This is a genomic window from Tautonia sociabilis (assembly GCF_003977685.1).
In the GTDB taxonomy this organism is placed as follows: Bacteria; Planctomycetota; Planctomycetia; order Isosphaerales; family Isosphaeraceae; genus Tautonia; species Tautonia sociabilis.
Map to the genome: position 1 here is coordinate 113,755 of NZ_RYZH01000002.1, position 115,050 is coordinate 228,804.

93 protein-coding genes and 3 pseudogenes (1 of these 96 only partly in view) are annotated in these 115,050 nt (G+C 68.4%); 47 read left to right on the top strand and 49 right to left on the bottom strand.

Features of this window, described 5'->3' with window-relative positions:
- A protein-coding gene (locus TsocGM_RS01630; RefSeq protein WP_158633331.1) for an IS4 family transposase crosses the window boundary here: on the top strand, nt 1-212 show its 3' portion. 1,198 nt of this gene lie to the left of the window's left edge; the window shows 212 of its 1,410 coding nt (coding positions 1,199-1,410); the start codon falls outside the window, past its left edge; the stop codon is at nt 210-212.
- A 32-nt stretch (nt 213-244) separates the two neighbouring features.
- Here TsocGM_RS01630 and TsocGM_RS28090 read toward each other — a convergent pair whose 3' ends face one another.
- On the bottom strand, nt 245-505 hold the full coding sequence (locus tag TsocGM_RS28090; RefSeq protein WP_233578170.1) for a transposase: 261 nt from the start codon (nt 503-505) through the stop codon (nt 245-247).
- 35 nt (nt 506-540) lie between these two features.
- Between TsocGM_RS28090 and TsocGM_RS28095 the strand changes: the two are divergent.
- Nucleotides 541-654, top strand: a pseudogene (locus TsocGM_RS28095) (IS5 family transposase); the annotation flags it as partial.
- A gap of 60 nt (nt 655-714) precedes the next feature.
- Here TsocGM_RS28095 and TsocGM_RS28100 read toward each other — a convergent pair.
- Nucleotides 715-924, bottom strand: a pseudogene (locus tag TsocGM_RS28100) (transposase); the annotation flags it as partial.
- 435 nt (nt 925-1,359) lie between these two features.
- Nucleotides 1,360-3,366 (bottom strand): YjhG/YagF family D-xylonate dehydratase, encoded by a 2,007-nt coding sequence (locus tag TsocGM_RS01640; RefSeq protein ID WP_126723574.1) that lies wholly within the window; start codon nt 3,364-3,366, stop codon nt 1,360-1,362.
- A gap of 219 nt (nt 3,367-3,585) precedes the next feature.
- On the opposite strand from TsocGM_RS01640, the gene TsocGM_RS01645 reads away from it, so the two are divergent.
- Together TsocGM_RS01645 and TsocGM_RS01650 are read left to right on the top strand one after the other, a co-directional pair.
- On the top strand, nt 3,586-3,861 hold the full coding sequence (locus TsocGM_RS01645) for a GlsB/YeaQ/YmgE family stress response membrane protein (RefSeq protein ID WP_126723575.1): 276 nt from the start codon (nt 3,586-3,588) through the stop codon (nt 3,859-3,861).
- A 35-nt stretch (nt 3,862-3,896) separates the two neighbouring features.
- On the top strand, nt 3,897-4,298 hold the full coding sequence (locus TsocGM_RS01650) for a DUF4112 domain-containing protein (RefSeq protein WP_126723576.1): 402 nt from the start codon (nt 3,897-3,899) through the stop codon (nt 4,296-4,298).
- A gap of 100 nt (nt 4,299-4,398) precedes the next feature.
- Here TsocGM_RS01650 and TsocGM_RS01655 read toward each other — a convergent pair whose 3' ends face one another.
- Together TsocGM_RS01655 and TsocGM_RS01660 are read right to left on the bottom strand one after the other, a co-directional pair.
- Nucleotides 4,399-5,757 carry a DUF1501 domain-containing protein gene (locus TsocGM_RS01655; RefSeq protein ID WP_126723577.1) on the bottom strand — a complete coding sequence of 453 codons (1,359 nt, stop codon included), beginning with the start codon at nt 5,755-5,757 and terminating at the stop codon, nt 4,399-4,401.
- Between the two features lie 61 nt (nt 5,758-5,818).
- The gene (locus TsocGM_RS01660; protein WP_126723578.1) at nt 5,819-8,404 is read right to left on the bottom strand and encodes a DUF1549 and DUF1553 domain-containing protein; all 2,586 of its coding nucleotides are present in this window, start codon (nt 8,402-8,404) and stop codon (nt 5,819-5,821) included.
- A gap of 278 nt (nt 8,405-8,682) precedes the next feature.
- Here TsocGM_RS01660 and TsocGM_RS01665 point away from each other — a divergent pair, with 278 nt between their 5' ends.
- Nucleotides 8,683-9,276 carry a GbsR/MarR family transcriptional regulator gene (locus TsocGM_RS01665; protein WP_126723579.1) on the top strand — a complete coding sequence of 198 codons (594 nt, stop codon included), beginning with the start codon at nt 8,683-8,685 and terminating at the stop codon, nt 9,274-9,276.
- A gap of 132 nt (nt 9,277-9,408) precedes the next feature.
- Here TsocGM_RS01665 and TsocGM_RS01670 read toward each other — a convergent pair whose 3' ends face one another.
- Both TsocGM_RS01670 and TsocGM_RS01675 read right to left on the bottom strand, forming a co-directional pair.
- Nucleotides 9,409-11,052, bottom strand: coding sequence for a hypothetical protein (locus TsocGM_RS01670; RefSeq protein ID WP_126723580.1), 1,644 nt, complete (start codon nt 11,050-11,052; stop codon nt 9,409-9,411).
- Entirely contained in the window at nt 11,013-13,439 is a 2,427-nt protein-coding gene (locus TsocGM_RS01675; RefSeq protein ID WP_126723581.1) for an ABC transporter substrate-binding protein, read from the bottom strand. The genes TsocGM_RS01670 and TsocGM_RS01675 overlap by 40 nt, the downstream gene beginning before the upstream one ends.
- A 264-nt stretch (nt 13,440-13,703) precedes the next feature.
- Here TsocGM_RS01675 and TsocGM_RS01680 point away from each other — a divergent pair, with 264 nt between their 5' ends.
- From TsocGM_RS01680 to TsocGM_RS01690, 3 genes are all read left to right on the top strand, one after another.
- Nucleotides 13,704-17,030 (top strand): S41 family peptidase, encoded by a 3,327-nt coding sequence (locus tag TsocGM_RS01680; protein WP_233578171.1) that lies wholly within the window; start codon nt 13,704-13,706, stop codon nt 17,028-17,030.
- Between the two features lie 109 nt (nt 17,031-17,139).
- Complete coding sequence (locus tag TsocGM_RS01685; protein ID WP_126723583.1) at nt 17,140-18,591, top strand: sulfatase family protein; 1,452 nt, start codon at nt 17,140-17,142, stop codon at nt 18,589-18,591.
- A gap of 34 nt (nt 18,592-18,625) precedes the next feature.
- Nucleotides 18,626-19,771 carry a glucose-6-phosphate dehydrogenase assembly protein OpcA gene (locus tag TsocGM_RS01690; RefSeq protein WP_126723584.1) on the top strand — a complete coding sequence of 382 codons (1,146 nt, stop codon included), beginning with the start codon at nt 18,626-18,628 and terminating at the stop codon, nt 19,769-19,771.
- Between the two features lie 155 nt (nt 19,772-19,926).
- On the opposite strand, the gene TsocGM_RS01695 is transcribed toward TsocGM_RS01690, so the two are convergent.
- The gene (locus TsocGM_RS01695; RefSeq protein ID WP_126723585.1) at nt 19,927-20,478 is read right to left on the bottom strand and encodes a hypothetical protein; all 552 of its coding nucleotides are present in this window, start codon (nt 20,476-20,478) and stop codon (nt 19,927-19,929) included.
- Between the two features lie 136 nt (nt 20,479-20,614).
- Here TsocGM_RS01695 and TsocGM_RS01700 point away from each other — a divergent pair, with 136 nt between their 5' ends.
- Nucleotides 20,615-21,847: a DUF6807 domain-containing protein gene (locus TsocGM_RS01700; protein WP_126723586.1), complete on the top strand. Its 1,233-nt coding sequence runs from the start codon at nt 20,615-20,617 to the stop codon at nt 21,845-21,847.
- Nucleotides 21,848-21,868: 21 nt separating this feature from the next.
- On the opposite strand, the gene TsocGM_RS01705 is transcribed toward TsocGM_RS01700, so the two are convergent.
- The 3 genes from TsocGM_RS01705 to TsocGM_RS01715 form a co-directional block, all read right to left on the bottom strand.
- Complete coding sequence (locus tag TsocGM_RS01705) at nt 21,869-22,501, bottom strand: 5-formyltetrahydrofolate cyclo-ligase (protein WP_126723587.1); 633 nt, start codon at nt 22,499-22,501, stop codon at nt 21,869-21,871.
- 277 nt (nt 22,502-22,778) lie between these two features.
- Nucleotides 22,779-23,555 carry a UvrB/UvrC motif-containing protein gene (locus tag TsocGM_RS01710; RefSeq protein WP_126723588.1) on the bottom strand — a complete coding sequence of 259 codons (777 nt, stop codon included), beginning with the start codon at nt 23,553-23,555 and terminating at the stop codon, nt 22,779-22,781.
- A 197-nt stretch (nt 23,556-23,752) separates the two neighbouring features.
- Nucleotides 23,753-24,832 (bottom strand): DUF4912 domain-containing protein, encoded by a 1,080-nt coding sequence (locus TsocGM_RS01715; RefSeq protein ID WP_126723589.1) that lies wholly within the window; start codon nt 24,830-24,832, stop codon nt 23,753-23,755.
- A 630-nt stretch (nt 24,833-25,462) separates the two neighbouring features.
- On the opposite strand from TsocGM_RS01715, the gene TsocGM_RS25720 reads away from it, so the two are divergent.
- From TsocGM_RS25720 to atpC, 9 genes are all read left to right on the top strand, one after another.
- On the top strand, nt 25,463-25,696 hold the full coding sequence (locus TsocGM_RS25720) for an AtpZ/AtpI family protein (protein WP_158633332.1): 234 nt from the start codon (nt 25,463-25,465) through the stop codon (nt 25,694-25,696).
- Nucleotides 25,697-25,760: 64 nt separating this feature from the next.
- Nucleotides 25,761-26,585, top strand: coding sequence for a F0F1 ATP synthase subunit A (gene atpB / locus TsocGM_RS01725; protein WP_126723591.1), 825 nt, complete (start codon nt 25,761-25,763; stop codon nt 26,583-26,585).
- Nucleotides 26,586-26,708: 123 nt separating this feature from the next.
- Nucleotides 26,709-27,068 (top strand): ATP synthase F0 subunit C, encoded by a 360-nt coding sequence (atpE, locus tag TsocGM_RS01730; RefSeq protein WP_126723592.1) that lies wholly within the window; start codon nt 26,709-26,711, stop codon nt 27,066-27,068.
- Between the two features lie 135 nt (nt 27,069-27,203).
- Complete coding sequence (atpF, locus tag TsocGM_RS01735) at nt 27,204-27,926, top strand: F0F1 ATP synthase subunit B (protein ID WP_126723593.1); 723 nt, start codon at nt 27,204-27,206, stop codon at nt 27,924-27,926.
- A gap of 1 nt (nt 27,927) precedes the next feature.
- On the top strand, nt 27,928-28,563 hold the full coding sequence (gene atpH, locus TsocGM_RS01740) for an ATP synthase F1 subunit delta (RefSeq protein ID WP_126723594.1): 636 nt from the start codon (nt 27,928-27,930) through the stop codon (nt 28,561-28,563).
- 103 nt (nt 28,564-28,666) lie between these two features.
- A complete protein-coding gene (gene atpA / locus TsocGM_RS01745) occupies nt 28,667-30,388 on the top strand; it encodes a F0F1 ATP synthase subunit alpha (protein ID WP_126723595.1) in 1,722 nt (573 codons plus the stop codon).
- A gap of 118 nt (nt 30,389-30,506) precedes the next feature.
- Nucleotides 30,507-31,412: an ATP synthase F1 subunit gamma gene (gene atpG / locus TsocGM_RS01750; protein ID WP_126723596.1), complete on the top strand. Its 906-nt coding sequence runs from the start codon at nt 30,507-30,509 to the stop codon at nt 31,410-31,412.
- Nucleotides 31,413-31,498: 86 nt separating this feature from the next.
- A complete protein-coding gene (atpD, locus tag TsocGM_RS01755) occupies nt 31,499-32,941 on the top strand; it encodes a F0F1 ATP synthase subunit beta (RefSeq protein ID WP_126723597.1) in 1,443 nt (480 codons plus the stop codon).
- Between the two features lie 67 nt (nt 32,942-33,008).
- The gene (gene atpC, locus TsocGM_RS01760; RefSeq protein ID WP_126723598.1) at nt 33,009-33,497 is read left to right on the top strand and encodes an ATP synthase F1 subunit epsilon; all 489 of its coding nucleotides are present in this window, start codon (nt 33,009-33,011) and stop codon (nt 33,495-33,497) included.
- A 129-nt stretch (nt 33,498-33,626) separates the two neighbouring features.
- Here atpC and TsocGM_RS01765 read toward each other — a convergent pair whose 3' ends face one another.
- The 6 genes from TsocGM_RS01765 to TsocGM_RS01790 all read right to left on the bottom strand — a co-directional run bounded on the left by TsocGM_RS01765 (nt 33,627) and on the right by TsocGM_RS01790 (nt 42,135).
- Nucleotides 33,627-37,136, bottom strand: coding sequence for an outer membrane protein assembly factor BamB family protein (locus tag TsocGM_RS01765; RefSeq protein ID WP_158633333.1), 3,510 nt, complete (start codon nt 37,134-37,136; stop codon nt 33,627-33,629).
- Between the two features lie 61 nt (nt 37,137-37,197).
- Entirely contained in the window at nt 37,198-38,181 is a 984-nt protein-coding gene (locus TsocGM_RS01770; RefSeq protein WP_233578172.1) for a hypothetical protein, read from the bottom strand.
- A 29-nt stretch (nt 38,182-38,210) separates the two neighbouring features.
- Nucleotides 38,211-39,854 carry a hypothetical protein gene (locus tag TsocGM_RS01775; RefSeq protein WP_126723600.1) on the bottom strand — a complete coding sequence of 548 codons (1,644 nt, stop codon included), beginning with the start codon at nt 39,852-39,854 and terminating at the stop codon, nt 38,211-38,213.
- Nucleotides 39,855-39,915: 61 nt separating this feature from the next.
- A complete protein-coding gene (locus tag TsocGM_RS01780) occupies nt 39,916-40,737 on the bottom strand; it encodes a 3-keto-disaccharide hydrolase (protein WP_126723601.1) in 822 nt (273 codons plus the stop codon).
- Nucleotides 40,738-40,771: 34 nt separating this feature from the next.
- The gene (locus tag TsocGM_RS01785) at nt 40,772-41,050 is read right to left on the bottom strand and encodes a hypothetical protein (protein ID WP_126723602.1); all 279 of its coding nucleotides are present in this window, start codon (nt 41,048-41,050) and stop codon (nt 40,772-40,774) included.
- A gap of 134 nt (nt 41,051-41,184) precedes the next feature.
- On the bottom strand, nt 41,185-42,135 hold the full coding sequence (locus tag TsocGM_RS01790; protein WP_126723603.1) for a serine/threonine protein kinase: 951 nt from the start codon (nt 42,133-42,135) through the stop codon (nt 41,185-41,187).
- A gap of 337 nt (nt 42,136-42,472) precedes the next feature.
- Here TsocGM_RS01790 and TsocGM_RS01795 point away from each other — a divergent pair, with 337 nt between their 5' ends.
- The 6 genes from TsocGM_RS01795 to TsocGM_RS01820 all read left to right on the top strand — a co-directional run bounded on the left by TsocGM_RS01795 (nt 42,473) and on the right by TsocGM_RS01820 (nt 47,388).
- Nucleotides 42,473-43,237 (top strand): FKBP-type peptidyl-prolyl cis-trans isomerase, encoded by a 765-nt coding sequence (locus TsocGM_RS01795; RefSeq protein ID WP_126723604.1) that lies wholly within the window; start codon nt 42,473-42,475, stop codon nt 43,235-43,237.
- 185 nt (nt 43,238-43,422) lie between these two features.
- Nucleotides 43,423-43,716, top strand: coding sequence for an RNA recognition motif domain-containing protein (locus TsocGM_RS01800; protein WP_126723605.1), 294 nt, complete (start codon nt 43,423-43,425; stop codon nt 43,714-43,716).
- Nucleotides 43,717-43,825: 109 nt separating this feature from the next.
- Entirely contained in the window at nt 43,826-44,638 is an 813-nt protein-coding gene (locus TsocGM_RS01805) for an NYN domain-containing protein (protein WP_126723606.1), read from the top strand.
- Between the two features lie 632 nt (nt 44,639-45,270).
- Nucleotides 45,271-46,044 carry a hypothetical protein gene (locus TsocGM_RS01810; RefSeq protein WP_126723607.1) on the top strand — a complete coding sequence of 258 codons (774 nt, stop codon included), beginning with the start codon at nt 45,271-45,273 and terminating at the stop codon, nt 46,042-46,044.
- Entirely contained in the window at nt 46,041-46,649 is a 609-nt protein-coding gene (locus TsocGM_RS01815; RefSeq protein ID WP_126723608.1) for a CDP-alcohol phosphatidyltransferase family protein, read from the top strand. Before TsocGM_RS01810 ends, TsocGM_RS01815 begins: the two co-directional genes overlap by 4 nt.
- The gene (locus TsocGM_RS01820) at nt 46,603-47,388 is read left to right on the top strand and encodes an endonuclease/exonuclease/phosphatase family protein (RefSeq protein WP_126723609.1); all 786 of its coding nucleotides are present in this window, start codon (nt 46,603-46,605) and stop codon (nt 47,386-47,388) included. The genes TsocGM_RS01815 and TsocGM_RS01820 overlap by 47 nt, the downstream gene beginning before the upstream one ends.
- Before the next feature lie 9 nt (nt 47,389-47,397).
- Here the strand turns inward: TsocGM_RS01820 and TsocGM_RS01825 are convergent, their stop codons facing one another.
- Complete coding sequence (locus TsocGM_RS01825; RefSeq protein ID WP_126723610.1) at nt 47,398-48,471, bottom strand: glycosyltransferase family 9 protein; 1,074 nt, start codon at nt 48,469-48,471, stop codon at nt 47,398-47,400.
- 93 nt (nt 48,472-48,564) lie between these two features.
- Between TsocGM_RS01825 and TsocGM_RS01830 the strand changes: the two genes are divergently transcribed.
- Both TsocGM_RS01830 and TsocGM_RS01835 read left to right on the top strand, forming a co-directional pair.
- The gene (locus TsocGM_RS01830) at nt 48,565-49,542 is read left to right on the top strand and encodes an alpha/beta hydrolase family protein (RefSeq protein WP_126723611.1); all 978 of its coding nucleotides are present in this window, start codon (nt 48,565-48,567) and stop codon (nt 49,540-49,542) included.
- A 66-nt stretch (nt 49,543-49,608) separates the two neighbouring features.
- The gene (locus TsocGM_RS01835) at nt 49,609-50,022 is read left to right on the top strand and encodes a VOC family protein (protein ID WP_126723612.1); all 414 of its coding nucleotides are present in this window, start codon (nt 49,609-49,611) and stop codon (nt 50,020-50,022) included.
- Here the strand turns inward: TsocGM_RS01835 and TsocGM_RS01840 are convergent.
- Both TsocGM_RS01840 and TsocGM_RS01845 read right to left on the bottom strand, forming a co-directional pair.
- On the bottom strand, nt 50,007-50,474 hold the full coding sequence (locus tag TsocGM_RS01840; protein ID WP_126723613.1) for a sulfite exporter TauE/SafE family protein: 468 nt from the start codon (nt 50,472-50,474) through the stop codon (nt 50,007-50,009). The two genes, TsocGM_RS01835 and TsocGM_RS01840, sit on opposite strands and share 16 nt — an antisense overlap.
- Nucleotides 50,471-51,178 carry an RsmE family RNA methyltransferase gene (locus tag TsocGM_RS01845; RefSeq protein WP_126723614.1) on the bottom strand — a complete coding sequence of 236 codons (708 nt, stop codon included), beginning with the start codon at nt 51,176-51,178 and terminating at the stop codon, nt 50,471-50,473. Before TsocGM_RS01845 ends, TsocGM_RS01840 begins: the two co-directional genes overlap by 4 nt.
- Nucleotides 51,179-51,310: 132 nt before the next feature.
- Here TsocGM_RS01845 and TsocGM_RS01850 point away from each other — a divergent pair, with 132 nt between their 5' ends.
- From TsocGM_RS01850 to TsocGM_RS01860, 3 genes are all read left to right on the top strand, one after another.
- Nucleotides 51,311-52,141, top strand: a complete 831-nt coding sequence (locus tag TsocGM_RS01850; RefSeq protein WP_126723615.1) for a hypothetical protein — start codon at nt 51,311-51,313, stop codon at nt 52,139-52,141.
- 122 nt (nt 52,142-52,263) lie between these two features.
- Nucleotides 52,264-52,854 carry a DUF6677 family protein gene (locus TsocGM_RS01855; protein ID WP_126723616.1) on the top strand — a complete coding sequence of 197 codons (591 nt, stop codon included), beginning with the start codon at nt 52,264-52,266 and terminating at the stop codon, nt 52,852-52,854.
- Complete coding sequence (locus TsocGM_RS01860; RefSeq protein WP_126723617.1) at nt 52,851-53,054, top strand: hypothetical protein; 204 nt, start codon at nt 52,851-52,853, stop codon at nt 53,052-53,054. Before TsocGM_RS01855 ends, TsocGM_RS01860 begins: the two co-directional genes overlap by 4 nt.
- Before the next feature lie 10 nt (nt 53,055-53,064).
- On the opposite strand, the gene lptB is transcribed toward TsocGM_RS01860, so the two are convergent.
- The 5 genes from lptB to TsocGM_RS01885 all read right to left on the bottom strand — a co-directional run bounded on the left by lptB (nt 53,065) and on the right by TsocGM_RS01885 (nt 60,543).
- Nucleotides 53,065-54,087, bottom strand: coding sequence for an LPS export ABC transporter ATP-binding protein (gene lptB, locus TsocGM_RS01865; protein WP_199756676.1), 1,023 nt, complete (start codon nt 54,085-54,087; stop codon nt 53,065-53,067).
- Between the two features lie 58 nt (nt 54,088-54,145).
- Nucleotides 54,146-55,945 (bottom strand): signal peptidase I, encoded by a 1,800-nt coding sequence (lepB, locus tag TsocGM_RS01870; protein ID WP_158633335.1) that lies wholly within the window; start codon nt 55,943-55,945, stop codon nt 54,146-54,148.
- A complete protein-coding gene (gene lepB, locus TsocGM_RS01875) occupies nt 55,942-57,483 on the bottom strand; it encodes a signal peptidase I (protein ID WP_126723619.1) in 1,542 nt (513 codons plus the stop codon). Before lepB (TsocGM_RS01875) ends, lepB (TsocGM_RS01870) begins: the two co-directional genes overlap by 4 nt.
- Nucleotides 57,484-57,518: 35 nt before the next feature.
- Nucleotides 57,519-59,324: a translation elongation factor 4 gene (lepA, locus tag TsocGM_RS01880; RefSeq protein WP_126723620.1), complete on the bottom strand. Its 1,806-nt coding sequence runs from the start codon at nt 59,322-59,324 to the stop codon at nt 57,519-57,521.
- 220 nt (nt 59,325-59,544) lie between these two features.
- On the bottom strand, nt 59,545-60,543 hold the full coding sequence (locus TsocGM_RS01885) for an ROK family protein (RefSeq protein ID WP_126723621.1): 999 nt from the start codon (nt 60,541-60,543) through the stop codon (nt 59,545-59,547).
- A 251-nt stretch (nt 60,544-60,794) separates the two neighbouring features.
- On the opposite strand from TsocGM_RS01885, the gene TsocGM_RS01890 reads away from it, so the two are divergent.
- A complete protein-coding gene (locus TsocGM_RS01890; RefSeq protein WP_126723622.1) occupies nt 60,795-61,733 on the top strand; it encodes an alpha/beta hydrolase in 939 nt (312 codons plus the stop codon).
- An 18-nt stretch (nt 61,734-61,751) separates the two neighbouring features.
- The gene (locus tag TsocGM_RS01895; RefSeq protein ID WP_126723623.1) at nt 61,752-62,717 is read left to right on the top strand and encodes a DUF1570 domain-containing protein; all 966 of its coding nucleotides are present in this window, start codon (nt 61,752-61,754) and stop codon (nt 62,715-62,717) included.
- Here TsocGM_RS01895 and TsocGM_RS01900 read toward each other — a convergent pair whose 3' ends face one another.
- The 4 genes from TsocGM_RS01900 to TsocGM_RS01915 all read right to left on the bottom strand — a co-directional run bounded on the left by TsocGM_RS01900 (nt 62,718) and on the right by TsocGM_RS01915 (nt 69,862).
- Entirely contained in the window at nt 62,718-64,682 is a 1,965-nt protein-coding gene (locus TsocGM_RS01900) for a preprotein translocase subunit SecA (protein WP_126723624.1), read from the bottom strand. It lies immediately after the preceding gene.
- 168 nt (nt 64,683-64,850) lie between these two features.
- Nucleotides 64,851-65,963, bottom strand: coding sequence for a cell division protein FtsQ/DivIB (locus TsocGM_RS01905; protein WP_126723625.1), 1,113 nt, complete (start codon nt 65,961-65,963; stop codon nt 64,851-64,853).
- Nucleotides 65,964-66,029: 66 nt separating this feature from the next.
- The gene (murB, locus tag TsocGM_RS01910) at nt 66,030-66,911 is read right to left on the bottom strand and encodes a UDP-N-acetylmuramate dehydrogenase (RefSeq protein ID WP_126723626.1); all 882 of its coding nucleotides are present in this window, start codon (nt 66,909-66,911) and stop codon (nt 66,030-66,032) included.
- 224 nt (nt 66,912-67,135) lie between these two features.
- Nucleotides 67,136-69,862 (bottom strand): M14 family metallopeptidase, encoded by a 2,727-nt coding sequence (locus tag TsocGM_RS01915; RefSeq protein WP_126723627.1) that lies wholly within the window; start codon nt 69,860-69,862, stop codon nt 67,136-67,138.
- A 267-nt stretch (nt 69,863-70,129) separates the two neighbouring features.
- Here TsocGM_RS01915 and TsocGM_RS01920 point away from each other — a divergent pair, with 267 nt between their 5' ends.
- From TsocGM_RS01920 to TsocGM_RS26420, 9 genes are all read left to right on the top strand, one after another.
- Nucleotides 70,130-71,497, top strand: coding sequence for an acetyl ornithine aminotransferase family protein (locus tag TsocGM_RS01920; RefSeq protein ID WP_126723628.1), 1,368 nt, complete (start codon nt 70,130-70,132; stop codon nt 71,495-71,497).
- A gap of 60 nt (nt 71,498-71,557) precedes the next feature.
- The gene (locus TsocGM_RS01925) at nt 71,558-72,973 is read left to right on the top strand and encodes a hypothetical protein (protein WP_126723629.1); all 1,416 of its coding nucleotides are present in this window, start codon (nt 71,558-71,560) and stop codon (nt 72,971-72,973) included.
- A 180-nt stretch (nt 72,974-73,153) separates the two neighbouring features.
- Nucleotides 73,154-74,587 (top strand): hypothetical protein, encoded by a 1,434-nt coding sequence (locus TsocGM_RS01930; protein WP_126723630.1) that lies wholly within the window; start codon nt 73,154-73,156, stop codon nt 74,585-74,587.
- A 37-nt stretch (nt 74,588-74,624) separates the two neighbouring features.
- On the top strand, nt 74,625-75,278 hold the full coding sequence (locus tag TsocGM_RS01935; RefSeq protein WP_158633336.1) for a GltB/FmdC/FwdC-like GXGXG domain-containing protein: 654 nt from the start codon (nt 74,625-74,627) through the stop codon (nt 75,276-75,278).
- A gap of 124 nt (nt 75,279-75,402) precedes the next feature.
- Entirely contained in the window at nt 75,403-75,786 is a 384-nt protein-coding gene (locus TsocGM_RS01940; RefSeq protein WP_126723632.1) for a hypothetical protein, read from the top strand.
- 29 nt (nt 75,787-75,815) lie between these two features.
- Complete coding sequence (gene recJ, locus TsocGM_RS01945) at nt 75,816-77,585, top strand: single-stranded-DNA-specific exonuclease RecJ (protein WP_126723633.1); 1,770 nt, start codon at nt 75,816-75,818, stop codon at nt 77,583-77,585.
- Entirely contained in the window at nt 77,569-78,237 is a 669-nt protein-coding gene (locus tag TsocGM_RS01950) for a protein-L-isoaspartate(D-aspartate) O-methyltransferase (RefSeq protein WP_126723634.1), read from the top strand. The genes recJ and TsocGM_RS01950 overlap by 17 nt, the downstream gene beginning before the upstream one ends.
- A 127-nt stretch (nt 78,238-78,364) precedes the next feature.
- Nucleotides 78,365-79,147, top strand: a complete 783-nt coding sequence (locus tag TsocGM_RS01955) for an MBL fold metallo-hydrolase (RefSeq protein WP_126723635.1) — start codon at nt 78,365-78,367, stop codon at nt 79,145-79,147.
- A gap of 174 nt (nt 79,148-79,321) precedes the next feature.
- Complete coding sequence (locus tag TsocGM_RS26420; RefSeq protein WP_199756677.1) at nt 79,322-80,083, top strand: hypothetical protein; 762 nt, start codon at nt 79,322-79,324, stop codon at nt 80,081-80,083.
- Between the two features lie 159 nt (nt 80,084-80,242).
- Here TsocGM_RS26420 and TsocGM_RS01965 read toward each other — a convergent pair whose 3' ends face one another.
- The 3 genes from TsocGM_RS01965 to TsocGM_RS01975 all read right to left on the bottom strand — a co-directional run bounded on the left by TsocGM_RS01965 (nt 80,243) and on the right by TsocGM_RS01975 (nt 84,788).
- The gene (locus tag TsocGM_RS01965) at nt 80,243-82,978 is read right to left on the bottom strand and encodes a cytochrome c1 (protein ID WP_126723636.1); all 2,736 of its coding nucleotides are present in this window, start codon (nt 82,976-82,978) and stop codon (nt 80,243-80,245) included.
- Between the two features lie 270 nt (nt 82,979-83,248).
- The gene (locus TsocGM_RS01970; protein WP_126723637.1) at nt 83,249-84,160 is read right to left on the bottom strand and encodes a polysaccharide biosynthesis/export family protein; all 912 of its coding nucleotides are present in this window, start codon (nt 84,158-84,160) and stop codon (nt 83,249-83,251) included.
- 232 nt (nt 84,161-84,392) lie between these two features.
- Complete coding sequence (locus TsocGM_RS01975; RefSeq protein WP_148114862.1) at nt 84,393-84,788, bottom strand: hypothetical protein; 396 nt, start codon at nt 84,786-84,788, stop codon at nt 84,393-84,395.
- A 338-nt stretch (nt 84,789-85,126) separates the two neighbouring features.
- Between TsocGM_RS01975 and TsocGM_RS01980 the strand changes: the two genes are divergently transcribed.
- The 5 genes from TsocGM_RS01980 to TsocGM_RS02000 all read left to right on the top strand — a co-directional run bounded on the left by TsocGM_RS01980 (nt 85,127) and on the right by TsocGM_RS02000 (nt 94,386).
- Nucleotides 85,127-86,107 carry a hypothetical protein gene (locus tag TsocGM_RS01980; protein ID WP_126723639.1) on the top strand — a complete coding sequence of 327 codons (981 nt, stop codon included), beginning with the start codon at nt 85,127-85,129 and terminating at the stop codon, nt 86,105-86,107.
- 327 nt (nt 86,108-86,434) lie between these two features.
- Nucleotides 86,435-89,362, top strand: coding sequence for an ATP-binding protein (locus TsocGM_RS01985; RefSeq protein WP_261341614.1), 2,928 nt, complete (start codon nt 86,435-86,437; stop codon nt 89,360-89,362).
- Between the two features lie 129 nt (nt 89,363-89,491).
- Nucleotides 89,492-90,109, top strand: coding sequence for an EF-hand domain-containing protein (locus TsocGM_RS01990; RefSeq protein ID WP_126723641.1), 618 nt, complete (start codon nt 89,492-89,494; stop codon nt 90,107-90,109).
- Between the two features lie 79 nt (nt 90,110-90,188).
- On the top strand, nt 90,189-91,346 hold the full coding sequence (locus tag TsocGM_RS01995; protein ID WP_126723642.1) for an FIST signal transduction protein: 1,158 nt from the start codon (nt 90,189-90,191) through the stop codon (nt 91,344-91,346).
- A gap of 307 nt (nt 91,347-91,653) precedes the next feature.
- Nucleotides 91,654-94,386: a protein kinase domain-containing protein gene (locus tag TsocGM_RS02000; protein WP_126723643.1), complete on the top strand. Its 2,733-nt coding sequence runs from the start codon at nt 91,654-91,656 to the stop codon at nt 94,384-94,386.
- 24 nt (nt 94,387-94,410) lie between these two features.
- Here TsocGM_RS02000 and TsocGM_RS02005 read toward each other — a convergent pair whose 3' ends face one another.
- The 17 genes from TsocGM_RS02005 to TsocGM_RS02085 all read right to left on the bottom strand — a co-directional run bounded on the left by TsocGM_RS02005 (nt 94,411) and on the right by TsocGM_RS02085 (nt 113,921).
- Nucleotides 94,411-95,904, bottom strand: coding sequence for a glycosyltransferase family protein (locus TsocGM_RS02005; protein WP_158633337.1), 1,494 nt, complete (start codon nt 95,902-95,904; stop codon nt 94,411-94,413).
- 267 nt (nt 95,905-96,171) lie between these two features.
- The gene (locus TsocGM_RS02010; protein WP_126723645.1) at nt 96,172-96,600 is read right to left on the bottom strand and encodes a cytochrome C oxidase subunit IV family protein; all 429 of its coding nucleotides are present in this window, start codon (nt 96,598-96,600) and stop codon (nt 96,172-96,174) included.
- Nucleotides 96,597-97,271, bottom strand: a complete 675-nt coding sequence (locus TsocGM_RS02015; protein WP_233578174.1) for a cytochrome c oxidase subunit 3 — start codon at nt 97,269-97,271, stop codon at nt 96,597-96,599. The genes TsocGM_RS02010 and TsocGM_RS02015 overlap by 4 nt, the downstream gene beginning before the upstream one ends.
- Nucleotides 97,264-98,943: a cytochrome c oxidase subunit I gene (gene ctaD / locus TsocGM_RS02020; protein WP_126723646.1), complete on the bottom strand. Its 1,680-nt coding sequence runs from the start codon at nt 98,941-98,943 to the stop codon at nt 97,264-97,266. The genes TsocGM_RS02015 and ctaD overlap by 8 nt, the downstream gene beginning before the upstream one ends.
- Nucleotides 98,940-100,001, bottom strand: coding sequence for a cytochrome c oxidase subunit II (coxB, locus tag TsocGM_RS02025; protein WP_126723647.1), 1,062 nt, complete (start codon nt 99,999-100,001; stop codon nt 98,940-98,942). The genes ctaD and coxB overlap by 4 nt, the downstream gene beginning before the upstream one ends.
- A gap of 16 nt (nt 100,002-100,017) precedes the next feature.
- Nucleotides 100,018-100,929 (bottom strand): SCO family protein, encoded by a 912-nt coding sequence (locus TsocGM_RS02030; RefSeq protein WP_126723648.1) that lies wholly within the window; start codon nt 100,927-100,929, stop codon nt 100,018-100,020.
- Nucleotides 100,926-101,351 carry a hypothetical protein gene (locus TsocGM_RS02035; protein WP_126723649.1) on the bottom strand — a complete coding sequence of 142 codons (426 nt, stop codon included), beginning with the start codon at nt 101,349-101,351 and terminating at the stop codon, nt 100,926-100,928. Before TsocGM_RS02035 ends, TsocGM_RS02030 begins: the two co-directional genes overlap by 4 nt.
- 4 nt (nt 101,352-101,355) lie before the next feature.
- The gene (locus TsocGM_RS02040) at nt 101,356-102,720 is read right to left on the bottom strand and encodes a hypothetical protein (protein WP_126723650.1); all 1,365 of its coding nucleotides are present in this window, start codon (nt 102,718-102,720) and stop codon (nt 101,356-101,358) included.
- Nucleotides 102,717-103,343, bottom strand: a complete 627-nt coding sequence (locus tag TsocGM_RS02045; protein ID WP_126723651.1) for a c-type cytochrome — start codon at nt 103,341-103,343, stop codon at nt 102,717-102,719. The genes TsocGM_RS02040 and TsocGM_RS02045 overlap by 4 nt, the downstream gene beginning before the upstream one ends.
- Entirely contained in the window at nt 103,340-103,882 is a 543-nt protein-coding gene (locus TsocGM_RS02050) for a DUF3341 domain-containing protein (RefSeq protein ID WP_126723652.1), read from the bottom strand. Before TsocGM_RS02050 ends, TsocGM_RS02045 begins: the two co-directional genes overlap by 4 nt.
- 19 nt (nt 103,883-103,901) lie before the next feature.
- The gene (gene nrfD / locus TsocGM_RS02055; RefSeq protein WP_126723653.1) at nt 103,902-105,335 is read right to left on the bottom strand and encodes an NrfD/PsrC family molybdoenzyme membrane anchor subunit; all 1,434 of its coding nucleotides are present in this window, start codon (nt 105,333-105,335) and stop codon (nt 103,902-103,904) included.
- Nucleotides 105,336-105,345: 10 nt separating this feature from the next.
- Nucleotides 105,346-108,573 carry a TAT-variant-translocated molybdopterin oxidoreductase gene (locus TsocGM_RS27500; protein ID WP_126723654.1) on the bottom strand — a complete coding sequence of 1,076 codons (3,228 nt, stop codon included), beginning with the start codon at nt 108,571-108,573 and terminating at the stop codon, nt 105,346-105,348.
- The gene (locus TsocGM_RS02065; RefSeq protein WP_199756678.1) at nt 108,570-109,319 is read right to left on the bottom strand and encodes a cytochrome c3 family protein; all 750 of its coding nucleotides are present in this window, start codon (nt 109,317-109,319) and stop codon (nt 108,570-108,572) included. Before TsocGM_RS02065 ends, TsocGM_RS27500 begins: the two co-directional genes overlap by 4 nt.
- Before the next feature lie 439 nt (nt 109,320-109,758).
- On the bottom strand, nt 109,759-110,400 hold the full coding sequence (locus tag TsocGM_RS02070) for a class I SAM-dependent methyltransferase (protein WP_126723655.1): 642 nt from the start codon (nt 110,398-110,400) through the stop codon (nt 109,759-109,761).
- Nucleotides 110,401-110,417: 17 nt separating this feature from the next.
- On the bottom strand, nt 110,418-111,983 hold the full coding sequence (locus tag TsocGM_RS02075; protein WP_199756679.1) for a tripartite tricarboxylate transporter permease: 1,566 nt from the start codon (nt 111,981-111,983) through the stop codon (nt 110,418-110,420).
- Between the two features lie 40 nt (nt 111,984-112,023).
- A complete protein-coding gene (locus tag TsocGM_RS02080) occupies nt 112,024-113,361 on the bottom strand; it encodes a tripartite tricarboxylate transporter substrate-binding protein (protein WP_126723656.1) in 1,338 nt (445 codons plus the stop codon).
- Between the two features lie 191 nt (nt 113,362-113,552).
- Nucleotides 113,553-113,921, bottom strand: coding sequence for a DUF5658 family protein (locus TsocGM_RS02085; RefSeq protein WP_126723657.1), 369 nt, complete (start codon nt 113,919-113,921; stop codon nt 113,553-113,555).
- 190 nt (nt 113,922-114,111) lie between these two features.
- Here TsocGM_RS02085 and TsocGM_RS02090 point away from each other — a divergent pair, with 190 nt between their 5' ends.
- Entirely contained in the window at nt 114,112-114,441 is a 330-nt protein-coding gene (locus TsocGM_RS02090) for a tetratricopeptide repeat protein (protein WP_126723658.1), read from the top strand.
- Between the two features lie 32 nt (nt 114,442-114,473).
- Nucleotides 114,474-114,940: pseudogene (locus tag TsocGM_RS27845) on the top strand (iron-containing alcohol dehydrogenase).
- Nucleotides 114,941-115,050 lie beyond the last annotated feature (110 nt).

Genomic DNA, 115,050 nt, shown 5'->3' on the forward strand with positions numbered 1-115,050 from the left:
AGTGCGACAGCAAGGCGCCCGCGTCGTTCGAGGCGTGGTATCGGGGCGTGCTCTGGGAGATGCAGACGGAGCGGACCGACCCGCGTCGCAACCGGATCAACCCCCGGGTGATCAAGCGGAAGATGTCGAAGTGGAAGAAGGAACGACCTGAGCATCGACACCTTCCGCCCCTGAGGAAAGCCTTTCCAGAGGCAGTGGTTATGCGCCGTTGAACGGTATTGGGCCAAGGGCCTGTCTGACAGGCTCATCGAGCTAGCTCTCGCAGGAAGAGGGCGATGGCCGCGACATGGACGACCGACAGGTAGGTCTCGGCCAGCTTCTCGTACCTCGTGCCCACCCGCCGCCACTCCTTCAGCCGGCCGACGCACCGCTCGATCCAGTTGCGCCGCCGGTACGCCGCCCTGTCGAAGGCCCGCGGCCGGCCCCGCTTCGGCCGCCAGCGCGCCGGCCGCTTGCGGCTCGGAATCATGGCCCTGATGCCGCGTCGCCGTAGCAGGCCCCGCACGTCCGGGTCGTCGAACCCCTTGTCCCCCGCCAGCCGAGCCGGCCGATCATGCCCTGGGCCGGTCGCGCGGCGGGTTCGGCACGAAGCTGCACCTGATCGCCGAGTGTGGTCGGGGCCTGCCGCTGGGCTTCGCGTTGGATGCGGCGGAGGATGCGCAGCCAGGTCCCGTCCTTCTGCCAGCGGCGGAACCGCTCGTAGGCGGTCTGCCAGGGGCCGAACCGCTCGGGGAGGTCGCGCCAGGGTATACCCGTGGCGGCCCAATAGAGGACGCCGCTGACGATGGTGCGATGGTCGGCCCAGGCGCGGCCGCGGCTCGGCGCGGGCATCAGCGGCTCGATCAGCTCCCATTCGGCGTCGGTCAGATCGTGGCGACGCTCATGGCGGCGCTCCGTCCGGTGTGCCGAACCGCCAGGTATCATACTACTTCCGCCCTGTCAGACAGGCCCTAGGTTAACAGCCTGCCGTGCGTCGAGCTACACCCAAAGTTAACAGAAAAGTTAACAGGCGCGAGAGAGGGCCATGGTTAACACGGAGGCGGCGATGTAAGTATTTTCTATCAAAGACTTTCCGCAACACGAAGATCGCGATAATCTGTCCAGGCACCGCACTGGAAATGCCGTGTACGGGTCAAACCGTACCGAGGGTTCGAATCCCTCCCTCTCCGCTGAAACCAAACGGGCGACACGGCTTATGGCTGTTCGCCCGTTTTTCGATTTCTGTTCGGCCCTGCCCGGCGTTCGGCATCGGGGGGCAGTGGGCTCGGATGCCAGGCCAGGGGGAAGCCCGCTTCGATAACGCAATGACGCTCGATCGGTCCAGGAGGAGCGGCTCGAGGAACGAGGGGATCCGATCGATCAATCCGTCGGCAGTGAGTGGCGGTTGGAGATGGGCGTCCCGATGGCGGCGAGGATGGCGGCCGGGTCGTAGACGCAGCCGCCCCAGGTGCCTCCGCCGAGCGTTTGGAGGGCGGCCCAGAGGTGGGTGTCGTCGGGGAGGTCCGGATCGGGGGCGAGGTCCGGATGCGGGAGGCGATCGCGGAGCACCTCGGCTCCGCGATCGGGTCCGAACTCCTCGCCGTCGTGGCCAACGAGGTCGACTCGGCCGACGAGTCGGGTGCGGTCGATCTCGATCCGGATGAGGTCGCCGTCGCGCACCCGGCCGATCGGTCCGCCGGCCAGCGCCTCGGGGCCGACGTGGCCGATGCAGGCGCCGGTCGAGACTCCGGAAAAGCGGGCGTCGGTGATCACGGCGACGTGTTTGCCGAAGGGCAGGTGCTTCAGCGCCGAGGTGATCTGATAGGTTTCCTCCATGCCAGCCCCCATCGGGCCCCGGCCGATGAGCACGATGACATCTCCGGCTCGGATCGGGTCGCCCCCCCCCTGCCCCTTGATCGCGGCGATGGCGTCGCGCTCCCGGGTGAAGACGCGGGCCGGGCCGAGCTTGCGGTAGACGCCGTCCGGGTCGACCACGCTGGGATCGATCGCGGTGCTCTTGACCACCGAACCGACCGGGGCCAGGTTGCCCGTGGGGAAGGTCACGGTGCTGGTGAGTCCCCGATCTCGGGCGACGGCAGGGGGCATGATCACGTCGTCCGGATCCACGCCATCGAGCCGGTGCAGCGCCTCGCGGAGCCGGCAGCGCCGCTCGCTGGCGGCCCACCAGTCCAGCACCCGGGACAGCGGGACGCCAGCGACGGTTTGAACGCCCTCGTCGATGAGCCCGAGGGAGCGGAGGTGGAGCATCACCTCGGGCACCCCCCCGGCGAGAAAGGCGCGGACGGTCGGGTGATCGAACGGGCCGTTCGGCAAGACGCTGACGAGCCGGGGAACCCGGCGATTGACCTCCTGCCACTCCTCGACCGTCGGCCGGGTCAGTCCGGCGGAGAAGGCGATCGCGGGGAGATGGAGCAGGAGATTGGTCGAGCCACCGAAGGCGGCGTGCACGGCCATCGCGTTGCGGACGGCGGCGTCGGTGAGCACGTCGGCCAGGGAACGGCCCCGGGAGGCCATCGCCGAGGCGGCTCGGGCCGACCGCCGGGCCATGTCGAGCCAGATCGGCTGCCCCGACGGGGCGAGCGCGGCGTGGGGAACGGTCAGGCCCAGGGCTTCGGCCACCACTTGCATGGTGGCCGCGGTCCCGAGGAACTGGCAGCCGCCCCCCGGCGTGGCGCAGGCTCGGCAGCCGAGATCGGCGGCCTCGGCCAGCGAGAGCTCACCATGCACGTAGCGCACTCCGATCGTCTGGATCTTCCCCGCGTCCTCCCCTCGGGATGGGGGCAGCGTCACCCCTCCTGGGACGAAGACGCAGGGGAGCGACTTCGACCCGGCCAGGGCCATTAGCATGGCTGGCGCCCCTTTGTCGCAGGTTGCCACGCCAATGACTCCCTTGCGGCGAGGAAGCGATCGGATCAGCCGACGCAGGACGATCGCCGCGTCGTTGCGGTACGGCAGGCTGTCCATCATGCCCGGAGTGCCCTGCGTGCGCCCGTCGCAGGGGTCGGTCACGGCGCCGGCGAAGGGAAGCCGACCGATCGAGCGTAACTCCTCAGCGGCCGCCCGGACGAGCAGACCGATCTCCCAGTGGCCGGTGTGATAGCCCAGCGCGATCGGCCGACCGGCGTCGTCGCGCAGGCCGCCTTGCGTACTGAGGATCAGGAACGGGTCGGCGGCGGTTGTCGACGGCTCCCAGCCCATGCCGGCGTTCTGGCTCAGGCCGAAGAGGTCACCCGAGGGCCAAGATCGGAGCATCTCGTCGGTCAGCGGCAGGGAGCCGGAGGGCCCGTCGGCCCGGGTCGCCACGTCGAGGACCTCGGGGGGGGAATCGACGATGGCGGTGAACTCGGGAGACTCGGTCCAATCCATGGTTCGACACCTGGCGGAACGTGATGGTCGTTGGCTCCCCTCTGGTGGAAGGGGCCCGCCCTCCAGGATACCGAGGCGGGTCGGACCTCGCACGAGATTGGCACGCGGTCTGCACTCAGAACGGATCAAGAGAAGACGCGGCGATCGCCGGGGCGGGCATCGGGGCTCAACCGGCGCGCGGAGTCGACCGGAATTTACGACTGGAGGTGGACCGTGGAGATGATCGGCAGCATCATCGGCTGGGCGTTCTTCGGGCTGATCGTTGGTGCGCTTGCGAGGCTTTTGCACCCGGGCCGGGACGCGATGGGATTGCCGGCAACGATGATGCTGGGCGTCGTCGGCTCGCTTGTCGGCGGGGGTGTCTGGTACCTAATCCGGGGCGGGTCCGAGCCGTTCAGTCCCGGGGGGTTCCTTTCGGCGTTGATCTGCGCGATCATCCTGCTGGCGATGGGCCTCTTCGCGAGGGAATCCGCCGCCCCTGCTCGACGGCGATGATCGTCCCCTCGACTCCGCGACGGAGGGAGGCTCCGATGCCCACGAGGAATGCGACCCGGGTCGAGCCGGAGCGGATCGAGCCCGATCGCGACCCGGCCGACGCGCTGCTCGAGCAGCTCGCCTGGCTGTTGGATGCGAAGTACCGGATCCCCGGCACTCCGATCCGGTTCGGCCTCGACGCCATTGCCGGCATCGTGCCCGTCCTGGGGGATCTTCCCTCGGGCCTCGTTCAGGCCGGGCTCGTGGGGATGGCGATGTACTACTACAAGGTGCCGAAGTCGGTCGTCGCCCGCATGGTCTTCAATGTTCTGCTCGACACGACCGTCGGCTCGATCCCTGTTCTTGGCACCATCTTCGACGTCGGCTACAAGGCCAGCCTGAAGAACGTCACCCTCCTCCGAGAGGCTGCGGCCGGAGGGGGAGCACGACGGCGTTGAGTCCATCGGCTCGAGCGGTTGCCTCCTGACGCGATGAGGGCCCGATCCGGCTCCCGGATCGGGCCCTCATCGTGTCGAGAAGGAGGGGTCGACGGCAGGCTCAGGAGAGCAGTTCGTCCACCGGACGGCCGCCGTCGACCAGCCGGATGGGCTGGCCGTCGGGAGTCAGGAAGCGGTGGTCGGGATTGATCCCCAGGGCGGTGTAGAGCGTCGCCGCGAGGTCGTTGGGGGTGACGGGGCGGTCGCTCGGCAGGTCGGCGATCGCGTCGGTCGCCCCCAGGACGAGTCCAGCCGGCATACCTCCGCCAGCGAGCAGAACGCTGCTGGCGCGGCCGTGGTGGTCCCGACCGGCGTTGTCGTTGATCTTCGGCGTGCGGCCGAATTCCCCCATCACCACCACGAGCGTCTCGTCCAGGAGCCCGCGATCGGCGAGGTCGGCGATCAGGGCGGCAATCCCGCGGTCGATCGGCGGGGCCAACGTGTCCTTGAGCATTGGGAAGTTGTTAACGTGCGTGTCCCAGCCGACCGGGCCGGAGCCCTGGTCGTTGACCGTCACGAAGCCGACCCCCGCCTCGACCAGCCTCCGGGCGAGGAGCAAGGACTGACCGAACTGGGTCCGGCCGAAGCGTTCGCGAACATCGTCGGGCTCGGCCTGAATGCGGAACGCCTCCTGGGCGGCGCTGGAGGTGAGCAGGTCGTAGGCCTGTTCAGCGAAGGTGTCTCGGCTGGTGGTCAGCGGCGTGTCGACGACGGCGTCGGCCGCGAAGCGGTCGAGGGTGGCGACCATCTCGCGACGGCGGCGCAGGCGGTCGAGCGTCAGCCGATCGGGAGGGGTCAGGTCTCGGACCCGGAAGCCTGGTTGGTTCGGATCGCCAGCGACGGCAAACGGGTCGTAGGCCGGCGTCAGGTAGCCGGAGGAGGAGAACAATGGGGCGGAGGGGATCGCCGCGTAGGGCGGCAGCGTGTTGTTCGAGAATCCTCGGACCTTGGCCAGAACGCTGCCAAAGCTGGGGTAAACGAGCGCCGGGCTCGGCCGAGAGCCGGTGAGCATATGATGCGAGGCACGGTCGTGCTCGGCCTCGGGCGAGGTGATGCTGCGGATGAGCATGGCCCTGTCCAGGACCTTCGCCAGCTCGGGCAGGATCTCGCTGATGCGGACGCCCGGGATGCTCGTCTCGATCGGAGCGAACTCGCCGCGGACGTCGGCCGGAGCGTCGGGCTTGGGATCCCAGGTGTCGATGTGGCTTGGCCCGCCGGAGAGCCAGACGAGGATGCAGGACTTCGCCCGAGGGGTGCCGGAGAGAGTCGGCTCGGTGCCGTAGACGTCCTCGGCCCGGGAATGGGCGCGGAGCCTCAGCACGTCGTCCAGGCCCAGCCCCAACGCCCCGAGCACCCCGACCCGGAGCAGGGCCCGGCGGCTCGGTCCGAGGCACGGTCGGTTCCGGTCGCTTGATCGCATGGCGGGGCCTCCACCCCGATGCCCCGTCCCGGGGATCGGGGCCGTTCGGGACTCGATCGGATCAATGATTGAACGCGAATTCCCGACAATTCAGCAGCGCCCAGAACAGGTCCTCGCTCGCCTCTCGGATCGAGTCGGCCGACTCGATCAGCGCGGACCAGTGCTCGGACTCCTCCTCCGTCGGCTTGCGGCAGAGGGTGCGGAGGTAGAGGTTCTCGACAATCTCGCCCGGCGTCGGGTCGAATTCGAGGAGGCTGGCGAGGTAGCCGTTGAACCGGACGATCCGGTCATCGATCTCGCTGCCGCCGATGAGCAAGAGGGCCTGGCGGAGACTCAACGTCGGCGTCGCCACGGGGGAACAGCCGCCAACCCGGGGGCATCGGCCGAAGGTATCCAGCAACGTGCTCGCGATGGCCGGATCGTCGACCTGGACCGCCTTCATCGTTGTGACCGTGCCCCGCCCGCCTCCCCTGACGAGGCTGAAGCGGAGTTCGGTGTCGGTCGCCTGGGCCAACGCGTCGGCCATCTGGTACGCCGAAAGGGGGCGGGGCATCTGGTGCGAGAAGAGCCGGGTGTCCTGCTCGTTGCCGGGGACGGGGGTCGAGGACAGGCCGTACGCCTCCGACGTGGCGACGGTGCGGATCAGATGCCGGAGGTCGAAGTCGTGGGCGACGAAGTCGGCCGCGAGGGCGTCGAGCAGTTCCGGGTGCACCGGAGGGTTGCCGGCGCTCAGGTCGTCGGCCGGTTCGGCCAGCCCTCGGCCGAAGAACTGGGCCCAGACCCAGTTGGCGGCGGCCCGGGAGAAGTAGGGGTTGTCCGGCGCGGTCATCCAATCCGCCAGGGCGATCCGGGGATCATCCCCTGGTGAACACTCGACGGCCTGCCCCCCGGGCAGAATCGGATCGGCCTTCTCGCCGGTGCGGAGGTGGGTGATGAAGCCGTCCGGGTTCACGGTGACGAGCCCCGCGTTCATCATCTGACCGGGCCTCGGGGAGGCTCGTCCGACCTTGGCGAAGAAGGCGGCCAGGCCGTAGTAGTCGTCCTGGGTCCAGACGTCGAACGGGTGGTCGTGGCACTGTGCGCAGCGGAACCGCTGGCCGAGGAACCGCTGGGCGGTCAGCTCAGCGCGTTCGCGAGCGTCCTGCCCTTCCAGGGCGTAATTCACCGGGCCCCCCTCCAGCGCGCTCGGGTCGCCGAGCGCGGTGAGCAGCTCGCGAACGAACTCGTCCCAGGGGCGATTGGCGGCGACCTGCGCCTCGACCCAGTCGTTGTAGCGGTAGACTCCCTCGGGGAAGCGGGCCTGGCTGATCTGGAGAAGGTCGCCGATCTTATTATTCCAGAAGTCGACGAACAGGGGTTCTTGCATCAGGCGGTCGACGAGCTTGGCCCGCTTCTCAGGATCCTCGTCCTCGAGAAAGGCCCGAATCTCATCGGGGCGGGGTTGCTGGCCGGTCAGGTCGAGGGTCGCTCGGCGGAGGAAGGTCGCGTCGTCACTCGGAGGGCTGGGAGGGACCTTGAGTGATTCGAGCCGGGCGAACAGGTGCTCGTCGATCAGGTTGCGCCGGGGCAGGGAGTCGAAGTCAAACTCGAGCTCCGGGTTGATCAGCGTCGCCAGGCGGCTGGAGATGACGGCCGTCTTGTAGCGGACGATCAGGTCGGTTTCCGACCGACGGAGGAGCTCGGCCCGGCCGTATTCGTCGACCGAGGCGGTGGTGTCGTCCTTGACGTCGAAGCGGGAGAGGCGGGTCACGTCTCGCTCGTGCCCGTCGGCGAATCGGGCGACGACGCGGAGTTGCTGAGGCCCGGGGGCATCAAGGCGGACGTCCTGGGGATGGACCTCGACGGCGACGATCTCGCCATGCCCGCTCCCCCGCCGCTCCGGAGCGCCATCGGCGATCCAGTCGAGGAGCGTCCGATAGGAGTCGGAGTCCACCGGGAGGGCCCGTCCCCCCCCGTGGGGGACGCGACCGGACGCCTTGCGGAGCAGCAGGCTGAACTCGGGGTCGAGCAGGGCGAGGCGACGCCCCCCCGAATCCCGGGTCAGCGCCTGGTGGTCCCGCGACGGGTCGTAGCCGAAGAGCGAAAGATGGAACCCGTTCTGGCCGGTCGCCTTGCCGTGGCAGCCGCCCCCATTGCAGCCGAACCTGGTGAAGATCGGCACCACGTCGACCGCGAAGTTCCAGGGCCGATCGCTCGACCCATCGACGACCAGCTCGGCGGTCGCCTCCGACCCGTCCGGTGCGATCGCCGTCACGGTCGCTTGCCCGGGGCCGATCGCCCTGGCGTAGCCCCCGGGCCCGATCTCGACCACCCCTTTTGGCTCGACCCGCCAGGAGACCTCGGCGGTCAGGTCGGCCGTCCCTCCTTGCTCCCCTTCCGTCGAGACGAGGAACTGGAGCCCTTCGTCGTCCGGCAGGAGCGTCGCCCGGCTCGGTTCGATCGAGACGGAAGACACGGCCGGGGGCTCGGGAGCCGGAGGACCGGCCTCCTCGCCGACGACCTCGGCCAGGTCCGTCCCCCCCTGCTTGACCGGAACCGTCGTGATCGGCTCCTCGGTCGGAGGATGCGCCGGGGGGCCGCCGCAACCGGACAGCAGGCCGACGACGATCAGGGCGACCCAGGATCGTCGCGTCGCTCGGTCTCGCATCGCTCGTCCCTCTGGATCCTCCGGACGTCCGACGCGCCCAGGACGTGCAGCGGGGGGCACGGGGTGGACTTGGCCCGGTCGGTCATTCGTTCCTGCAATCCTAATCGTGTCGGTGAATCGCCGCAAGGAAATCCTGACACCCGTCAGAGGATGCGGACAACCTTCGGCGCCCTGACGATCGGGGCACCACGTCCCGCCGGTCCGCTGCTTGACGTTGCCGACCGGATCGATATGATCGAACAGATGTTTCTGACGAGACCGAAACGGATGAATCTCCCGTGGAACTGACACCCGCTGCGCTGAAGTTCGTGTTGCACTGGGGGGAGATGGGCCAGGCGTGGGGGATCAACCGCACGATGGCTCAGGTGCATGCCCTCCTGTTCATCTCGCCCGAGGCGCTCGACGCGGCGACGATCAGCACGCTGCTGGGGGTCAGCCGCTCGAATGTCTCGACCAGCCTCCGGGAGCTGATCACCTGGGGAGTGGTCCGTCGCGTGCACGTGATCGGCTGCCGCTGCGACCGGTTCGAGGCGTTGAAGGACGTCTTCGAGACCTTCCGGGTGATCATGGCCGAGCGGAAGCGTCGCGAGATGGATCCGACGATTGCCCTGCTGGAGCATTGCGTCGAGGAGGCCAAGGCCGCCGGGGAGCCCGAGGCGTATACCCGGGAGCAGCTTGAGAAGATGCTCGAATTCACCCGGCTGGTGACGACGTTTTACAGTCACATCGACCGGCTTCCCATGCCCGCCCTCCAGGCGCTCTTCAAGGGAGGGGCGACGCTCTCCCGCCTTTTCGGGGGGGGAGGCGGCTCGCCGAGCAGGTCCGGTTCGGGGCGAGAGACGGCCACCGTGGGCTCCGGCGCCGAGGATTAGGGCCGGGCCGATGCGGTGAGAGACTGGAGTCGGGCGCGCTGCTCGAACGCCGATCGGGGACGGAGTGGTCGATCGTTCGGCCGGACTTCCCCGCCCCGGCTTTCCTCCTCAACCAGGATCCCTCTGGCGGACTCAGAACGGGACCGGGTCGCCACTTCCGGCCGGCTTCGGCCTGGGCCTCAAGGGGGCCGGTTGCGGCGGTTCTTCGGAATCGGGTCGCGCCTGAGCCGGCGCGATCGGATTCGGGGCGGCGGATGGCGGCGCGGGGGCGACGACGGCCGAGGGAGTGGGAGCCGCGCTGCCCCGGTCCTGGGACTCGCGATAGATATTGAGGAAGGTGGTGTAGGCCTCGTCCGAGAGGTAGCGTTCCACGAGTGCTCGGGTCTCGGCCAGCTCGGCCTGAGCGGTCCGGGTGAGGATGGGGACCCCGAGTTCGGCCTGGGTCCGCTGGGCATCGTCTTCGAGGCGGTCGAGACGTTCCTCGAAGTCGCGACGGGGAGGCAGCTGCTGGTACTCGTCGAGCAGTTGCTTGACCTCGTCCCACGCCTGGCCGTTGGCTCGGGCCTCGAGCTTCGCCTCGAGCACGCCCCGGCGGGCGACGAGGTCAACGATCTCGTCCTGCAGCGCCTTCAGGCGGAACTCGAGCGCGACGGCTTCCGGACGGGGCTCGACGGGGACCTCGCGTTCCTCGGGCGTCTCACCGGGAAGCACGGGAAACTCCCGGAGCGGCTCCACTCCGCCGGCCAGGAGCCGGAGGATGACGAGCGAGTCGGAGTAATGTGGCGGCAGGGCGATTCTCCCCTCGCGGTCGGTCGTTCCCACCTCGGAAGCCACGGGATTCCCGACCCCCCGAGCGGTCAGGACGTAGCCGGCGGCCGGGTGCTCCTGGTCCCCGTCCCCGGCGACGAACCGGAATCGTGTCGGAACGTCGGCTGGCTTCAATCCCAGGGCGACCAGCCGGTAGCGTCCGGCCACTTGCCGGGGAAGCGGCTGCCGGAGGCCGCTGACCAGTTCGCAGCGGGCCCGGGCGCCGTCGATTTCGACCACCCGGAGGTAGGTGAACGGGATCGATCGGATCTCCTGTACGGTCTTGTCCGGCCGCAGGAACAGATAGTAGGGCCGGAAGATCGAGTCCGGTTCGACGACCCGCCCGATCGGGTCGGCGGCCGGGAGCGAGGCCCCCTGAACGAGCAGCTCGGCCCCGCCGTCGGTGCGCTCGATCTCGGCAACCGGGGCGAAGATGCGACGGGAGAGCTCGAAGAGGGAACGGGCCGCGTCTCGGGGGTAGGGGGCCGGCTGCCGGTACAGGGGCCCGAGTTGCCGGGTGGTCGCGTCGAACTCTCGGCCGACCAAGAGGTAGCCGCCGCCGGAGTCGGCCGGCTCGACCCGGAGGAACCAACCTTTGTCGGCTCCTTGGAGCCCGGGGGCGACGATCTCCGCGGTCAGCTCCGACGGCGACCGGCCCCGCAACGCCCCCTCGTCGTCGGCCAACTCGATTTGCCAGGGCTCTCCGACGAATCGGCGAACCAGGACGAGCCAGTCCTCCGCCAGGGCCCGGGCCGTTGGCGCACCGACTCGAGCCTGAGGATCGACCGCCAGCCAGGCCCGGATGGCGTAGGGCGTCTCCTCCATCGACGAGGTGGACGCCTTCGCGTCCTGAGCCGGGACCGTCCGGGAGCTTAGGATCAGTACCAGGGTCAGGGCGGCGATCGTGAGCCGGTGGCGAGTGCGCATCATCATGGGGCGTCCGGAGCGAACCAGGGCTCGATGGTCCACGACTCGATCCCCTCGTACAGGGTGTCGGCCTCCTCGGCCGGACCGGTCAATCGGGTGCGCCACGCGAAATGCTCCTGGAGCTGCCAGAGCGGGATGATCGGCAGTTCGTCCCTCGTCTCGCGGTCGATGGTGATGACCAGCTCCCGAGCGGTGGGGAGATCCTGGACCTGTTCGAGCCTGAGCAGCAGTTGCAAGATGCGGGGGCTGGCCAGGGCGCCGAGGCCGTCGGCCTGCGGGGGGGCCGTGTAGCCGGGGCAGAGAACTGGCCCGGCATTCCGGACGGGGTCGTCGATGCGGGCGGTTCGGTAGGCCAGGTCGAAGCGAGCCCCGCGTCGGAGTTCCGACTCCAGGTCCGAGGGGGGCCGTTCGATCGGAGTGACCTCCAGGCCCGCGTCCTCGAACGCCTCCACCAGCCGGGGGATCACCGCCCGGGCGGTCGGGATCGCCGGGTAGGCGAGCGTCAGGGCGATGGAGTCCTCACCAAGCTCCTGCTTGGCCGCTCGGACCATCATCTTCGCCAGCAGCGGGTCGTGCGCCAGCGGGGAGACGTCCGGGGCGTCGGCGAAGCTGCCGACCGGGAACGGGCCGTCGCTGGGGACGGTGGCCGCCTCCAGCGGGCGGCGGAGCACTCGCTCCTCGAGCAACTTTTCGCGGTCGATAGCGAAACTCAGCCCTCGTCGGAGCGACCGGTTGCGCAAGAGTGGGTTCCGTCCGTCAATCGCCAGCCAGTGCATCCGGGGAGCCCGGTACCGGCCGATCCGGATCGCTGGCTCCTCGGAGAGGGTGTCGAGCTGGTCGAGGGGCACCGATTCGAGCAGCGTCACGTCCCCTCGTCGGAGTGCGGAAACCGGGTCGGCCGGGGAGACGTACCGACGTTCCTGAATCCGGGCGATCGGGACGGTAGCGGCGGTGGAACCGTCCGCCCGATCGAGCCGGGCGGTCGTCGGTGAGAGCGGGCCCAGGGTATACGGCCCGCTGCCGATCGGGCGGGGACCGTCGGGGGTCCAGACCAGACCGTCCCGGCCGCCGTGGGCCGGCCCGACGGGGATCAGCAGCCAGGCCGCCGGGTCGAGCGGCGCCCGGTTCAGCACGACCTCGACGGATCGCTCGTCGAGCAAGGTGACGCGAGACAGCAGGCTCGCCCAGCGCGCATCGTAGCCGATCGTGCTGGGCAAGGCTCGGTCAGAGAGCGCCCGGGCCACGTCGGCGGACGCGACCGGCCTCGAGCCGTCGTTCCAGGAGAGGCCCTGCTTGACCTCGATCACCAGGCGACGGCCGATGTCTCCGCTGGTCAACTCGGCGGCGATCTGCCGATCGCGTCCTCCCCGCTTGGCTTCCTCCGACGTGTCGGCCAGGATCGGCAGGTAGAGCAGTTGGATCACCCGGTCGTCTGCCGGACACTCGACGAACGGCCCCGGGCGTCGGGGCACGTCCAGCACCGCCACATCGAGCACCGGCGCCTCGGAGAACGCCGCTCGGTAGCGCTGGGCGATCTCGTCATCCGAGGGCCAGATCCGCAGCGCCTCGGCCAACCGCTCGACGCGATCGGGGCCATCCAGGCGATCCGCCTGCTCCGCCAGTCGCCGGGCGCGATCGACGAATCGCCGCTCCATCTGGGAGATGATCGGGCTCTCCGGGGCCAACGCCTTGAGGTCCGAGAGCACCCGGCGTCCGAGGGCGAAGGCCCCTTGCTCCAGTGCCAAGCCGATCCGATCGGCATAGGCCTCCGCCAGCCTCGGCTTGAGCCCCGGGAAGTCCGGGGAGCGCCGGTAGAGCTCCCCCAGCAACCGCAGCCCGTCGTCGACCCGCCCTCGAGTCAGGGCATCCTCTCCCTCCAGGAGGGTGATCCGGTCGGACGTCTCGCGGAGCCCAGGCCAGTCCGGGGCGCGTGTTTGGACCGCGAGGACCAGCTCGAAGGCGCGCCCAAAGTCTCCGGAACGGGCGCGGCGAACGGCCTCCGCAAGGAGAAGGTCCTCGAAGTAGTCGACCTCCCGGATCGAGAGGATTTTGACGTAGTAGTCCCGAGGCTCCTCGTCCTGAGTGCGGATGACGATCGCGTTCTCGCTCGGGTCGCGCTTCAGCTCCGGGGCCTTGCTCACGAGCAGGCCGCCGACCCGCTCATAGCGAGGCTGCTCCTCGGACTCGGCCTTTCGGATCTCCTCCTTGTCCGGCAACGGGCGGGGGCTGACCGGATCGACAATCAGGACGGTGCCGTCGATCAGCGTCAGGCGATCGAAGGGGGGATCTCGGAGCAGGTCACGATCCGTCGGGAGTGAGACGTCCTGGGTCGGCTGGGCGGTCAGCCCGGCGCCAAGGGCCGACAGGACGAGGGCGAGAGCCACCAAGCCGGCCGAGAGCGGCCGGGGTCCGGGTCGGAGGAATGGCATGGCAGTCCGATCGTGCCGGGGGAGGTGATCCGGGGCGCGAGGGGGCCGATGGCTCCCCCAATCCATCCTATCTCCCGGTGGTGTCCCGGGGAACTCCCGCCCCCACCCTCCAGGCCGGAACGCGACCGCCCCCGTGACCTCGGCCGCCCGAGGCCAGTAGAATCGTCCCATCCATCCCGGGGCCGACCGTGGAGCGATCGACTCGCAAACCGACTCCCGGGCGCCCGACTCCCCGCGATCCCTCCGCCGAGACGGAGCCTCCCCATGCCTCGAACCCGGTTCCTGGCGATCGGATTCCTCGCCCTGGCGGCATCGGCGGCCATGCCGGCCCAGGCAACCGCCCAGACGAAGCTCCTCCGCTTTCCCGACCTCCACGGCGACACGGTCGTCTTCACCTACGCGGGCGACCTCTGGACGGCGTCCTCCTCCGGCGGGCTGGCTCGAAGACTGACCGCGCACCCGGGGCAGGAGCTCTTCGCCAAGTTCTCCCCCGACGGCTCCCAGATCGCCTTCACCGGCCAGTACGACGGCGACGAGCAGGTCTACGTCATCCCCAGTTCCGGCGGGGTCCCCCGGCGGCTCACCCACTACCCGGCCCGAGGGCCCCTCCCCCCCCGCTGGGGCTTTGACAATCAGGTCTATGGCTGGACCCCCGACGGCTCGGCGGTCCTGTTCCGCTCGATGCGGGACGGCTGGGAGATGTCGGACACCCGGCTCTTCACCGTCTCCGTCTCCGGAGGACTCCCCGAACCGCTCCCGATGCCTGTCTCCGGCGCCGGCGATCTCTCCCCCGACGGCGAGAAGGTCGTCTACTCCCCCCTGGCCCGCGACTTCCGCTCCTGGAAGCGCTACCAGGGCGGCTGGGCCCAGGACCTCTACGTCTTCGACCTCGACTCGGCCGCCCTGACGCCCGTCGCCCCCTCCGATCGCACGGAGCGCGACCCGATGTGGATCGGAGACGCCATCTACTTCTCCTCTGATCGCACCGGCACGCTGAACCTTTATCGCTTCGCCATCGGCACCGGCGAGATCTCCCAGCTCACTCGAGAGGACGTCTGGGACGTCCGCTGGCCGAGCAAGGCCGACGACGCCCGCATCATCTTCGAGCGGGCCGGAGAGCTGGTCATCCTGGACCTGGAATCCGGGGAGGCGACGCCCATCTCGATTTCCGTCCCCGACGATGCGCTCTCCCGGCGTCCCCAGCGGGTTGACGCCACCGACGTGCTCGAGGATTTCGAACTCAGCCCCAAGGGTGAGCGCGCCCTGTTCGTCGCCCGGGGGGACGTCTTCAGCGCCCCGATTGAGCACGGCCCGACCCGCAATCTCACCCGATCCCCCGGCTCCCACGACCGCGCCGCCCGCTGGTCGCCTGACGGAAAGACCGTCCTGTTCATCTCCGACCGCTCCGGGGAGGAGGAACTGTATCTCGTCCCCCAGGACGGCCGCGGCGAGCCGACCCAGCTCACCACCGGGGGGAAGGCTCGCAAGCTCAACCCTGTCTGGTCCCCCGACGGGAAGCGCATCGCCTTCGCCGACAAGAACGGCACGATCTTCGTGCTCACCGTCGAGACGAAGGAGGTTGTCGAGATCGCCGACGAGGCCGAGGGGCAGTCGCTCGACTACGCATGGTCCCCCGACGGCCGATGGCTCGCCTACACCCTCAGCGACCCAAACGACTTCCGATCGCTCTACATCTGGAGCGCCGAGGACGGCGAGTCTCACCGCGTCACCGACACGATGTTCAACGAGTACTCCCCCGCCTGGGACCCCTCCGGAGATTACCTCTACTACCTCAGCGACCGGGAGTACGCGCCGCAAATCTCCCATATCGAATGGAATTTCGCTCTCAACCGCGAGGTTGGCCTCTTCGCCATCGCCCTCCGGGAAGATGTCGAGCATCCGTTCCCCCCTCGGATCGACGAAGTCACGATTGAAGAGGACAGCGAGGATGCGAAGGACGAGCCATCCGAGGGGGACGACAAGGATCAGGACGACGAGGACGAAGACGAGCACAAAGAGGACGAGGACGGAACCAGGCCCATCGTGATCGACTTCGACGGCCTCGCTTCTCGGGTCGCCCGGGTCCCCGTGCCCGCCGACAACTACTCCGGCCTGACAGCGGTTGACGGGCACCTGCTCTATCTTCGATCGAGCGCCTTCTACTACGGCAGAGAGCCAGAGGACCCGACCGCACTGGTCGTCTTCTCGATCGAGGACCGAGAGGCGACCGATCTGGCCACCGGGGTCGATGGCTACGCGCTCTCGATCGACGGCCAGAAGGTCCTCGTCCGAGAAGGCGATTCCTTCTCGCTGCGGGACGCGAAGCCCGAAGGCAAGGACTCGGCCAAGCCCGTCTCGACAGCCGGCCTCCGAGTCGACCGGGTTCCTGCCGAGGAGTGGCCCCAGATCTTTGACGAGGTCTGGCGCCGCTTTCGCGACTACTTCTATGTTGAGAACATGCACGGGTATGACTGGGAGGCCCTCCGGGACCGCTACCGTCCCTTGCTCGATCATGTCGGCCACCGCTCCGACCTCAATTACGTCATCGGGGAGATGATCGCCGAGCTGAACGTCAGCCACGCCTACATCACCGGCGGCGACTTCGAGATTCCCGATCGTCCCGTCGTCGCCCTTCTGGGCTGCCGCTTCGAGCGGGATGAGGACGCCGGACGCTACCGCTTCTCCCGGATCTTCGAGGGCCAGAACGAGGAGGAGACGTACCGTTCTCCGTTGACGGAGGTCGGGGTCAATGTGCACGAGGGGGATTACCTCCTGGCGGTCGACGGGGTCGAGTTGACCGCCGATCGCAACCCCTTCGAGCTGCTCCGGGACAAGGACGGCCCGGTGACGCTGGAGGTCAACAGCGAGGCCGATCGCGAAGGGGCTCGGACCGTCACCGTCCGCCCCCGGTCGAGCGAGACGGACCTGATCTACCTGGCATGGGTCCTCGGCAACCGCCGCAAGGTGGAAGAGGCCTCGGGAGGCACGGTGGGCTACATCCACATCCCCAACATGGGGGCCGAGGGGCTTCGCGAGTTCATCAAGACGTTCTACCCCCAGATCCGCAAGCAAGGACTCGTGGTCGACGTCCGCAGCAACGGCGGCGGCAATGTGTCGCAGATGCTCATCGAGCGGCTCGACCGAGAGCTGCTCGGCACCCGGTTCAGCCGCAACAGCGACCGGCCCGGCACCTACCCGGAGGGCGTCTTTCACGGCCACATGGCCTGCCTGATCAACGCGACGAGCGCCTCGGACGGCGACATCTTCCCCGCTCGGTTCAAGGCCGCCGGGCTTGGCCCGTTGATCGGCAAACGCTCCTGGGGGGGCGTGATCGGGATCACCGATCACGGACCGCTGATCGATGGCGGCGGGGTGTTCGTCCCCGAGTTCGGCACGAACGACGTCGATGGCTCCTGGATCATCGAGGGCTACGGCGTCCCCCCCGACATCGAGGTGGAGAACGACCCCGCCGCCGTGATCGCCGGCCGAGACCCGCAACTCGAACGCGCCATCGACGAGCTTCAGAAGGCGATCGAGGCCGACCCGAAACGGCTGCCCAACCGCCCCCCTCCCCCCGTCAAGGTCGACTGACGCCCCCCGACACCCTCCCGGGCACCTCCCCCCGGGCCGGTGCCGACACGGAGATCCCTCCACGACGGCAATTCAAGCGCCCCTCCCGACCCGCGCCGGAGCCTCTCCCATGCGACTCGCCGCGCTGCTCGCCCCGATCGCATACCTCGCTGCCGGAGCCTCGGCGGCCGACGACCGGCCGAACATCGTCTGGATCATCGCCGAGGACATGTCTCCCCACTTCGGCTGCTACGGAGAGAAGACGATCGCGACCCCGAATGTCGATCGCCTGGCGAGCGAGGGGGTGCGGTTCGCGAACGCCTTCGTCACGGCGCCGGTCTGTTCGCCATCCCGGTCGGCCCTCATCACCGGCATGTACCAGACCACCATCGGCGCGCACCATCACCGGAGTGGACGGGGGGCCCTGACAATCTCCCTGCCCTCCCCGGTCGAGCCCGTCCCCGAGCTCTTTCGGGCCGCTGGCTACCATGTCAGCAACGGCACGATCGATGGCAGGCCCGGGAAGACGGATTACAACTTCGAATACGATGATTCGCTGTATGACGGCTCCGACTGGTCGGGCCGCGCCGAGGGCCAGCCCTTCTTCGCCCAGCTCCAGCTCCACGGCGGCAAGCTCCGCCACGCGGGCAACTGGGCCGAGCGGGCCGAGCGGGTGCTCGGCAGCCTCACCGACCCGGAGTCGGTCACGCTGCCGCCCTACTACCCCCGCGATCCCGTGATCCTGGAGGACTGGGCCCGCTACCTCGACACGGTGCGGTATACCGACCTGGAAGTCGGCCGCATCCTCGATCGGCTCGATTCCGAAGGCCTGTCCGAATCGACCTATATTTTCTTCATCACCGATCACGGCATCAGCCATGCCCGGGGCAAGCAGTTCCTCTACGAGGAAGGGATCAAGATCCCCGTTGTGGTCCGAGGTCCCGGGATCGAGCCCGGCTCGGTCCGACACGACCTGGTCGCCCACATCGACCTGGCCGCCGCTTCGCTGGACCTCGCGGGGATTCCCGTCCCGGACTGGATGCAGGCCCGCCCGCTCTTCGCCGAGGACCACGAGCCTCGCCCGTTCGTTGTCTCGGCCCGAGACCGCTGTGATGAGACCGTCGATGGCATCCGGAGCATCCGCACCGATCGCTACAAACTGATCCGCAACCTCTATCCGGAGCGGCCCTACCTCCAGCCAAACGCCTACAAGGACCACAAGGAGATCCTCATTGCCCTTCGTCGCCTCCACGATGAAGGCGCACTGAATGAGGCCCAGTTGCTCCAGTTCGCCGAGCGACGGCCCCGGTTCGAGCTCTACGACCTGGAGGCCGACCCCTGGGAGCTGCACGACCTGGCTCGGGACCCGAAGCACCTCGACGTCGTGTTCGGCCTCCGGAACGAGCTCGACCGCTGGATGGCGGCCTCCGGCGACCTCGGCCAGCAGCCGGAGCCGGAGGCGATGTACGACAGTGATATGGCGGTCTACCTGGAGAACGTCCGCCGGAACGACCCCGATCGGGCCGCCGAGCTGGAGGAGACGATCCGGCTGATGAAGCGGTGGGCGAGCGAAGGGAAGTAACCCCGGGCCCGAAGCCCGGTCGAGGGGACCGATCATGCCACCAAGCCAAGCCGATGCGTTCTACGAGGGCCAGGGCGTCCCGGTCGATCTGGCCGGTGTCGAGGACGCGCTCGACCGGCTCTGGGGGCCGGCGGCCGAAAAGGCCGGCGGCCCGGAGCTGGACGATCCGGCCGTCACTCGCGTGGCGCTGGCCAACGTCGTGCTCGTTCATCTCGGGGCCGATCGCGCCGGCATGGACGAGACAACCGCCGCGATCACCACCCGCTATCCCTCCCGCCTGATTGTCGTCCGGCCGACTTCGCAAGGGGGTCGCCGGCTCGTCGCCGAGGTTTCGGCGCAGTGCCACTTGCCGGCCCCGGGCCGGCCTCAGGTTTGTAGCGAGCAGATCATCCTCCGCGTCGGTCCCGATGGCCTCGACCTGATCCCCGGCGCCGTCCGCTCGCTCCTGGAATCGGATCTCCACACGGTCCTCTGGTGGTGCGACGATCCCGCGACCGCCCCCGACCTGCTCGGCTCGCTGGCGGAAGGAGCGACGCGGGTCATCCTCGACCTCCCGGATCCCGAGGCCGACCCCGGCGCCTTGTCCCGGGCCGTCGAGGGCGTCCGAGAGCACCTCCCCCGCGACATCTCCTGGTTCGGACTGACTCCCTGGCGTTCCCTCATCGCCGAGTTGTTCGATCCTCCGGCGTCCTCCGACCTGGATCGGATCGAATCGATCCGCATCCGAGTCCTGGCCGAGCGATCCGATCGCCTCCCCAGGACGGCCGTCTGGCTCGTCTCCTGGCTCGCAGGACAGCTCGGCTGGCGACCCGAAGATCGATCCCTGTCGGACGACGTCGGCCGCCTCGACGCCCGGTTCCACTCGAAGTCCGGCCCGGTGCGCGTCTCGATCGAAACCGAGCTGGCCGAGGTCGGCCCAATGGCTCACATCGCCTCAGTTGAGTTGGGGCTCCGAGGCGACAGCAGACCCGCCGGGATGATCCGGATCGCCCGGAACGGCACTGGCTCCTGCGAGGTCCGCATCGACCGAGACGACCGGCCCGCCCCCTCCTGCCCCCGCATCGTCAAGGCTCCGGAGTACGACACCGAACGCCGAGTCTCCGCCGCCTTGCTCACCGACCGCAACGACCCGCCTTATCGTCGCGCCCTGCCGATCTCCCGATGGCTCCTCGGCGGCTGATCGGCAGAGCGATCGCCGCCGGGCTCCCGAGGCGATGGGGGCGGCATGCCGATCGCGATCGCGTCCGCACCCAGCGATCGTCGTACCTTCGCGCTGTGATCTCGGAAGCCAATCGATTGCCCTGCGGGCTCCATCCTGCGGTGGCCGTCGCGATGCTACTCCAATTCCAGCGGAGGAACGAACCGGCCGAGGTGCTCGGCGAGCCCGTCGGCCAGGGCGACCGGCTCCGGGAAAACCTCGAGAGGAGCCGGGCCGACGGCCACCGCCATCGCCTCCTGCCCGAGATTGATCCGCAAGAGGCCGAGCGGCACCACCCGGGATCGCCGGTCGACCGCCAGGGCGGAGCCGAGCGTCTCTTCCTCGTCGAACCGGATCGGAGCGGGAGTCAGCACCACGGCCGTCAGGCCGATCACCAGACCCGACCCTCCCCTCGGCCAGGGAGGAAATCGGCCGTGCACGGCCCGGGAGAGGCGTTCGATCAGGCGGCGTTGATCCGGCGGTGATCCCGAGAGGTCCACCGGCTGCCGGGCGATGGCAACCACCCCTAAGGCCCGGCCGAGAACGGGCACCCAGTGCAGTCGGGTTTTTCGGGACTCATAGCGGAGCACGTCCAGCGGAGGGTCCAGGAACTCCTCGCCGTCATCCTCCTGGAAGCCCATCGGCCGGAGGATGGCTTCGATCCGACCGAAGAACTGCTCGTGAGTCATCCCTGCCCTCGCCGCCTCCCCCTGGCGATCCCCGACGCGGTCGCCGTAGGATAACCGCTCACGGGGCCCTCGGCCACTCGCACCGGGCGGGGCCGGGGCGATTCCCCATCCGGCGACCTCCCCGAGGAGTTCCACCATGATCCGACCCGCATGGGCCGCCGTCCTACTTGTCCTCGTCGCGACGCCGACCACCTTCGGGGGAGACGCCCGGGTGACCATTCGAGGCAACGGGGTCGGCCTCGGCGAGACTCCACTGTACGTCCCCCTCGACGGGGCTTCGTTCGAGGAGGGGGCGTACACCCTCCGGCCCTCCGGAGGAGACGGGGAGACGATCGCCGCCCAGGTCGTCCGGGAGGGGGATTCGGCCTGGCTGGCCGTCGTGCTCCCCGGGCTCGGCGCGGATGAGGTGGCCGAGTTCACGATGGCCCCCGCGTCCGACTCCGCCTCGGGAAAGGCCGAAGGGGTCGACATCTCCGCCGAAGGACGCGACCTTCGCGTTTCGATCGACGGCGAGTTGTTCACCGTCTACCGCGCTGACGACGGCCCGAAACCCTACTTCTACCCGGTGATCGGCCCGACCGGCTCTCCGATCACTCGAGCCTATCCGATGGCCGATGTGGAGGGAGAGGACCGCGACCATCCCCACCAGCGCTCGTTCTGGTTCACTCATGGAAACGTCAACGGGTACGATTTCTGGGCCTCCGACCCCCTGAACCGCCCCAACCCGAAGTTCGGCGTCATCGAGGAGACGGCTCGGCCGATCGTGGCCGATGGCCCCGTCGTGGGAGTGATCCGAACGACGGATCGCTGGCTCTCCCCCTCGGGAGAAACGCTCTGCTCCGACGAGCGCACCTGGCGGACCTACGACACCAACGGCTCCCGGGTGATCGATTTCGAAGTGACCATCACCGCCAGCAACGGCCCTGTCACCTTCGGTGATACCAAGGAGGGGATGTTCGGGCTCCGGATCGCCTCCAGCATGAACGTCCGCAACAAGACCGGCGGACGGATCATCAACGCCGAGGGGATCACCGACCTGGACGCCTGGGGCAAGGCTTCGCCCTGGGTTGACTACACCGGGCCGGTCGGCGATGAAACCCTCGGCGTGGCGATCCTGAACCACCCCGACAGCTTCCGCTTCCCCACCACCTGGCACGTCCGAGACTACGGCCTCTTCGCCGCCAATCCCTTCGGCTACAGTGACTTCAAGTACCCCGGCGAGGGGGCCTACACCATCCCCGAGGGGGACTCGATCCGGTTCGGCTACCGCGTCGTCCTCCACGAGGGGGATACCGACACCGCCGGGATCCCTGTACTCTTCCAGGGCTATGCCCATCCGCCCCGGGTCGAGATCAGCCCGTCCCGATGAGCGGATGAGCGGACGGGGGGCTCACCGCGGGCACTCGGCCTGCTCACCGGTTCGGGTCGACCCGAGCCATCGGCGATGAACGCCCACGACCCCATCGACCGGCTGATCGTGCATCGCGGTCGGGATCACGTCGACCCACTGCGGGTCGAGCACCAGGGCCAGTCGGGGAACCTCCGGCCTCAGCCGAGGGAGCAGCCGGTCGTAATGGCCCGCCCCCCGGCCCAGCCGGCCCCCCTGGCCGTCAAACGCGATCCCGGGCACGAGCACCCAGTCGATCCGCACCGGGTCGAGCTCCATCGCCCCGGCCGAGGGCTCCGGAATCCCAAACGGGCCGGGGACCAGGTCGCGATCGGGGTCGGTCACGCGGCACAGCCGCAAGCTCCGATCCTGACGGTCAACGCGGGGACAGGCCACGTCCTTCCCCTGGCCGAGCGCCCAGGCGATCATCCCCCTCGTCTCGAACTCCTCGGGAAGGTGCGAGACGTAGAGAAGGACCGTGCGCGCCGCTTCCAGACCCGGCAGCGTCGGGAAGAGCCGGTCGAGTTCGCGCTCCTCCTCGCCCCGGATGCCCGGCTCCATCCCCAGCACCCGATCGACGACCTCTCGCCGAAGCCTCCGTTTGGCTGCTCGAATGCGCTCGGCCGAGTCGTTCACAGACGAGCCCCCGGAACGATCAAGAGCCCGGTCCTCGCCGCTTCGGGTGAAGGGGCCAGGATCGGGCTCGATGGATGACCTCCACCGCAATGCCGTCCGGGGCGGTTATGAGAACCCGCAGTTCAGGTGGGACGCTCAGATCCGCAGGCGAAGCCGAGGGATCGTTCGGGTCCCTTACGGGTTAGCGTTGGTTCTCCAATATGCGACACCCCTCGCGAACATGGCAGAGGGTCCGGCGAACCGGACAGGAGAACTGTAACACTCCACGACCCGGGCTTCAAGTGGTGGTGCTCCGATCCGATCGGGTGGCCGAGATCCCCTCGCGGAGCCGTCGGATCTGGTCCCGGATCCGGGCCGCCTCCTCGTAATCCTCGCGGGAGACGGCGTGACGAAGCTGGTCGTCGAGCCGCTCGATCGGGTCGATCCGGCGCTCTCGGACAATCTCCCGGCGCAGCTCCCGGAGCAGGATCAGCTCCTGGCAGCCGGCGATCCGCCCCTCGAGATGATATTCCCGGAAGTACGCCTTGATCGCCGCGATTCCCTCGTCGATCCGATCGAGTGCGTCCCGGTGGTCCCCGCGATCGGCGGCCATCTGCGACAGGGCCCGGGCCCTCATCATCGTGACGTTCGGCCGATACTGGTCGAAGGCCACCTTGTCCCGCTCCCGGACGGCGTGCTCTCGGACGAATCGGAAGAGTCGCAAGTTCCGCTCCGTATCCCGGGCGACCAGGTCGAACCGATCCAGGTGGAAGAGGGCGACGTAGCGGTGATAGAACTGGATGCCCTCACGCATCAGCTCCTCGCAGTCGCGGGTTTCGAGCGCATAGCACTGGGGAGAGCGCTCGAGGGCCCGGGCCTCGTGGTGGTCGAGCAGCGAGGGGGCGCCGAAGGGTCTCCTGCCGTCGGGGCGGCCGTCGAGCTCCATCTGCAAGAGGCCCAGATCCAGGCGCATCTGGAGCTTGTCCCGGCCGTCAAGGCCGGCCACGATCCGGACCTGGAACTCGTCGGGATCGTGGTCCCAGCCAGCCAGGATCGGGCTGATGTCCCTGCTCAAGGCTCGAACCTCCAGGGGCCGGTCGGCCCTCGGGCAACAGGCGAGATGCGATCGGATCGGCCCCGGCGATTGCCGAGGACGTACTCGATCGAAGTGTATGTCCGGGGTCGCGTCGCGACAAATGGGAGACGCCGCGACGCTCCCTGGAGGGAGCGTCGCGGCGTCCGCGAGGAGGCACAGGGCGGTCTGGAATCGGCTCAGAGCTCGTTGCCGTCGTGGATCATCGGCTCGAGCTCCTTCGTGTTCCGCTCGACAGCCAGGACGATCGTCCGTTCCTCGACCCCATCGGGGCTGGAGCTGACCGCCGGGATGATCTGCCGGCTGTCGGGGAGGCTGAAACGGACGCTGAACGAGCCGTCGGGGCGAAGCTTCACCGGCTCGCCCTGGAGCGTGACCTTGGCGTTGGGCTCGGTGGAGCCGTGGACGATCAACTCGGCGTCGATCTCGAAGTGGAAGGCGCGGCCGCTCGAGCCGTTGTGCAGGGCGCCGGTCCCCAGGCTGGAGAAGTTCAGGGGATTCATCGGGCGTCGGAGCCGCTCCTCGAAGATCTCTTGAAGATCCCGGGAGGGAGAGCCGCCGTGGAGCGACTGCTTGAAGATCGTCTGGTACTGGGAGTCGACGCTCGCCCAGTGCTCGTCGAGCAGGTCGGCGCAACCGGCCCTCGGGGTGGTGACGACGTTGGAACGGGCCAGGACGAAGAAGCGTCCGCGGCGCGAGAGGTAGCCAATGTCGACCCGGTAGGAGCGGGGCGGCTCGCAGACGTCGATGTACCAGTTGTTGACGCCGCCGTGGATGGGGATGTCCCGGACGATCCGCTCGGCGTTGGCGGTCGTGTCCTCGCTGGTCACGTCCATCAGCCGGAGGATCGGCCGGGCGTCGTGCCATTCCTGTCCCATCGCCGCCTGGGCGCGACCGAGGGTCGTGCGGCTGAGCTCCCAGTAGGAGTGCAGCCAGTAGGGGTCGCGGACGGAAGTGATGATCCGGTCCTTGACGCAGCCGTGGTCCAGCGTCCTCGGCGGCGAGACGGCGGAGGGGAGTTCGGCCCCCTCGATGGCCGACGGCCGGGGGCGGCGTCGCGGCTCTCGGGCCTTGACGTCGCTCTTATGATGTGCCTTGGTGCTGGAGGATCGGGCCGACGCACTCGGAGGGGCCGTCGCGGTGGTCAGGGCACGAACGAGCTGGTCCTTCCGCATCGCGTGCCAGCCGGGTATCCCCCGGTCCTTTGCCATCCGGGCCAGCTCCTTCTTGTTGCAGTCCTTGAGGGTCTCGACAGTCATACTGGCCACTCCGTCTCCGGGCCGCGGGCGGGGCCGACGCGGCCCGTCGTGATCATCGCGGTCATCATCCGTGAGTGGGCCGATCCGGAGAACTCCTTGCCTCCCGGACTGCGGACTGGCGATCGACACCCGGACGGACTCCGCCCGATGCGGCGGCACCGGCCGATTCGCGCCACAGTCGCCCCGGAAACACCGAGGGCGACGCCCGAGCCCCGCCTTGGGGATCAGACGCCGCCCTGACGGTGGTCTCGATGCTGGAGCGAGTGTGTGCCCATCGGCAGACCCCCTTCATCGCTCTGCGGCTCTCGCGGGCGTAACTTCCAGCTATGGTTGTGATACCATGGCCGGCTCCCCCCTGTCAATGAATTTTTGGAGAGGAGTGTCCGACATCGGACAGTTGCAACGATGCGGGACAGCCGTGCCGGCGGCCGGGAGCGGGGCGTCTCCCCCTCTGTGAAAAATTTCTCAAAGTCGGCGTCTGGGGAGTTGACAGGGGCCGTCGCGGCTCGTTATCACCTTTACGTGTCGCGGGTCGCCCGAGGCCCGTTCCGAACATCGGCGAGATTCGCTCCCGGCCGCGGAGCGGGCCATCGTCGCAGCCCCGGGCGAGGCGGGGCCAGGGATTTCATCGTGCCCTCCCCCCCACCGCAGAGCCCGTTATCCGTCGGCATCGCGTGGGCCTATCGGGTCACGGCCCTGGGCCTGGAGTTCTCCGTGCCACCCCTGCTGGGCTTCTTGCTCGACCGACGCTGGGAGTCAACCCCGGTGGCCACGCTCGTCGGGGCCTGTCTTGGCTTCGCGGCTGGCCTGGTCCACCTAATTCAGTTGGCGACTCCCGGCCGCCCGGGCGGCCCTCCTCGCTGAGTCGGGCCGGACCGACTCCCAGCGATCGCCCGACCGACGTCCCCCCCGAGCGCTCTCGACGACCATGGCCGAAGAACACGCCCACAGTCCCCTGGATCACGTCGTCGATCACCCGACGCTGGAGCTGCCGATCCTCGGTGAGTTCCCGCTCCCGGTGATTCCGATCTTCGGCGGTATCCAGGTCACGCGGTTCATGGTGATGGAGGCCGTGGCCGCCCTGTTGCTGGTTATTGTCTTCGTCCCGCTGGCCCGCCACGCGGCCCGGAACCGGGTCACGCGAGGCCCGCTACTGAACCTCTTCGAGTCGATGGTCCTGTTCATCCGGGATCAGATCGCCCGGCCCGCCATCGGCGGCCACCACGCCGACCAGTTCCTCCCCTTCCTCTGGACGATCTTCTTCTTCGTCCTCTTCTGCAACCTGCTGGGCATGATTCCCGGAGGCGCCTCGGCCACGGGCAACATCAACGTCACCGCCGTGCTCGCCCTGATGACTCTTGGCGCCGTCGTCGTCGCCGGTGTGCGGCAGATGGGCCCGGTCGGTTTCTTCAAGAATCTGATCCCGCACATGGACCTGCCGATCTCCTTCAAGGTCGTGCTCGTCCCCCTCATGTTCGTCATCGAGCTGGCCGGCCTGCTGATCCGGCACGTCGTGCTCTCGGTGCGACTGTTCGCCAACATGATGGCCGGGCACATCGTCCTGGCGGTCATCCTCGGCTTCGCCCTGGGAGTCAGCCAGGCGGCGATCTACATCAAAGGCCCGGTCATCGCTGCCAGTGTCGGTGGCGTCGTGCTGCTGAGCCTGCTGGAACTCTTCGTGGCGTTCCTCCAGGCGTACATCTTCACGTTCCTGTCGGCCCTGTTCATCGGCTCGGCCGTCCACTCGCACTGATCCGATCCGATCCGACCCGGTACGAACCGGAGGGGAGCCGGCGGGCGGCGGGTGTCCGCCCGGTGCCCGGCCCCCGAATCGGCCGCTCCTCGAACCCCAACCCCACTCGGAGTCTCGCTCCCCATGTCGCTCGCGAAGATCGCCGCCCCCGCCCTGGTGCTCGCCGCCGTGCTGCTGATCCCCGCCGCCTCCGCGATCGCCCAGGACTACACCCCCCAGAACGCCGATGAGGCCGCCCGCATCGCCAGCGCCGCCGCCACCAAGGGTGCCTTGAGCGACACCCGAGCCCTCGGCGCCGGTCTGGTGATCATCGGCGCCGGCGTCGGCATTGGCTGGCTCACCCGGTCGGCCGTCGAGAGCATGGCCCGCCAGCCGGAGCTTGCCGGCAATGTCCAGAGGGCCATGATCATCTCGGCCGCCCTGATCGAGGGCGTCACGTTCTTCGCGCTGATCATCATCGGATTCATCTTGACAACCTACTGATGAACGGGTGATCCACCTGCCCCGGGTCGTCGCCCGACCCGGGGCGGGCGACCGCCCCGCGCCCTCCCTCGACCCGTCTCACCTGTCGCCCGACCCGATCGCCGTGACCCGACCCGATCGCGAGGCCCCCCTGCGATGCTCCGGCGCAAGATTCTGGCCCCCTGGCCGATGCCGCTGACCCTCACTTCCCTGGCCATGCTCCTGGTCCTCGGGGCTCCTTCCGCCTGCCCGGCCCAGGAACCCGACGAGCCCGCTGCCGTCGCCGAGCCGACCGGCGCGGAGCCCGGCCACGACGCCGAGGGTAACCACGCCGTCGAGGGCGAGGCGAACATCCTCGAGGCCCAGCCGAGCCTGGCCTTCTACACGCTCGTCGTCTTCCTGCTCCTGCTGCTGGTGCTGTGGCGGTTCGCCTGGGGGCCGCTCTCCAAGGCCCTGCATGACCGTGAGCACTCCCTTGAATCGGCGTTTCAGGACGCCGAGCGCGCCCGAGCCGAGGCCGCGGCCCTGCTCGAACAGCACCGGAAGCAAATGGAGCAGGTCCAGGACCAGGTTCGTCAGATCATGGACGAGGCCCATCGCAAGGCCCAGGCCGTGTATGAGGAACGCTTGAACCAGGCCCGGGCCGACGCCGAGGCGACCGCGCAACGGGCCTCCCGGGAGATCGCCGCCGCCAAGGAATCGGCGCTCACCGAGCTATACGAGAAGTCGGTCGACCTGGCCGTCACCGTCGCCGGTCGGGTGCTCCAGCGGGAGATCGGGCACGACGAGCACCGGCGGCTGATCGAGGTCGCCTCCCAGGAGCTCGAGGCCGTTGGGCCCGCCGGTGGCAACGGCCAGGGCCGGGGGAGCATCGCCTGAGATGACCACTTCTCCGCACGGGCCCGACATCGTCGGCACGGTCTTCGAGGAAGGCGCCGCCGAGATCGCCCGCAGCTACGCCGTCGCCCTGCTCAACGTCGCCGAGGCGGAGTCGAGCACTGAGCCCGTGCTCTCCGACCTCGACGAGCTGGCCGTCGACGTCTTCCGGGACCAGCCCGAGTTCGCCCGCCTCCTCACCAACGGCATGGCCGACGCGGAGCGTCGCGATCAGATCCTGATCGCCGCCTTCGAGGGCAGGGCCCATCCCACCCTGCTCCGGTTCCTTCGCGTCCTCAACCGACGAGGCCGGCTGGAGCTGGTGCCGCTGATCGCCCAGATCGCCCGATCCCTCTGGGACCGTCGGAACAACCGGCTGCCGGTGACGGTTCGGACCGCGATCCCCCTGGATGACGGCCAGCGAACGGTGCTCCGCGAGCGACTTGTCTCCCTGACCGGAGGCGCCACCCCGATCCTGACCGAGGAGGTCGACCCTGAATTGCTTGGCGGCCTGGTTGTCCAAGTCGGCGACCAGTTGTTCGACGCCTCGATTCGGGGACGCCTGCGCCGTATCCGGTCGGAGCTGGCCCGGGGCCGGGCCGGCGAGATTCGACGCCGCACCGACCTGGTGGTCGATTGACCACTCGCGAACCATCGGACATCCCCGACCGCTTCGCCGAGCCCGGTCCCTGTCCCGAGGCCGGCACCCACCGAGCCAGTTCCTCCACTTCCAAGGTCGACCCATGAAATTCCGATCCGACGAGATCACCTCCATCATCCAGCGGGAGATCCAGGAGTTCCGGGCCGAGGTGGACCGCGTCGAGGTCGGCCGGGTCCTGGAGGTTGGCGACGGGATCGCCCGCATCCACGGCCTCTCGGGAATCATGGCCGGGGAGGTCGTCGCGTTCGAGAACGGCATCCGAGGCGTGGCGCTGAACCTGGAGGAGTCCTCCGTCGGCGTGATTATCCTCGGCGACTTCAAGCAGATCCGGGAGGGCCAGTCGGTCTCCGCCACCGGCGAGCTGCTCCGCGTCCCGGTCGGCGACGCGATGATCGGCCGCGTGGTCAACCCGCTGGGCGAGCCGCTCGACGATGCCGGCCCGATCGTCACCGACCAGAGCCGACTGGTCTTCTCCCCCGCTCCGGGAATCGCCGAACGCCAGCCGGTCGACGAGCCGCTGCAGACAGGCATCAAGGCCATCGACTCGATGATCCCGATTGGACGAGGCCAGCGCGAGCTGATCATCGGCGACCGCAAGACCGGCAAGACCGCCGTCGCGATCGACACCATTCTGAACCAGAAGGGCCAGGGGGTCATCTGCGTCTACGTCGCGATCGCCCAGAAGGAGTCGACGACTGCCCAGCTCGTCGACATCCTCCGGCGCGAGGGGGCGATGGACTACACCATCGTCGTGGCGGCCGGCGCCAGCGATCCGGCCCCGCTCTCTTACATCGCCCCGTATGCCGGCACCGCGATGGCCGAGTACTTCATGTACGAGCAGGGCGGGGCCACGCTCTGCGTCTACGACGACCTCTCCAAGCAGGCCGTCGCGTATCGTGAGTTGTCGCTTCTGCTCCGCCGCCCTCCCGGTCGCGAGGCGTATCCGGGCGACGTCTTCTATATCCACTCCAGTCTCCTGGAGCGATCGGCCAAGCTGGCCAACAAGTATGTGATCGTCCCCGATTCCGCCCCGACCGACGACCCGAAGGATCCGGTCACCGAGGCCTGGGGGGTGAACGGCAAGGTCTACATCGGCGTTCCAGGCAAGGAAGAGGCCGAGCACGACCTGAAGGCCAACTATGCGACCGGCCACAAGCTCGCCGTCGTCGCCAAGTCGGGCGGCTCGCTGACCGCCCTGCCGCTGATCGAGACGCTCGAAGGCGAGGTTTCGGCCTACATCCCCACGAACGTCATCTCGATCACCGACGGCCAGATCTACCTCCAGCCCGACCTGTTCTTCGCCGGTGTCCGTCCGGCGGTCGACGTCGGCATCTCGGTTTCCCGAGTGGGCGGCAAGGCCCAGATCCCGGCCATGAAGAAGGTCGCCGGCGGCCTCCGCCTTGACTTGGCGGCCTTCCGGGAGCTGGAGGCGTTCGCCCAGATCGGCACCGAATTGGACAAGGCCACCCAGCAGCAGCTCGACCGCGGCTACCGCATGGTCGAGTTGCTCAAGCAGCCCCAGTACCGGCCGATGAACGTCGTCGATCAAGTCATGAGCATCTTCGCCGGCTCGGAAGGCTTCCTGGACGACATTTCCGTCAGTCAGGTCCAGCGTTTCGAGAGTGAGTTCCTTCGCTTCATCGAGACCGAGAAGAAGGAGATCCGCGACCGGCTCCTCGCCGAGAAGAAGCTGACCGACGAGATCGCCACCAGCCTCCGGGCGGCGCTCGAGGAATTCAAGACCCGCTTCCGATCCGCCCACCCGCAGCCGAAGGCCGACGCGGTGGCCGCCGCCACCGCCTGATCGTCCTCCCCGCTGGCAAGTCCGTGGGGCCGGGAATCGGGCGGCGACCGCAATCGCCACTGAGCCCCGGCCCCGGCCCCGCCGACCCGGCCTCCCCCGAACCGAGACGCCCCCGACCATGGCCAAGGCCCGAGCGATCATCAAGCGCCGCAAGGCGGTCCAGAACATCAAGAAGATCACGCGGACCATGGAGCTGATCGCCACGGCCCGCTTCCGCAAGGCGCTGGACCGCGCCACGCAGGCCGAGGCGTATACCCGGAAGATCGCGGAGATCGTGGCCGACCTCCGGGGCACCTCGTCGACGGTCGCCCACCCGTTGCTTGAGGAGCGCGATCCGGTCAGGCGGGCCGCCATGCTCGTGCTGACAAGCAACCGAGGCCTGGCCGGCGCCTACAACGGCAGCGTCCTCCGCCTGGCGACCCGCGAGTACGACGAGCTCCAGGAGGCCGGCACTCCGACCACACTGGAGGTTTCCGGGAAGCGCGGCATCGCCTTCCTCCGCTTCCGACGCATCCCGATCGACGCCTCCTACACCCAGTTCGAGGACCGGCCCCAGTTCGAGGAGGTCGAGGTCCTTGCCAACCGCTTCATTGGTCAGTTCCTCCGGGGAGAGATCGACAAGCTGCAGGTGGTCTACACCAAGTTCCTCTCCTCCTCCCGGCAGGTCCCCGTCACCGAGACGCTTCTGCCGATGACCGTCTCCCAGGTCGGCGAGGATACGAGCCGCCACCCCGCCAGGGGGGCCGGAGCCTCCTCCCGGGGCCGGGTCCCCTATGAGTTTCTCCCCGACCCGGAGAGCATCCTCGAGGAGATCGTCCCGACCTCCTTCAAGATCCGCCTGTTCAAGTGCTTCCTCGACGCCGCCGTCAGTGAGCAGATCATGCGGATGATCGCCATGCGCGGCGCGACCGAGAACGCCAACGAGATGGTCAAGAGCCTCACCCGGCAGTACAACCGCGCCCGCCAGTCTCAGATCACCCGAGAACTGTCCGAGATCATCGGCGGCGCCGCCGCCCTCGAGTGATCCGGGATCTCGACGCTGTCCCGGCCGTCTTCCCCGCACACCGCTCCGCTCCCGAGCCTGAATCGAACGAATCCGAGGACATCCCCATGGCCACCGCCACTGCCACCGGCCGGATCACCCAGGTCATCGGCTCGACCTTCGACGCCGAGTTCGACGAGGGCCACCTGCCCGAGATCTATAACGCCCTCCGCGTCGACACCGAGGTCAAGGGCGTCCGGGTGCGTCTGACCGGCGAGGTGCAGCAGCACCTCGGCGGCAACCGGGTGCGCTGCGTCGCCCTGGGAGGAACCGACGGCCTGGTCCGGGGCATGGAGGTGATCGACACCGGAGCCCCAGTGAGTGTTCCCGTCGGGACCGAAACCCTCGGTCGCGTCTTCAACCTGCTCGGCGACCCGATTGACGGCCGAGGCGACGTTCCGGCCAAGGAGCACTGGCCGATCCACCGCCCGGCTCCGTCCTTCGACACCCTTTCTCCGAAGACCGAGGTCTTCGAGACCGGTATCAAGGTCATCGACCTGCTCACCCCGTTCGTCCGCGGCGGCAAGATCGGCCTCTTCGGCGGCGCCGGCCTGGGCAAGACGGTGATTCTTCAGGAGTTGATCGCCCGCATCGCCAAGGTTCACAGCGGCTACGCCGTGTTCGCCGGCGTTGGTGAGCGCACCCGAGAGGGGAACGACCTCTGGCTCGAGATGCAGGAGACCAAGACCGGCACCGGCGCCGACGCCAAGTCGGTCATCGACAGCACGGTCATGTTCTTCGGCCAGATGAACGAGCCCCCCGGCGCCCGCCTCCGAGTCGCCCTCTCGGCCCTGACCAACGCCGAGTGGTTCCGCGACGCCACCGGCGCTGAGACCCTGCTGTTCATCGACAACATCTTCCGCTTCAGCCAGGCCGGCTCCGAGGTCTCCGCGCTGCTCGGCCGCATGCCCTCGAACGTGGGCTACCAGCCGACCCTCGCCACCGAGATGGGCGCCCTCCAGGAGCGCATCACCTCGACCCAGAAGGGCGCCATCACCTCCGTGCAGGCCGTCTACGTCCCCGCCGACGACCTGACCGACCCGGCTCCGGCCACCACCTTCGGCTTCCTCGACGCCTTCATCGTGCTCGCCCGGTCGATCTCGGAGAAGGGCATCTACCCGGCGGTCGACCCGCTCGGCTCGACCAGCCGCATCCTCGACCCGCAGTACATCGGCGAGGAGCACTACGCCGTCTCCCGCCGCGTGCAATCGATCCTCCAGCGGTACCGCGAGCTGCGCGACATCATCGCCATCCTCGGGATCGACGAGCTGTCCGAGGAGGACAAGATCGTCGTCCACCGCGCCCGCCGGATCGAGCGTTTCCTCTCGCAGCCGTTCTTCGTGGCCGAGGTCTTCACCGGCAAGGCCGGCAAGTACACCCCGCTGGCCGACACCATCCGCAGCTTCAAGGAGCTGTGCGAGGGCAAGTGGGATCACCTGCCGGAGAGCGCCTTCCTCTACGTCGGCGCCATCGAGGAGGCCGAGGAGCAGGCCAAGCGGATGGCCCGCTGAGCCGGCCGCTCGCATCCTGCCCTCCCCCGCTCCACCTCGATTCTGAACCGGGAGATTCCCAACGGCCATGTCCACCACCGCGGCCTTGATCGAACCCGAGGAACCGTTCGACACCCCGCCGGGGAGCCCCGTGAAGAAGGAGCACCACGGCGTCCGATGCGTCGTGGTCACTCCCGAGGCCACGGTGCTTGACGAACCCTCCGAGTTCGTCGCACTGCCGCTCTACGACGGCGAACTCGGCGTGCTCCCCGGCCGGAGCCCTCTCATCGGCCGCCTCGGCTACGGCGAGCTTCGAATTCGGGCCGGAGCCACCACCCGTCGCTTCTTCGTCGACGGCGGCTTCGCCCAGGTCCGGGACGATGTTGTGACGGTCCTTACCGCTCGGGCGATCCCCGCCGAGGCGATCGATGCCGACGCCGCCCGGGCCGAGCTCTCGGCGGCCAAGGCTCGCCGAGCGACCAGCGAGCTGGAGCTGAACGAGAAGGGTCGGGCCGAGGCCCGCGCCCGAGCCTTGCTCCGCGTCTCCGGCCAGGCCACGGTGGACGCCGGACACTGACCGGGATCGCCCCCGACCTGATGGAGCCGAGTTGAACGTCAAGGGCGAGGGACCGAGCGGATCCGTCTCTCGGTCCCCCGCCCTTGAATCGGATTGCCCCCCGATGCTCTCCCCGGGGGATGACCAGAGTCATTCCGCCGGAAGGCCCCGGGCGTCGGGGACCATGGTCCGGATTGTGCCGGGGGCCACCGGCACGGCGAGCGTTTCTCCCATCGGGCTTGGGCCTCCAGCGGGGAGCGGAGTAAGCGCGAAGCGAGCGACGGAGGCCCCGTCGAGCCGGGAACGGCGGTGCAGCGTCCCGCCCTGGGTGAGCAGCCAGACATCTTCTCCGCCGATGGCGGGAGGACCCGCGAGTGTGTCCCCCTCCAGGTCGATGGTCCAGAGTCGCTCGCCGCCGGGGCCGAAGGCGATCACCTTGCCCGAGGCATCGGCCACCAGCACCGTGCCGGTCGTCGGGTCGGTGTACGGCCCAAGGGCGAGCGGGGCGTCGAGCTCCCAGGCACCGGCGGGGCTCAAGTCGCGTGCGGCCAGGGCCCGGATCCAGCCGTCGGCCGTGGCCAGGATCGCGGTATCACCGGTCGATCCGGGGGGGCCGACCAGCCGTTGTCCGAGGCTCGTCTCGGCGTCGACTGCCAGGCGGGGACGATCCCCGGCGTCCTGCACGAGGCGACGGACGGTCCCATCCCGGTCGGCGAGGATCACACCATCGCCATCGATCGCGACCGGGTCGAGCCATTGCAGCGGCCCGTCTCCGCTGAAGGTCGGGAGCAAGGGATCGGCCTCCGGGCCTCCAGTCGTCGGATCGATCAGGTAGGCTCGGCCATCGACCCCGGGAACGAGCAGCTTCCCTCCCCAGATCAGCGGCCGGGCCGCCAGCGGAGAAGGCAGCACGACGCGGTCGAGCCGGCCGGTGTCGCGTTCCTTGACGAAGAGGTGATCGGGGGAGTCGGGCGGAAGGATCAGGGTGGCGGTCCCGGCCTCGAGGCGGCGGAGTCTCCCGACGGGGAGGCGACGATCGCCGGGCCTCGGCAGGGGCTCGATCACGAAGCCGCCCTCCCGGAGCTCGTCGGCGGGAAGTAGGAGCGGGGTGCCGTCTCCCGAAAGCGAGGCGAGCCCCCGGACGTCCGGGGTCGGCTCCGGCGAGGCGGGCCAGGGTGAGCCGAGCACCGTCCTCCAGGCGACCCGGCCATCCTTCGGGTCCACACACCACAGCGCCGCCCCGCGGCCGCGGTCGGGTTGCTGCGAGAGCACCATCCTCCCGCCAATCACCTGGGGAGGGGCCATTGCCGCCCCAGCCTGGGAGAGGGTCCAGGGGGAGGCGATCGTCCCCTGCTCGGCGTCCAGGTCGTACCGGGCCGATCGGGCCGAGGCGACCCACAGCTCGCGATCGGACCGAGCGTACGAGAAGGTCGGGCCGAGGCGGATCCCCTCCCTCGTGGTCTGGGCCAGCAGCTTGAACGGCTGTTCCTCCTCGTAGGGGCCGATCGAGTAGGCGTCCGCGCCTCCCCGATCGGTGACGGCCCAGATGATCTGCCCCGCCGAGGCCGGCGTGTCCCAGGTCCAGCCGACCTGGTCGATCCGCTGACGGAACCGGAGGCTGGTCCCTTCCCCCTCGATCTGGAAGATCAACCAGCGTCCCGAGTCCGGCCGGTTGTTCTCGGCCACGATGAAGTAGTTCCCCAGACGAGCCGGCGGGCAGGCCGCGGCTCCCGGGGCATGCCCGATGTACTCGACGGCGACGCACTCCAGGGGGTCCCGCTGGATCACGAACGCCACGGCCGAATGGCCGAGCACATAGTAGTAGCGCCCGAGTTCGTCGGAGACGGGGGTCCGGGAGAGCCGACGACCCAGTCGGATGGCCCCCTGCTTCTCTCCGGTCGAGACATTGAGGAGCAGCAGCCTCCCATCGACCGTTCCCAGGGCGATCTGGTTGCCGAGGATGAGCGGCGGGTCCTCGACCCGGCCACCCAGCTCCTGCCGCCACGCGAGCGAGCCGTCCCGCCCCGAGAGGCGCACCAGGTCGTTGTACCGGGCATCGACCACAAGCACGTCATCCCCCGCTCCCGGGATCCGGACCGGAGGGAACGGGCAGTCCAGGCCGACCGGCACGTGCCAGACCGGTGCCCCATGCTCCGGGTCGATCGCGTAGGCGAAGCCGTCCGAGAGGGCGAAGACATACGGGCCCTGGCCGTCGGCCGGCTCCAGGGTCGATCGCAGGACCAGCGAGGTGGGCGGCCCAAGGGGATCCGGCCTCGGCTCGGTGAATCCGCGGGCCCGGGTCGCGTCGACCTCGGTAAGCCCCCGGATGAGTTCGTTGGCCGACCGCAGACGATCGATGATCTCAGGATCGTCGGCCTGGTCGGGATATCGGGCGACCAGGGCGTCCCGGGCGGCGTAGGTCGCCTCGGGGTCGTCGGCGGCAAGGGCGTCGTCCATGGAGGCGATCGCCTGGCGGCGGGCCTGCGCCTTGACCACCGCGGCTCGGGCCTCCGTCAGCTTTTCGGGAAGCCGAGCCCGATCTCGGGCCAGGGTCGCGGCCGAGCCGCCGACCCGGTCGTGCAGCGTGATGGCCTCCTCGGCCTTTGTCAGCGCCTCGGCGTCGGCCAGCCGGCCCGCCCGGTCGATCAGGCCGGCGGCGACCTCCATGACGGCCTCGGCCAGGTCGGGACGCGCGTCGTCGAAGGCGGGTTCCTCGCGGACCTCTTGCATCATGGCCTGCGCCGCGTCCAGAGCGTTGGCCCAGGCCGGGTTGCTTCCCGTGGTGAATTGCCGGATCTCGGCCAGGGCGGAGAGGACCTTCGCCTCGGAGGCGTGCTCGTGGTTCGGGAAGTCGTCCAGGTAGGCGGAAAGCCGCTCGATGGCGTTTCGGTACTCGGCATTGTCGAGGCTCTCCTTCGCCTTGGCGAAGGCCCGGTCGGCCGCCATCTCTCGGATGATGCCGAAGAGGCCGAATCCCAGCACCACCAGCACCGTCAGAACCAGGACAAGGAGGATGACAACCGGAGAGGAGAGGACGCGTTCCTCTCCCGGCGCCTGGTCCCTCCCGTACAGGATCGAGCGGATCCACCGGGTCAGCGAACTCGACAGGCTTTCGACGGCCGGCGTGGCTCTCGCCTGGGGAGGGAGGGGGGCCTCGGGCCGATCACTCTTCCGTCCCCGACCCCGGCGAGCTCCTGAGTGCGGTCGAGGCGACGGTGACTCCAGGACGTCCTCGACGTCATCGAACTCATCTTCGAGCGAAGGAGGAGCGACCTCCCCGGCCATCACCCCGACCTGGCCTCCCCAGCCCCCGGCGGCGGCGCCGGGCCGGGGCTGGATGCGCGTCTTGTCGAACTCCGCGGGGCCATCATCTGGCGTGATGAGGAAGACGCGGGCCTTGCCGATCTTCAGCTCGCTCCCCTGCCGGAAGCTCGAGGAGACAACCCGCTTGCCGTCGACCTCCAGGGCCCGGGCCTCCGGCGTGGCCTCCACCTTGTAGCGGTCGACCTTCCACCGCAGCCGACCGTGAAAGGGAAGGGCGGCGGGGTCGTCGATCACGATGTCGCATCTCGGATCCGACCCGATCAGGATCTGCTGGTCCCGGCTGATTGTCCGGTATTCAACCCGTCCCTTACCGTCGTGGATCTCGAGTGTCGCCATGCGGGTTGTCCAGGGTTGCGGTGCGGCCCGAAGCCGGTGGAGCCGAATCGGAACCGGGCGGTCAGTTCAACGGCTGCTGGTCGATCACCTGGAAGGCGAAGCGATTTCCGGTCGGGATGACGGTGAATTTCGTCGACCGGATCTCCGAAGGCTGCCGTCCCTTGTACTGCTGCTCCAGCCGAGAGAGGATTTGCTCCACCTGGTCGGGGAAGAACTGGAAGATCGGCTCACGCTGCCCGATCGGAATCCCCGCCTTGCGCAGCAATTCGATGTCCGATTGCCGTCGTCCCCCTCCTTGCCAGAGGAAATACAGCCGGGGGTCGTTCCCCCGGCCGGTGACTCGGACGTCGGGCTTGGGCTTGGTGAAGTGGGCGGCGTAATGCATCTGGCCGTCGATGACGGTCGCCATCTCGACCCCGAAGAAGTCGAGCAGGCGGGCATACTCGTCGATGGTCTGGCCGGGGTTGTAGATGATCGTCCAGCGTTCCTCCCGCGGCACCCCGCCGTCTCCTGCGCCGAGGCCGTAGGAAGCGGCACCGGTGCCGAGCTTCGAGGCCCGGATGCCGGTCGCCACGGCTCCCCCCTGGGGCATCTCCTCAGCCAGGTCGGCCAGTTGCTCGGTCGTGAGCGCCTCGACCATGGCCGAGGGGGTCTGCTGTACGGCCGGCTCCTCGAAGTCGGCCGGCGCCAGTTCGTTGTTCGACGCGAAGGCGGCCGCCGCCGCGTCGGGCACGTCGATTTGCTCGGTCTGGTTCTCCAAACCCTCCGGAGTCCCCCCCCCGCCGCCGAAGACCTCGATGATCTGGATCTCGGCCGGAAGGTTGCGGGCATACGACCGGTTGGTCAAGTAGATCAGCCCCAGCCAGCCGACGACGATCGCCACCCCCAGGATCACCGCCATCAGGAGCGAGGTGACCCGATCGTAATTCGACTCCCCCTGGATTCTCGGCTCGAAGCGAGCGGTGAGGAGGCCCGGCTCGACCGTCGGGGCCGTCGTGGTCGTCGGGGTCGTCGATGCGGTGTCGGTGGTCGGTCGGGGGGGCATGGGAGCATCCCTCGGCGGCCGGCTCGGTGTCAATTGTTCCGGGGGGAGACGGCCTGATCACTGAGCGAGGCCGGACGAACCGACTCGTACCACTCCCGCCAGCGCCGGGCCGCTTCCCGCTTCTGGAGGGCGTCGGCTCCCGGGGGAGGCCCGAAACCGTCCAACCTTCGGCTCAGCAGCTTGAGGCCGTACCGGGCGGTGGCGACGACCTCATCGCTCGGGTCCTCCAGGGCGGCGATCAGGTCCGGCACCACATCCAGGTCGTCGGTCCGGGCCAGCGCCCAGGCGGCCGTCAAGCGCTGCGAGGGGATTCCGTCTTCCAAGAGCACGCGAAACCGATCGGTGTACGGCCGCAGTGCGAGCGGCCCGCTGGAGAAGTATCGGTCGATCAACCCGGCCAGGGCCTCCTCGGTCCCCTCGAGCCGGGCGTCCTCGAGCACCGCCAGCATCTCGTCGACGGCGCCGTTCATCGGCCGGACCACGACGCGGCCCTGGGCGACGGTCAGGCTCTCCAGATTCTCCGGCAGCCCCCGGCCGCCGAGCAGCGTTCCCGAAGCGAGCCGCTCGACCCGGATACGATCCATCGTCTTCTGGGTCGCCCGGGTCAGGAAGAGGAGGCTCCAGGAGGTATTCGCCACGGGATCGTACTGGGCATGCCAGCTCCCGTCTCCCCCCTGGGTGGACGCGATGTACTGACCGCCAACCCGGAACCAGTCCAGCGAGCCGAACAGCTCCAGGCCGCTCAGCCCGCCCACGCGCTCGCAGCCGTAGAGACCATAATAGCTCGACGGACCGAACAGCGGTGCCTGCCCCGGCCGATAGTTGCGAGCGATCCAGGCAATCCCCTGACCGATCGCCCGATCGAGGTCCGCTTCGGAGAGGCCCACCCGGTAGTCGGCCAGGTCGGTTTCGGGGACCAGAGGAGTTAGCAACGGGCTGATCGGCTTTTCCTGCTTTTGGCGGTAGACGGCCAGTTGCATCTTGCAGATGAGCAGGCTGCCCGTCCCCGCGGCGGTCATGGACACCGTCGGGGCCGTGCCGGCGTCGGGGTGGTACGTCCATCCCCCACCCCGCTGGACCGACATGTACCACCGGGCCGCGCGTTCCCAGACGCTCGGCGGCACCTTGACCCCGGCGTTCTCCGCTTCCCAGAGCCCAAGCAGGGCATACTGGGAGATCGAACAGTCTCCGGTGTCCCCCCCTCGGTTGTCGTAGTCCCAGGCCCCGTTGCTTTTCTGCTTGCTGATGAGGTACGAGGCGGCCGACTGGATCAGGGGCTTCATCGTGACCGGGTCGAGGTTGGCCAGCATCATGCAGGCCACCCCCGTCTCGTAGATGTCGGTCCCGCCGGAGCGCTCGGGGATGTAGGCGTCGGCGCGGGAGCGGCTCAGGGCCTTCTGAATCGTCCTCCCCAACGCCTCGTCGTCCTTGGGCACCCCGGCCTTGAGCATCGCCAGGGCGGCCAGCGCCGCCTCTCCCGACGAGACCGCAGGTCCTCGGTTCTTGAGGAAGTCGATACCCCTGGCAACCAGCGCGGCCTGGCCGGTCGCCTCGGGGACCGGCCAGGCGGCAAGCAGGGCGAGAACCAGCGGCGGAGCGAGGCGAGGGCGAACGGCCATGATCTTCGCGTCGGATCGGGGGTCGAGCGACTTGGTCGGGGACCGACCATCCATCCCTCAATCATTATCTCCCCACGAACGCCTTCGGGGAAGATCGGCTCGGCCAGGCCTGGGGTCAATCCTGCTTGAGTGGACGCACCTCGAACTTCCGGCAGAAGAGTTCCGCCCCCTCGGACTGGAGCAGGATCTTCCCCTTGCGGAGGCTGGAGTTGGTGCCAACGTTGACCACATAACCGTTGACGATGTTGGTGATCGTCCCGCCGTCGCAGATCACCTCCATCCGGTTCCACTCCCCGGCAGGGGCTTCCACGTCCCGGCGTCCCCGATAGCCGAGGACGTCCTTCCACTCCGGATCCCGGCCCCACCAGTTGTATCGGCCCGAGTCCCGGGTGACGGTCTCGCCGTGGACGGGGTCGAAGTAGAGTTGGCCGTCCTCCTCCTGGCGGACCTTGCAGGACATCGTCGGCTTGCCGGCGCCGCCGACGAGGATGAAGTCGCCGCAGCCCCCCTCGATGATCTGGCATTCGATCGATTCCATCCACTGCCCCCCCGCGGCGCCGTCCTCGCCGACACAATGCAACAGGATGCCCGAGTCTCGGGAACGGTCCAGCCTCGGGGCGAACGTCTCGTCCCCCCATCGCCACTCCACGATCAGGTGGTAGTTCTCGAACTCTTGCTCCGTGGTGATCCCCCCCCAGCGCTCACCGGAGATGCGGATCTGGCCGTCGACGACGGTGAAGACCTCTTCGGGATCCTCATACGCCGTGTCCTTCAGATAGGTGTAGAAGCCGGACAGGTCCTTGCCGTTGAACTGTAGGATCGGCGCCCCGGTTTCGATCTGAGGCAATTTGGTCGCGAAGGCCGGGATGTCCCCCCCTTGCGGTGCGGGGGGAAGCGGGAGGAGGAGGGCCGCGACGGGGAGGAGTGTGGGCACCATCGTGGAGCTCGCTCGCGAAGAGGAGGAGGGTCGGTCAGGGACGTTGGCGGTGGACCTCGGCGCCGAGTTTCCGGCAGAGCGATGCCAGGCGATCGGCGGCGGAAGCATCCGGGATCGGGATACTCAGGATCATCCCCTGATGCCCCTCGATTCGATCCGGCCCGGTCACGCCGAGCCGGTCGGAAGGGACCCCTTGGCCAATCAGGAGTTGAATCGCCAAGTTTCCCTGGGCCGAGTTCCGGAAGAAGGCCACCAGTCGGGGGACCTCCTGAGTCTCGGGGGTTTGCCCGGGGCGGATCATCGGGGGTTCCATGTCGTCTCGTCCGGAGAACGATCGTCCCGGAGGCCCGGCGCCCGGGGAATACTCCGGGAAGCGCCATCCGTCCGGGTCCAAGACCTGCCGAGTTTGACCGCCGGGCGCCCGCGATACAAGCACCCGCCGACGGCTCACTCGTCCGGCTTCGGCGCCATCGATAACGCCTTCAAGGCGGTGACCACGTCGGACATCGAGCCGAACCGCTCCTCCTTGCGCCGGGCGAGGGCGCGGTCGACCACGGCGCAGAGCTCGGCTGGCATGGTCGGCGCGACCTCGGCCAGTCGCATCGGCTCGGCGTTCATCCGGTGCCGAATCATGGCCATCTGGTCGCCGGTCATCTCATAGGGCATCCGGTTGGTGAGCAGTTCGAAGGCCATGACGCCGAAGGAGAACACATCGATCCGGCGGTCGGTGGTCTCGCGTCGGATCAGCTCGGGGGCCATGTACTGGAGCGTGCCGGTGCGGTTGCCGGGGCGGTGGAAGCGGGGTTCGTCGGGCACGGCCAGGCCGAAATCGATGATCTTGGCGACGTTTTCGCGGTTGATCAGGACGTTTTTTGGGCCGAAGTCGTGGTGGATGAACCCGGCCTGGTGGACCGCCTCCAGCCCTTCGGCGGCCTGGATCAGCAGGTCGATCTTTCCTGGCAGATCCCGGGCGCCGATTTTTCGGATCTCCACCAGGCTCACTCCCTCGATGAATTCCATCGAGATCCAGTGCTCGCGCTTGGTCGAGAGTCCGTAGTCGAACGTCAGGACGACGTTCGGGTGCCGGATCCGGGCGCCGATGGCTCCCTCGGGGGGGCGGCCTTCCTTGGTGGCTCGGGCCAGGGCCTCGGCGGTTTTGGTGGCGTTCTGGATCTTCAGGCAGACCGAGCGTTTCTGCTCGTTGTCCAGCGCCTTGCAGACGTGGGACATGCTCCCCTGGCTCGTCTCGGCGAGGACGGTGAACCGCCGAGTCAGGTTCACCTTCTTCATCTTCGGCACGGCGGCGGCCGGGGGCCTCGTTGGCGGCTGGGCGGCCGCCTTCCCGACCGCCTTCGAGGCCGTCTGCGATCCCTTCGACCCAAAGAGCTTGCCGAACATCGTGTCCTCGCCTCCCGATGGGCCGGCCGGGGGTTCGGCCCGGACCTGGCGATCGGATCAACTCCCGCCCTCGATCCTATCCCGGTCGTCCCGGCCGGGGAACGGGGGGCCGCGACGGGGGCGGCGGACAACCCCCGGGACGACCATCCCAACCCCATCCTACGGGATGGGATGCGATCGGGTGACACCCGCCCCTGGATCACTCCGGAGGCCGGCCCCGCCATCTCGGGTTATCGCCGGGTGCCGTCCTCCGTTACAATGGAGACGATGACGCACAGGAGGCGTCCTCCACGTCCGAGTCCCACCTCCCCCTTCCCTCCCATTGCAAGGAGCCCCGATGAGCGACCTGATGGTCACGGCGCTCGCCGCCCTGCTCGCGATCGGGCCATCGGCCGTCCCCGCCCAGGACCAGCCGAAGCAGCCGGCCGCGCCGGCCGCCCAGCCCGGTGGCGGCCTGACCGACCTGAACTCCAAGGCGAGCTATGGTTTCGGTCTGAACGTCGGTCGGGCCCTGAAGGCCCAGGCCGACCAGTTCCAGCTTGACGCCCGGCTCGTCGCCCGAGGCATCGCCGACGGGCTCAACGACGCCCAGCCCCTGCTCACCGAGGAGCAGCTCGCCCAGGTCATGCAGGAGTTCGAGCAGCAGTTGCTTGCCCGCCAGATGGAGGCGGAAAAGGCGATGCTCGAGCAAAACAAGGAGCTCGCGGCCCAGAACAAGGCGGCTGGCGACGCCTTCCGTACCAAGAATGCGGAGAAGGCCGGGGTCAAGACGACCGCCACCGGGCTCCAGTACGAGCCAATCAAGGCCGGCCAGGGAGCTTCGCCGACACTGACCGACACCGTCACGATCAACTACAAGGGCACCCTGCTCGACGGCACTGTCTTCGACTCGACCGAGGGCCGGGAACCCATGACTTTCCCGGTCAACGAGTTCATCGAGGGCTGGAGGCAGGCGCTCCAGATGATGAAGGTCGGCGACAAGTGGCGGGTCGTGATCCCTCCCGAGCTGGCCTACGGCGAGACCGGGACTCCTGGCGGGCCGATCCCCCCGAACGCGACGCTCGTCTTCGAGATCGAGCTGCTTGGCATCGCCGGCAAGTGATCCCATCCCTGGTCGGGGGGGGCGCCGCGGGCCCTCCCCCCGATCCGATTCCCGAACGATCCGGCCCCGACGTTCGTAGTCGTCTGGAAGTCGGAATCACCTCGGCGGCCGCCGGGCAACCGTGCGGCCGCCGATCGCTGACCCTCCCCGAGAAGCACTCACTCGCGAAAGGAACGACATCCAAAATGCGGATCTACGTCGGTAATTTGAGCTATTCGGTGACCTCCGAGCAACTGCGGTCGATGTTCGAGCCCTTCGGAACCGTGGACTGGGCCGAGGTTCAGACCAAGATGCGCACGGGACGCTCCCGCGGCTTTGGGCTGGTCGACATGCCCGACGACGACCAGGCCCGAGCGGCCATCGATGCCCTCGACGGCACCGAGGTCGACGGTCGCACCCTCTCGGTGAACGAGTCCCGCCCGCGTCGCTCCGTCCGCGATCTGTACGCCGGCGGCTGGTCCGCCTCCGCCCGCCGCTGAGCCAAGCCCAGCCCCGCGGCGTGCCCGGTCCGCCCCGGATCCGGGCCCCGCGGTCGGGGCCCGAGGCGATCCAACTCCTCACCCCCGCCAACCCAATCGCCCACTCGACATGACCGCTTCCAACGAAGGCCGCACGCTGGCCGTCTTCATCGACCTGGAAAACCTCGCCCTGGGGTTCGAGAACCAGAAGAAGCCCCGCTTCGACATCGGCAAGGTACTCGAGCGGCTCGTCGAGAAGGGCAAAATCATCGTCAAGAAGGCCTACTGCGACTGGAACCGCTACCAGGCCTATACCGCCCCCTTCCACGAGGCGGCCATCGAGCTCATCGAGATCCCCCGCCGAAGCCAGACCGGCAAGAACTCCGCCGACATCCGCCTGGTCGTCGACGCCATGGACCTTGCCTGGTCCAAGTCCCACATTGACACCTTCGTCATCGTCTCGGGAGACTCCGACTTCTCCCCGCTCGTCTCCAAGCTCAAGGAGAACGACAAACACGTCATCGGCGTCGGGATGAAGGGCTCCACCTCCGAGCTGCTTCGCGACAACTGCGACGAGTTCATCTACTACGAGGACCTGGAACGCTACGAGCAGGACGAGCAGGAGACGGTCAAGCAGCTCGACGCCTCCATCCCCGAGAAGAAGCGCGAGGTCTTCACCCTGCTCATCGAGGCCTGCAACGCCCTGACGAGGGAAAACCACGAGGTCCTCTACGCCTCGATGATCAAGGAGCAGATGAAGCGCAAGAAGCCCTCGTTCGACGAGAGCTATTACGGCTACAAGACGTTCACCCACCTGCTCGAAGACGCCGACAACGCCGCCATCGTCGACATTGAGCGCAGCCCCAAGAGCGGCACCTATGTCGTCACCCGATACGGCGACCGCAAGGCGATCCTCAACGGTCGGGCCAAGCCGAGGCGATAGGCCTCCCTCCCCTCGGGGTTCGTCCGACCGCCTCGCCGCCGAGTCCACCATCACCTACGACTTCTTCGACGCCGACGCCCCCCGACGACGCAACCCGGGCACGCCAGTCTGATTCGTCAGCGGTACCGCCGTGGGGAACCTCGCCGTCCAGAGCCACCGCCTCGTCCACGTCGAGGCATCTCCCCCGGTCATCGACCCGCCCCGAGGACGCGACTTGAGATCATGGGGGTGCTCCCCGACAATGCCGATTGGATCGACCCGATCGCTCCGATCAGGGCTGACCTGCCTCCGGAGCTCGGGCCCGATCCGGGGACGGTCGCAGTCCCGGTCACGATCGTCCGGGCGGAGGACCGTCCATCGGGGGTGATTCACGGCGAGTGCGACCACGCTCTAATCCCTCGTGGCGCGTCGCTGAGCCCGAGTCTCGGCCCTGTGTCCTCCCGGGCGGCAGGGAGCGGTTGCGTTCTCGGGCGATCGCCGGCGGGCACGCGGATTGCGTTGATGTCTGCGATCAGCCGAACCCGATCCGGTGGTCATGGGATGCGAAACCTGCCTGGGGACGGGGGATCGGCCAAGATCGGCCGGCATCGAGCGAACGGTGTTTCGGGTCCGCTCCGCGACGGATCGGAAGGATGGGGATCGACACGGTGACAGACGATTGCCAGGTCGATCGCCCTGGGGTATCGAGCCGGACCAATCTCCGGGTCTTGACGGTGCTCCTGCTGCCCCGCGAAGGCGTCCCGCCGATCTTCTACTACGAGCCAAGGCTCGACGAGGACGAGGACGAGGGGGACCTCGAGGAACCGAGGGCGGCCGGCTGGGGCCTGCGATCGCGGCTTCGACGGCTCTTAAGACAGGTCCGACAGGCCGAACACCACGCCCCTGCCTGGCTCCGCTCCCCGATCAAGTGGCTAAAGACGAAGCTGCCGGCCGACGAGCGGTTGCTGATGGCCCTCCGATCGGCCGACCGGATCGAGTTGCATCACCCTTCGCTCCTCCCCGCCGACCGGGCGGAGGCGGCCTGGCGAGCGTACGTCGATCGCCGGCTCCGATCCCGGGCACTCCTGTTCGGCATCTACCTGCTGATTCTCATCCCCGCCACCCTGCTGACGGTCGTCCCCGGGCCGAATATCCTGGGGATTTGGGTGACCTACCGGCTCATCGCCCACGGTATCGCCCTGTATGGCCTCTGGCGGGGCCGGGCGGGTAAGTTCGACGTCTGTCCGAAGCAAGCTGACGTGCTTGACGGCCCGGTGGTCGTCGATCGCAAGGAGGCCGATCGCGTGCAGCGGCATTATCACCTCGGAGGCCTCACGGGGCGCCTGAAGCGGGATCGGGTGCTCGCTCGCCTGAGCGTCCGCCGTCGCAAGGCGGAGGCAGCCGCCGGGGAGGGGCAACCGAAGTGATCCGACGGTCGCCGGCCCTGACGCTGATCATCCCGAACCTGCTGACCTTCGCCCGGTTCGGGCTGGCGGCCGCCTTCCCAGCGGTCGAGCCCGGCTGGCGGACGGCGGTGCTCGTGCTGGCCGCGGTCAGCGATGGCTTCGACGGCGCCTTCAGCCGGCTCTTCCATGCCACCTCCACCTTCGGCCAGGTCCTCGACCCGATCGCCGACAAGGTCTTTATCGGGGCCGTCCTGGTCACTCTGGTGGTCGAGGACCTCCTCCCGCTTCCTGTCCTCCCCCTGATCGCGGCCCGGGACCTGGCCGTGGCGATCGGGGTGCTTGTGGCGGTGGCCCGGCTAGGCTGGCCGGCGATCCGGCGAATGCCCCCCCGGCTGCTCGGCAAGGCGACCACCGCGATGCAGTTCGCCCTGCTGACCTGGGTGGTGTACGATCGGTCCGTCCCGATCCCTTTGCTCTGGCTGACCGGGGCGATCAGCGTGGCCGCGGGGCTCGACTACCTGCGGCATCCCCACTGGACCAGGCCCGAGAGCGCGGCGCCCGGCGCCGCCAACCGCATCGATGCGACTCCTGACCTACAACATCCACAAGGGGATCGGCGGGCGTGACCGCCGCTATGACCTCGGCCGCGTCATCTCGGTGATCGCCAATGAGCGTCCCGATCTGATCTGCCTCCAGGAGGTGGCGGACGGCATCCCCCGGGCCGGCGGCGTCAACCAGCGGGACGAATTCCGCCGCGCCTTCCCCGGCTTCGAGGCGATCTACCAGACCAACCATTGCTTCCGGGTCGGCAGCTACGGCAACCTCGTCCTCTCCCGATGGCCAATCGAGAGGGCGCACGACGTCTGCCTCCGGTATCTCAATCGCAAGAAGCGCGGCGCCCAGCTCGTCGTCGTCGCCTCGCCGGCCGGCCCGGTGCACGTCATCAACTGGCATCTCGGACTGCACGAGAGTACCCGGCAGTGGCAGGCCTCCTACCTGCTGGAGCACCACTGCTATCGGGAAGCCGCCCACCTGCCCACCATCGTCGTCGGAGACTTCAACGACTGGCGGAACACCCTCGCGGCCGGCCCCTTCTCCCGGCACGGACTCCGTCAGGTAACCGAGCCCCTGCACCGCTTCCGATCGTTTCCGGCGTACCTCGCCATGAGCGCCCTGGACAAGATCTTCTGCTGCCCTCAGGTCGAGGTCGATCGCGCCCACGTCGTCCGCTCCCGGCTCGCCCGGGACGCCTCGGACCACCTCCCGCTGGTGCTCGACTTTCGCCTCAGGCACCGGGTCCCGAGAGCCGAACCGTCCCATCATGCCGTTACCCAGGGGGCCGTTCCCGCCGAGCACCTGAGCTGATCGGCAACCTCACGCCACTCTCCTCGGCCGATCGTCCAACGCCCGGCAGACCGCCGGCCAGACGCGATCCGGCGACAGCTCTCGCATGCACTCCATCCGATCGCAGCGACGGATGCAGCTCCCCGCGCACCAGATTCCCGTCCGGAGCACGATCGCTCCCGGTCCATAGGGACCGGTTTTGGCCGGGTCGGTGCAGGTGAAGACGGCCACCACCCGGGCGCCAGCCGCCGTCGCCAGGTGCAGCGGGCCGGTGTCGTTCGATAGGAACACGTCCGACTCGGCCGCCACCGCCGCCAGTCCCGTCAGTGAGGTCCGGCCCGAGAGGTCGAGCGCGGCAACGCCAGCCAGATCCAGTGTCGCGACGATCTCCGAGGTTAGCGGGCGATCCTCGGCCGCGCCGACGACCACGATCCCAGCTCCCTTCGCTTGAGCGGCCCGCCGGGCGACCTCGGCGAAGTGGACCGGCGGCCAGCGCTTGGTAACCCACCGTGCTCCCGGATTGAGCACCAGCAAGGGCCGAGGTAGCCCGGCCAGCTCCAAGGAGGCCCAGCGGCGATCCTCCTCCCGGATCGGCAGGCCGAACCGAGGACGGGAGATGTCGGCCCCGAACGCCGACGCCAGGTCGAGCAGCCGATCGACGGCGTGAATCGAGCCCGACCCGACCCGGTGTGAGTAGAAGGCCGAGGCTCCCTCCCTCGCATCCCGGCGCCCGACCCTCACCCTCGCCCCCGTGGCGAAGGCCATCAGGCCCGATCGGAAGAGGCCCTGGAGATCGATCGCCAGGTCGAACCGCCGCTGCCGGAGTTCGGCCAGGAACCTCCCGAAGCGGGCCAGGCCGGCCGCCCCTCGTGCCGCCCCGGCGCGGTCGAAGGGGATCACCTCGTCGAGCTCTGGGTGCCCCTCGACCAGCCCGACCAACCCCCGGTTGATTACCCACGAAAACGACGCCCCGGGCCACCTCCCCTTCAATGCCGAGAGGACCGGCAGCGCGTGGACCACGTCCCCCAGGGCACTCGGCTTGATCAGGCAGACGCGCCGGGGTTCCAGGTTCCGGAGTGCTTCGATCCGGTCTCGGCTCGGCATGCTCGACGCTCCCTCCCCGCCGACGGCGCGGGCCGGTATCCTATCCAGGAGCGTGCCCCCCGCCTACGCGAATCGCGACCGACCGGAGCTCCCATGAACGCCTCGCTCGCCCTCGCGGCCCTGCTCGCCACCGTCCAGCACGGCGAGGTCGCCTTCCACCCCGGCCCCGAGGAACCGAAGGTCCCCGCCCTCTTCCGGCTCGACGCGGCAACCTTCCCGTACCAGGCCCGCCTGCTCCGTCGGACTCCCGGCTATTCCGTCTCGGCGGTGACCTTCCCGTCACCGGTCGTCTCACCCGACCCGGCCAACAACGTCGTCCACGCGGAATACTTCCGCCCGAGGCGATCGGGCACGTGTCCGGCGGCGGTCGTCCTGCATATCCTCGGGGCCGACTTCGCCCTCTCTCGCTTCCTGGCCGCCCGGCTGGCCGACTCCGGGGTGGCCGCGCTGTTCGTGAAGCTCCCCTACTACGGGGAGCGGCGCCCTCCGGGAGTCGACTCTCGCTTCCTCTCGGCCGATCTGGAACGCTCCGTCCTCGCCGTGCGTCAGGGGGTCTGCGACGTGCGCCGGGCCTCCCAGTGGCTGCGGGACCGGGAGGAGATCGACCCGAACCGGGTCGGGGTGACCGGGATTAGCCTTGGCGGCATCATCTCCGCCGTGGCTGCGGGGGTCGACCCGGAGCTCGACCGAGCCGCCCTGGTGCTCGCCGGCGGAGGGCTGGCGGACATCCTTTGGGACCTGCCTGAACCCGAGGCCCGGGACTCTCGCCGCGCCTGGCTCGACTCCGGCCGGAGCCGGGACGACCTGGAGGCGCTGACCCGCCCGTTCGACCCGCTCACCTACGCGGATCGGCTCCGGGACAAGCGCGTCCTGATGATCGCCGGCCGGGCCGACGAGGTGATCCCCCCCTCCGCTGCCTCCCGGCTCTGGGAGGCCGCCGGCCGGCCTTCGATCCGATGGTACGACTGCGGCCATTATTCCGCCGCCGGCTACCTCCTCCCGGCGATCCGGGAGGTCGTCGCCTTCTTCGCCGATCAGACCGGGTCGCCGGACTCCCGGACGTCGCGTTGATCCCGTCCCGGCCTGCGGGTATCCTCCGGGCGAGGCCGTCGGCCGTTCCGGTGCCGGGGAGTTGGCATGAACGCGAAGGTGACAAGTGTCTTCCTCTACGTCAACGACATCATCCGTTCCCGGGACTTCTATCACGAGGTCGTCGGGGCGAGCGTCGTTCAGCAGCTCTCCGAGTACGAGGGGGGGCCGATCGCCCTCGTCGTGCTCCGGCTGGGCGACTTTACCCTGATGCTCCACCCCCAGGACGCCCACGACGAGGAGTTCCGAGATCAGCGAGTCGGCATCGGCATCCACCTTCAGATTCGAGTCTCCGACGTCGATGCCTTCTACCAGCACTGCATTGAACAGGGGGCCATGCTGAGCCTCTCCGGAGAGCCGGTCGACCAGTCCTGGGGCTGGCGAGAGTTCGCTCTCCGCGACCCGGACGGCTACGTCTGGTCGGTCTATCAGGACAAGTCCAACGGTCAGTGGACCTCCTGACCCCCCGGCTCGGCCCCGGAACCCTCCCGAGCCTCCACCTGGAGCGGATCGGGATCGTCCTTCGTCTTCGGCGTCACCCCGCTCGGAGCAAGTAGGAAATACGCGCCGCACGCCAGCAGGAACACCCCGTAGAGCCGCTTCATGAGCGGCGCCGGGATGGACCCGGACAGCAGCGCACCGCCGAAGATGCCGATCACCAGCCCCAGCGCCATGCTCATGCCGAAGCCGATTCGCACGTGGCCCATTTTGTAGTACTGGATCACCCCCAGGATTCCGACCGGCAGCACCTGTGCCAGCAGCGAGGTCCCCGTCGCCGTTTTGGTCGGAAACGAGAAGAGGAGGATCATCGCGGGCACCATCACCAGGCCGCCTCCGATGCCGAAGAGGCCGCCGAGCACGCCCGCGAAGAGGCCCAGGGCCAGGGCCCCGAGCAGAAGATGCCACTCGATCACGGAACTTCCCCCTCGCTTCGCGACAGGATCGCCGCGCAGGCCGCCAGGCCCGCCGTTTCGATCCTCAGGATGGTCGGGCCGAGCCCGACCGCTCTCCACCCCGAGGCCAGGGCTCTCCCGATCTCCTCGTCGGTGAACCCGCCCTCCGGGCCGATCGCCACCGTCACCTCCCGAGCCGGCCCGACTCGGCCGATGGGCTCCCCCGCCGGGTGGGCCACCAGGCCGACTCCGAGCGGTCCCTGGCCGATCAGGTCCTCCCAGTCGATCGGCGCTCCCAGCTCCATCAGGCGGTTTCGGCCGCTCTGTTTGCTCGCCTCGACGACCAGGCGACGCAACCGATCCAGCTTGCTCGACCTCGGGTCGACGACCGATCGCGCCGTCCGGATTGGAATCAACCGGGCCACTCCCAGCTCGGTCGCCTTCTCGATCAGCCAGTCGAACCGCTCCCCCTTCGGGACCGCGGAGGCCAGGGTCACGGTCGCCGATGGCACCGGCCTCGTCGGCAAAGGAGCTTCGATCACGACCGAGACCGTCGATCGTCCGACCGCCTCGATCCGGCCCTGGACGGCGTTCCCCCTGCCGTCGAACAGCTCGACCCGGTCGCCCGGTACGGAGCGTCGGACTCGGGCCAGGTGGTGCGCCTCGGGGCCGGAGACTTCGACCATCGGACCGACGATCGGATCGGGGACGTAGACGCGTTCCATCGGCGGCAGGTCGTCGGCCGGGAGGATTGGTGCAAGCCGGAGGGCCATCTTAACCGATGCAGAGGGACGGTTCGAGGTCCGCCCGGGGATGGCCCGGACGGCATCGTCCCCAAGCAGAGGCGTCCCGTTCCCATGAGCTGGCTTCAGCACTGGGACCTGCACTTCGACCCCTTCCGCCCCGGCATGGTCCGGTTCGTCCCTTGTCCCGGGCACGAGGAAGCGGTCGCCCGGCTCGTCCACTGTGTCGAGAACGCCGAGGCCCGGGCCGAACTTCGGGGGCCGGCCGACCTGGGCAAGTCGGCCGTCCTGGAGGAGGCCCTCCGCCGCCTCCGCCGCCCCGCTCGCCTTCTCTGTCCCGTCCGGCTCCCCGCCGATGGTCTCGCCCTGCTCTCCGGCGTCGGCGAGCGGCTCGGTGTGCGGATCCCCCCCTCCTCCAGCCCGTCTGAGGCGATTGCCCGGCTCCTCGACGCCGCTCGGGTCGCCCGGGCCCAGGGGATCGGATTGGTTATCGCGGTCGACGGCGATCAGCTGCTCGACACCCCCGAGGACCAACGGCAGATCGATCGGGTGGCGGCCGTCGCCCGCCAGGCGGGGGCCCGATGCTCGGTGTTCGTTGCCGGTCGGGGAATGATCCGCAACGGTGGGGGATCGATCGCGATCCGGATCGACCGACTGACCCGGGACGAGGCGGCCCGCTATCTCGATCGGAAGCTGGTTGCGGCCGGCCGGTCGCTCCCGACGTTCGCTGACCCGGCGGTCCTCCGCCTCCACGTCCTCTCCGAAGGCCTCCCGGGGGCCATCGATCGGCTCGCCGGCCTGGCGCTCCGGGCGGCGGCCCTGTCGAGGGCGAAGGTGGTGGAGACGGTCCATGTCGAGGGGGTCGCCCGGGAACTCGAACCTCCCGGCGAGCCCATCGGCGCCAGGCCAGACGTCTCGTTCCCCCGAGCGTTTGGTCGTCGCTGACAGAACTCAGGGAATCATGCGTCCCTTGCCCCGAACTAGGCAGGGGGGGGCGGCTCGTGCTACGATACTTCGATCGCTCCCCCGCTTCCCCCGCTTTGAGGACGGGCCCCGGGCCTTCGCCGATGGACCGACCGAATCCCGATCTGATCCCCCTGAAGAACCGCTCCAAGGCGGCTGCGCTGGCGCTGATCTGGCCAGGGCTCGGCCACCTGTATCAGGGCCGGTACGCCAAGGGGATCCTCTATCTGATCTGCATCTTCGGCCTCTACGCCGTCGGCTTCGCCTTGGGAGAGGGGGCCAACGTCTACTGGACCTGGGTCAATCCGCTGCGCGATGCCGAGCACTTCCGGCTTTACTACCTCGGGCAGTTCTGGGTCGGACTACCCGCCTGGCCCGCCTTGCTTCAGGCGACGCTCGTCCATCTCGGCCATCAACCGATCCTCGATGGCTTCATGGCCGCCCCCCTGCTCGAACCGGGGATGAACGACGAGGTGCGCGGCGTGATGGAGAAGGTCGTCAACCACGCCTTCTCGCTCCACCAGAAGTACGGCGGCCTGAAGGAGGTCGGAGACATCTACACGACCATCGCCGGGCTGCTCAACGTGCTGGCCATCTACGACGCCTTTGAGGGCCCGGCCGATCGGGCCAACCCCTCCGCGCAGGCCTCGTCCTCGACCGATGCGACGGCAAAGGCCGAGGAGATCGGCCGATGATCCCGCTCCTGCCGATCGCGTTGATCAATACGTACTGGTTCGCCCTGCCCCTGATTCTTGCCATCAGCCTTGTCTACGCCGCCTCCCGGCATGAGGAGTGGCCTCGAATTCTCCGCCACGCCGCGAGGCTGTTCGTGATGATCACCGGCATCCTCGTCCTGGCGACGGCGATCCTGCTGGCGATCAACACGCAGGTCTGATCCGACCTGCTCACCGGGAGGACGGGCCGGAATCGATCCCGTACTCCTCCGCGTCGTCGTCCTCGTCGGCCTGCCCGAAGGACGGGTCGAGGATCACTGGGCCGAAGGCGTCGAGCAGGGGGTCGTAGTCGACCACCGGGATCGGTGGGGGCGCGATCGGTGACGGTGACGGTGCGGGCGAGGGTGCCGGCGCGGGCTCGATCGTCGGCGCAGGAGCGGCCGATGGGCTCGTCGTGAGCGAGGACTCCGGGGCCTGGCCCACCGCCCGAGAGGGGGGCACGTGCGGCGGCCGCTCGAGCAAGTGGCCGACGTCGGTTCGCTCTCCCAGATAGTATCGGCGGACGTCGGGGTTCTCCAGGAACTCGACTCGGTTCCCCCGGGCGACCACCCGTCCCTGGTAGATCAGATAATTGTAGTCCGTGACCTCCAGCGTCTCACGATACTCGTGGTCGGTCAGCAGGATCCCGATATTGAAGGCCTCGGCCAGCTCCCGGATCGAAACCTGGATCTCCTTGACCGTCTTCGGGTCGATGCCGGCGAACGGCTCGTCGAGCATGATCAGGCTGGGTTCGGTGATCAGGCAGCGTGCGATCTCCAGCCGGCGTTTCTCGCCGCCGGAGATGAACTGGGCCTTGGTCTTCCGGATGTGGTCCAGCCCGAACTGATCGAGCAGTTGATCCCGACGGGCCCGACGCTCGCGACGCCCCAGGTCGCTCCGGGTCTCCAGGATCGCCATCAGGTTGTTCTCGACGGACAGTTGGCGGAAGACGCTGGTTTCCTGGGGCAAGTATCCGAGCCCGGCGCGGGCGCGACGGAACATGGGCAGGTGGGTGATCTCCTTGCCGTTGAAGGTGATCCTGCCGCCGTCGGCCGAGATCAGGCCGATCGTCATGCGGAAGCTCGTCGTCTTGCCCGCCCCGTTGGGGCCGAGCAGGCCGACGACCTGGCCCCGCTCCACCTCGAAGTCGACGCCGCAGACGACCTGCCGCTTGCCGTACCACTTCTGCAGGTCGCGGACTTCCAGAAGGGCCATGGGGCCGATCCTCCTTGATCGGTGGCGAGAGCGGTCGCCCGGAGCGAGGGGAGAACGTTCACCGGATCCAGGTCATCCGTTCGACATAGGGTCGGAAGGGAATCCGGAAGTCCCGGGAGAGGCGGATGTCCGGGCCGAAGGGCTTGCCATGAGGCCAGTAGACGAAGAAGGCTTTGCCCACGATCAGCTCCTCGGGCACCTCGTAGTACGCCCGGTCGAAGTCGGACCAGGGGCCGATCTCCCAGCGCCGGCCGGCATCGTCGTAGTAGATCCCCTCGATCTCAAACTGGTCCCAGGCGCGGCTGTCCTTGCTCCGGGGGCTGTTGTCACCCATCATCATGTAGCGGCCGGGCCGGATGGCGAAGGTCCTCGGCTCGTCGAGCCGGGCCAGCTCGCTGAATCGAGCCGGGTCCCGCATCGCGTCGACGAGCCAGCGGAACTCGTCCCAGCTGCGGAGGGTCCCGAACTCTTCGAGGTCGGAGGCGTTTGGCTGCAACGTATAGTAGATGTCGCGGCGGAGGACAAGGTCGCTTAGCCGAACGGAGGCTCCCGCCGCTCCCACGCCCACGGGAGACAGGTCGGCCAGGGTCGGCGGCCGGGGCTCCTCACGGTCGACGTCGTAGGCCACTCCCTCGCCGAACGGCGTCCGGCCGTCGACCCAGAGCGTCAGGCGGTCGTCGATGTTGGCGAACGCGATCCGGTACCGTCCCGGGCCGGAGATGCCGCACCCCTGGGGCGTTCCGAGAACGTTGCCGTCGCGGGTGAGCGTCGCCTGCCCCTCGGCCAAGTCGATCGTGCAGCGATGGGGCACGCCGGCCTCGATCAGCTCCACGATCACCTGGCCCCGGCCGGCCTCGACCTCCAGGACGAATTCGACGGCCAGGTCCCCCACCCAGTGCGGCTCCACGATCGGAGGAGAGCCAACCTCGTTCCCCCCCTGGTTCGTGTTGTAGGAAGAGAAGTCCTCGATCAGCGACGGCGACGGTTCTCGATCCAGCGTCTGCCCCTTGAGGATCGCCCGCCACTGGTCGGCGTCGGGGACCAGGTGCCGGTAGCGCAGCCAGGACACCCGTGAGGGGTCTGCCGTCCCGGAGGCGAACTCTCCCGGCCGCTGCTCCGACTCGGACCAGTCCCCCTCCTCCAGGGGGGCCCAGCGGCGCCATTCGGGCCGGTCGGCGAGCGAGACGGGGCGTTGCCGGTCGTCGTAGACGGGAACCAGCATCGCCCGGAGGTGACGGAGCGGTTTGCGCAGGATCCGGAACGGCTCGTCTCCGTCCAGGGGACGGGAGAACAGGTCGCCCCCGTTGATCTGGAGCTCCTCGCCCGGCAGGCCGACCAGCCGCTTGATGTAGTTCTGCTCCGGGGCCTCCGGGTAGTGGAAGACGACCACGTCCCAGCGTTCCGGACGACTGGCGAACGGCAGGAAGGGCAGCTTGTAGGGGAACTTCATCACGAGGATGCGGTCGCCGTTGTAGCTGGGCTCGTCGTCCAGAACGGTGCGGAACCGGCAGTTGTAGCAGGTCCCGAATGCCACCGCGCGCCCGGACCTCGGCTCGTCCGCCGCGTTCACCGCGTAGGAAACGCCGCACTGCGGGCAGGAGACCTCCTTGTGCCGGCCCATGAGGGTCGGCGCCATCGAGCCGGTCGGGATCACGAACGCCTCCGCCGCGAACCCGCGCACCACCAGGGCGAGGATGAAGGCGACGACGATCGACTCGATCGTCTCGCGGTGCGACTCGGTTGGCCGGGGCGTCGCCGGGCTCGGGGAGGCTTGGGGGCTCGCCTTGCGGCGATCGGCGGTCCGGGTCATCGGGCTCCCCTGCACGGCTCGGGCGTTGGAGTCTGCGAGCGATCTCAACGAATGTATCGGATCTCACGGAGGTCGGGAACCCAGTACGGCTCTCCGCCGAAGACCCGAAGCGGCACCCCCCGGCTGGGGAGGTGGACCAGGAACGGCTTGCCCAGGAGCATCGCTCCCGGGACGACCGGGCTCTCCGGCCAGAATCTCGAGTCGTTGGACACCGGGCTGTTATCCCCCAACACGAAGTATTCGTCCGACCCAAGCCGATAGGGCTCGCCGACCGCGAACGGCTGGACCGGGGAGTGACTCTGGCCGTCGGTGTAATAGACGTCCCGGTACACCCGGAGGCGGGACACGTCGGCCCCCTGGCCGACGACCCCCAGGGCGATCGGAGGCTCCAGTAGCGGGGTCGGCGGCGGCGTCCGGGACGGCGGATCCAGGTCGAGCGGCTCGAACAGCGGTTCGCCGTCGAGGGCGACGATCAGCCGATGGTCGAAAAAGGAGGCCTCCAGCCGCCTCGGCCCAGGTCGATTCGCCCAGGAGGCAGCCAGCGCGACGGCTCCGTCCTCGGTGCGGTAGTGCCGACCCAGGAACTCCACGCTTGGCGGTGCCTGGCCTCGGAGCGGGATGGCCAGCACCAGGGGCCCCGACGCGGACAGGAACCTCAGGGCCAGCGCCTCGATCCCCTCGGACAGCTCCAGGTCCGCCTCGAGCATCAGGTCCTCGACTCGCCGGCCCGACCCGAGCCGGGCGCCGTTGTAGGCGACGAAGTCTCGGATCGGCCCGTAGTGCCCTCGATCAGGGTCGACGTGCAAATACTCCAGCCAGTCGATCGCCGGACCAGCCGGGCCGTCGGGTGATGGGCGGTGGGGGAACGCCGATGCTGAGCCCTCATGGGAGTCCCCCGGATCCCACCCGGAAACCAGGCCGTCTTCCCGGCGAGCCCTCCAACGCGGGAACAGCGTCGGTGCCGGCGGGCGGTACTTGCTGTCGTGAACCAGCAGCCGCATCCCCCGGACCTCCGCCAGTGTCTTCCTCGCGATCTTGCCATCGACGTACACGTCCCCGTTGATCAACTCGATCGCCTCGCCGGGCAGACCGACGACGCGCTTGACGTAGGCCTGGTCCGTCTCCGTCGGGTTCAGGAACACGACGACTTCCCAGCGGCGCGGAGCCCGCCATTTGAAGAAGAACTTCTGGACAAGCAGGCGGTCTCCGGTTCGCTCGGCGGCGGGGGCGTGTTCCAGATTGGCGCCGCAGTTTGGGCAAAGCGGCTGGCCGGCCTGGCCGTTCTCGTCGACGCCGAGAGCGAACTGGAAGTCGCACGAGGTGCAGCGCACGTCACGATGGACGCCCAGCAGCGTCGGCGCCATCGAGCCGGTGGGGACGATGTACGCCTCGGCCGCGAAGGTGCGGACCAGCAGCATTCCGATGAACAGGATCGGGATCGACTCGACCAGCGGTCGGGAGGACGCCGGCCGGCCGATTCCGGCCTCGGCCTCGGCGATCGAGGCCCGGACCTCGACCCCGGGCGGCGGCAGGGCCGTTGCGAGTCGAGGGACCTCCGCCGAGTCGACCGCCCCGGACTGTTCCATGAGCCCCCCCCTTGTCGGATCCACCGGTCCTCGCCTCAGGCCTCGCCGGCCTCGAGGACCGAGAGGAAGGCCTCCTGCGAGATCTCGACGTTCCCCACCTGCTTCATCCGCTTCTTGCCTTCCTTCTGCTTTTCCAGAAGCTTCCGCTTGCGGGTGATGTCGCCGCCGTAGCACTTGGCGGTGACGTTCTTCCGCAGGGCCGAGATCGTCTCCCGGGCGATCACTTTCGAGCCGATCGCCGCCTGGATGGCGACCTCGAACTGGTGGCGGTCGATCTCCTCCTTGAGCTTCTTCACCAGCTTCCGGCCCCTGCGTTCGGCGAAGTCGCGATGGACGACGATGGAGAGGGCATCGACCCGGTCTCCCGCCACCAGAACATCGAGCCGGACGAGGTTGTTCGGCCGGTAGCCGAGCAATTCGTAGTCCATCGTGCCGAAGCCTCGAGTGGCCGACTTCAGCTTGTCGTACAGGTCGTAGATCATCTCCGCCAAGGGGAGCTCGTAGGTGACGATCACCCGGGTTGGCGTGATGTAGTCGGTCTTGATGTAATCGCCGCGCCGTTCCTCACAGAGGGCCATGATCGCGCCGATGTTGTCCGAGGGGACAAGGAAGTTGACCCGCGCGTAAGGCTCGCGGAACTCCTCAATCTCGCCCGCATCGGGGATGCGGGTCGGATTGGAGACGTGAAGCGTCTCCCCCTTTCGGGTGATGATCTCGTAGGTGACGTTTGGTGCCGTTTGGACCAGGGAGAGGTCGCTCTCGCGTTCCAGCCGCTGCTGCACGATCTCCATGTGCAGCATGCCGAGGAAGCCGCACCGGAAGCCGAAGCCGAGGGCGTCGGATGTTTCCGGTTCGAAGGTGAAGCTGGAGTCGTTGAGGGCGAGCTTCTGGAGGGCCGTCCGGAGGTCCTCGAACTGGTTGTGCGTGGCCGGGAAGAGCCCGCAATAGACGACCTGCCTCGGCTCCTGGTAGCCGGGCAAGGCCGAGGCGGCCGGCGTGTGGGCGTCGGTGATCGTGTCGCCGACGCGAACATCAGAGAGCTGTTTGATGTTGGCCACGACGAAACCGACCTGGCCGACCCCGAGCTCCTGGACCGGCACCTCCCTCGGGCGGAACTGGCCGAGCCCGATCACCTCATACTCGCGTTCCATCGCCATCAGCCGGATCTTCTGGCCGACTCGGATCGTGCCGTCCACCACCCGGACGTAGACCACAACACCTTGGTAGTCGTCGTACTTCGAGTCGAAGATCAGTGCCCGCAACGGGGCCTGGACGTCTCCCGAAGGGGGGGGGATGCGGTCGATCAGGGCCCGGAACAGCTCAGGGACCCCAGCACCGGTCTTGCCGCTGACGGCGAGGATCTCGTCAGGATCGAGACCCAGCGTGTTGAAGATCTCCTCCTTGATCTCCTCTGGCCGGGCCGCCTGCATGTCGATCTTGTTCAGCGCGGGGACGAGGGCCAGGTCGCCAGCGATGGCGAGATAGGCATTGGCGACCGTCTGCGCCTGCACTCCCTGAGTGGCGTCGACCAGCAAGATCGCCCCCTCGCAGGCCGCGAGGGAGCGGGAAACCTCGTAGTGGAAGTCGACGTGCCCGGGGGTGTCGATCAGGTTCAGCTCGAAGGTCTGGCCATCAAGCGTGTAGTGGATGCTGACGGCCCGGGCCTTGATGGTGATGCCGCGCTCACGCTCGAGATCCATGTCATCGAGCAATTGCTCGCGGAACTCTCGCTGAGAGATCGCGCCGGACTGGAGCAACAGCTGGTCGGCCAGCGTGCTCTTGCCGTGGTCGATGTGGGCGACGATCGAGAAATTGCGGATGAACTTCGGATCGTGGGCCATGAGCAGTCCGGGGGAGTCGGGTCGGCGAGGCGACCGGGCGGGAAGGCGGAGGGCATCATCCGGCCCGATCGGGCCGGGCCGGGGCGGACGCCCCCACCTCACAATAGTAGCAATCGCCGGGGGCTCGGGCGAGATGGACCGCCTTGAAGCCCCGGAATCCCACTCCCAGGCCGAGCCCAACCCGATCCGCCGCGATCCCTTACGGGGAGATCCCACGGGATCAGCCCGTCGACCTCTCCCCAAAGGCCATCCGGGCGCAACCGGCGGCCCCGATGTATCCGGCATCACCACCGAGGGTCGCGTAGTCGATGATCGTCTTCGCCGCCGGAAGCGGGAAGGCCATCCGCCTCACTCCCTCCCGGATCAACCCGATGAACTCGGGCCCGGCGCTGGACATGCCGCCACCGAAGAGGATGATGTCCGGATCGATCAAGTGCATCAGGCAGACGGCGCCGACGGCCAGGTAGTGCGCCGTCTCCCGCATCAGGCGAGACGCCAGGGGATCACCGGCAAGGGACTCCTCGTTGATCGACCGCGCGGTCAGCGTGCCGGCCGCGAGGTGGCGACGGAGGGCTGTCTCCTCGTCGGCCCGCTCCAGGGCCTCGACGGCCCGCTTCACCAGCGCGGTGGCGGAGGCATACGCCTCCAGGTGGCCGTAGCCGCCGCAGCCGCACTGGCGGCCATTCTCCATCTGGATGATCATGTGGCCGACCTCGGCACCGTGGCTGTGGCGACCCTCGATGATCTTCCCCTGTTCCACGATGCCGCCGCCGACGCCGGTGCCCAGCGTGAACAGCACCAGACTGGACACCCCCTTGCCCGCACCGACCCAGAATTCGCCGTACGCCGCGGCGTTGGCATCGTTCTGGAGCACGGTCGGCTTCTTCAGGAGCGCGGCGAGGCGGTCGCGCACCGGGAAGTTGTTCCATCCCGGCAAGTTAGGGGGTTCGAGTAGCATTCCGCCGGCGATGTCCATGGTGCCGGGGGTGCCGAGCCCGACCGCCGCGATGTCGTCCCAGGACAGCCCGCTCGCCTCGACCGCCAGCCGGCCGGCCTCGGCCAGCGTGGCGACGCCCGCCTCGGGCCCCCTCGCCGCATGGGTTTCGATGCTGACCGAAGAGAGAGAGCGGCCCTCGTCGTCGACGACCCCGCTCTTGACGTTGGTCCCTCCCAGGTCGATGCCCAGGTAGAACGGCAAACGGCGTTCGGTTGCGCTCATGCCGAGCCTCGAGGCGACTCCCGGACGGAGTGGTGTGGGTCGATGCGACGGGGCGAAGCGTTTCAATTTAGCCACGGGCGCCCGGCCGGTCAATCGTGCGAAAACCGCTCCTCATGACCCGGGTCGAGTCTACCATACGATGAGGGAGGCCGGTGCCCGGATCGTTGCGGCCCCGAGCGTGCGCCGGTAGGGTAGCCGAGAAGGGGGGCCAGCGCCGTTCCCTCCCCGACGCACATCGACGAGACGCACCCATGAGACGCCGGAAGACCCTGGGATGGGGCGTGCTCGCCCTGATCGCGCTGTCGGTTAGCCTGGCCGCGGGCCAGCAACGATCCGGGGACCGGCCGCCCCCCGACCGGGCCAACGTCCCCTACGGCCCTCACGAGCGAAACGTCCTGGATTTCTGGCGGGCCGACACGGACGGGCTTACCCCCCTGGTCGTTTACATCCACGGGGGGGGATTCCGGGGAGGAGACAAGGCGGGAGTTCCTCCTGAGCTGCTCCGGGGCTGTCTGGAGGCAGGGATCTCGGTCGCCTCGATCAACTACCGACTCTCGCAGCACGCCCCCTTCCCCGCTCCGATGCTCGACGGCGCCCGGGCGATCCGGTTCCTCCGCTCAAAGGCGGAGGATTGGGGGATCGACCCCGACCGCATCGCCGCCTCGGGAGGCTCGGCCGGCGCGGGGATCTCCCTCTGGGTCGGCTTCCACGACGACCTGGCCGACCCCAACGCCGAGGACCCGGTCGACCGCCTGTCCAGCCGCCTCTCCTGCATGGCGGTCGTCGGGGCCCAGACGACCTACGACCCCCGGGTGATCGCCACCATCGTCGGCGGCAGGGCGGCCGAGCATCCGGCCCTGCCGCTCTTCTTTGGCCTAGCCGAAGACCAGTTCGACTCGGAGTCGGCCGCCGAGCTGTTCGAGCAGGCCTCTCCGGACACCTCTGTCTCTCCGGACGACCCTCCGGTCCTGCTAGTCTACAATGAACCGAAGGGACCGCTCCCTCCTGATTCCCCCCCCGGACGGGGAATCCACCATCCCAACTTCGGCGAGTACCTGAAGGCGAAGATGGACGACCTGGGGATCGAGTGCACCTGCGTGCATATCGATGACCTGGAGGGCGGGCGACCCGAGGCTGACGCCGAGATCATCTCCTTCTTCCGCCGCCAGTTCGGGATCGATGGCCCCTGAGGATTCGGAGAACCTCCCGTGACCGGACTGGACCTGGCGATTTCCCGCCGCCGGTGGTTGCTCGGCGTTGGGGCCCTGATCGGCTCGGCTCGGGTGAGCGCCCGGCAGACCGATCCGCCGGAGGGAGTCTCGGATCCGCTGGACGTGATCCGACGTCGCGCCGACGAGGTCGGTCTGCCCGGATTCCGGGTGCGGGAGGGGATGCGATATACCGTGATCGGCTCCGCCTCAGACCGTTTCATCGCCGGTGCCCTTCGGCTCTGCGAAGGGCTGGCCGACGACTACCTCGATCACTTCGCTGGCCGGGGATTCGCCGTCGAGGCACCCAAGGAGAGGATGGTGATGGTCGCCCTCGACGATCGGGACGCCTTCTCCCGATTCGTGGGGGTCGAGCAGCCTCCCGAGGTGACGGGGATCTTCGAGGTCGGTCCGAACTACCTGGTCCTTTACGATGGCCGCAACGGCGGCCCCGCCGGCCCGACGGCGGAGCGAGCGAACTCGCTGACCCTGTTCCACGAGGCGATGCACCAGCTCACCTTCAATACCGGGCTGCTGCACCGAGACGCCGATATTCCCCTGGCCGTGAGCGAGGGCCTGGCGACCTATGGCGAGGTCCGTCGTCCCGGAGGCCGAGGGGAGGTCGGCGACCTAAACTGGGAGCGGCTCGCCGTGATCCTCTCGGCCCTCTCCCAGAGGCGTCCGCTCATCCCCTTGGCCGATCTGATCGGCGGCGATCATCCCTTCCAGAAGGAGGAAACGGTCCAGCTCGCCTATGCTCAGTCTTGGCTGTTCGTCTTCGGCCTGATCCGAAACGACCAGGCGACCGAACGGTTTCGGGCCTACCTGGAGGCCCTTCGCGATGTCGAGCGGCCCCGGCCCCGGGTCGAGCTGGCCGAGGAGCACCTGGGAGACCTGGCCCGGCTCGACGCCATGCTTCCGCAGTTCGCCGCCCGGCTCTCGAGGTCGAGGGAGCCGATCCGGTGATTAGCCGAGCACGGGGTTCAGGCCCATGTTCTCGCGCATCTCGGCTCGGTGCTTCTCGTAGTGCATCAGTAGGCGGCGGTCCTTCCGATGCTGCCGCTCTTTTTTCGCCTGCGCTCGGGCGAAGAGGCGGCGGAAGGCAGGGCTGGTGAGCTCTCCCCGATGGGCGTATCGCGCCCGGAGCCGGCCGGCCGGCTTCTCTCCGAAGGCCTCGATTAGCTCGTCCTCAAGCGAGACGAAGAATTGGGCGTGGCCCGGGTCTCCCTGGCGGGCGCACCGGCCGGCGAGCTGGCGGTCGATGCGGAATGACTCGTGCCGCTCCGTGCCGATGACGTGCAGGCCCCCGAGCTGCGCCACACCCTCGCCGAGCTTGATGTCGGTGCCACGGCCGGCCATGTTCGTGGCCACGGTGACCCGCCCCGGCTGGCCGGCCTGGGAGACGATCTGCGCCTCGATCGCGTGGTTCTTGGCGTTGAGGACCTGGTGCTCGATGTTCGCCTCGTTCAGGAGGGCCGAGAGCTTCTCCGACTTCTCGATCGACCGCGTGCCGACGAGCACCGGCACTCCCTTCTTGTTCAGCCGGACGATCTCATCGGCCACCGCCCGGAACTTCTCGTCCTCGGTCGAGAAGACGCGGTCCTTCACCCAGACGCGTCGGCTGGGCTTGTTCGTGGGCACGGGGAAGACGTGGACGGAGTACGTCTTACGCAGTTCGGCGGCGTCGGAGCGAGCGGTACCGGTCATGCCGGAGAGCTTCTTGTACCGCTTGAAGAACTCCTGCACGGTCACTCGGGCGGCAGTGATCGTCTCCAGGGTGATCTCCAGCTTCTCCTTCGCCTGGATCGCCTGGTGCAGGCCGTCTTGCCACTGGCGGCCGGGCATCAGTCGGCCGGTGAACTCGTCGACGATGACCACGTCCATCACCCCCTTCTCGTTGGGGGCGACGACATACTCCTTGTCCCGGATGTAAGCGATCTGCGCCCGCAGGGCACGCTCGACGTATTCGTAGAGCTGGTCGACCGTCAGCATCGAGAACGCCGACAGGCCCGCCTTGAGCTGGACTTTCCGGCGCCCGGAGGCGTTCAGCTCGGCCTTGCGTTCCAGCGGGTCGTACTTGAAGTCCTTCGTGCGGACGAGCGTCTTGGCGATCTCGTCGGCGCCGTAATAGGCGGAGGCCTCCTCCTGGGTCGGCTGGTTGTTAGCGCCGATGATGAGGGGGGTTCTCGCCTCGTCGATGAGGATCGAGTCGGCCTCGTCGATGATCGCGTAATGGTGGGTCCGCTGGACCGGACGGGCGGCCTCGGCCGTGGTACCGGCGCCGATGAAGGCCTGCATGAAGGTCTTGCGGTGATTCTCGCCGTGCTGGTACTTCTTGAGCTGGTCGCGGAGGAAGTCGAAGCCGAGTTCCTTGCCGGTGCCGTAAGTGATGTCGCAGCCATAGGCGGCGCGGCGGATGGAGTCGTCCTGGCCGGTCTGGATGCAGCCGACGGTCAGGCCGAGCTTGTGGAAGATTGGGGCGTTCCACTCGGCATCGCGGTGGGCAAGATAGTCGTTGACGGTGACGACATGCACCCCCTTGCCCTGCAAGGCGTTGAGGTACGCCGGCAGGGTGCAGACCAGGGTCTTCCCCTCGCCGGTTTCCATCTCGGCGATCGACCGGAAATGGATGGCGATGCCGCCCATGAGCTGGACGTCATAATGCCGCATGCCGACCGTGCGCTTGGCCGCCTCGCGCACCAGGGCGAAGGCCTCCGGCAGCAGCTTGTTCAGCGAGTCGCCCTGGCGGGCCTTCTGGCGCAGGGCGAAGCTTCGGGCGGCGATCTGGTCGTCCGACTCCTTCTCCAGGGTCGGCTCCAGCGCATTGATCTGGTCGACCAGAACGGCGAATCGGCCGTACCGAGCCGGGTAGGTCGGTCCCGCGATCGCCTTCGCCCGATTCAGCCAGGAAGGTCCCAGTCGGCTGGCCATCGCCCGATTCTCCTCGATGCTCCCGGTGTCTCGAACGCGGGGACGACGCCCCGGGCCGCGCCCGGATGGCCGGGGCGCGCATGCTCCTCGACAAACGGACTCCGGGAGGGCCGATCTTCCCGAGTCTCAGGGAACTCCGTCCGCCGGGCCGGGCGGGACGGGGCCGAATCAGAGGGGAGGGTTCCAGATCGGTCCTCGAGCCGAGAAGATCAGGGCACCGTCGGGAGGGGGGAACGATGGCTCGGGAGAGGCGAGCCACTCGCGAAGCATCCGGACCTTCTCGTCGGCCGAGGGCTCCCGGTCGTCGCCTTCGGACCCCGGCGGAGCCTGCCAGAAGACCCAGAAGGAGGGGCCGTCGGGCAGCCTCAGTTTGAGAAAGAGCCGGAGGGACTGGGCCCGCAGGATGGCGCCGGGGGAGTCGTCCACCGATCGGGGATCCTCGCCCCAGGCCTCCGCTTCCTCGCGGAGCATCGAGACGACATTCTCGGGCCCGAGCGGCCAGATCTCGTCGAGAAGCATGGCCGTCCCGTCGGGAGCGGTAAAGGGACCGTTTTCCTCGGTTTCCTCCAGCAGGAACCGGGCGAGTGCCGCCGAGGAGACGACCACCGGATTGGCCCCCCCATCGGCCCCCGCCGCCCCGATTTCGGCCGGCAGCTCCCAGACCGTCCCGGGAGTGCCGTCTCGAGGGGGGGCGATGCCGCCGAGCCGGATCGAGGCGCCGAGATCCTCGTCGTCGCCGGGGAAGCGCTGGAGGAAGATGGTCCCGGCTTCATCCACGACATAATCGGTGAACCCGCCCGGCTCGCTGACCCGGACCGTCGCGACGGGACGACGGCGGTAGATCACCTCCACGGCGATCCGATCGGGGTAGGAGCGGCGAACCGAGACGACACGGTCGACCCAGCGGACGTGCTTGAACGCCCGTTCCAGGGCGTCGAGATCGAGCTCCAGGGCCGATCGTCCATCGAGCCCGGAGAGCGATCGAGAGACGGCGACGAGCATCCCCTCTCGGCCTCCCGGGAGCCAGGGGGGGGGAGTCGGCAGGATCTCCACCCGGGAGAGGGACCAGGAATACTCCGGCCGGGCGTGGACCCGACGCATCAGGATTCCGTGCAGGTCGCCGACGACGATCAAACTCAGGGCGAGGACCAGGGAGGCCGTCAAGGCCGCCAGTCGCCCCCGGGGGCCGAGAAGCGAGGCGATCCCGCGGTCCCATCGGGCCGGCGCCCCGATCGGGGTCGCCTCGTCCTTCTCGGTCGCTTCGATCGCCAGCCGCAGCATCCGCCGATCCTCGGGCCCGCCTGGGGCCCTCGGTCCTGAGCGGGCCCCGTCCTGGCCAGGATCGGCTCACCAGATCTGGATCTGCAGCTCCAGCTCGTAGCCGAACTTCCTCAGGACCTCCTCCCTGGAGAAATCGATCAACTCCAGCACGTCGGCCACGGTGGCGCCGGGGTCGGCGACGATGTAGTTGGCGTGCCGATCGGAAATCTCCGCCTCACCGATCCGCTTTCCGGAAAGACCGGCCTGGTCGATCAGGGTCCCGGCCGAGACTTCCGGCGTTGGATTCTTGAAGATGCATCCGGCCGACTGGTGGCCGTAGGGCTGGTTCTCCTTCTTGACGATCCAGATGCGCCTCATTCGGCGGACGACCGACTCGGGATCGTCGGGCTCCAGCTCCATCTCGACGGAGAGGATGACGCAGTCATCCAGGTTCGAGCGGCGGTAGGAGAAGATCAGGTCGTCCTGCTCCCTGGTGCGGATCTGGCCGTCGGGTTCCAGCACGGTGGCGCGGCGGACGAACTGGCCGATCGCCCCCTGTCGGCCGCCGCTGTTGCCCCGGACGGCCCCGCCGACGGTGCCGGGGATGCCCGTGAGCGTCTCCAGCCCGGCGAGCCCCGCTCGGGCGGTCTGGGAAATCAGGGCCGTCAGCGGCACGGCCGAGCCGGCAACGACCCGAGGGCCTTCGATTCGGACGTCGGAGAAGGACGGGCTCTCCAGGTGGAGGACCAGCCCCCGCACCCCCTCGTCCCTCACCAGCACGTTCGAGCCGCCGGCCAGGACGTGCCAGGGCAGCCCTTCCTCGGCGCAGCGGCGGACCATGGCGGTCAGCTCGTCAGCGGTGCCGGGGCGGGCCAGGAAGTCGGCCGGTCCTCCCAGGCGGAACCAGGTCAGCGGCGCCAGGGGCTCGTTCGCCCTGACGGCCCCTCGGAACTCGTCGAACGGCTGCATCGTCGGTCGACACCTCGGCCGGTCGCGGGCCGACGCTCGGCTTCCCCCGGGGCGGACGGCCCCGATCGGGCGGCGAACGCCCTCCTTGGCAAGAATTGACGGGCATCCTAGCCCCGCTCTCCTCCGGACGTCAAGCGGCTCGCCCCGAAGGCCTGGGGGCGATCGTCCCGCTCCCAAAGCGTTTCGGGCCGATCTCCTTCACGCGCTGTCGGAGCCCGTCGGGTTCAGTCCCCCGAGTCGGCCCCGCTTGTCACGGAGGCGGTTTGGGGAGAGTGGCCCGATCCCTCCTCCCCGAGGGTGGGTCCGGCGGGGCCAAGAAGCGCGTTGAAGAGCGGTCGGAACGTGGCGTGAGTCTGGCCCCGGTGTTGAGGTGGGAACCCGAAGAGAACGACACGGCCCTTCCCGAGCGAGACGTCGACGAGGGCGGCCGAGCCGGCGAGATGCTCCTCGCCGAGAAGCCAGCCGCTCTCGAGCAGGTTCGTCTCGGCATACCTGCAGGCGACCGAGACGCGATCGCCGGCCCCCTCGGCGGGGCGGAAGCCTCGGGAGTTCGAGAAGAAGGCCGAACCGTCGGCGGGCATGCCGAGGGTGAGGTAGGACGACTCGTCGAAGCGAACGGCGAGGATGGAGCCGGGACAGTAGAACGAATTGCTGGAAACGCCGTCGAGGACGTCGACCACGGGGAGGCCGAGGCTCTCGATGGCGAATTCGCAGGAATCTTCCAGGCAGACAAGCCGGCCCCCGGCCTCGACGAACCGACGAATCGCCTCGACGCCGTCGCCGGCCAGCCCTCCGACATAGGCCGGCTCGGTCTGGTCGGGGCGGTAACCCTCCCGCAGCGTCCGGCGGCCGATCGAGGGAAGCACCAGGACGTCGAACCGCTCGATCAGGTCCCCGGCGACGATGTCGGCATTGTGAACGGTGCGATACGGGACGCCGAAGCGGTCGAAGACCAGTCGGGTCCAACCCTCGTCCATGCTCGGAACCCACGGTTGGTAGAGGGCGATCCGGGGGGCCTTCAACCGGGTCCAGGACGGCAGCGGAGCACCGTCCCCGACGATGCCTTCGGGACCGAGGTCGGCATCGGGCAAGGGCAGGTCGAAGACCTGCGGCTCGTCGACGGCCAGGGCGACCGCGGAAGTCTCGGGGAGGACCTCGTTGAGGAGCCGGAGCGAGTCCTCGAAGGAGGGGATCCGCAAGCTGCCGGAGGGGAGGTCATGCCCCCCGACCGTCCTCGGTTCCTCCAGGCGGTCGACCGGGATCTCGGCGTCGAGCAGGGCGAAAAGGATCGTGAAATCGTCGTTGGCGCGATTGGTGATGTAGAACGCGTCGGCCTCGTCGAGATCCCCCTCGATCCGGCCAGGGGTCGTGTCGACGGCCGTCACCGGCTCGGCCTGGGCCTCGAACGGCTCCGCGATCGCGACCGCCTTGACCCCCATCTGGAGCGGGAGGGTCCAGCCGGCCACGTCATAAGGGCGCTCGGGGCGGCCGTCGGGGCCGACCCGCTCCGGGTATTCCTGTCGCTCCATCATGTCCTTGAGGTGCGGCCGGTATGGCTGCGCCGCCGGGAGGATCCAGGAGCCGGCCGGGTATTCGACGCCGCCCGCCTCGAACGGGGAGGTGGCGCGCCGGGCCTGAATGCCAGTGGCGAGGAGGATCTCCAGCAGCTTGGCCGCGGTTCCGGGGTCGCGCTGACCGCCGGGGACGACCCAGGCGAAGGGAGGATGCTCGGAGCCCTTCCGGATCTGGTCCATCGCGACGGCCCGGTAATTGGACTGGAACCAGTCTCGGTACCGGGCGGCGAGGGTGAGCAGGGCTCGGGCGCTGATCAGCTCATACTCGATGATGTCGCCGATCCGCCACCAGCCGCCGGGCCAGGGATCGACGAAGGTGACCCTGGCCTCGTGATCATCGAACCCCCGGCCGCCGCCCCGGAGGTCGGATCGCTCCAGAAAGATGGGGGAGGCGAGCTTGACGCTGGCCGCCTCGGTCAAGATCCCGACCATGTTGTGCCGCTGGGGCACGGTGCGGTTGCCGCCATTCCACCAGTTGTCGTACATGACATGGGTGGCCACCCCCTTCTTGCCGGCCCGGGCCAGGTCGGCGGCCAGATGGGCCCCGATCAGGAAGATCCCCTGACTGATGCGGGGGTCGAGGTTCGGGTTCACCGGGTCGTGGAACGGCGGTACGAAGAGACGGGGGCCGGTGGAACCCATCTGGTGGACGTCCCAGGTGATCGTGGGGAACCACTCGGTGTAGAGCAGCCGGGTCAAATGCCGGGTCTCGACGAGGTTGAGCATGAACCAGTCGCGATTGGTGTCGTGCCCGGCATAGGGGTGGTAGAGGCGAGGCATGCCGGAGCCCTCCCAGGGAGTCCCCTTGGAGCGCTCGTACCAGTCGTGCACGATGTCGACGCCGTCCGGATTCACCGAGGGGACCAGCAGGACGATCGTGTTCTCGAGGATCGCCCTCGTCTCCGGGTCGTCGCCAGTGGCGAGCTCGTGGAGCAACGCGCAGGCCATCAGGGTCGAGGCGGTTTCCGACGAGTGGATCGAGCAGGTGATCAGAACGGTCGTCTTGCTCCGCTCGACCAGCGCCTCGGCCTCCTCCGAGGGCAGCTCGGGGTCGGGGAGGGAAAGTCGGCGCTGGAGGTCCTGGTATCGGCCGAGATCGGCGATTGTGTCCTCGGAGGAGATGGCCGCCACGAGGAAGGGGCGTCCCTGGGTCGTCGAGCCGAGCTCCCGGACGGCCACCCGGCCAGACGCGGCGTCGACGGCTTCGAAATAGTTGACGACGCGTTCCCAGGGGGCGAGCCGGAAGTCCTCTCCGGGCCGGAAGCCGAGGACCTGCTCGGGCTGGGGGACGGCCTGCTCCTGCGCGGTCGAGGGGGGCGGAGCGGCCAATCCCAGGAGGATCAGAGGCGCGAGCGTCGCCGATCGGATCGGGCTCATCGGGGGCTCCATCGGGCGCCATCGAGGTCGCGGGCGGAGGAGACTCATGATCCCGGCTGGACCTTGGGGATGCAACCGATCGGCCCGATCGGACGGCAGGGGGGTGGTTTGACCGCCCCGGCCGGCGAGCCGTATGATCCCTTGAGGCATCGGTGACGGATCGAAGGCCGGGCTGACCGTCGCCCCGACCTCCTCTCCTTCTCGAGGCGGATCGTCGCCCGTCTCTCCCAAGGATCCGCCTCGATCGAGCCGACGGAGCCCATCCCGATGTCCTCCGACACCGCGCTGCACCGCAGTGACCCCCGGATCGTCTCCGACCCGCTGCCCGGCCCGAAGGCCCGGGCGTGGATCGACAGGGACGAGCGGACGACATCACCTTCCTACACACGAATGTACCCGCTGGTGGTCCGCCGCGCCCGGGGGGCGATGATGGAGGACCTCGACGGGAACCGCTTCCTCGACTTCACCGCGGGGATTGCCGTCACCAACGCCGGGCACTGCCACCCGAAGGTCGTCAAGGCGATCCGCCAGCAGGCTGGCCGCCTGGTGCACATGTCGGGGACCGATTTCTATTACACGCCCCAGATCCGCCTCGCCGAGCGGCTCGCCCGCCTGGCCCCCGGACCGGGGCCGAAGCGGGTGTTCTTCTCCAACAGCGGCGCCGAGGCGATCGAGGCGGCGCTGAAGCTGGCGCGCTACCACACGAAACGGCCCCGGGTCATCGCCTTCCGCGGCGCCTTCCACGGCCGGACCTACGGCGCGATGAGTCTGACCGCCTCGAAGGCGATCCAGCGCAAGGGGTTCGCGCCGCTGGTCCCCGAGGTGCAGCACGCTCGATTCGGCGACCTTGGAAGTGTGAAGGAGCTGTTCAAAACGACCTGCCCCCCCGAGGAAACCGCGGCCATCTTCGTCGAGCCGATCCAGGGAGAGGGGGGCTACATCGTCCCCCCCGACGACTTCCTGCCGGGGCTCCGGGCCCTGTGCAGCGAGCTGGGGATTCTGCTCGTGTTCGACGAGATCCAGGCCGGCATCGGCCGAACCGGCCGAATGTTCGCCTCGGAGCACTGGGGCGTACACGGCGACATCGTCTGCCTGGCCAAGGGACTGGCCAATGGCCTTCCGCTCGGAGCGATCGTCGCGCCGGAGTCGATCATGACCTGGGCCCCCGGTAGTCACGCCAGCACCTTCGGCGGCAACCCCATCGCCTGCGCTGCCTCCGTCGCCACGCTCGACCTTGTCGAGCGACGGTACGCCGCGAACGCCGCCGAGCGCGGCGCCCAGCTCATGGCCGGCCTCCGGGAGCTGGCCAAGGCCCACCCCTGCATCGTTGACGTCCGGGGCAAGGGGCTGATGATCGGCATGGAGCTCGGTTCCCCCGCCGGTTCCAACCCCGACCTCCGGGACCGGATCATCCTGGAGTGCTTCCATCGCGGCCTGCTGCTGCTGCCCTGCGGCCCGAGCACGATCCGGTTCTGCCCGCCGCTCTGCGTAACGGGTCACCAGGTCGAGGTCGGCTTGAACCTGATCTCCGGTGCGATGGATGCCCTCTGCGGCGAGTGCCCGTACTCCCCGAAGCGGCCGGATGTGGCCCACGTCCACCTGGGAGATCACCTCCCGTCGGACCAGGCCTCCTGAGCACCGGCCTCCCTCCCGCTCCCCCCTCGTTTTGAAGGCCGAGATCCCCGAGCCGCACCCATGTCTACCGTCTCCCCAAGTTCCGCACCCCCGTTCGACTGGCAACGCTGGCCCGAGACCGAGGCGTTCCTCGGGGAGAAGCTCCGATCGGCCCTCGGCGGAAACCCCTTCGCCGCCGCCCTGGCGAACCGGATGCAGGCAGAGACGAGCACGACGATCGACGTCTGGATCGATCACCTCGCCCTGGTCGACCGGCCCGGCCTGGTCGGCGAGTTGGAACGACTCGGCTTCGCCAAGGCGGCCGAGCCGTACGGGGTGAACGAGCCGAGCTTCCGGCACCCAGGGGGTCAGTTCCCTCCGGTGGCGGTGGTGCGGCATCCGACGGGGGGGCCGGAGGTGGCGACGATCGCCCTGAAGGTCGAGTCGATCGCCGCGTTTAGCGGGGCGAACAACCTGGGGCTGGAGCCGGTCGGCTACCCGATGGGGCCGTACCGGTTCGCGAAGGTGGACGTCGCCGGGGCGGACACGGCTCTGATCGTTGTCGAGCGGCGGGGATACCTCGGATTCGAGCCGTTCCCCAGTTCCTGGGCGAGGGACGGCCGAATGGCTCCCCACTCAACCCGGGACGCGATGGCGGCGAAAGACCTGTGGAAGGGTCGTCGGCGGCGGTTCGAGGAGGACGAGGCGGGATTCGACGCCACCGAGCAGGTGCTGGAGAAGGTGATCGAGCGCGCGGGTTCGACCGACCTGGCGTGCCACCTGGTCTTCGAGGTCGAGCGCGAGTACTGGGAGTCCCGGAACCGGGCGGCCCGGGTGCAGAAGCGGCGTCAGGACCGACTCGGCCTGGGCTGGGCGAACCACGACCACCACACGTTCCGCTGCTCCCGGCGGTTCTTCCCCCGGGTGATCCGCATCTTCGAGCGGCTCGGCTTCACCCTTCGCGAGTCGTTCCACGCCGGAACCGACGCCGGCTGGGGAGCCCAGGTGCTGGAGCACCCCTCGACCGGCATCGTCATCTTCGCCGACCTGGATCTGGCCCCCGAGGAGGTCGAGGAGGACTTCGCGCATACCCTCCTGCCCGACCTGCCGAGACCGAACACCGTGGGGCTCTGGGTCGGCCTGCACGGGGAATCGCTCCTGGACGCCGGGATGCACCACCTGGAGGCACAGTTTGACTTCGACGCCCTGCGCCGAGACCTGGAAGCCGAGGACGGCATCGTCACGATGAAGCCGTTCAGCGACTTCCCCTTCCTCCGCCAGGCCTTCACCCAGGGCGAGCGCTGGCCGGTCTCGAAGCATCGGGCCGACCGGCTGCTGGCCAGGGGCTGGATCGACGCTGAGCAGCACGCCCGATTCCTGGCCGAGGGGGCGATCGGCAGCCACCTGGAGAACCTCCAGCGCCGGGAGGGGTTCAAGGGATTCAACCAGCGGGCCGTCAGCGCCATCATCGCCGAGACCGACCCGAGGCGGCATTGAGCGGCCGGCGCCCTGACGGCCCCGGGCGCCCGTGGTAGAATATCAGGGGAACCGCCCGCGTCCGGCGGGCGTCGAAGTCATAAGTCTTGCCTGCCGCAGAGAAAACCGGCAACTCCGGCCCCCTCCCCGGGATCGGTCCGGAGGCGTCGGCCCCATCGTCCCCTTCAAGGCCTTCGAATCATGATCGATGCGAACCTCCCGGCCTGGCTGAGGGGCCTCGGCCTCCGGCTCGCGACGCTGGCGGCCGCCACCGGCCTCATGCTGGCGGCCATCCCTCCCGCCGACGCCCGCCAGCAGGACGAACCGGCCCCAACCCAGGCCGAGCCCGACGAGACCAAAACCACCCCCGAGGAAGCCGACCGCCAGGAGGTCCTCCAGGACTCCGTCTATGTCGATCCCCGCGCAACGGCGGCCATGCAGGGGAACTTTCCCGAGCTGTACACCGGCATCATCCTGCCGAGGAACTCCGATCGCCTGATCGCCCAGATGGCCCGGGGCTCCGCCCGGCTCGACCCGGCGATGATCGACCGGTTCATCAAAGGAGCCGCTCGCCAGCTCACCGATCACTCCAACATCGAGGCCATCTCCCGGCCCGACGGCCAGTATAGCCGGATCCAGGAGATCGAGACCGGCGGCCGATACCTGATGCTCCCCTACACCGACGTCCCGGCCGACCAGCGTGACCGCCGGTTCCTCCAAGTCTACAACACCAAGCTCCTGGAAATCGCTCCGGAGCTGCTTTCCAACCACCTCTACGCCCGAGTCCAGGTCATGCAGGCGCTGAGCCGGATGGAGGACCCTCAGGCCCTCCGGATCCTGGTCCCGCTGCTGGCCGACGACACGCAGCCCCTGCTGGTCAAGCAACTGGCCGCCGAGGGGATCAAGCGGATCGCCCTCGCGACCGGGATCGAACTCTCTCCCACCGACCGGGAGCAAGCCGCCACCGCCCTGGTCGGCTTCCTCCGGTCGAATCCCGATGCCTACTGGATGGCCCAGGCCAGGGCCCTCCAGGCGCTCGGCGCGTTGCGGCAGGTTTCGGGCATCCAGAATCGCGAGCGGGCCATTTTCGCCGACGAAACCATGGCCGCCCTGGCCTCGGACGACCTCCGCATCGAGAGCCGGGCCTGGGCTGGCTGGTCGCTCGGCATGTACATCATTCCGCCGAATTACCCCCAGTTGAACTACTCGCTGGCCGCCTATGAGCTCGGCCGGCTCGCCGAGGAGATCGCCGGCCGGATCGTCGAACTCAGCGATCCGAGAGAGGCCGCTTCTTACAATCCGGAGCGGGTCAAGTACCTCACCGGCCTGCTCGTCGAGCCGATCTTCGAGGCGTTCGACGGCTCCTCCAAGCTCCCCCCCCGGCAGTCGGGCATGAGAAACCTCCAGGCGCTGGGCCCGCACCGTCAGTACGTCGAGCGGGTCCATCAGCTCATCCGGCAGCTGGCCGGGGCCTCGGTCGAGCTGACCCGGGCCGTCGGCTCCCAGCGGCCCGCCGCCCGAGACGCGGTGATCGCCCGTCTCAACGAGCTGCGCGGGTTCCTCAACGAGAATCGGCCCCAGGAGAACACGTTCGTCCCGGGCGGCCGCCAGTTCGCCCTGTCGGACGCCTCCTGAGCCGCACCGACCCGAACCGAGCCAAGCAGAGATCGCCGTGCCGAGCCCCCCGAGCCCTCCGGCCTTCGAGATCCCCGTGGCGCTGGTCCGAGACTACCGGCGGATCAACCTTGAGCTCTCCCGGGCCCTCGACGACGGCCGGACGCTGGTCCGCCTGGTCGACGTCGAGGGCCAGCGGCTCCTGGCCTCTGGCCTTCACGGCGACTGGCGGGCGGTCGTTGAGGTCGTCGGGAACGCCGGCCCCGAACTCGCCGCTGGGCTGAACGCCCCCGGCCTGACGATTCGCTGCACCGGCTCGGCGGCCGACGGCGCCGCCCGGGGGCTCGTCTCCGGTCGAGTCGCGATCCGAGGACAGGCCGGCGACGCCGTCGCCGCCGCCATGCTCGGCGGCACGGTCGTGGTCGCCGGCGGAGCCGGCCACCGGGCGGGGCTCCGGATGCGGGGAGGGACGCTCGTCCTGTTTGGCCCCGTCGGCCGACTGCTGGCCGACCGCCGCGCGGGAGGGCTCATCTTCGCCGATCCCTCCGCGATGCAACGGCCCTCCGGCCGCCCTGGGGACGGGGGACGCCTCCTCCCCCTGCCCCAGGAAACCGGACACGCCGCGTTGCTCGATCCGGAGGACGCCAGAGCGTATCGAGACGCCCTGCACGACCTGCCGGATGGGTTCCGCTCGCCCCGATCGCCTGTTTGATCGCCCTGATCGGAGTGATCCGGATCGGTTGCCCTTCCGCTCGAAACCGGTGACGAACGCCGATTCTGCCCGGGAGGAATCGTTGAACAAGGCCGGTCGCCGGGTCAGAATGGGAGCGAGGGGCGTGATTCTCGCCGCGCTGGCGTCCCTCGCCGGATGCGCCGAGGAGCTCGGCCCCGAGCCGATGCCGACCGCCCCGGTCGCCGGCCGGGTGGTGCTGGGCGGGAGGCCGATCACCCAGGGGTGGTTGGAGTTCCTGCCGGTCGAGGGGACCGTGGGCCGTCTACGATCCGCCCGCATCCTCCCGGACGGCTCCTTCAAGACCGACGGCGTGGCGGTGGGGACGGTGGCCATCCGGATCTCAGGGGGCCGGCTGCCCGCCCCCGAGGAGCGGCTCTTCGGCCGAATGTATTTGATCCGACGGTCGGTTCCCGAGTCGGGGGCCGCCGACCTGGTGATCGACCTCGACCGGGAACGGCTCCGCCTCGCCGCCAATCGGTCGGGTTGATCCCCGAGGCCCGGGCGAGGGAGGGGACGATGTCGTCACACCGCTGGCAGCTCCGCCCGAGCGACCCCGCGCGGGTCTCCTGGCTGGGGAAGGAGGCCGGCATCCCTCCCCTCGTCGCCCAGATTCTGCTGAACCGAGGGGTGGACGACCCGGCGAAGGCGATCGACTACATCGAGGCCCGCCGCAAGAGCCTGCACGACCCCGAGCTGCTCCCCGGCGTCGCCGAGGCCGCCGATCGAATCGTTCGCGCCGTGAAAGACGGCCGAAAGATCGTCATTTACGGCGACTACGATGTGGATGGCGTGTGCGGCACGAGCATCCTCTGGTCCTGCCTCCGGCTGGCCGGCGCCCGGTCGACCGAGTACTACATCCCCCATCGCGTCGAGGAGGGGTACGGGCTCAATGCCGATGCCCTGAAGAAGGTCGCGACGGAGCTGGGCGGCTCGGTTGTGGTGACGGTCGACTGCGGCATCACCTCGGTTCGGGAGGCCCGAGTCGCCCGGGAGCTGGGGCTGGAGCTGATCGTCACGGACCACCACACGATCGGCCCCGATCTCCCCGAAGCGGACGCCCTGGTCCATCCCCGGCTCCCCGGCGGGACGTACCCGTTCGGCGAGCTTTGCGGCGCAGGAGTGGCGTTCAAGCTCGCCTGGCAGATCTGCAAGAGCTTCGGCGACGGCAAGAAGGCGTCCCCCCACCTGAGAGACTTCCTCATGGAGGCCCTCGGCCTGGTCGCCCTGGCGACGGTGGCCGACATGGTGCCACTGGAAGACGAGAACCGAATCTTCGTCCGGCACGGACTCGACGGCATCCGGGCGAACCCGTCAGTGGGTCTGACCGCCCTGATGCGGGTGTCGAACTGCCTGGGGAGGAAGAAGCTCTCGACCGGCAGCGTTGGCTTCGGCCTGGCCCCGAGGATCAACGCGGCGGGACGCCTGGAACGCGCGATGCTCGCCGTCGAGATGCTCACCACGAACGACCCGGCTCGGGCCGAGAACATCGCCGAGCAACTCGACGCCTGCAACCGGAAACGGCAGGAGATCGAGCAGTCGATCGTGGCCGACGCGAAGCAGATGATGGAGGCCGTCGGCGGGCTCGGCGAGCGCGGGGCGGTTGTGCTCGGACACCCGGACTGGCACCCCGGGGTGATCGGCATCGTGGCCGGCCGCCTGGCGGAGATCTACCACCGTCCGAGCATCGTGATGGCCCTTCGCGACGATCTTTGCCAGGGCTCGGGCCGCTCGATCCCCGGCTTCGACCTCTACGAGGCGATCCGGGCCTGCTCCGACGGGCTGCTCGGCTTCGGCGGCCACCGGGCCGCCGCCGGCCTCCGAATGACCCCCGACCGCTTCGACGGCTTCGCCGAGCGATTCGACCACCATTGCCGGGGCTCGCTCACCGAGGATCAGAAGGTTCGTAAGCTCGACATCGACGCCGAGGTCCGTCTGGCGGAACTGAGCCTCCGGGTGGTCGAGGCCATCGAGTGGCTGGAGCCCTACGGAGTCGGAAATCCGAGACCGGTGTTCTCGAGCGACTCGGTGCGGATCGTCGGCGAGCCAAGGGTCGTCGGGGACCGGAAGAATCATGTCCAACTGCGGCTCTCGCAGAACGGGACAACGCTCAAGGGAATCGCCTGGAACATGGCCGACCGGCTGGCGACGCTGGCCCCCGGCACCGATTGCGCGATTGCGTTCCTGCCTTCGATCAACGAATGGAACGGGCGTCGCGAGGTCCAGCTCGAGATCCGGGATGTCCGACTCTCCTCGAGCGAAGGGGCCCACCATGCTCGATCCGCGTGAGCCGCTCGCGCGTGAGCTCGTCCGGCAGCTCCGGGACCGGGGAATCGACGACCCCCGGGTGCTCGACGCCATCGCCGACGTGCCCAGGGACCGCTTCGTCCCCCCCTCGCAGTTGGCGATGGCCTGGGAGGACCGCGCCCTGCCGATTGGCTGCGACCAGACAATCAGCCAACCCTACATGGTCGCCCTGATGACCCAGGAACTCGGTCTCTCGGGCCGGGAGAGGGTCCTGGAGATCGGTACCGGCAGTGGCTACCAGACGGCCGTTCTGTCCCGCCTGGCGGCCGAGGTGTACACGGTCGAGCGGCACGAGCCGCTCTCGAGGGCCGCCCGGGAGCGGCTCGAGGGGGTCCTCGGGCGGGAGAACGTGCGGTTCCGAGTCGGAGACGGCACCCTCGGCTGGCCGGAGGAGGCACCGTTCGACCGCATCCTGGTGACGGCCGCGGCCCCGGACCTGCCCGACGCGCTCTTCGAGCAACTGGCCGAAGGGGGGCGGATCGTCGTGCCGATCGGCTCGGAGGAGTACCAGCAGCTCCATGTGATCGAGCGCCGGCTCGGCGAGCCGGTCGACCGCCAGTCGGTCGCCTGCCGGTTTGTGCCCCTGGTGGGGAAGGAGGGTTGGGACGGGCACCGCTGGCGGATCGTTCGCTAAGGGCCGGGAGCTCGCGCCGCCGACGCGGCCCGAGTCTCTATAATAGGCCCCCGGGTCGTCGCGAGCGAAGCGCCCCGGCGCCCGGGAGGCGCAGCGCGACGGCCGCCGAGGAGGAAGGCGGGTCCCCATGGTCGAGCGACGTTACATCTTCCCCGGCGTCATCGAGCTGAACGTCCAGGCGAGGCGTCGGCTGGGCGTCAACATCTATCTGATCGACGGCGGCGGAGAGTATCTTCTCATCGACGTCGGCTTCCTCGACGAGCTGGGGGACGTTCTGGAGCTGATCCGGCAGATGGATTTCAGCTTCTCCTCCTGCAAAATGATCGTCGCCACCCACGCCGACGCCGACCACACCCAGGGCCTGGCCCGCGCCCGGGAAGTGCTCAAGTGCCCGGTGGTAGCGCACCCGAAGTCGGTCCCCCTGCTGGAGTCGGGGGACGAGATCGCCACCTTCAGCCGGATCGACGCCCAGAATATCCACATCCCGATGCCAAAGTGCAAGGTCGACCGGACGGTCGACGAGGGGGACATCCTCGAGGTCGGCGGGCGCACGCTTGAGGTCTGGAGCACCCCCGGCCACACCGACGGCCAACTCGCCTTTCGGATGGGTGACCTGCTGTTCTCCGGGGACAACATCTTCCGAGATGGCAGCGTAGGGGTGATCGACGCACACCACGGGTCGAACCTCGTGGAATTCGTCCGCAGCCTGCGGCGCATCCGAGACGCGGACGTGTCGTACCTGCTCCCCTCGCACGGCCCGATCTTCAAGAAGGACGTGGCGCTCATCGACGCGACGATCGCCCGGCTGGAGACGTACATGCACCTGGCCGACTTCGGCACGTGCGCCGTCGACTGGCCCCTGCTGGACCAATGGGAGGAGGAGCTGGCCTCGGGTCGGTTACCCGTCTGATCCGGAGGCGACAACCGGTCGGGCCGACGACACCAATTCTGACGCTCGGTGTTCTATAGGTCGGCAGGTCGGCCCGGCCTCAACCCGATCGGGGGCCGCGCGTGCCCCGGGATGCCCCGGGGGCGGCCTCGGCGGAGCCCGGAGGGCCCGACCCGACTTGGGGGAGAATTATCGATGAACGCATCCCGGACGCTTGCACTCGCCCTCGGCATCGCCGCCATCCTCTCGGCGCCCGTCCTCGCCCAGCGACCCGGCGCCCCGGGCCAGGGACCCCGTCAGGGACGCTTCGGCCCGGGGATGGGCATGGGGATGGGTATGGGAGGCCTCATCCAGCCTCTCATGGCGCCCCCCGTGCAGCAGGAGCTGAAGCTCTCCGATGACCAGATCTCCGAGATCCAGGCCATCGCCGAGGAGCAGCGCGGCTCGATGCGCGGGCTCTTCCAGGAGCTGGGCGACCTGGATCCCGAGGCTCGTCGCGAGAAGATGCAGTCCATCCTTCAAGAGCGGGAGGACGCGACGCGAGCGAAGCTCAAGGAAGTGCTCGACGAGGGGCAACTCGCCCGGGTCGAGCAGATTCACCTGCAAATGCAGGGAATCGATGCCTTCTCCTCGCCGGAGGTCCGCGAGAAGCTCACACTGAGCGAGGATCAGGTCGCCAAGATCGACGAGGTGATCGCCTCGTACCGCGACGAGGCTCGGACGATCATGGAGAACGCCCGGCAGGCCGAGCAACCCGGCGCCGTCATGCGGGATCTGATGGCCCTCCGTTCCTCCAGCGTGGAGAAGGCGATGGCCACCCTCACCGACGAGCAGAAGGCAACCTGGAAGGAGATGACCGGCGAGCCCTTCGAGATGCCCTTCGGCGGTGGCTTCGGACGCGGTGGTCGTGGTGGTCGGGGCGGCCGTCCCGGCGGCCCGCCCCCTTCGCAAGACTGATCTCCGGTCCCTGGAGGTGATCCCCCCCAGACCGGGTTCGCCCGCCCGGCGGACCCGGTCTTCTGCTCGGTCGGGATCGCCCTTCTCCGCCTCCTCCGGGGGACCGCCTCCACCATCGGGCCGGTTGCGGCCGCGACCGGCCCAGGACCTTTCCGGTGCTCAATCGCCGGGGAGGATGCGGACCCGGATCCGGAACGATCGGGCTTCGGGGGGCCCGGAGCCCTCGCCCAGAATCAGGGCATTCGCGCGAGCCGGGCCGACGGTCGTTCGCTCCTCGATCCGTTCTCCGGCAGCGTTCAGGAGCTCGACCATCGAATCTCCCCGACCTGGATCGGGCGGGGGGATCTCAACGACGACCGGCTCGACGCCATTCGGCGTGCCGGTGACGAGCACGAGGCGCTCCCAGCCGTCCTCGGTGGGGACGATGCGTTCGGTCACGTCGATTTGGTCCCCGGTCGGACCGTTCAGCCGGTAGGAGAGACGGACTCCGTCCCCTTCAAAGGCGAGCTCCCGGAAGGAGCCGAGGCGTCCGCGCTCCTCCTGGGGAAGGGTGATCGCCCCATCAGTCTCCCGGAAGGCGACGGGAGGAAGCGGTTCGTCGGCGACTCGGAGCGGCCTCCCCTCGGGGTGCCACTCCCAGAGACGACCCTGCTTGGTGCGGGAGAGAAAGCCCCGGTCCCACCAGCGAATCCAGGAGAGGCGATCGGCGTCGAACAGCAACGAACGATCGCCAATCAGGCCGATGGCGACCGCCCTCGGATAGGACTCGGCGGGGGAGTCGGGGGAAACCACCAGATCTCGGACGACCAAGGCGCGGTCCCCTTGCCGGACGAGGAACTGGCGGGCGGCAGTCGAGCTGAGCCGAGCGATCTCGGGATCTCCCAGGGCGTCCCAGATCGAGCCGAGCTGCTGGGGGAGCGTCCCCTCGGTGCCGGGAACGGTCAGGAGGAACTGGGGCATCGGCGTGCCGGGAATGATCCGCTGGGGATCCGCCAGCCACCGATCGAAGTAGGCCCGGGACATACGACGATGCGCCAGGGTCAGGTCAGGACCAAGCGTCTCGGCCTCTCCCCCCGGCGGAATCTTGCCGTCCATCACGTGGCACGACACGCAGGAGAAGCCGTCCCGGCCAAGGAGCCGGATGCCGACCGGAACGCCGAGGGACGGGGACGACTCGGGATCGGCCGGGGCGTCGTCGATCGCGTCGAATCCCTGAAGGTAGGAGACGATCGCCTCGGCCTCTCCGTCCTCGAACGCGAAGCGGGGCATGCGGACGGACAGCCAGGGGCGGGCCGTCGGCGAGAGCCCTCGGACGGCCTGGTCGAGGTACTCGGGCCGGAGCTTGGCCCCTACGGAGGAGAGGTCGGGCGGGGTGAGCGTTCCCTTCAGCGCGTTCAGTTCCCGATCCTCGGCGAGCAAGGCGGCCAGCCGAGCACCGAGCCGCTCGCCCCCCTCGCCGTACCGAGAATGGCAGCCGAGGCAATTCCTGCGGCGGAGGGCATCTTCCGCGAGGGTCCAGTCGGAGATCCGGCCGGGGCCGGAGGGCAGGCCAGCGATCAGAGCGCGGAGCGCGGCCCGCTGATCGTCGTCGAGGTCGAACCTCGGGACCCTCCCAGGAGGATCGTCCGCCAGGCAGCCGGCCGCCGGAGGACTCCCGGCGACAAGCGGCGGCGCCGAGGCGGGCTCAACACCGGGCACGCGGTGACAGTTGGCGCAGCCGATCGACGCGGCCAGGATCCAGCCCCGGTTGGGATCCCCCTCCGGAGTCCCCCGCTCCCGGGGGCCGGCCCCGGGATCGGCCAGGGAACCGAGGTAGGTCGCGAGGTGAGCCGAGGCGTCGGTCGAGAGGCCGAGCGAGGGCCGATGTCGCCCTGGATCCGATCGTCGGGCGCCTCCCAGCAAGAACGCGATCGCCTCTGGCGAACGTTTCCGGCCGATCCCGGAGAGATCGGGCCCCTCCCCGGGGCTCTGCCTGGTCGGCTCTTCGGGGGGAGGGTGGCAACCGAGGCAGCCGGCGGATCGGAAGGCAAGGCGGCCTCTTCCGGCGTCGGCCACGTTCATCGCCATGAGGGCCTCGCGATCCGGCTCGATCGGTGCGTCCGAGACGGATCGGAGAAACGCGGCAAGGTCGGCGGCGAGTCCCGAGTCGAGCCCGAAGCCGGGCATGGGGGAGCCTGGTCGGATCGCGGAGGGGTCGCGGAGCCAGTCGGTCAACCACTCGGGCCGAATCGTCTTGGCCGCGTCGAGAGGAGGCCCGAGGTCGCGGTGGACCGGCATGCCGAGCATCGCATGGCAGTTCGCGCAGCCGAGCTGGTCGGCGAGCCTCCGGCCCTGCTCGAATCGATCCAGGGGCGGGGACTGTTCCACCTCGTGAACGAGGAGATGAGGAGGAATGTGCTCGATCCCGAAGCCGGGTCCCTCCCAGTCGACGACCAGGCGGGACGTGTCGGCATTCCCCTCGAGGTCGAGCCCGAGCGCGACCAGGCCCGGTCGAAGGTCGATCGGGTCGCTCCCCTCTCCCGAGACGATCCGATCACCGATCCGGAGGCGAGCGTCGCCGTTGGTGGTGAGTCGGAAGCGATAGGGGCCTCCTTGTCGGATCAGCAGCCAACCGCGCCAGAAGGCGGAGATCGGTCCCGGCTCCAGACGGGGATCGGGGGAGGCTGATCCCCAGTCGGCAACGAGGGAGCGGTCAATCCGCAGGATCTCGCCCTCGGGATGCGGATGCCCAGGTTCTTCCCGGGAAGGGCGGAACCCGGCGATGAGGCCGGGTCGCAGGCCGTCCGGATCGGGGGGTTCAGCATCATCCTGGGCGAGGGAGGGGCAAACCCAGTCGCCGAGGAGCCACAGCAGGATCGCGGCGATCCGGGCGCGTTTTGCGGTGGGCACTCGCATCAGGTTCCCGAGGTCATCCGGTCGTCGGGGTTTCGGTGGGAGGGTTCGAGTCTAGTGCTCCCGGCCGGACGGTCGCAAGCACGATCAAACGACAAACGGCCAAATGACAAACGGCCAAATGACAAACGGCCAAATGACAAACGGCCAAATGACAAACGACCAGATGACAAACGGCCCGGGAGCGTGGCTCCCTCGCTCGGAGGGGGGCCACGCTCCCGGGCCTGATCCTGATCCTCTCCCGTCCCCTTCCGGTCGGGGGTCAGGCGAGGGTTAGCGGACCCCTGCGGGGTTCAGGAGCGAGGTGCCCGTGGAATTGGAGCTGGTTCCACTGGTCGTGTTGTTGATCGGTTGATTCAGGAACTGGAGGCTCCGGGCGGCGAACGAGTAGAACTGGATGCCGCTAACCACGGTGAAGAACGGCTCGGCCAGCCGGTTCAGGAAGACGCTGGTCCGGACGATCGGGTCGCGATAGACCACGATGCGGTCGCCGGGCATCAGCTGGTAATTGGTGGTCGTGTCTCCAGCGTTGACGATCGCGGCGAGATTGACCGGAAGCACCTGGGTGCAGCAGGCTCCCGGCGGGGCGGGCCGGACCAGCCGGATGTTCTGGGGAGCCGCGGTGGGGAGCAGGCCGCCGGCGTAGTTGATCGCGTCGAGCACCGTCTCGTTGCCGGTGAGCACGAGACGTCCGGGCTGGATCACGTCTCCCTGAATGTAGTACACCTTGCTGTTGTACGAGGCGATGTCGACGAAAACCCGGTTCGATTCCCGGGGCGGGATCTTCTCGTACTCGAGCGTCTCGGGGTTGAGTTCGATCAGGCCGAGGGCCTCATCCGTGAGGAACTGGCGGAGGTGGATGATGACCTTCTCCTTGATCTCGGGGATGGTCAGACCCGCCACGTAGATCTCGCCGTAGAAGTCGAGCGAGACCTTGCCGTCGGGACGGACGAGCCGCTCGCCGGTGATCGGGCGGCCGGGGAGCGCCTCGAGCACCTCGATCCGGATCAGATCCGGGGGCTCGACGACGTACTCCGGCATCGAGGTCTTCTCGAGCTCCCTGGGGAGGTTGCTCGCCGCGATCTTCTCCTCGGGAGTCCTGACCGTCTGGCAGCCGAAGGCCGCCAGGGCGAGCAGCGGCACGACCCAGGGCAGCCGCCATCGAGCCGTCCGTGTGCGATCCATGCGACACTCCTGCCCTTCGATCGGGTTCGGCCGTCGGAGGGACACTCCGCCCCCTCTCGACTCGGGGGGCCATCGCCGGCTCCTCGCCGGGGCGCCCCTCCTGGCTCGCGCTCTCGTCCGGGTCCCGACCTGATCCCCGGCGGGAGTCGGTCGGACCCGAGTTTGTCAAGGGAATCATCGGCAAGATCGCCGCCCGGCTCGATTCGATCCCGGACACGGGCGGTTTCCCCGATCATCTCCGGCCGAAATAGCGGCGATACCGCTGGTCGGCGCCCGGGCTTCGGATCGCTCCGCCGGGGGAAACCGCCACGGTCCTCCCGAAATAGTTCGCCGCCGCCGGACCGCCGGGGAACATCCGGTAGGACGGGGTCGGAGCCTGTGCCGGGGCCATCGTCGGCTCGGACGCGGCTCGAACCTCCCGAGCCGCCCGGTACTGCGTGGCCAGGAAGAACAGAAGCGAACTGTCCCCCGAGCCTTGCATCGGCCAGGCATACGGATTCACGGCGGGCACCGGGGTCCGGGCCCACGGAGGCGGGGTCCCTGCCGACTGCCGTGCCCAGGCCGAGCCGGGACCGGGCCAGAGCAGGATCGTCCCGAGGATCGCCCACCAAGGGAACCGGAGTCGCATGAGCCTCACCCCCCCAAAATCCGAACTCCCGGAGCGGGAGACCTCCCAAACGGCCCCCCCCTCCCCGTCTCGAGAGTTTTCATCGTCTCCTGGGCCGACCACTCGCCAAACAATCGTCGTGATCGGATTGGAGCGCGGACGGGGAGCGATTCCATCCACCCGACCGGCATAACCCCTGAATCGCGCGGATTCTCGCAGTTCGCTGCTTTGCCCCGATTCCCTGAAGCGAGGTTTTCCCCACACCCGATTCGAAGAGGGTGAACGGGCGGGGGAGCCGGACTCAAGGGATGGTCCCAGAGCGTCTCCGCGACTCGGATCCACACAGCGAGGCGAAGGCCATGAGGGGCAGGAGGACGTTGCGGTCGCCGGCGATGGGAGCGGTGCTGGTCGCCCTGCTGGGGGGATCGGCCGCCGAGGCCCAGCTGCTCCCGAATCTGCCAATCCACAAGCGGGAGCGGCCCGACTGCTCCCAGGAGAAGCCGGTCTACGGTCTGTACCGGAACAAGTATTACGGGTATTACCCGACCTGCTGGCGGCAATTCCCGCCCGGCTGGGGATGCCCGTCGAACGAGGCACCCAACTGGGAGGCGGATCTGGCTCGGCTGCCGCTGGACATCCCGGAGGAGGGTGGCCTGGGGTACGATGACTTCGGTGCTGGCGGGCTGGGAGCCGAGGACGAGGACCCGTTCCGAGGGAACGGCCGGGACGACCTGCTCCCGGAGCTCCCGCCGGCTCGATCCCCCTTCGACCTGGATCGTCCCGACTCCGGCGCGTCTCCCTTTGAGATGCCCGGGAGGTCGCGGTCTCCCTTTGAGGATCCGTTCGAGCCTCGGACCCCGACCGTCCCGGACTCCGAGCCGGGGAATCGACCAGCCGCACCGTCCCCCTTCGACCTGCCGGGGGCTTCGACGTCTCCCGGATCGGTGCCGCCCCCCTCGGAGCTCCCCTCGGTGGCCCCCCCCGTCTCCGAGGCCGGCCGAGGAGCGTCGTCTCCCCGGGGGGCGTCGATGCCTGAACTGGCCGTGCTGCCCGATTCGAGGCCGAGGCCCATCTCCCTTCCCGCGCTGCCCTCCCCCTCGGCGACGGGTCCGATGGCTGGCACCGAGGTCGTTTACCCCGCCAGCCTGCCGCCTTCGACGACCCCTGGAATTCCTTCGGGGATGGTCCGAGGCGAGGCCCCCATCGGGGCCCGGGGGATCATCGTCTCGGAGCCGGATGATCCTCCGTATACGGTCGGCGATCCGGTCATCATGGGAGGGGAGTACGAGCCTCGTCCTCGTCGAGGTTTCCTCTCGGGCCTGTTCGGGCGCAGGAACTGACCCTGGCCGAGCGGGGTCGAATCGATCCGTCCCCGGGCCGCGGGTGGCCAACCACCTTCGGCCGGGAACATGCTCGCTCCGACCAGGCCTGACGAACGAGGGCCGCTCGATCGGAAGATCGGGGGGCCCTCTCGTCGTTCCGGGACTCGTGAGGCCGGGAATTCCATCGTGTGACTGCTACCATCAGCGCAGGTGGTTCGCTATAGTCATCCGGAGCTCCCCGCTGATGTTGGACACCGACCGATCCGCACGATCGACACCCAGGTTTTCGCCCCCGGCTCCATCCCGGGGCGAGTCGGCGATCAGTTCGTCCCGGTCTGCTCGCGAGTGAAACGGCCCGCGGCGCCCCGACCGTTCGATCTCGACCCCGACCGGGTTGCCGGTGGTTCGGCCGCCATCCGGGCGGGGACGGACGAACACGGAGGGTTCGCCTTGCAGTGCTCGGGAGCGCCGGCCCGGCAATCGATCCTGGACGCGATGGCTGATGCGGTCATCGTGACCGACCTGGCCGGCCGGATCATGCAAGTCAATCGTCGGGCCGAGCGCCTGAGCGGGCGTCCGGGATCGTCGTTGATCGGGCTCCACTCGGGAGAGCTCCTGCATCGGCTCGGAGATCCGGTCCATTGGGGGGTGGGGGGACAGCCCTCCTGGGATCGAGCCCGGCTGCTGAGGCCGGACGGCTCGTCGATCCGAGTCGAGTACTCCTTGGGCTCGTTCCCGGGGGAATCGGGCGAGGAGTGGACGGTCCTGACGATTCGCCCGGTGGATGCCCTTCGGACCGATCGCGGCCGGGGTGCGCTGCTCGACTACCTCCGGATGACGGCCAGGATCACCGACCGGCTCGGCACCCGACCGAGTCTGGAGCTGGTCTTGGCGACGGCGGTCGAGACGGCGATCGAGGACTTCCAGGCGAGCCTGGCCCGGGTCTGGCTCCTCGATCGGGAGTCGGGGAGGTACAGGATCGCCGCTTCGGGCGGACCTGGCCGCGGCATCCGCCTCGGGGACGAACCGCCGATCGACGACGAGTCCCTTCCCCCTGAGGTCCGAGAGGTTTCCCGGAGCGGGATGCACTTCCTGGTGGAGGATCTCGGCCGGGATGACCGATTCGATCGAGCCTGGGTTGAGCGGTACGGCCTCCGAGCCTTGATCGCCCTCCCGCTGGCGCTGGCCGGCGAGCGGCACGGGATCCTGGTGGTCGGGATGCGGTCGGATCCGAGCGAGGAGCTCCTCGACGGCCTGCTCGGGGTTTCGTCGATCATCTCCGGCTCCCTCAACGACGTGCAACTGCTGCTGGGTGAGCTGGCCGCCCGGGTCGACGCCGAGGAGGAGCACCGGCGTTTCCAGACGATCGTGGAGTTGATTCCCATCGGCGTGGTCCTGATCACCGGCAGCGACCCGAGCGTCTCGCTCATCAACCCGGCCGGCCGGGCGCTGCTGGGCCTCTCGGATCCCGCCCCGATGTCGTTGGAGGACTTCTTCCGGCTCGTCCCGACGCTTGACGCGCACAGCGAGCCGATCCCCGTCGAGCGCCAGCCCCTCCGCCGGGCGCTGGAGCACCGTGAGGAGGTCCGAGAGACGATCCGGATCCGCCGGCCGGACGGCAAGGTCCGCATCGTCGAGGTCATCTCCTGCCCGTTTCCCGGCCCGGACGGCGGGGCGATTTCGACCTATCAGGACATCACGGATCGCAGCGAGCTGCAGTCCGACCTGTCGACCCGAGCCGCCCAGTTGAAGGCGTTGCTCGATCATCTTCCGGTTGGCGTGGCCTACTTCGATCCGGATTGCCGCTGCCGAGCCTGCAACGGCCCGGCCTGGCGGATCCTGGGGAGGTCGCGCTCCCGGATCATCGGAGCGACGGCCGAGGAGCTGTTCGCCGACTCCCCCAGCCTGCGGGACGCCGTCCGCCGCTGCGCCCTGCAGCAGGAGCCTCACGCCCAGAACAACGTGCCCTGGCCCGAGGAGAGCGGCGAGGAGTCGACCCGGTACCTCGAGTGGCGGTTCGAGCCGCTGATGACCTCCTCCCGGGAGCCGATCGGCGCCCTGGCCCTGATTGTCGACGTCACGGCCCGGAAGCGGACCGCCGATGCGATGCAAATGGCCCGGGATGCCGCGGAACGCTCGGCCCGGAACAAGTCCCGCTTCCTCTCCGCGATCAGCCACGACCTGAGGACGCCGGTCAACGCCCTGAACCTGCTGGCCGAGGCCCTGTCTCGTCGGCTGGACGATCTGCCGAGGGACGACGAACTGGCCCGGCTCTCGGGCTACCTCCGACGCGCCTCGGGGAACCTCGCGGAGCTGGTCAGCGACCTGCTCGACCTGACCACGTTCGATTCCGGCGAGCTGGTCCAGCACCCGGTCGACTTCCCGATCCAGGACTGGCTCGATTCCTCCCTCGGCCCAATGGCCCTGGCGGCCCGGCAGAAAGGGCTCGAGTTCTCCTGGGAGCTTGATGGCCCCTGCTCCTGGATCCGGGCCGACCGTGTGAAGCTCGGCCGGGTACTGACGAACCTCGTCGGCAACGCCATCAAGTTCACCGACTCCGGCTCCGTCCGGGTGACGGCCGTGCTCCCGAGCGACGGCCGGTTGGTGCTCCGCGTCGAGGACACGGGACCGGGGATCCCCGACGCCCAGATCGGCCAGATCTTCGATGAGTTCGCCCAACTCCGCAACCCGGAACGAGACCGATCGAAGGGGACCGGACTCGGCCTGGCGATCTGCCGACGGCTGGTCGAGGCCGCCGGCGGGCGCATCGATGTGGTCAGCCACCCCGGCCGGGGGAGTCGGTTCGACGCCCTCTTCCCCGTCACCCCGCTACCGGGCCCCCCCCGCTCCCCCTGCTTCGCCGACGACGCGGACAGGGAAGGCGACTCCCCGGCCCCGGGCAGGCCCCGCCTCCTGCTGGTCGAGGACGATGAGACGACCCGACTGCCGATGTGCCATCTGCTGGAGCTCTCCGGCTTCGACGTCGTCTCCGCCAGCGACGGACCCGAGGCGCTCGAGATGCTCTCCCAGCAGCGACCGGCCATGGTCCTGCTCGATCTGATGATGCCCCGCATGGACGGCCTGGAGGTGCTCCGTCGGCTCCGGTCCGACGACCGGCTGGGCGACCTCCCGGTCCTCATCCTCTCCGGCGACGTGCTCGATGAGCGGGGCCAGCAGCTCGAAGCGCTCGGCGTCAGCGGCATCCTCTCCAAGCCAATCGACTTCGACCGGCTGCTCGAGGTGCTCCAGCAGTTGCTCCTGGCCCCAGCCTGACCCCGCGTTCACCCTCAATCGCGATACCAGCGGTCCCGGGAGTGGTTCCATCTGTCAGGGGGATGGCCGTTGAGAGTCCGGCGGGAGTGGTCGCGACCTCCTCCCCCCCTCCCGAGGAGTGAGACAGACATGCTCGACCGAACGATCCGGGCCGTCGCCGCCGCCCTCTGCCTGCTACCGATCGGGGTCCCGTCCCCGGTCCGGGCGCAGCAGCCGCCGCAATCGCCTCCCCAGAGGGCCCGGCCGCAGGAGTTGAGGACCCGAGTGAGCGCTATCTTCGCCCAGCTCGACGCGAACGGCGACCAGGCCATCGACCGGGGAGAGGTCCCGGAAGAGGGCCAGGAGGCATTCGAGACCCTGCTGAAGCATGGCGACGCCAACAGGGACGGCCGACTCGAGGGGGCCGAATTCCGAGCCCTGCTGGCAACGCTCCGGGCGCTCGGGCCTCCTCCGGGGACAAACGCGAGTCTCAACGGTGCCGCGCTCCGCTCCCTGGACCGGAACGGCGACGGTGCCCTCGGCCGAGACGAGTTCCCCGGCTCCTCCGTCCTGTTCAACCGGCTCGATTCCGACAGCGACGGCCTTCTCTCCCAAAACGAGCTCCGTCGCGCCCAAGAGGCTCGAGCGCAGCGGATGCGGGCCCGAACCGGACCGCCGCTCCCCGACTCGCCCCGGCGTCCCTCCGTGCCGGATCGCGGTCGGGGGCGGGGCTCGGGGGCCCCGTCGCCGATCGACCCGGAAACCTGACGCTCGTGGACGAGGCGGCTACAATCGACCCGGTCGGGAGACGCTCGATTCCCTCCGCCTCGCCCCTCGGAGGTTTCCGATGGCGACCGTCAGCGCCGCCCTCTCCACCGTCGCCGACCCGGACAGGGCGTGCCAGGAGGTACTGGATCGGCTTGAGCAGGCGATGGGGACGACCCGCGCCGACCTCGCCGTGGCCTTCGCCTCGGCCGAGCACGCGGATGCCCTTGGAACACTCTCCCACCGCATCCGACAGGGCGGTCTTGCCGATCACGTGATCGGCTGCTCGGGAGAGACGATCGTCGGGGAAGGCCGAGAGATCGAATCGGGCCCCGCCCTGGCGCTCTGGTCGATCCGAGCTCCCGGGGCCGGAGTTCACACCTTCCGGGCGACCGGCCCGGCGGATCTCGACCGGCTGCCGATCCAAGGCGAAGGGGAAGCCTCGCCAAGCCGAGCCATGATCCTGCTCGGCGACCCGTTCTCGTTCTCCGCCGACGACTGGCTGACCGCCGTGAACGAGCGGGCCCCGGGCCTGCCCGTCGTGGGAGGCATGGCGAGCGCCTCCCACTCCCCCGGGGGGAATCGACTGGTCGTCGACGACGAACTGGTCTCCGTTGGGGCCGTCGGCGTGCTCCTGGAGGGGCCGATCGCCGTCCGAGCGGTCGTCAGCCAGGGGTGCCGGCCGATCGGCCGGCCGATGATCGTGACGCGGGCGGACCGTAATATCATCCTCGATCTGGGCCGTCGCCCGGCGGTCGAGGTGCTCCGAGAGCTGCTCGACGAACTCTCCCCAGAGGATCGCGCCCGAGCCCGCAAGGGATTGCACCTGGGCCGGGTGATGAGCGAGTACCGCGAGCAGTTCGGCCGCGGCGATTTCCTTGTCCGCAACGTGATGGGAATCGACCCCCGCGGCGGGATCGCCGTCTCGGACCTGGTCCGGGTCGGCCAGACGGTCCAGTTCCACGTCCGGGATGCCGAAACCGCCGACGAGGACCTCCACGCCCTGCTCGACCCCCCGATCTCCCCCTCCCCCGTCGGCGCCCTGCTCTTCTCCTGCAACGGCCGGGGGACCCGCCTCTTCCCCTCCCCGGACCACGACGCCCGGGTCCTGACCGAGCACCTCGGCCCGGTGCCGGTCTGCGGCTTCTTCGCGATGGGAGAACTCGGCCCGGTCGGCGGTCGAAACTACGTGCATGGCTTCACGGCCAGCATCGCCTTGTTCCAGGCCGGTTCGTCCTGAGCACCGCTCGACCGCGGCGGCTCACGCTCCAGCACCCAGGAGCACGCAACCGAGACTCGAACCTCACTCCCACGATCCCCAAGGAACCGTCCGAGGAGATCCCGTGTTTGAACCCAATCATGGATTGAAGGGTGATCGCGTGAATCGACCCCATCCCGGAGATTTTTCTAAAGAATCGACTCGACCCCTCGAATAGTTTCGGAGTATCGTCCGCACGTGGGTCAAACGCGAGGGATCGGCGGTCAGGCCGGGGCAGGCAGGCCCCGGAGGGTGACTCCGATTCGAAGCCCAAGCCGGAGATGGAGTTATGGCCGGGTTGCGCGCCCAGGAGCGACTCGATCGAGGGTCGGTCGCCTCCTCCTTCCCCACCTCCGAAGACGATCCTCGACTGATCCGAGCCCTGGAGGACTACCTCGAGGCGGTCGAGGCGGGAAAGGCCCCGAGTCGAGACGCATATCTCGAGGCGCATCCTGAGATCGCCTCGCGGCTGGCCGGGTGCCTCGAGGGGATGGAGGTGATCCACGAGGTCATCGGGAAGGTTGGCACGGGGGGCGGGTCATCCGAAACCATGGATGGGCCGATCGCGATGGAGGAGCCGCCGGCGGGGGTGCTGCTGGGGGAGTACCGACTCGGCCGGGAGCTGGGTCGTGGCGGAATGGGGATCGTGTACGAGGCGTGGCAGCAGTCGCTCGGCCGCCGGGTCGCCGTGAAAGTCCTGCCGTTTGCCGCGACCCTCGACCCGAGGCAGCTCCGCCGGTTCAAGACCGAGGCCCAGGCCGCGGCCTACCTCCAACATGAGCACATCGTACCGGTCTATGCCTTCGGGACCGATCGCGGGACCCATTACTACGCCATGAGGCTGATCGAGGGGTGCTCGCTGGCGAGCCTGATCGGGCGCTGGCGAAACGATCCTCGAATCGACGATCGGCCTGCGGAGATGGACGAGGCCATCCCGGTCGACCCGACCGACATGGGGCCGTTTTCGGACTTTGTCGCCTCCGTCGGCATCCAGGCTGCCGAGGCGCTGGAGCATGCCCATTCGCTCGGCGTGCTCCACCGCGATATCAAGCCGGGGAACCTTCTGGTCGATGGATCGGGGCACCTCTGGGTCACGGATTTCGGCCTGGCCCGCATCCAGGCGACGACCAGCTTGACTCGGTCGGGAGACTTGCTGGGAACGCTCCGGTACATGAGCCCCGAGCAGGCCAAGGGGAGGCACTCCTCCGTGGATCACCGGGCCGATGTCTACGGCCTCGGCGCGACGCTCTACGAATTGCTCACCCGACGGCCGCTGTTCGAGGGAGGCGACCCGTCGGTGCTGGTCGAGAAGATCCAGCGAGAATCCCCCCAGGCGCCTCGGAAGCTGGATCCAAGCATTCCCAGAGACCTCGAGACGATCATCCTCAAGGCGCTGGCCAAGGAGCCCGGCGACCGGTACGGCTCGGCCGCCGAGCTGGCCGAGGACCTCAGAAGGTTCCGGGACGACCGGCCGATTCGGGCCCGCCGCCCCTCCCCCTCCGAGCGGCTGACCCGCTGGGCAAGGCGGCACAAGCCGGCAGTGCTCACGGCGGGGGTTCTGATGGTCCTGGCCCTGCTCGCCCAGTCGGCGACGATCATGCTGCTGGCCCTGGAGAGCCGCCGCGCCCGGGAGAACGCCGCTCGGGCCAGCGCCACGAGCCTTCGACTCTACGACATGGCGGACGACCTCTACGACCAGGTCGCCGAGGGAATCGGGCCCAACTCGGAGGAAGCCGAGGCCCGCCGCCGCCTTTTGGAGACAGCCCTGGGGATCTACGAGCGGTTCGCGGAAGAGGCGGAGGACGACCCGTCGCTCGCCCCCCGGACCGCGATCGCGCTCCGGAAGGCCGGCGACATCCACGCCCGGCTTGGCCACCGAGGCGAGGCAGCCGCTTGCTATCGGAGAGCGCTGGCCCGATATCGCTCCCCCGGCGATGGCAGGACGACCCTCGGCGATGACCGGCCGGCCGAGGTCGCATACGTCCTGAACCGCCTAGGGACCCTGCTGCTGGTGGCCGGCGACCGAAAGAATGCCATCGGACTGCTGGAGGAGGCTGTCGTCGAGCAGGAGCGTCAGGTCGCCCGCCAGGGCTCAGCGGCGGATCGTCTCACGTTGATCGCGTACCTGATCGACCTCGGGCGACCAGTCCCCGACCAGCAGGTTTCCGAACGCTCCTCTCGGGCGCTGGCCAGAGCGCTGGCGCTGGCCGACGAGCTCGCCCACCGCAGTCGAATCGCCCCGGTCCCTCCCGGCACCATCGAGCAGGCGGAGGCCCTCAAGCGGCTGATCCAAGGGAAGCTGGAGCGGAACGATCGGAGATTTGCCGATGCGATCGCCTCGGATCGCTCGGCGCTGGACTGCTATCGGCAACTGGTCACCGCCCATCCGGATCGACTGGAATTCCAGGAGAGGGCGTCCGCGGCGGCGATGAGCCTGGCCTGGTCCCTCGCCTCGTGCCCCGATCCCTCCGTGCGCGACGAATCGCAGGCCATCGCGCTGGTCACGTCGACCCTGGAAGAGGACAAGGGGAATCCAGACCTGATGGTCCATGCCGGCGTCTTCCTCATCCAGATCGACCGTCATGAACAGGCCGAGCGGCTCTTTCGCAAGGTCCTGGAGGTGACTCCCGACCGGGCCGACGTGGTGAACAACCTCGCCTGGCTGCTGGCGACCAGCCCCGACCCTTCCCGGCGCGACCCGGACGAGGCGATCCGACTCGCCGAACGCGCGATCGCCCTGGATCCGACCGTGGCCAGCTACTGGAACACGCTGGGGGTGGCCTATTACCGCGCCGGGAGGCTGAAGGACGCCCTTGCCTCGCTCCAGACCTCGATGGACCTCAGCGACGGCGGCAACGGCTTCGACTGGTTCGTCCTCGCGATGACCCTCTGGAAGCTTGGCGACCGGGACGCCGCCGAGCTCCACTACGCCCGAGCCGTGAACTGGATGAGGCTCTTGCCCCAGAGCGACTCCGCGTTGAAGGAATTCCGAGAGGAAGCTGACTCCACCGTTCGGGCATGACCGCCGCCGATCTCCCCTCCGCGTTCAGGCCAGCTCGGGAACCCGATCGCAGAGATCCCGGTCGAGTTCCGGAAGACGAGCAATCATTTGCTCATACCATAGATATCGTTCTCGGAAGACCTGTCCAAGCATCCGGCTGCGAGCCACCTCCCGGTACGCGGCCGACGCGAGCGATTGCCGGAGCGCGGCATCGGCGATGAGCTGTCGGAGCATCGCCTCGAATTCAGACGGAGAGCGATAGACCATCCCGGTTTCGCCGTGTCGGATCGAGTCGGCGTAGACCGTGGGCGCCGCGAGGCAGGCAACGCCGAGGGCGGCACATTCGAGGTACTTCAGGTCCGATTTGCACCGATTGAACCGACTGGGCATGAGGGGAAGCAACGCGATGTCGGACTGTTGAAGGACTGCGACGTAATCGGCGTAGGGCAGGAACGGCCGGAAGGTCTTCGGGACGGGAGGCAGGGCGTCGAAGAAGGCCCGGTCGTGGACGACATCGACCCGGACCGCGTCTTTGACATCAACCAGAACCCTCCGGAGCGCGGGCATGATCTCGGCCCAGTCGTTCTCTCGGTTCAGCGCCGCGAAGACGATCGACACCGGGCCCTCGGCACGGCGGAGGACTCGCGGAGGCAGCTCGAAGACTCGGTTGGGGAAGACCGCGACAACCGGATGGAAGGCCCGAAGCACCTCGGCGAGCGGCTGGGTCGACGTCTGGACGCAGTGGCAAGCGCGGAATGTCAACGCCTCCTGCGTCGCGACCTCGGGGAAGATGCTCGGATCATCGTCCCATTCGGAGACGATCAAGTATCCGGCCTGGCGGAACCGTCGGATTCCCTCCAGGTCTCGTCTCCCGAGGATACTCCGCTGGAGGATCAACACCCGGGCCTCTCCCGGCCGCTCGGCGAGCAGCGGCGCCACGGCATAATCGGTCCGAGTCCGAACTCCCGGGAGCGTGCGGAGGGCGCGATCCGGCTCCTCCGTGCGGATTCGGGAGCAGATCGGAGTGGCGGCGAGGGTCTGAAGGAGGAGCCGGCTCGGCTGCCGATCGGAACGCACCAGGCGGAGAATCGATCGGAGCGTTCGGTGGGGTTCCGGGCACGCGGCGCCGTCGTCGAAGGGCGCCCGGCCGGGCTCCCAGGGCTCGAGGTCGACGAGGCACATCCCGCGAGGCTCGAACCGCGCTCGCCAGCGATCAGCCACGTCCCCAGCGAGCGCGGTCCAGGCGAGCAGGACGCCATCGGTCGCGAGGAGCCGACACGCCTCATCGATGGTCCGGTCGAGAGCCGGGCAACCGTCAATCAGCCGAGTCAGGATCAGGCAATCGACGCTGGCCGGGGCCAGGCATGGAGTCGGGCCGAGGAGGGCGTCGGCGGGTCCGACCACGAGCCGGTCGACCCGACGCGAGGCCTGGACGGCCTTCCCCTGGTCGGGCTCGATCCCAATGTAGACCACGCCAGGATTCCGGCGGCGGTACGCCTCGGCCGAGAGGCCTTCCCCACAGCCAACCTCCAGGACCACCCGAGCATCCGGCGGGATGAGTTCGGACCACGGGGGAGGCGGGTGATCGCATGGACCGGGGAGTTCCATCGATCCTGGACCCCGAGGGCGACGCTCCTGGCTCGAGTCCCGAAGCAGGGCGAGGCGCGAGGCTGGGGGCAACCGCACACTCCGGATCGCCTCGCCAGGCCTCCGGCGGGGGAGAATCGGCCGGTCGGGCAAGGGCCGACCGGCCATCAGGCGTGTCGAGGAAACCGAGAGGGGGCGCCCCTGATGTGATTGCTCGGTTCAATGGGCCGAGGAGGTCTCCCCATCGGCGGAATCCCCATGGGCCTCCTCCGGGTCTGAAAGAACGAGCCCGGTATCGGGATCAGGAAGCCCGCCGAAGTAGGCGGAGGCGGTGTCGAGCGACGGCTCCTGGGTCACGATCGGGGAAATCCAGCCGCGGCTCAGGAAATCGGATAAGGAGAAGGCGAGCAGGATCAACAACCAGAGGGTTCCCGATCCGGCGAAGAGCCAGGTGAGCCGACTGCTGTACCTCAGGTGCATGAAGTACAACATGATCAGCACCGCCTTGACCACCGCGATCGTCAGGGCGATCGGGATCTCCAGGACGCCCAGCTCGAGGTACGCGACCCCGACGGTGACGACCAGCAGGACCATCAGGATGGCGAAGATGATCAAGTTGGTCTTGATCGTGAAGACGTGCTGGCTCATTTGTTAATCAGGTAGAGGATCGGGTAGAGGAAGACCCAGACGATGTCGACGAAGTGCCAGTACAGGCCCAGCATCTCGATCTGGGTCGCGCCGCCGCCGGTGAACCACCGTCTCCAGACCAGCACGGCCATGATCGCCATGATCACGATGCCGATGACCATGTGCAGGGCGTGGATGCCGGTGAGGGTGAAGTAGAACGACCAGAACAGGATCTGGCGGCCGGGGTAACGCTCTTGATTGAAGTTGAGCCCCGGGACGAGCTCCTCGTGGTAGTCGTGAATCCACTCGTAGGCTTTGATGCCCAGGAAGGCCGAGCCGAGCACGATGGTGGCGATGAGCAGCCAGACGGTGTGTCGGTCTTGCCGGAGCTGCGCGGCCCGCACGGCCAGGGCCATGGCGAGGCTGGAGCAGAGCAGGACGCCGGTGTTGATGGCCCCGAGCAGCACGTCGAGGTGGTGGCTCGCCGCGCGCATCGCCGGGGCGTGGAGGGTCTGCACGATCGCGAAGGCTCCGAGGACCCCCCCGAAGAATAGGACTTCCGTGGCGAGGAAGGCCCACATCCCCAGGGAGGAGCTCTCATGCTGCTGATGCAGGTCGTCGAAGTGATGATACAGGTACGTATCATCCTGCCCGAAGGTATTGTCGTGGGCGGGGGCGGTGGCGCTAGACAATGCCTTGCTCCTGAACTTCGCGCTGCTGGTCGGCGCGATCCTGCAACTCGTAGTCGTAGGGCCCGCCGGTGACGATCGGGATCTCTTCGAAGTTGTGGGTCGGAGGGGGGCTGGCGGTGGTCCACTCGAGCCCGTAGGCCGCCCAGGGGTTGGCGTTGGCGACCTTACCGATCAGCAGGGAGATCGGCAGGTAGATCAGCGGCATCAGGTAGCCGACCGCGAGAATCGAGGCGCCGGCGGTTGACATGACGTTCAGCACCTGGAACTCCTCGGGATACTCGTAATATCGCCTGGGCATTCCCATGTAACCGAGGATGAACTGAGGGAAGAACGTCAGGTTGAAGCCGATGAAGACGGTCAGGGCCGACAAGGCGCCCCAGAATTCGGAGTACATCCGCCCGGTCATCTTCGGCCACCAGAAGTGCAGGCCGCCGAGGTAGGCCATCACCATGCCGCCGACCATGATGTAGTGGAAGTGGGCGACGACGAAGTAGGTATCGTGCACGTGCACGTCGGTCGCCATGGTCGACAGGACCAGCCCGGTCAGGCCGCCGATGGTGAACAGGCCGATGAACCCGAGGGCGTAGAGCATCGGAGTCCGGAAGCTGACCGATCCCTTGTACAGGGTGGCCGTCCAGTTGAACACCTTGATGCCCGAGGGCACGGCGACGAGGAAACTGAGGACCGAGAAGATCAGGCCGGCGTACATCGACTGGCTGGAGACAAACATGTGGTGTCCCCAGACCAGGAACCCGAGGACCGCGATCGCCAGCAGGGCGCCGGCCATGAACGAGTAGCCGAAGATCTTCCTGCGGGCGAAGGCAGTGACAATCTCGCTGATCACGCCGAAGCTCGGCAGGATCATGATGTAGACCGCCGGGTGGCTGTAGAACCAGAACAGGTGCTGGAACAGCAGTGGGTCGCCTCCGTAGGCTGGGTCGAAGATCCCGACCCGGAAGACCCGCTCAACGGCGACCAGGACGATCGTGATCGCCAGCACTGGCGTGCCGAGCACGATGATCAGGCTGGTCGCGTAGTGCGCCCAGATGAACAGTGGCAGGCGGAGCCAGGTCATCCCGGGGGCCCGCATCGTGTGGATTGTCACGATGAAGTTCAGGGCCGTCAGGATCGACGAGAAGCCGACGATGAAGATTCCCAGGGCCGCGGCGATCACCTGGGTGTTGGAGAACATCGTCGAGTACGGCGTGTAGAAGGTCCACCCCGTGTCGACGCCGCCGGCCACGAGCGCGTACATCGTGAACAGCCCGCCGAGCATGTAGATGTACCAGCTCAGCAGGTTGATTCTCGGGAAGGCCAGATCCCTTGCCCCGATCATCAACGGCAGCAGGAAGTTCCCAAGCACCGCGGGGACGCCCGGGATCAGGAAGAAGAACACCATGAACACGCCGTGGATCGTGAACGTCCGGTTGTAGTCATCCGGCGCGTTGAAGACGTCTCCCCGGGGCGTCATCAGCTCCATCCGGACCAGCGACGCCGCGACGCCGCCGAAGATGAAGAAGAAGGTGATCGACGCCAGGTACAGGAGGGCGATCCGCTTGTGGTCGGTCGTCAGCAGCCAGGACTTGATCGAGAAGTCGGAGCCGAGGTAACCCAGCTTGGGATCCGACTCCTCGACCAGGCGGGGGTCGTCGGCCTGGGGTTCGTGGCTCATCGCGCGTCGCCTCCGTTACCGGTACCCATTCCCATGATCTCGGTGATGTTCGACGGGGCGCCTTCGCCGTCCTGCATCCCGCGGTCGGTGGTCGGCCGGGTCGTGCGGCCTCGGCCGATCGACTTGATGTAGGCGACCAGCTTGAGCATGTCCTCTTCGGGGATCTGGCCCTCGAAGGAGGGCATCAGGGGCTCGTAGCCAGCGACGACCTCGTCCTTCGGCCGGAGGATCGAATCCCGGAGATAGCGCTCGTCGGCCTGAATGATCCTCACCCCGCTGTTCGGGTCGGCCGGGTCGTTCAGCAGCGGGACCGGGCCGCCGAAGACGCCCTCGAGGGGAGGAGCCTTGACGGTCGAGTTGCCGCCGTGGCATCCGCTGCAGTGGTACTGGCGGAAGAGGGCCTCGCCAGCGACGGCCATCCCCGTCTGCTCGCTGCTGCCCTCGAGCCACTCCTCATATTCGGACGGTTCCATGACGGTGACCCAGCCCCCCATCCGGGAGTGCTCGGCGCCACAGTACTCCGCGCAAAAGAGGCGATAGCGGCCGACCTTCGTCGGCTGGAACCACAACGTCGTGTAGCGGCCTGGCAAGACGTCCTGCTTCACGCGGAAGGCGGGAATATAGAAGCTGTGGATCACGTCCTGAGAGGTCATCACCAGCCGAACCGGCTGGCCGACCGGGACGTGCAGCTCGTTGATCTCCTTACTCCCCTCCGGATGCTGGGCCTTCCACATCCACTGCTTGCCGATGACGTAGATGTCGACCGCGTCCCCCGGGGGGGAGACCAGCTCGAAGTAGACGAGGGCCCCCCAGACGAACAGGCCGATGCCCAGAAGCGTGGGCACCGTGATGTAGACGGCCTCGGCGATCGGGTTCGAGTCCTGGATGCCGGAGCGATCAGCCCTCGATCCCCGCCGGTATTTCACGGCGAAATAGAGAACGAAGAAGGCGAAGGAAAGGGTGAACGCCGCACTGACGATCATCAGCCCGATGTAGACAGCGTCGACCTTCGGGGCGTGCGTCGAGGCGGATTGAGGGAAGAGTGGGAAGTCCCACATGGGATCATCGTCTCTCTTAGCGGTCCAGGTGGGCGTCCGGGGTCTTCTCGATTTGGCCGGCGGGGGACATCGCCCGGCGCCGGTCTCGAATGAGCATCGCGGTGATGAACCACGCCAGGCCCACCAAGGTGGCGACGCCGAGCAGGCGGACGACGTTCATGATCGCGAAGCTGTACGTCCCGCTTTCCGGGTCGTAGGCGTAGCACAGCAGCAGGGCCTGTTCGACCACGCCGCCGATCTTGCCTCCCGAGGCCTCTGACAGGGCGAGCCTGAGATCCCGGGCGGGATAGCTGATGCCGTAGACGTAGCGGGAGACGCGGCCATCAGGGGTCAGGGTGATGATCCCGGCCGCGTGGGCGTAAAGGTTGGTCTTCGGGTTGAAGCTGTACGAGAAGCCGACCGAGTCGGCCAGCGCGTCGATCGTGTCCGAGTCGTCGGTTGTCAGGAAGTGCCAGCCATCCCGGGCCTCCTCGCTGGCGAAGTGGTAGGCCCGCATGACCGCGGCCTCCTTGGCGATGGCCGACTCCGGAACATCCTTGGGATTGATACTGACACTGATGATCTCAAACTCCGAGCCGACAGTGTAATCGTCCAGGACATTCAGGCTTCGGGTCAGGCCGTCCAGAATCTGATTGCAGAGCAACGGGCAATCGAAGTAGACCAGGGTGAGGATCACCGGCTTGTCGCCGAGCAGGTCTCCCAGGCGGACGACCCGACCGGACTCGTCCCGGAAGCGAAGGTCCAGGGGAACCTGCGCACCCGGCTTCTGCTCGAACTTCACCTTGCTGAGGATGCCGGATCGGGGGGCCAACTCCGGCCGATCCGTCCGGGTCACGGAAGGCTGACCGGAGGCCAACGGCGCCGGCGCGGCGGCCAGCAGCGTCAGCGTCGCGACGACCAGTGACCACGGACGGAAGGAGGCGGTCATTCGGCAGACCCTTCCGGGGCGTGGGGACGGGTTGGGAGTCCCTGCTCGGCGGTCAAGGCGATCGCCCGATCGATGGGGATGTGGGCGATGCCAGCCTCGCGGTCGACCCAGCCGTAAGACCCGAGCCGGGCTTCGATCTCCTGTCGCATCTTCCGCATGTCCCGACCGGGAGATTCTTGGAGCCGAGCACCTGGAAAGAGCGCGGGATCCTCCAGCGCCATCATTGGCGGGCGGTCCTCGGCCTTGCGCCGGTTGGCGTCGCGGAACCGAGCCATCATGAAGGCAACCACGAGGAACACGATCGTCACGGAGACGACCAGCCCGACCGCGAAGACGCCGATGGCGCCGACGTCGATCCGGTCTTCCTGGTGACCCCGAGCATGGGGATTCAGGGAGTGATCAGCATGATCGTGCTCGGACATCTCGTCAGGTCCTCGAGTGCGAAGCATGGGCCCGGTCGCTGGCCAGCAGTTCGACGAGCTTCGGCTCGTTCTTCGCCAGGATCGGGCGGGCGTTGAGGAAGAAGCAGTAAGCCGCCACCCAGAGCCCGCCGACGCCGATCAGGGCGGGCAGGTCGAACAGGTGGGGAACCGGCGAGTCGTAGCCGAGTGACGGAGCAAGCAGCCAGTACACATCGACCACGTGCACGCCGAGGATCACGGCCGAGATCGTCCTCAACCGGGAGGTGTTCTCCTTGTTCGCGCGGAAAAGCAGCACGAGGAACGGCAGGAAGAAATGGAAGATCACGAGGAACGCGGCGACGTACTGCCAGCCGTGGGCGGATCGCTCGAGATACCAGGGGATCTCCTCGCTCAGGTCGCCGCTCCAGATGATCAGGAACTGGCTATAGGTCGTGTAGGCCCAGAGCATGACGAAGGCGAGCATCAGGTTGCCCAGGTCCCGGAGACGTTTGGGCGTGACCAGACCTTCGAACGTGCCGGCGTCGGTCAGCAGTGTGACGACGATGTTCGTCAGGGCGAAGGTCTGCAGTCCCATGCCGATGATCAGCATCGCCCCATAGAGGGTGGAGTACCACTCGGGGTCAAGCGACATGCCCCAGTCGAACAGCAGGAACGTGGCCGTCAGGAAGGCGAGAAGTAGCCCGGGGCCGGAAATCGCCGCCAAACGACGGGTCGGGAGCCAAGGGTTCTCCGCTCGATCCTGCTCGGCGGACCATCGGGTCATGGCCAGTGCCAGCAGTCCGAAGATCGCGAAGTAGCCGACCGCCCTGCCGAAGAAGAAGGCCCGATTGAACCAGATCTCCTTGTGGTTGAAGCCTGCCGCATGGCCGTCGTCGGTCGCAGCGACTGCAGCTCCCTCCGGGTCGAGGGTGTACTCTGGCTGGACCCCACCGATCTCGTCCTCGGGCTCGGCGGAATGCTCGGCGACCGCTTCCCCGTCATCCCTTTCCGCATGGGCCTCACTGCCGTGCTCGGCGCCGGCCCAGGGGTAGATCTGGCCGAGGCCGATGGCGATGGGGAGATACAGGGGGACCATGAGCACGAGGGTCGAGGCCGCGGCCTCGAGCGGGCGGCGGGTGATCACGCCCCAGGTCCCGGCGGCCAGATGGATCAGCAGGAGAAGCATCGTCCCGGCGATCGCCGGGCCGAGCCAGAAGAGGTAGGCCATCAGGTAGGAGCGGAGCACCTGCTGCACGTCAAAGAGCACGCCGACCAGGCAGAGGCCCAAGCCGACCAGACCGACCAGGCCCGAGAGCCGGAAGATCCGCTCGAGCCGACCGGAGAGTCCATCGCCGTTGCCGTTGCCGTTGGGGCCAAAGAACCTGCTCACTGGGCCGCCTCCTGGGGCTGCTCGAGCCGCTCTCGGTCGGCTTCGGGGAGCCCGCTGACCTGGGCGTTCTGGCTGAGTTGAAGGGCCCGGATGTAGGCGACCACCGCCCAGCGGTCGCGGGGCTTGATCCGGTGGGCATACGAGTACATGGCCCCGTATCCCCGGGTGATCACGTCGTAGATGTGACCGACCGGGATGTCCCGCAGCCGCTGCTCGTGGAAACTCGGCGGCTTGGGCAAGCCCCGCTGCACGATCATCCCGTTGCCGTCCCCCAGGCCGCCGTGGCAGGGAGAGCAGAAGGCCATGAAGCGGTCCTGCCCGCGCTCGATCACCGCGCGGTCGATCTCGAACGGGAAGGTCGAGGCGAGCGCGCCGTCGACCCGGCCGTAGTACAGGTGCTCGTCCTGGCGGGCCCAGCCGCGCGGAACGGTGCCGGCGACCAGAGGCCGGGCCGAGAGCCCGTCGGGGAAGAAGGCGCTGGCCTGGAAGGTGTCATAGCGCGGCTGGTCGTACATCTCGCTCCGGCAGCCGGCCAGGCCGGAGAGGACCGCGGTGCCAAGGGCCAGCGCGGCGGTGATGCGGCGGCCGGAGGGGACGGCGCCGGGTCGGGTCGGGCGACTCATGGCCTCACCTCCGACAGCGATTCGGGGTTCAGTCCCTGGAGGAAGGTCCGGGTCTGCTCGGCGTCGAACTTCTCGTCATCCCAGCGGATGAAGAGGAAGAAGCGATCGACCGAGGCCCGGGAGAACTCCTCGACGTTGAAGAGGGGGTGATACGGCCGGGGAAGGCCATTGAGGAACAACATCCCAATAACCGCCGCGAAGGCCGCCGCCAGGACCGTGCATTCGAACGTCACCGGGATGAACGCCGGCCAGCTGTTGAATGGCTTGCCGCCGACGTTCAGCGGGTAGTGCATCACGGAGGCGAAGTACTGCATCGCGAACCCGCCGATCCCCCCGAGCAGGCCGCCGGTGAAGACGATCGCCGCGATCCGGGTCTTGCGGAAGCCGATCGCCTCGGCCAGCCCTTCGACCGGCATCGGCGAGTGGGCCTCGACGTTCCGGTAGCCCGCCTCCCGGGTTCGGGAGGCGGCGGCGACCAGATCCTCGGGGGTCTTGAATTCGGCCAGGTAGCCGTACAGTTCCGGGTGGGTCACGTCCATCGTCTGGTTCCTCTCCCGCTCAGGAGTGAGACTCCCCGTGGTCACCGTGGCCTTGCCCGTCACCCTGCCGCCCGGCGTGGTGGTGCTGCTCGTGCACCAGTTCCTTCATCTCGGTGATCGAGATCGCCGGTAGGATCCGGATGAACAGGAACATGAGGCTCAGGAACACGCCGATGGTGCCGAGATACAGCGACCAGTCCCAGAAGGTCGCCGTGTAGTGCTCCCAGGCCGCCGGCACGAAGTCGCGGCTGAGGCTGACCACGATGATGACGAACCGCTCGAGCCACATCCCGACGTTGACGAACATCGAGATGATCCAGAGCAGGTAGACGTTGCGCCGGAAGGGGCGGAACCAAAGGAACTGCGGGGCGATCACGTTGCAGAGGATCAGGCCCCAGTAGAACCACCGGTACGGGCCGAACGGCCGGTTCTCGAGCATCATGAAGTGCTCGTATTCATTCTCGCCGTACCAGGCGATGAAGTCCTCCATCAGGTAGCCGTAGGCGACAATCAGGCCGGTGGTCAGCATGACCTTGGCCATGTTGTCCAGGTGCTTGTCCGTGATGAAGTCGTGCAGCTTGTAGAGGTGCCGCATCGGGATCGCCAGGGTGAGCACCATGGCGAACCCCGCGAAGACCGCACCGGCCACGAAGTAGGGCGGGAAGATCGTCGTGTGCCAGCCGGGGACGATGCCGACGGAGAAGTCGAACGAGACGATCGAGTGCACCGAGACGACCAGCGGCGTCGAGAGGCCGGCCAGCAGCAGGTAAGCCATCTGGTAGCGCGACCAGTGCCGAGCCGATCCCCGCCAGCCCATCGAACCGATGCCATAGAGGACCTTGGCGATCCGGTTCTTGGCCCGGTCCCGCATCGTCGCCAGGTCGGGGATCAGGCCGATGTACCAGAACAGCAGGGAGACGGTCGCGTAGGTCGACACCGCGAAAACGTCGAACACCAGAGGACTGCGAAACTGCGGCCACAGCCCCATCGTGTTCGGGTACGGCATCAGCCAGTAAAAGACCCAGGGGCGGCCGAGGTGGAGGATCGGATACATCCCGGCGCAGGCGACGGCGAAGAGGGTCATCGCCTCGGCGAACCGGTTGATCGACGTCCGCCACTCCTGCCTCAGAAGCAGGAGGATCGCCGAGATCAGCGTCCCGGCGTGGCCGATGCCGATCCACCACACGAAGTTGATGATCGCGAAGCCCCACATGACCGGGACCTGCAGGCCCCAGACTCCGGTGCCGTTGAATAGCAGCCAGGTGACCGAGACCAGGAACAGGTTGACCAGTCCGAAGGCGAGCGCGAACCCGATGAGCCATTCCTTGCGGAAGCCCCGGGTCAGGACCATCGACCCGATCTTGTCCGTGACCGTCGTGTAGTCGTGACCGGGGCCGAGAACCGGCTCCGGAGCGGGCGCGCCGCGCCCTCGATCGTTCGTTTCTAGCGCCATCGAGTCCGCCTCACGCCGTCGCGATCTCGGGATTCGGGTTGGTCACGCGGGCCAGGTACGTCGTGCGGGGCCGGGTGTTGAGCTCCTCGGCCAGCATGCCGTAATTGCGCGGCGACTGCTTCAGCCGGGTCACCTGCGCAGACTCGTCGTTCAGGTCGCCGAAGACCAGCGCCCGGGTCGGGCAGGCGGACTGGCAGGCGGTGACGATCTCGCCGTCCCGCACGCGACGGCCTTCAAGTTCGGACTGGATTTTCCCCTCATAGATCCGCTGCACGCAGTAGGTGCACTTCTCCATCACGCCCCGGGGGCGGACGGTCACGTCCGGGTTGTGCAGCAGCACCAGCGGGGAAACCCCGGAACTAAGCGCCGTCTCCTTGAGCCGGACCTCGGTGTACTTCAGGAAGTTGAAGTGCCGGACCTTGTACGGGCAGTTGTTGGAGCAGTACCGCGTGCCGACGCAGCGGTTGTAGACCATGTTGTTGAGCCCCTCGTGGTCGTGCACCGTCGCCTCGACGGGACAGACGGGCTCGCACGGGGCCTTCTCGCAATGCATGCAGAACCGGGGCTGGAAGGCGACCTTCGGGTTGGAGAGCCCAGGCTCCTGGCCTCGGGGCGTCTCGATCGCGAAGTAGCGGTCGACCTCCATCCAGTGCATGACCCGGCCGCGCTTGACCTCCCGCTTGCCGACCACCGGAATATTGTTCTCGGCCTGGCAGGCGACCACACAAGAGGCGCAGCCGATGCAGCGGTTCAGGTCGACGGTCATCCCCCAGGCATACCCGGGGTGGCCGTTCCAGCCCTCGCCCCGGTCGGCGGAGTAGTCGTAACTCGGGTAGAGCGACGGCGTCTCCTCGCCGTGGCGGGCCGACACGTGGTGGCCGTCGTGGGCGAAGTCGGGGTTGGCCCGGTACTCGTCGACCGTGGCTTCCCGGATCAGGTCGCGTCCCTCGATCGAACGCTGAAGCTGCGTCGAGGCCAGCTCGTAGGTCCGGTCGGTCCGGCTCAGTTTCGCCCCCGGGATCACCCACGGGTTCGCCGAGGTCCGCAGCAAATACGCGTTGAACCCGGTGCCGTTCCCGACCCGGCCCGCCTTCTCCCGGCCGTAGCCGAGGTGCAGGGTCACGGCCCCCTCGGCGTGGCCGGGCATGACGAAGATCGGGACGTCGAGTGTCACCGTGCCGACGGTCAGGCCGACGACGTCCCCCATCTGGAGCCCCGCCAGCGGACCGCCGGAGTCCTCGGCGACCAGTGAGGGGGGAACCATCAGGGCGTTGTCCCAGGTCAGCTTGGTAATCGGCTTGGGGCACTCCTGGAGCCAGGCGTTGTTGGCGAACCGGCCGTCGAAGATGGTCGGGTCGGGAGCGAGAACCAGTTCGAGCTCCCCCTCGCCCTGGGCAGCCGGGCCGAAGTCCTCTTCGGCGACCAGCCCCCCGACGTCCTGGAGCGCGACCTCGACCGTGGGGGAGGAGGAGTCGGGAACCACCCCGTCGTGCACGAGCTTCCGCCAGCGCTTCGCGAAGCCGTCCTCGGCGGCGGGGGAGTCTCCCTCGGCGAGCTGGCCTCGCCAGTAGTTCTCCAGCAGGACGCGGCCATCCGGGTTTCGCTCGCCTCGGAGGGCGGCGACGACCTCGATCGCCGACCGACCGCCGAAGAGGGGAGCGATCAGCGGCTGCACCAGCGACGCCGTGCCGTCGAACGCCCGGGCATCCCCCCAGGATTCAAGGAAGTGGGCCTCGGGAACGTGCCAATGGCACAGCTCGCCCGTCTCGTCCAGATACAGCCCGACGTGCACCCGCAGCGCCTGGCTCTCGATCATCGCCTCGCGGAAGCCAAGGTCGCTGGGGGCGTCGTACACCGGATTGACGCCGAGCAGGACGAGCAGGTCGACGTTGTCCGCCTCCAGGTCGTCGACCAGCTGCCGGAGCGACTCCGAGTGGCTGCCCTCCTCCGGCTCCGGCGCGACCGGTTCGATGTACGAAACCGTCTTGCCGACACTGCCCAGCGCCTGGTTCATCGCGTGAGCCAGCGCGTGGACGACCGGCGGCTGGCCGATGCCGGGGATGACCAGCGAGGCCCCCTGATGGCCCTTCAGGTCTCGGGCCACCGCGCCGACCCAGGCCAGGGCCTCCTCGGGCAGCGCGACGGCCGGCTCGCCGACCCCGTCCACCCCCACCTCCCGGGCGAGGGCCAGGGCGAAGGCCTTGATCCGGCTGGCCGGCAGCGGGAGCCGGTGATCGGCCTTCGCGCCGGTGAGCGTCAGGTTGCACTCGACCGCGTAGAGCCGGTTCATCCCCCGATCGTTGTCCGGGTCGCGACGGTCGGCGAAGCCCCGGGCGTGGACGAGGTGACCGGGCCCCGAGGCGAGGAAATCGGCGTCGAGGGTCACGATCCGGTCGGCCCGCTCGACGTGGTAGACCGGCTGCACGTCCTTGCCGAAGGCCCGGATCGCCCCGTCCCGGGCGTTGTCGCGATTCACCGGCTCGTACTGATGCCAGCGAACGCCGGGGAGAGCCTCCTGGAGCGCCCGGATCTGGGCGATCAACGTCGGAGAGGTGATCGAACCGGTGAGGAGGCGGACCCGATCGCCCCGGCCGTCGGCCTTGAGAGCGTCGAATCGCGCCAGCATCGTCTCCTGAAAGGCCTCCCACGTTGTGGGGCGGCCGTTGCGGAGAACGGTTTGCGATCGATCCGGGTCGTAGAGGGTCAGCAGCTCAGCCTGGCAGAAGATGTCGGTCGAGCCGACCGCGGCGGAAATCGGCGCATCCTCGGCCGAGGGATCGGCCTGCTCCCCGGGGAGCAGGCACGCCGGGGACGCCGGATGAAGGGCGTTCCCCTCGATCTTGATCGGCCTGCCTTCCTGGCTCTCCACGAGCAGGCCGATTGTATCGCCCGCGATGGTGGCCGAGGTAGCGAAGAACAGCGGCTTGCCCTGCACCAGCTCCTCGGGAGCCTTGATGTACGGGACAATCCGCTCGGGGGGCTGGAAGGCGCACCCGGTCACCCCGGCCAGGGCGAGCGAGGCGGCCATCAGCTTGAGGAACTGACGGCGGCTGGCCGGGTCGTCCCACGCATCGGCCGCGTCGGGGAACTCACGCTGGAGGTAGCCGAGGAACTCGTCGGTCTGGGACAGCTCCTCCAGGCCTCGCCAGTAGCGGGGGCCGACGGCCCCATCGAGCCGGGCGCGGAGGGCGGCCAGGTTGAGGGGAGTCCGCTTGGGGGCGTGCTGGGGCTCTCTCATCGGTGGCACACCGCGCAATTGGTCAGGGGGGTGTCATGGCCCATCGTCGGGACCTCGTACATGGCGGCCAGCAACTGGCCCAGCTCCTCCTGAGAGACGTAGTCGTCCTCAGTCAGGAAGGCATAGGTCTCGGCGTCCGCCTCTCGTTGAACGAAGGCCCGCACCTCGTCCTGATTGGCCTCGACCGACCAGTCGAGGTTGAAGACCTCGTCCCGAGGGCGAAGGTGCCGCTGCGGATTGCGGTGGCACTCCAGGCACCAGCCCATGTTCATCGACTCCTCCTTCCAGGCCAGCGGCATCATGTCGACCCGGCCGTGGCAGGAGAAGCAGCCAACGCCTTTCTTCAGATGCACCGAGTGGTTGAAGTACGCATAGTCCGGCACGTCGTGGATCCGGGTCCACTCGATCGGCTTGCCCAGCGCCAGGCTCTCTCGGACCGGGGCGAGCATCGGGCTGTCGGTCCAGATCTGCGAGTGGCAGCTCATGCAGGTGTACGTCGGCGGCATCCCGGCGAAGGATGAGTCCTCGACCGAGCTGTGGCAGTATCGGCAGTCAATCCCCAGGCCGTTGACGTGGTGCTCGTGCGAGAAGGGGACCGGCTGGGCTTTGACGACGTGCACGTCCGTCTGGTACGGGGACTGAATCACCATGTACGACACGCCGACCGCCCCCAGGGCGATCAACGCCGCGCCGATGAGGCTCAGGCGGGCGAGCGTGTTGGCGCTCGGGTGGAATATCTGGGCCATCGCTCTCCTCAACTCGCCGACCGAGGTGGGACGAATCGGACGCCGCTCCCCAGGAACCCGCCGGCTGGCCGCTCGACCGCTCCGTCAAGCTCCGTCCCGCGATGGACGGCGAATCCGGGTCGACGCTGCAGTTCGTGATTTATTTCACGAAGGAAGGCGTAAGACAAGGAATGACCCCTGGATCCGCACCAACTCGGGGACGTCTTCTCGAGTGTGAGGGGGCGGTTGACCGACCGGGCGGAAGGGGTGCTCTTGGGCCTCGGGAGGCGAACCGGGCCCGTGTGAGGGTCAATTCAACGACGCCGCCGCTTTTGAATTGACCCGACCGCAATAGATTACCCGAGCCTCGCTCCGGCGGCAAGGCGCCACCGCCGGGCCATCGCACACTCCGGACCAATCGCTCCGGAACCCGCTCCTGTCCAAAGACTTGGGCCCTCCCTCACTCCGATGCCGATGGTCGGCGCCGGATGTTGTCGAAACGATCGGGACGGTCGAGGAGCGGGCCGGGCCTTGGCGAAAGCGCAAGCAGCCAGGGAGACGGGGACGCCGGGTGGAGCAATTCAGCCCTCAGGATCTCGGCCCGGCTTCGGGCCGAGTGCGACGCCCAGCGGGCCACGGCCTCCGACTCGTCCTGGCCTGCCGGGTGCCCTGGATAGAGCACGACGGTTACGATTCCCCCCGGCCGGATGATCCCGAGGGCGGCCTCCAGTGCCGGTAAGGTCGTCGCCGAGACCGTTGTCCGGGATCGGTCGCCGCCGGGAAGGTAGCCCAGGTTGAACATCACGGCGGCTGGCCGGGCGAAGGGCCCCGGCTTTCGCACCAGGGCGTCGAGCCGCTCGTGGCCGGCCCGGACCAGCGACACTCGGTCGGAGATGCCGGCCTCCTCGAGCCGACCCCGGGCGGAGGCGAGTGCGGCCTGCTGGACGTCCAGCCCGAGGACTCGCCCTCCCGGGCCAACCTGATCGGCGAGCCAGATCGTGTCGTGCCCGTTGCCAACAGTGGCGTCGATTGCCGCGTCCCCCTCCGAGAGGACCCGGCCGACGAGCATCCGAGCCAGCTCGACCACCCTGGGGATTGCCATCGCTCCGGCCGGGGAACTCAGGAGGACAGACGGGAGGAGTTCCCCGATCCGACCGGCTCTCCTCTCCCTCCCCCCGATCTCCGTCGAGGCCGAGCCAGCCCGAGAACCAGCAGCACGACCCAGGCGCCCGCCAGCACCCGGGCGGGCCAGCGATCGACGAACGCCCACGGCGAGCCATCCGACGCGGTGAGGACCTGGATCAATCGCTCCTCCAGCGGACCGCCGAGGATGATCCCGAGCACGACCGGGCCCAACGGTACTCCTCGCCGTTCCAGGACGAAGCCGATCAGCCCGAATGCGAGCATCACCCCGACGTCGAAGCCGCTCCCGTTGATCGCGAAGGCTCCCAGGACGCAGAACAGCAGGATCACCGGCATCAGGATGCGTTTCGGCACCCGGAGCACCAGGCCCCCCGCCTTGATCGCCGCCAGACCGATCGGCAGCAAGACGAGGTTCGCCAGCAGGAAGATTGTGTAGAGGCCGTAGACGATGATCGGTTGCTTCTCGAAGATCTCCGGCCCCGGTCGGAGGTCCTTCATCATCAGCACCCCGATGACGATGGCCGTGACTGAATCCCCGGGGATCCCGAGGATCAGGGCGGGGATCCAGGCTCCCGCGAGGGCGGAGGAATTGGCCGTGGTCGCGTCCCCGAGCCGGTCGAGCGCGGCCTCGTCGTCGGGAGTCCTCGGATCGTGTCCAGAGCGTCGAGAAACCCCCAGCGAGACCCAGCTCGCGACGTCGGCCCCCGCCCCTGGCAGCATCCCGATCAGCGAACCGATGGCGCTGGAACGCAACACCGCCAGCGGTCGGCGCATCAGACGGACGATCCCCAGTGGGAGGGATCGGATCGGCCGGTTCGACCCGGCGGGAGGGATGCCTTCCGTCCCTCCCTCCGGGCCGACCTCCAGCGTGATGAGATTCTTCAGCACCTCGGAGACGCCGAACAGGCCGATCATCGCCGGGATGAAGCCGATCCCCTGGTACAGTTCCGGATTGCCGAGCGTGAACCGAGATTGGGCGTGCACGGCGCTGAGCCCGACCGTCGAGACAAGCAGGCCGAACAGCACCGCCAGCGCCCCTCGACCCGGTGCATCCCTCGACACGACCACGGCGCAAGAAAGGCCGAGCACGTAGAGCCAGAAGTGCTCCGACGGACTGAACAACGTCCCAACCTGGGCAAGCTGGCTCCCCAAAACGATCAGCACGGCCGCCCCGATCAGGCCCCCCGCCACGCTGCTCACCAGCGCGGTCACCAGCGCCAGATCCGCCTTCCCTCGGGCCGAGAGCCCGCTGCCGATGTCTGCGTACGCCGCCGAGGCCGGGGTGCCGGGGATGCGGAGCAGGATCGTCGGGATGTCTCCCGCGAAGATCGCACAGGCGACCATCGTCACCACCGCCGCCAGCGCCGGCAATGGAGGCAGCCAGTAGGTGACTGGGACCAGCAGCGCCATGGCCATCGTCGCCGTCAGCCCGGGCACGGCACCGACGAAGACGCCGTAGACCGCCGCCGAGATTACGGCGAGCCAGACGACCGGGTCGAGCAAGACTTGGCCCGCGGCCTCGACGATCGTAGGGTCGATCAACGCCCCTTCCCCCCCTCTGCCCCGACGCCTCGGGTCGGGATCACCAGCCGAGCCATCCCCAGGGCAGCGGAACCCGCAGCAGCACGGCGAAGACCTGATAGGTGATGGGCACGAGGACCGCCGCCGTCCCCAGCGCGACCGGCCACCGAACCCGGAGCCCGACCATCAGCGCCGACAACAGCACCGCCGCGGTCACCACATAGCCCGCGGTCTCGACCAGGAGCAGGTACGCCATGACGAACCCTGGCACCATCCCCATGCGAACCAGTCCCCGACGGTCGATCGCCGGGGCGTCCTCGGCCCGCCGTAGTCCCCCCCGGACCACCAGCACGAGGAGAATCACCGCCATGAGCAGGAACACGACCGTCGGAAAGATCATGGGACCGTACCGGGTCCGCCGCACCGACTGGAACGCCTCCCCGGTGAGGATCTGGCCCATTTGACGGTCAAACTGCTCCATGACCTCCCGGAACTGGTCTGGAGGCGCGGGAGAAACGTTGAAACCGGAGTGCTCCATGAACTCCAGGTAGTCCTCGCTGTGGATCACCCGGTCCACGGCCGCCGTGAGCCGCTCGGCGCGCTCCTCGGGCACTCCCCGCGGCAAAGCGAGCCCCCGCCACCCTCCCATCGCCCAGTCAGAGCCCTGCTCTCGGAACGTCGGCACGTCGGGGAAATCGGCGATCCGCTCCTCCGCCATCACCCCGAGGCAACGCACCCGCCCCGCCTCCATCAGCGCGGCCGCCTCGGGGAGGCTGCAGCAGACCAGATCCACTCCGGACGACATCAAGGCATCGAGCGAGGGCCCGGCGCCGTTGATCGGGATCCAGATGATGTCGTCGGCACGCATCCCCTCAGCGTCCAGCCAGCCGGCGAGACTGACATGCCAGATGCCCCCCTGGGCGGTGCCGGAGGCCTTCAACGCCCTCGGATGGGCGGCGACGTACTCATGCAGCTCCCCCAGCGATTTCCAGGGGGCGTCTTCCCGGACGAACAGGGCGGCGGCGTCCCGGTTCAGCAGCATGACCGGCCGGAAGTCGTCAGGGCCAATGTTGGTCAACCCCCGCCAGTGGAGCATGTTCAGCTCCACGGTGATCATCGTCATCGTGTAACCGTCGGGGACCGCCAGCGCCCCCCGGGTGTGGCCGGTCACGCCCGACCCTCCGGTGGCGTTGACCACGTTGACCGGGACCCCGAGCTCCTGCTCCAGCAACGCGGCCACTTTCCGGGAGACGGTATCCGTGCCTCCTCCCGCCGACCACGGGCAGATGAGCATGATCGGCCGGTCGGGATAACCCTTCTCCCCGCCGCAGCCGGCCAGCAAGGCGAGCAGCAGCAGGGCGATCGGCCCCGGAGTTCGGAACGGTTGGCGTCTGGTCATCGCACGAGGAGGATCGAGAGGACGGTCGCCGAGAAATCAGGAGGGCTCGGGGCGATCGAAGGGCGGCGGCCCGATGCTCATCCGGTCGTCTCGGCTCGAGGAGACTCCGATCGGTCAGGTCGCGTCTCCAACACGATAGGGCGAGCCGCCCTCCGACGGAAGGGCCCGGAGCGGCGAACTTCTCCTGCCGGTCAGAACGGATGGCTCAGGTGGAGAGACACACTGTACAGGACCACGACCCCCGCCGCCGCGATCCCGAGCCGAAGGACGAACTTCCCTCGTCCCGGCGCAACCCGCTCCACCAGCTCGGCGATCACGACCACCGCCGCGATGATCGCGAACTTGTACCCAACCAGTCCCGCCACGTTGAACCGACGGAAGAACCAGGCCGCCACCGGGTTCGACTCCACGAACTGCGGCCCCCGGTGCAGCAGCCAGGTGGTCAGCAGGATGTCCAGGATGCTCAGCAACAAGAGCCAGGAGATCTCCGACTCCAGCGTGAGGCTCCTCCGATGCCAGGGCCCCTGATCCCGGGATTGCCCCCACCGATCGTCTCCCATCACCCTCCCCGAATGAGTGCCGCGGTCGCGGTCGATCAATCGTCCCTCAGGAACACGATGCCCCCGAGAGACGCCGGTTGCAACGCCCCGGGGCCAGCGATTGACAGACGGGCCATCCGCCTTATAGCGTGAAGCCCTCGCCACCTATCGCCGACGCTCGATGCCCGATCGAGTCCCGAGGGGACCGCCGATGGCCGGATCCGAGAAGTCGCCCCGCCGCCAGGCGCTCGAGGCCAGCCTCGCCGCCGACCCGACCGACACCTTCCTCCGTTACGGCCTCGCCATGCAATGCCTGCGCGACGGGGATGTCGACGAGGGCCGTCGGATGCTCGAGGCCCTCATCGCCGATCACCCCGACGACCAGGTGGCCGCCTACCAGCAACTCGGCCAGTCGTACATGGACGAGGGGGACGCCGACCACGCCCGGGCCTACTTCACCCGGGGGATCGACACGGCTCGGGCCCGGGGCGACCTGAAGGCCGCGAATGAAATGCAGGGGTTCCTGGAACTGCTCGGCTGACGACGGGGCCGGCGCAGCCGGGCATTGCCGCGATGGTCGCCACCTTCACCTTCCCGATCCGGATCCGTTTCGGAGATGGCGCTGTCGCCGAGCTCCCCGCCGAACTGGAACGCCTCGGTGTCCAAACACCCCTGATCGTCACCGATCCCGGCATCATCGCTGCCGGCCTGCTCGAACGGACTCGACGCGCCCTCCCGTCCCATTCCGTGTTCGACGCCGTCGAGGCCAACCCGACCGAACGGAACATCCTCGATGCCCTGGCCTCCTACGAGAGGCGGGGTGCGACGGCGTCGTCGGCTGCGGCGGCGGCAGCGCGATCGACGCGGCGAAGGCCGTCCGACTGCTTGCCACCCATCCGGGGTCGCTGGCCGACTACGACCTGACGAGCGGAGGGTCGGAGCGAATCACCTCCCTCCTGCCGCCAATGGCAGCCGTGCCCACGACCGCTGGGACCGGCTCCGAGGCTGGCCGGGGGACCTTGATCGTAACCGTCCGATGAACCGCGTCTGGAAAGCGAGCTGAGTCGACGCGACGATACCCGCGGCGGGTCCGATCGCCCCGCCCGGGAGCCGCACCCATGCCGCGTCAGGCATCCGACGACGCACCGTG

Excerpts from the sequence above, each read along its gene's own strand:
- TsocGM_RS01640 (WP_126723574.1), bottom strand. The coding sequence starts at position 3,366 with ATGGATTGGACCGAGTCTCCCGAGTTCACCGCCATCGTCGATTCCCCC.
- TsocGM_RS01645 (WP_126723575.1), top strand. The coding sequence starts at position 3,586 with ATGATCGGCAGCATCATCGGCTGGGCGTTCTTCGGGCTGATCGTTGGT.
- TsocGM_RS01650 (WP_126723576.1), top strand. The coding sequence starts at position 3,897 with ATGCCCACGAGGAATGCGACCCGGGTCGAGCCGGAGCGGATCGAGCCC.
- TsocGM_RS01655 (WP_126723577.1), bottom strand. The coding sequence starts at position 5,757 with ATGCGATCAAGCGACCGGAACCGACCGTGCCTCGGACCGAGCCGCCGG.
- TsocGM_RS01660 (WP_126723578.1), bottom strand. The coding sequence starts at position 8,404 with ATGCGAGACCGAGCGACGCGACGATCCTGGGTCGCCCTGATCGTCGTC.
- TsocGM_RS01675 (WP_126723581.1), bottom strand. The coding sequence starts at position 13,439 with ATGCCATTCCTCCGACCCGGACCCCGGCCGCTCTCGGCCGGCTTGGTG.
- TsocGM_RS01680 (WP_233578171.1), top strand. The coding sequence starts at position 13,704 with ATGCCTCGAACCCGGTTCCTGGCGATCGGATTCCTCGCCCTGGCGGCA.
- TsocGM_RS01685 (WP_126723583.1), top strand. The coding sequence starts at position 17,140 with ATGCGACTCGCCGCGCTGCTCGCCCCGATCGCATACCTCGCTGCCGGA.
- TsocGM_RS01690 (WP_126723584.1), top strand. The coding sequence starts at position 18,626 with ATGCCACCAAGCCAAGCCGATGCGTTCTACGAGGGCCAGGGCGTCCCG.
- TsocGM_RS01695 (WP_126723585.1), bottom strand. The coding sequence starts at position 20,478 with ATGACTCACGAGCAGTTCTTCGGTCGGATCGAAGCCATCCTCCGGCCG.
- TsocGM_RS01700 (WP_126723586.1), top strand. The coding sequence starts at position 20,615 with ATGATCCGACCCGCATGGGCCGCCGTCCTACTTGTCCTCGTCGCGACG.
- TsocGM_RS01715 (WP_126723589.1), bottom strand. The coding sequence starts at position 24,832 with ATGACTGTCGAGACCCTCAAGGACTGCAACAAGAAGGAGCTGGCCCGG.
- atpB (WP_126723591.1), top strand. The coding sequence starts at position 25,761 with ATGGCCGAAGAACACGCCCACAGTCCCCTGGATCACGTCGTCGATCAC.
- atpE (WP_126723592.1), top strand. The coding sequence starts at position 26,709 with ATGTCGCTCGCGAAGATCGCCGCCCCCGCCCTGGTGCTCGCCGCCGTG.
- atpF (WP_126723593.1), top strand. The coding sequence starts at position 27,204 with ATGCTCCGGCGCAAGATTCTGGCCCCCTGGCCGATGCCGCTGACCCTC.
- atpH (WP_126723594.1), top strand. The coding sequence starts at position 27,928 with ATGACCACTTCTCCGCACGGGCCCGACATCGTCGGCACGGTCTTCGAG.
- atpA (WP_126723595.1), top strand. The coding sequence starts at position 28,667 with ATGAAATTCCGATCCGACGAGATCACCTCCATCATCCAGCGGGAGATC.
- atpG (WP_126723596.1), top strand. The coding sequence starts at position 30,507 with ATGGCCAAGGCCCGAGCGATCATCAAGCGCCGCAAGGCGGTCCAGAAC.
- atpD (WP_126723597.1), top strand. The coding sequence starts at position 31,499 with ATGGCCACCGCCACTGCCACCGGCCGGATCACCCAGGTCATCGGCTCG.
- atpC (WP_126723598.1), top strand. The coding sequence starts at position 33,009 with ATGTCCACCACCGCGGCCTTGATCGAACCCGAGGAACCGTTCGACACC.
- TsocGM_RS01765 (WP_158633333.1), bottom strand. The coding sequence starts at position 37,136 with ATGGCGACACTCGAGATCCACGACGGTAAGGGACGGGTTGAATACCGG.
- TsocGM_RS01770 (WP_233578172.1), bottom strand. The coding sequence starts at position 38,181 with ATGCCCCCCCGACCGACCACCGACACCGCATCGACGACCCCGACGACC.
- TsocGM_RS01775 (WP_126723600.1), bottom strand. The coding sequence starts at position 39,854 with ATGGATGGTCGGTCCCCGACCAAGTCGCTCGACCCCCGATCCGACGCG.
- TsocGM_RS01780 (WP_126723601.1), bottom strand. The coding sequence starts at position 40,737 with ATGGTGCCCACACTCCTCCCCGTCGCGGCCCTCCTCCTCCCGCTTCCC.
- TsocGM_RS01785 (WP_126723602.1), bottom strand. The coding sequence starts at position 41,050 with ATGGAACCCCCGATGATCCGCCCCGGGCAAACCCCCGAGACTCAGGAG.
- TsocGM_RS01790 (WP_126723603.1), bottom strand. The coding sequence starts at position 42,135 with ATGTTCGGCAAGCTCTTTGGGTCGAAGGGATCGCAGACGGCCTCGAAG.
- TsocGM_RS01795 (WP_126723604.1), top strand. The coding sequence starts at position 42,473 with ATGAGCGACCTGATGGTCACGGCGCTCGCCGCCCTGCTCGCGATCGGG.
- TsocGM_RS01800 (WP_126723605.1), top strand. The coding sequence starts at position 43,423 with ATGCGGATCTACGTCGGTAATTTGAGCTATTCGGTGACCTCCGAGCAA.
- TsocGM_RS01805 (WP_126723606.1), top strand. The coding sequence starts at position 43,826 with ATGACCGCTTCCAACGAAGGCCGCACGCTGGCCGTCTTCATCGACCTG.
- TsocGM_RS01810 (WP_126723607.1), top strand. The coding sequence starts at position 45,271 with ATGGGGATCGACACGGTGACAGACGATTGCCAGGTCGATCGCCCTGGG.
- TsocGM_RS01820 (WP_126723609.1), top strand. The coding sequence starts at position 46,603 with ATGCGACTCCTGACCTACAACATCCACAAGGGGATCGGCGGGCGTGAC.
- TsocGM_RS01825 (WP_126723610.1), bottom strand. The coding sequence starts at position 48,471 with ATGCCGAGCCGAGACCGGATCGAAGCACTCCGGAACCTGGAACCCCGG.
- TsocGM_RS01830 (WP_126723611.1), top strand. The coding sequence starts at position 48,565 with ATGAACGCCTCGCTCGCCCTCGCGGCCCTGCTCGCCACCGTCCAGCAC.
- TsocGM_RS01835 (WP_126723612.1), top strand. The coding sequence starts at position 49,609 with ATGAACGCGAAGGTGACAAGTGTCTTCCTCTACGTCAACGACATCATC.
- TsocGM_RS01845 (WP_126723614.1), bottom strand. The coding sequence starts at position 51,178 with ATGGAACGCGTCTACGTCCCCGATCCGATCGTCGGTCCGATGGTCGAA.
- TsocGM_RS01850 (WP_126723615.1), top strand. The coding sequence starts at position 51,311 with ATGAGCTGGCTTCAGCACTGGGACCTGCACTTCGACCCCTTCCGCCCC.
- TsocGM_RS01855 (WP_126723616.1), top strand. The coding sequence starts at position 52,264 with ATGGACCGACCGAATCCCGATCTGATCCCCCTGAAGAACCGCTCCAAG.
- TsocGM_RS01860 (WP_126723617.1), top strand. The coding sequence starts at position 52,851 with ATGATCCCGCTCCTGCCGATCGCGTTGATCAATACGTACTGGTTCGCC.
- lptB (WP_199756676.1), bottom strand. The coding sequence starts at position 54,087 with ATGGCCCTTCTGGAAGTCCGCGACCTGCAGAAGTGGTACGGCAAGCGG.
- lepB (WP_126723619.1), bottom strand. The coding sequence starts at position 57,483 with ATGGAACAGTCCGGGGCGGTCGACTCGGCGGAGGTCCCTCGACTCGCA.
- lepA (WP_126723620.1), bottom strand. The coding sequence starts at position 59,324 with ATGGCCCACGATCCGAAGTTCATCCGCAATTTCTCGATCGTCGCCCAC.
- TsocGM_RS01885 (WP_126723621.1), bottom strand. The coding sequence starts at position 60,543 with ATGAGCGCAACCGAACGCCGTTTGCCGTTCTACCTGGGCATCGACCTG.
- TsocGM_RS01890 (WP_126723622.1), top strand. The coding sequence starts at position 60,795 with ATGAGACGCCGGAAGACCCTGGGATGGGGCGTGCTCGCCCTGATCGCG.
- TsocGM_RS01900 (WP_126723624.1), bottom strand. The coding sequence starts at position 64,682 with ATGGCCAGCCGACTGGGACCTTCCTGGCTGAATCGGGCGAAGGCGATC.
- TsocGM_RS01905 (WP_126723625.1), bottom strand. The coding sequence starts at position 65,963 with ATGCTGCGGCTGGCGATCGAAGCGACCGAGAAGGACGAGGCGACCCCG.
- murB (WP_126723626.1), bottom strand. The coding sequence starts at position 66,911 with ATGCAGCCGTTCGACGAGTTCCGAGGGGCCGTCAGGGCGAACGAGCCC.
- TsocGM_RS01915 (WP_126723627.1), bottom strand. The coding sequence starts at position 69,862 with ATGAGCCCGATCCGATCGGCGACGCTCGCGCCTCTGATCCTCCTGGGA.
- TsocGM_RS01920 (WP_126723628.1), top strand. The coding sequence starts at position 70,130 with ATGTCCTCCGACACCGCGCTGCACCGCAGTGACCCCCGGATCGTCTCC.
- TsocGM_RS01925 (WP_126723629.1), top strand. The coding sequence starts at position 71,558 with ATGTCTACCGTCTCCCCAAGTTCCGCACCCCCGTTCGACTGGCAACGC.
- TsocGM_RS01930 (WP_126723630.1), top strand. The coding sequence starts at position 73,154 with ATGATCGATGCGAACCTCCCGGCCTGGCTGAGGGGCCTCGGCCTCCGG.
- recJ (WP_126723633.1), top strand. The coding sequence starts at position 75,816 with ATGTCGTCACACCGCTGGCAGCTCCGCCCGAGCGACCCCGCGCGGGTC.
- TsocGM_RS01950 (WP_126723634.1), top strand. The coding sequence starts at position 77,569 with ATGCTCGATCCGCGTGAGCCGCTCGCGCGTGAGCTCGTCCGGCAGCTC.
- TsocGM_RS01955 (WP_126723635.1), top strand. The coding sequence starts at position 78,365 with ATGGTCGAGCGACGTTACATCTTCCCCGGCGTCATCGAGCTGAACGTC.
- TsocGM_RS26420 (WP_199756677.1), top strand. The coding sequence starts at position 79,322 with ATGAACGCATCCCGGACGCTTGCACTCGCCCTCGGCATCGCCGCCATC.
- TsocGM_RS01965 (WP_126723636.1), bottom strand. The coding sequence starts at position 82,978 with ATGCGAGTGCCCACCGCAAAACGCGCCCGGATCGCCGCGATCCTGCTG.
- TsocGM_RS01970 (WP_126723637.1), bottom strand. The coding sequence starts at position 84,160 with ATGGATCGCACACGGACGGCTCGATGGCGGCTGCCCTGGGTCGTGCCG.
- TsocGM_RS01975 (WP_148114862.1), bottom strand. The coding sequence starts at position 84,788 with ATGCGACTCCGGTTCCCTTGGTGGGCGATCCTCGGGACGATCCTGCTC.
- TsocGM_RS01980 (WP_126723639.1), top strand. The coding sequence starts at position 85,127 with ATGAGGGGCAGGAGGACGTTGCGGTCGCCGGCGATGGGAGCGGTGCTG.
- TsocGM_RS01990 (WP_126723641.1), top strand. The coding sequence starts at position 89,492 with ATGCTCGACCGAACGATCCGGGCCGTCGCCGCCGCCCTCTGCCTGCTA.
- TsocGM_RS01995 (WP_126723642.1), top strand. The coding sequence starts at position 90,189 with ATGGCGACCGTCAGCGCCGCCCTCTCCACCGTCGCCGACCCGGACAGG.
- TsocGM_RS02000 (WP_126723643.1), top strand. The coding sequence starts at position 91,654 with ATGGCCGGGTTGCGCGCCCAGGAGCGACTCGATCGAGGGTCGGTCGCC.
- TsocGM_RS02010 (WP_126723645.1), bottom strand. The coding sequence starts at position 96,600 with ATGAGCCAGCACGTCTTCACGATCAAGACCAACTTGATCATCTTCGCC.
- ctaD (WP_126723646.1), bottom strand. The coding sequence starts at position 98,943 with ATGAGCCACGAACCCCAGGCCGACGACCCCCGCCTGGTCGAGGAGTCG.
- coxB (WP_126723647.1), bottom strand. The coding sequence starts at position 100,001 with ATGTGGGACTTCCCACTCTTCCCTCAATCCGCCTCGACGCACGCCCCG.
- TsocGM_RS02030 (WP_126723648.1), bottom strand. The coding sequence starts at position 100,929 with ATGACCGCCTCCTTCCGTCCGTGGTCACTGGTCGTCGCGACGCTGACG.
- TsocGM_RS02035 (WP_126723649.1), bottom strand. The coding sequence starts at position 101,351 with ATGTCCGAGCACGATCATGCTGATCACTCCCTGAATCCCCATGCTCGG.
- TsocGM_RS02045 (WP_126723651.1), bottom strand. The coding sequence starts at position 103,343 with ATGAGTCGCCCGACCCGACCCGGCGCCGTCCCCTCCGGCCGCCGCATC.
- TsocGM_RS02050 (WP_126723652.1), bottom strand. The coding sequence starts at position 103,882 with ATGGACGTGACCCACCCGGAACTGTACGGCTACCTGGCCGAATTCAAG.
- nrfD (WP_126723653.1), bottom strand. The coding sequence starts at position 105,335 with ATGGCGCTAGAAACGAACGATCGAGGGCGCGGCGCGCCCGCTCCGGAG.
- TsocGM_RS27500 (WP_126723654.1), bottom strand. The coding sequence starts at position 108,573 with ATGAGAGAGCCCCAGCACGCCCCCAAGCGGACTCCCCTCAACCTGGCC.
- TsocGM_RS02065 (WP_199756678.1), bottom strand. The coding sequence starts at position 109,319 with ATGGCCCAGATATTCCACCCGAGCGCCAACACGCTCGCCCGCCTGAGC.
- TsocGM_RS02070 (WP_126723655.1), bottom strand. The coding sequence starts at position 110,400 with ATGGCAATCCCCAGGGTGGTCGAGCTGGCTCGGATGCTCGTCGGCCGG.
- TsocGM_RS02080 (WP_126723656.1), bottom strand. The coding sequence starts at position 113,361 with ATGACCAGACGCCAACCGTTCCGAACTCCGGGGCCGATCGCCCTGCTG.
- TsocGM_RS02085 (WP_126723657.1), bottom strand. The coding sequence starts at position 113,921 with ATGGGAGACGATCGGTGGGGGCAATCCCGGGATCAGGGGCCCTGGCAT.
- TsocGM_RS02090 (WP_126723658.1), top strand. The coding sequence starts at position 114,112 with ATGGCCGGATCCGAGAAGTCGCCCCGCCGCCAGGCGCTCGAGGCCAGC.